At 67.7% G+C, this 114,236-nt stretch carries 106 protein-coding genes and 6 pseudogenes (1 of these 112 running past the window's edge); 57 read left to right on the top strand and 55 right to left on the bottom strand.

The window, feature by feature from the left end; all coding sequences use genetic code 11:
- Positions 1-512, top strand: partial view of an MFS transporter gene (locus SY91_RS29805; protein ID WP_023474588.1) — the end only. 835 nt of this gene lie to the left of the window's left edge; the window shows 512 of its 1,347 coding nt (coding positions 836-1,347); its start codon lies beyond the left edge, outside the window; it ends in the stop codon at positions 510-512.
- Positions 513-618: 106 nt separating this feature from the next.
- Here the strand turns inward: SY91_RS29805 and SY91_RS29800 are convergent, their stop codons facing one another.
- Positions 619-1,194, bottom strand: coding sequence for a DUF308 domain-containing protein (locus SY91_RS29800; RefSeq protein ID WP_023474587.1), 576 nt, complete (start codon positions 1,192-1,194; stop codon positions 619-621).
- A 292-nt stretch (positions 1,195-1,486) separates the two neighbouring features.
- On the opposite strand from SY91_RS29800, the gene SY91_RS29795 reads away from it, so the two are divergent.
- Positions 1,487-2,962, top strand: coding sequence for an HD domain-containing phosphohydrolase (locus SY91_RS29795; protein ID WP_043886362.1), 1,476 nt, complete (start codon positions 1,487-1,489; stop codon positions 2,960-2,962).
- 2 nt (positions 2,963-2,964) lie between these two features.
- Here the strand turns inward: SY91_RS29795 and SY91_RS29790 are convergent, their stop codons facing one another.
- The 13 genes from SY91_RS29790 to SY91_RS29730 all read right to left on the bottom strand — a co-directional run bounded on the left by SY91_RS29790 (position 2,965) and on the right by SY91_RS29730 (position 16,343).
- Positions 2,965-3,303 (bottom strand): EthD family reductase, encoded by a 339-nt coding sequence (locus SY91_RS29790; RefSeq protein WP_023474585.1) that lies wholly within the window; start codon positions 3,301-3,303, stop codon positions 2,965-2,967.
- A gap of 70 nt (positions 3,304-3,373) precedes the next feature.
- A complete protein-coding gene (locus tag SY91_RS29785) occupies positions 3,374-4,855 on the bottom strand; it encodes an MFS transporter (protein WP_043886361.1) in 1,482 nt (493 codons plus the stop codon).
- A 49-nt stretch (positions 4,856-4,904) separates the two neighbouring features.
- Positions 4,905-5,501, bottom strand: coding sequence for a TetR/AcrR family transcriptional regulator (locus SY91_RS29780; protein WP_043886360.1), 597 nt, complete (start codon positions 5,499-5,501; stop codon positions 4,905-4,907).
- 132 nt (positions 5,502-5,633) lie between these two features.
- On the bottom strand, positions 5,634-5,822 hold the full coding sequence (locus SY91_RS29775) for a hypothetical protein (protein WP_043886359.1): 189 nt from the start codon (positions 5,820-5,822) through the stop codon (positions 5,634-5,636).
- Positions 5,819-7,276: an amidase gene (locus tag SY91_RS29770; RefSeq protein WP_023474581.1), complete on the bottom strand. Its 1,458-nt coding sequence runs from the start codon at positions 7,274-7,276 to the stop codon at positions 5,819-5,821. The genes SY91_RS29775 and SY91_RS29770 overlap by 4 nt, the downstream gene beginning before the upstream one ends.
- Positions 7,277-7,312: 36 nt before the next feature.
- Positions 7,313-8,506, bottom strand: a complete 1,194-nt coding sequence (locus tag SY91_RS29765; protein WP_260632516.1) for an MFS transporter — start codon at positions 8,504-8,506, stop codon at positions 7,313-7,315.
- Between the two features lie 58 nt (positions 8,507-8,564).
- Complete coding sequence (locus SY91_RS29760) at positions 8,565-9,503, bottom strand: transporter (RefSeq protein ID WP_023474579.1); 939 nt, start codon at positions 9,501-9,503, stop codon at positions 8,565-8,567.
- Positions 9,504-9,581: 78 nt separating this feature from the next.
- A complete protein-coding gene (locus SY91_RS29755) occupies positions 9,582-10,613 on the bottom strand; it encodes a helix-turn-helix domain-containing protein (RefSeq protein WP_234621847.1) in 1,032 nt (343 codons plus the stop codon).
- 207 nt (positions 10,614-10,820) lie between these two features.
- Entirely contained in the window at positions 10,821-12,293 is a 1,473-nt protein-coding gene (locus SY91_RS29750; RefSeq protein ID WP_043886357.1) for an NAD-dependent succinate-semialdehyde dehydrogenase, read from the bottom strand.
- A 107-nt stretch (positions 12,294-12,400) separates the two neighbouring features.
- Positions 12,401-12,892: an Lrp/AsnC family transcriptional regulator gene (locus tag SY91_RS29745; RefSeq protein WP_006749694.1), complete on the bottom strand. Its 492-nt coding sequence runs from the start codon at positions 12,890-12,892 to the stop codon at positions 12,401-12,403.
- Positions 12,893-12,977: 85 nt separating this feature from the next.
- On the bottom strand, positions 12,978-14,378 hold the full coding sequence (locus SY91_RS29740; RefSeq protein ID WP_011549845.1) for an aspartate aminotransferase family protein: 1,401 nt from the start codon (positions 14,376-14,378) through the stop codon (positions 12,978-12,980).
- 164 nt (positions 14,379-14,542) lie between these two features.
- Complete coding sequence (locus SY91_RS29735; RefSeq protein ID WP_023474574.1) at positions 14,543-15,469, bottom strand: 2-hydroxyacid dehydrogenase; 927 nt, start codon at positions 15,467-15,469, stop codon at positions 14,543-14,545.
- A gap of 13 nt (positions 15,470-15,482) precedes the next feature.
- Complete coding sequence (locus tag SY91_RS29730; protein ID WP_023474573.1) at positions 15,483-16,343, bottom strand: GNAT family N-acetyltransferase; 861 nt, start codon at positions 16,341-16,343, stop codon at positions 15,483-15,485.
- 466 nt (positions 16,344-16,809) lie between these two features.
- Between SY91_RS29730 and SY91_RS29725 the strand changes: the two genes are divergently transcribed.
- The 14 genes from SY91_RS29725 to SY91_RS29660 all read left to right on the top strand — a co-directional run bounded on the left by SY91_RS29725 (position 16,810) and on the right by SY91_RS29660 (position 34,721).
- Entirely contained in the window at positions 16,810-17,478 is a 669-nt protein-coding gene (locus tag SY91_RS29725; RefSeq protein WP_023474571.1) for a haloacid dehalogenase type II, read from the top strand.
- A gap of 181 nt (positions 17,479-17,659) precedes the next feature.
- On the top strand, positions 17,660-19,198 hold the full coding sequence (locus SY91_RS29720; protein ID WP_023474570.1) for a methyl-accepting chemotaxis protein: 1,539 nt from the start codon (positions 17,660-17,662) through the stop codon (positions 19,196-19,198).
- A 705-nt stretch (positions 19,199-19,903) separates the two neighbouring features.
- On the top strand, positions 19,904-21,487 hold the full coding sequence (locus SY91_RS29715; RefSeq protein ID WP_023474568.1) for an ABC transporter substrate-binding protein: 1,584 nt from the start codon (positions 19,904-19,906) through the stop codon (positions 21,485-21,487).
- 79 nt (positions 21,488-21,566) lie between these two features.
- Positions 21,567-22,520: an ABC transporter permease gene (locus SY91_RS29710; protein ID WP_023474567.1), complete on the top strand. Its 954-nt coding sequence runs from the start codon at positions 21,567-21,569 to the stop codon at positions 22,518-22,520.
- Positions 22,521-22,550: 30 nt separating this feature from the next.
- Entirely contained in the window at positions 22,551-23,507 is a 957-nt protein-coding gene (locus SY91_RS29705) for an ABC transporter permease (protein WP_043886355.1), read from the top strand.
- Positions 23,507-25,381, top strand: coding sequence for an ABC transporter ATP-binding protein (locus SY91_RS29700; protein WP_023474565.1), 1,875 nt, complete (start codon positions 23,507-23,509; stop codon positions 25,379-25,381). The genes SY91_RS29705 and SY91_RS29700 overlap by 1 nt, the downstream gene beginning before the upstream one ends.
- Positions 25,382-25,520: 139 nt before the next feature.
- Positions 25,521-26,855: an NAD(P)/FAD-dependent oxidoreductase gene (locus SY91_RS29695; protein WP_023474564.1), complete on the top strand. Its 1,335-nt coding sequence runs from the start codon at positions 25,521-25,523 to the stop codon at positions 26,853-26,855.
- Positions 26,856-26,878: 23 nt separating this feature from the next.
- A complete protein-coding gene (locus SY91_RS29690) occupies positions 26,879-27,310 on the top strand; it encodes a helix-turn-helix domain-containing protein (protein WP_006481200.1) in 432 nt (143 codons plus the stop codon).
- A gap of 119 nt (positions 27,311-27,429) precedes the next feature.
- A complete protein-coding gene (locus SY91_RS29685) occupies positions 27,430-28,164 on the top strand; it encodes a cupin domain-containing protein (RefSeq protein ID WP_043886354.1) in 735 nt (244 codons plus the stop codon).
- A gap of 2 nt (positions 28,165-28,166) precedes the next feature.
- Positions 28,167-29,492: an NAD(P)/FAD-dependent oxidoreductase gene (locus tag SY91_RS29680; protein WP_012336799.1), complete on the top strand. Its 1,326-nt coding sequence runs from the start codon at positions 28,167-28,169 to the stop codon at positions 29,490-29,492.
- Between the two features lie 147 nt (positions 29,493-29,639).
- Positions 29,640-30,917, top strand: coding sequence for an NAD(P)/FAD-dependent oxidoreductase (locus tag SY91_RS29675; protein ID WP_023474562.1), 1,278 nt, complete (start codon positions 29,640-29,642; stop codon positions 30,915-30,917).
- The gene (locus tag SY91_RS29670; protein ID WP_023474561.1) at positions 30,914-32,371 is read left to right on the top strand and encodes an aldehyde dehydrogenase family protein; all 1,458 of its coding nucleotides are present in this window, start codon (positions 30,914-30,916) and stop codon (positions 32,369-32,371) included. Before SY91_RS29675 ends, SY91_RS29670 begins: the two co-directional genes overlap by 4 nt.
- Before the next feature lie 65 nt (positions 32,372-32,436).
- Entirely contained in the window at positions 32,437-33,624 is a 1,188-nt protein-coding gene (locus tag SY91_RS29665; protein WP_023474560.1) for a M20 aminoacylase family protein, read from the top strand.
- Positions 33,625-33,818: 194 nt separating this feature from the next.
- Positions 33,819-34,721 carry a GNAT family N-acetyltransferase gene (locus SY91_RS29660; protein ID WP_043886353.1) on the top strand — a complete coding sequence of 301 codons (903 nt, stop codon included), beginning with the start codon at positions 33,819-33,821 and terminating at the stop codon, positions 34,719-34,721.
- A gap of 175 nt (positions 34,722-34,896) precedes the next feature.
- On the opposite strand, the gene SY91_RS29655 is transcribed toward SY91_RS29660, so the two are convergent.
- Positions 34,897-35,760: an SDR family oxidoreductase gene (locus tag SY91_RS29655; protein ID WP_023474558.1), complete on the bottom strand. Its 864-nt coding sequence runs from the start codon at positions 35,758-35,760 to the stop codon at positions 34,897-34,899.
- 110 nt (positions 35,761-35,870) lie between these two features.
- On the opposite strand from SY91_RS29655, the gene SY91_RS29650 reads away from it, so the two are divergent.
- Positions 35,871-36,776, top strand: a complete 906-nt coding sequence (locus tag SY91_RS29650; protein WP_023474557.1) for a LysR family transcriptional regulator — start codon at positions 35,871-35,873, stop codon at positions 36,774-36,776.
- A gap of 99 nt (positions 36,777-36,875) precedes the next feature.
- Here the strand turns inward: SY91_RS29650 and SY91_RS29645 are convergent, their stop codons facing one another.
- On the bottom strand, positions 36,876-38,384 hold the full coding sequence (locus tag SY91_RS29645) for a sensor domain-containing diguanylate cyclase (RefSeq protein ID WP_023474556.1): 1,509 nt from the start codon (positions 38,382-38,384) through the stop codon (positions 36,876-36,878).
- Positions 38,385-38,721: 337 nt separating this feature from the next.
- On the opposite strand from SY91_RS29645, the gene SY91_RS29640 reads away from it, so the two are divergent.
- Entirely contained in the window at positions 38,722-40,017 is a 1,296-nt protein-coding gene (locus SY91_RS29640) for an MFS transporter (protein ID WP_006481209.1), read from the top strand.
- 55 nt (positions 40,018-40,072) lie between these two features.
- Entirely contained in the window at positions 40,073-40,855 is a 783-nt protein-coding gene (locus tag SY91_RS29635) for a substrate-binding domain-containing protein (protein WP_023474555.1), read from the top strand.
- 24 nt (positions 40,856-40,879) lie between these two features.
- Here the strand turns inward: SY91_RS29635 and dctA are convergent, their stop codons facing one another.
- Positions 40,880-42,160: a C4-dicarboxylate transporter DctA gene (gene dctA, locus SY91_RS29630; protein ID WP_043886369.1), complete on the bottom strand. Its 1,281-nt coding sequence runs from the start codon at positions 42,158-42,160 to the stop codon at positions 40,880-40,882.
- Between the two features lie 84 nt (positions 42,161-42,244).
- Positions 42,245-43,168, bottom strand: coding sequence for a LysR family transcriptional regulator (locus SY91_RS29625; protein ID WP_023474553.1), 924 nt, complete (start codon positions 43,166-43,168; stop codon positions 42,245-42,247).
- Positions 43,169-43,432: 264 nt separating this feature from the next.
- Here SY91_RS29625 and SY91_RS29620 point away from each other — a divergent pair, with 264 nt between their 5' ends.
- From SY91_RS29620 to SY91_RS35635, 6 genes and pseudogenes are all read left to right on the top strand, one after another.
- Complete coding sequence (locus SY91_RS29620; protein WP_023474552.1) at positions 43,433-44,332, top strand: LysR substrate-binding domain-containing protein; 900 nt, start codon at positions 43,433-43,435, stop codon at positions 44,330-44,332.
- A gap of 156 nt (positions 44,333-44,488) precedes the next feature.
- Entirely contained in the window at positions 44,489-45,238 is a 750-nt protein-coding gene (locus SY91_RS29615) for an SDR family NAD(P)-dependent oxidoreductase (RefSeq protein WP_023474551.1), read from the top strand.
- Positions 45,239-45,312: 74 nt separating this feature from the next.
- Entirely contained in the window at positions 45,313-46,638 is a 1,326-nt protein-coding gene (locus SY91_RS29610; RefSeq protein ID WP_006481215.1) for an MFS transporter, read from the top strand.
- Between the two features lie 49 nt (positions 46,639-46,687).
- Positions 46,688-47,533, top strand: a complete 846-nt coding sequence (locus SY91_RS29605; RefSeq protein ID WP_006481216.1) for a transketolase — start codon at positions 46,688-46,690, stop codon at positions 47,531-47,533.
- The gene (locus tag SY91_RS29600; RefSeq protein ID WP_023474550.1) at positions 47,530-48,528 is read left to right on the top strand and encodes a transketolase family protein; all 999 of its coding nucleotides are present in this window, start codon (positions 47,530-47,532) and stop codon (positions 48,526-48,528) included. Before SY91_RS29605 ends, SY91_RS29600 begins: the two co-directional genes overlap by 4 nt.
- Before the next feature lie 80 nt (positions 48,529-48,608).
- Positions 48,609-48,733: pseudogene (locus SY91_RS35635) on the top strand (IS3 family transposase); the annotation flags it as partial.
- A 93-nt stretch (positions 48,734-48,826) separates the two neighbouring features.
- Here the strand turns inward: SY91_RS35635 and SY91_RS29595 are convergent.
- From SY91_RS29595 to SY91_RS29585, 3 genes are read right to left on the bottom strand one after another with little or no spacing between them, the layout of a single operon-like run.
- Positions 48,827-49,135 (bottom strand): YciI family protein, encoded by a 309-nt coding sequence (locus SY91_RS29595; protein ID WP_043886352.1) that lies wholly within the window; start codon positions 49,133-49,135, stop codon positions 48,827-48,829.
- 12 nt (positions 49,136-49,147) lie between these two features.
- Positions 49,148-49,792 carry an FMN-dependent NADH-azoreductase gene (locus SY91_RS29590; protein ID WP_006481218.1) on the bottom strand — a complete coding sequence of 215 codons (645 nt, stop codon included), beginning with the start codon at positions 49,790-49,792 and terminating at the stop codon, positions 49,148-49,150.
- A gap of 51 nt (positions 49,793-49,843) precedes the next feature.
- A complete protein-coding gene (locus tag SY91_RS29585) occupies positions 49,844-50,674 on the bottom strand; it encodes an alpha/beta fold hydrolase (RefSeq protein ID WP_043886351.1) in 831 nt (276 codons plus the stop codon).
- On the opposite strand from SY91_RS29585, the gene SY91_RS29580 reads away from it, so the two are divergent.
- Positions 50,662-51,846 carry a GlxA family transcriptional regulator gene (locus SY91_RS29580; RefSeq protein WP_260632515.1) on the top strand — a complete coding sequence of 395 codons (1,185 nt, stop codon included), beginning with the start codon at positions 50,662-50,664 and terminating at the stop codon, positions 51,844-51,846. The genes SY91_RS29585 and SY91_RS29580 overlap by 13 nt on opposite strands.
- Here SY91_RS29580 and SY91_RS35630 read toward each other — a convergent pair.
- The 15 genes and pseudogenes from SY91_RS35630 to SY91_RS29500 form a co-directional block, all read right to left on the bottom strand.
- Positions 51,768-52,167: pseudogene (locus SY91_RS35630) on the bottom strand (thiamine pyrophosphate-dependent enzyme). The gene SY91_RS29580 and the pseudogene SY91_RS35630 overlap by 79 nt on opposite strands.
- A gap of 52 nt (positions 52,168-52,219) precedes the next feature.
- Entirely contained in the window at positions 52,220-52,489 is a 270-nt protein-coding gene (locus tag SY91_RS29565; RefSeq protein ID WP_023474548.1) for a hypothetical protein, read from the bottom strand.
- Positions 52,490-52,639: 150 nt separating this feature from the next.
- Entirely contained in the window at positions 52,640-53,065 is a 426-nt protein-coding gene (locus SY91_RS29560; protein WP_034175601.1) for an Hsp20/alpha crystallin family protein, read from the bottom strand.
- A gap of 36 nt (positions 53,066-53,101) precedes the next feature.
- A complete protein-coding gene (locus tag SY91_RS29555) occupies positions 53,102-53,545 on the bottom strand; it encodes an Hsp20/alpha crystallin family protein (RefSeq protein WP_023474547.1) in 444 nt (147 codons plus the stop codon).
- 370 nt (positions 53,546-53,915) lie between these two features.
- Positions 53,916-54,110: a hypothetical protein gene (locus SY91_RS29550; protein ID WP_023474545.1), complete on the bottom strand. Its 195-nt coding sequence runs from the start codon at positions 54,108-54,110 to the stop codon at positions 53,916-53,918.
- Positions 54,111-54,282: 172 nt separating this feature from the next.
- Positions 54,283-55,299, bottom strand: coding sequence for a dTDP-glucose 4,6-dehydratase (rfbB, locus tag SY91_RS29545; protein ID WP_023474544.1), 1,017 nt, complete (start codon positions 55,297-55,299; stop codon positions 54,283-54,285).
- On the bottom strand, positions 55,296-56,180 hold the full coding sequence (gene rfbD, locus SY91_RS29540) for a dTDP-4-dehydrorhamnose reductase (protein WP_023474543.1): 885 nt from the start codon (positions 56,178-56,180) through the stop codon (positions 55,296-55,298). Before rfbD ends, rfbB begins: the two co-directional genes overlap by 4 nt.
- On the bottom strand, positions 56,177-56,758 hold the full coding sequence (gene rfbC, locus SY91_RS29535) for a dTDP-4-dehydrorhamnose 3,5-epimerase (RefSeq protein WP_023474542.1): 582 nt from the start codon (positions 56,756-56,758) through the stop codon (positions 56,177-56,179). The genes rfbD and rfbC overlap by 4 nt, the downstream gene beginning before the upstream one ends.
- On the bottom strand, positions 56,755-57,651 hold the full coding sequence (gene rfbA, locus SY91_RS29530) for a glucose-1-phosphate thymidylyltransferase RfbA (RefSeq protein ID WP_011695035.1): 897 nt from the start codon (positions 57,649-57,651) through the stop codon (positions 56,755-56,757). Before rfbA ends, rfbC begins: the two co-directional genes overlap by 4 nt.
- 100 nt (positions 57,652-57,751) lie before the next feature.
- Complete coding sequence (locus tag SY91_RS29525) at positions 57,752-59,149, bottom strand: MFS transporter (protein ID WP_006481227.1); 1,398 nt, start codon at positions 59,147-59,149, stop codon at positions 57,752-57,754.
- Positions 59,146-59,865, bottom strand: a complete 720-nt coding sequence (locus SY91_RS29520) for an ABC transporter ATP-binding protein (protein ID WP_011549810.1) — start codon at positions 59,863-59,865, stop codon at positions 59,146-59,148. The genes SY91_RS29525 and SY91_RS29520 overlap by 4 nt, the downstream gene beginning before the upstream one ends.
- Positions 59,862-60,647: an ABC transporter ATP-binding protein gene (locus tag SY91_RS29515; protein WP_023474541.1), complete on the bottom strand. Its 786-nt coding sequence runs from the start codon at positions 60,645-60,647 to the stop codon at positions 59,862-59,864. Before SY91_RS29515 ends, SY91_RS29520 begins: the two co-directional genes overlap by 4 nt.
- Positions 60,644-61,531, bottom strand: coding sequence for a branched-chain amino acid ABC transporter permease (locus SY91_RS29510; protein ID WP_011549808.1), 888 nt, complete (start codon positions 61,529-61,531; stop codon positions 60,644-60,646). Before SY91_RS29510 ends, SY91_RS29515 begins: the two co-directional genes overlap by 4 nt.
- Positions 61,524-62,417: a branched-chain amino acid ABC transporter permease gene (locus SY91_RS29505; RefSeq protein ID WP_006481231.1), complete on the bottom strand. Its 894-nt coding sequence runs from the start codon at positions 62,415-62,417 to the stop codon at positions 61,524-61,526. Before SY91_RS29505 ends, SY91_RS29510 begins: the two co-directional genes overlap by 8 nt.
- Before the next feature lie 36 nt (positions 62,418-62,453).
- Positions 62,454-63,554, bottom strand: coding sequence for an ABC transporter substrate-binding protein (locus tag SY91_RS29500; RefSeq protein WP_043886349.1), 1,101 nt, complete (start codon positions 63,552-63,554; stop codon positions 62,454-62,456).
- A 318-nt stretch (positions 63,555-63,872) separates the two neighbouring features.
- Between SY91_RS29500 and SY91_RS29495 the strand changes: the two genes are divergently transcribed.
- From SY91_RS29495 to SY91_RS29450, 10 genes are all read left to right on the top strand, one after another.
- On the top strand, positions 63,873-64,223 hold the full coding sequence (locus SY91_RS29495) for a RidA family protein (RefSeq protein WP_012336771.1): 351 nt from the start codon (positions 63,873-63,875) through the stop codon (positions 64,221-64,223).
- A gap of 17 nt (positions 64,224-64,240) precedes the next feature.
- The gene (locus tag SY91_RS29490) at positions 64,241-65,485 is read left to right on the top strand and encodes a D-amino acid dehydrogenase (protein WP_023474539.1); all 1,245 of its coding nucleotides are present in this window, start codon (positions 64,241-64,243) and stop codon (positions 65,483-65,485) included.
- Positions 65,482-66,297: an aspartate/glutamate racemase family protein gene (locus SY91_RS29485; protein ID WP_023474538.1), complete on the top strand. Its 816-nt coding sequence runs from the start codon at positions 65,482-65,484 to the stop codon at positions 66,295-66,297. The genes SY91_RS29490 and SY91_RS29485 overlap by 4 nt, the downstream gene beginning before the upstream one ends.
- 90 nt (positions 66,298-66,387) lie before the next feature.
- Positions 66,388-67,089: a GntR family transcriptional regulator gene (locus SY91_RS29480; RefSeq protein ID WP_011549803.1), complete on the top strand. Its 702-nt coding sequence runs from the start codon at positions 66,388-66,390 to the stop codon at positions 67,087-67,089.
- Between the two features lie 154 nt (positions 67,090-67,243).
- On the top strand, positions 67,244-68,128 hold the full coding sequence (locus SY91_RS29475; protein WP_023474537.1) for a glycosyltransferase family 2 protein: 885 nt from the start codon (positions 67,244-67,246) through the stop codon (positions 68,126-68,128).
- Between the two features lie 78 nt (positions 68,129-68,206).
- Positions 68,207-69,142 (top strand): dihydrodipicolinate synthase family protein, encoded by a 936-nt coding sequence (locus tag SY91_RS29470; protein ID WP_043886348.1) that lies wholly within the window; start codon positions 68,207-68,209, stop codon positions 69,140-69,142.
- Positions 69,143-69,246: 104 nt separating this feature from the next.
- Positions 69,247-70,425, top strand: coding sequence for an L-rhamnonate dehydratase (gene rhmD / locus SY91_RS29465; protein WP_023474535.1), 1,179 nt, complete (start codon positions 69,247-69,249; stop codon positions 70,423-70,425).
- Between the two features lie 96 nt (positions 70,426-70,521).
- Positions 70,522-71,310, top strand: a complete 789-nt coding sequence (locus SY91_RS29460; RefSeq protein ID WP_043886367.1) for an SDR family NAD(P)-dependent oxidoreductase — start codon at positions 70,522-70,524, stop codon at positions 71,308-71,310.
- A gap of 17 nt (positions 71,311-71,327) precedes the next feature.
- On the top strand, positions 71,328-71,642 hold the full coding sequence (gene rhaM / locus SY91_RS29455) for an L-rhamnose mutarotase (RefSeq protein ID WP_023474533.1): 315 nt from the start codon (positions 71,328-71,330) through the stop codon (positions 71,640-71,642).
- An 86-nt stretch (positions 71,643-71,728) separates the two neighbouring features.
- The gene (locus tag SY91_RS29450) at positions 71,729-72,625 is read left to right on the top strand and encodes an amidohydrolase family protein (RefSeq protein ID WP_023474532.1); all 897 of its coding nucleotides are present in this window, start codon (positions 71,729-71,731) and stop codon (positions 72,623-72,625) included.
- Between the two features lie 209 nt (positions 72,626-72,834).
- On the opposite strand, the gene SY91_RS29445 is transcribed toward SY91_RS29450, so the two are convergent.
- On the bottom strand, positions 72,835-73,689 hold the full coding sequence (locus SY91_RS29445) for an SDR family oxidoreductase (RefSeq protein WP_043886366.1): 855 nt from the start codon (positions 73,687-73,689) through the stop codon (positions 72,835-72,837).
- 139 nt (positions 73,690-73,828) lie between these two features.
- Between SY91_RS29445 and SY91_RS29440 the strand changes: the two genes are divergently transcribed.
- Positions 73,829-74,164 carry a winged helix-turn-helix transcriptional regulator gene (locus SY91_RS29440; protein ID WP_023474530.1) on the top strand — a complete coding sequence of 112 codons (336 nt, stop codon included), beginning with the start codon at positions 73,829-73,831 and terminating at the stop codon, positions 74,162-74,164.
- A gap of 19 nt (positions 74,165-74,183) precedes the next feature.
- Here the strand turns inward: SY91_RS29440 and SY91_RS29435 are convergent, their stop codons facing one another.
- Positions 74,184-75,146 carry a LysR family transcriptional regulator gene (locus SY91_RS29435; protein ID WP_023474529.1) on the bottom strand — a complete coding sequence of 321 codons (963 nt, stop codon included), beginning with the start codon at positions 75,144-75,146 and terminating at the stop codon, positions 74,184-74,186.
- Between the two features lie 88 nt (positions 75,147-75,234).
- Between SY91_RS29435 and SY91_RS29430 the strand changes: the two genes are divergently transcribed.
- The 8 genes from SY91_RS29430 to SY91_RS29395 all read left to right on the top strand — a co-directional run bounded on the left by SY91_RS29430 (position 75,235) and on the right by SY91_RS29395 (position 85,333).
- Complete coding sequence (locus SY91_RS29430; RefSeq protein WP_023474528.1) at positions 75,235-76,950, top strand: dihydroxy-acid dehydratase; 1,716 nt, start codon at positions 75,235-75,237, stop codon at positions 76,948-76,950.
- Position 76,951: 1 nt separating this feature from the next.
- A complete protein-coding gene (locus tag SY91_RS29425; RefSeq protein ID WP_006481246.1) occupies positions 76,952-78,334 on the top strand; it encodes an MFS transporter in 1,383 nt (460 codons plus the stop codon).
- Positions 78,324-79,241, top strand: coding sequence for a TauD/TfdA dioxygenase family protein (locus SY91_RS29420; protein ID WP_023474527.1), 918 nt, complete (start codon positions 78,324-78,326; stop codon positions 79,239-79,241). The genes SY91_RS29425 and SY91_RS29420 overlap by 11 nt, the downstream gene beginning before the upstream one ends.
- Positions 79,241-80,527: an aconitase X gene (locus SY91_RS29415; RefSeq protein ID WP_023474526.1), complete on the top strand. Its 1,287-nt coding sequence runs from the start codon at positions 79,241-79,243 to the stop codon at positions 80,525-80,527. Before SY91_RS29420 ends, SY91_RS29415 begins: the two co-directional genes overlap by 1 nt.
- Positions 80,524-80,988: an aconitase X swivel domain-containing protein gene (locus SY91_RS29410; protein ID WP_006481249.1), complete on the top strand. Its 465-nt coding sequence runs from the start codon at positions 80,524-80,526 to the stop codon at positions 80,986-80,988. Before SY91_RS29415 ends, SY91_RS29410 begins: the two co-directional genes overlap by 4 nt.
- Before the next feature lie 34 nt (positions 80,989-81,022).
- On the top strand, positions 81,023-82,348 hold the full coding sequence (locus SY91_RS29405; protein WP_006481250.1) for an FAD-dependent oxidoreductase: 1,326 nt from the start codon (positions 81,023-81,025) through the stop codon (positions 82,346-82,348).
- Between the two features lie 165 nt (positions 82,349-82,513).
- On the top strand, positions 82,514-83,917 hold the full coding sequence (locus SY91_RS29400) for an MFS transporter (protein WP_185921492.1): 1,404 nt from the start codon (positions 82,514-82,516) through the stop codon (positions 83,915-83,917).
- Positions 83,918-83,983: 66 nt separating this feature from the next.
- A complete protein-coding gene (locus tag SY91_RS29395; RefSeq protein WP_260632514.1) occupies positions 83,984-85,333 on the top strand; it encodes a porin in 1,350 nt (449 codons plus the stop codon).
- Positions 85,334-85,371: 38 nt separating this feature from the next.
- Here SY91_RS29395 and SY91_RS29390 read toward each other — a convergent pair whose 3' ends face one another.
- Together SY91_RS29390 and tkt are read right to left on the bottom strand one after the other, a co-directional pair.
- The gene (locus tag SY91_RS29390; RefSeq protein WP_006481253.1) at positions 85,372-85,686 is read right to left on the bottom strand and encodes a hypothetical protein; all 315 of its coding nucleotides are present in this window, start codon (positions 85,684-85,686) and stop codon (positions 85,372-85,374) included.
- Between the two features lie 132 nt (positions 85,687-85,818).
- A pseudogene (gene tkt / locus SY91_RS29385) lies at positions 85,819-87,863 on the bottom strand (transketolase).
- Between the two features lie 798 nt (positions 87,864-88,661).
- On the opposite strand from tkt, the gene SY91_RS29380 reads away from it, so the two are divergent.
- Both SY91_RS29380 and SY91_RS29375 read left to right on the top strand, forming a co-directional pair.
- Positions 88,662-90,359 carry a M4 family metallopeptidase gene (locus SY91_RS29380; protein WP_023476620.1) on the top strand — a complete coding sequence of 566 codons (1,698 nt, stop codon included), beginning with the start codon at positions 88,662-88,664 and terminating at the stop codon, positions 90,357-90,359.
- Between the two features lie 146 nt (positions 90,360-90,505).
- Positions 90,506-91,633, top strand: coding sequence for a hypothetical protein (locus SY91_RS29375; protein WP_260448358.1), 1,128 nt, complete (start codon positions 90,506-90,508; stop codon positions 91,631-91,633).
- 58 nt (positions 91,634-91,691) lie between these two features.
- Here SY91_RS29375 and SY91_RS29370 read toward each other — a convergent pair whose 3' ends face one another.
- Both SY91_RS29370 and SY91_RS29365 read right to left on the bottom strand, forming a co-directional pair.
- The gene (locus SY91_RS29370) at positions 91,692-92,681 is read right to left on the bottom strand and encodes an ABC transporter substrate-binding protein (protein WP_023476618.1); all 990 of its coding nucleotides are present in this window, start codon (positions 92,679-92,681) and stop codon (positions 91,692-91,694) included.
- A gap of 45 nt (positions 92,682-92,726) precedes the next feature.
- On the bottom strand, positions 92,727-93,071 hold the full coding sequence (locus SY91_RS29365; RefSeq protein WP_006481258.1) for a DUF3088 domain-containing protein: 345 nt from the start codon (positions 93,069-93,071) through the stop codon (positions 92,727-92,729).
- Between the two features lie 491 nt (positions 93,072-93,562).
- On the opposite strand from SY91_RS29365, the gene SY91_RS29360 reads away from it, so the two are divergent.
- From SY91_RS29360 to SY91_RS29345, 4 genes are all read left to right on the top strand, one after another.
- Complete coding sequence (locus SY91_RS29360) at positions 93,563-94,747, top strand: porin (protein ID WP_023476617.1); 1,185 nt, start codon at positions 93,563-93,565, stop codon at positions 94,745-94,747.
- A gap of 130 nt (positions 94,748-94,877) precedes the next feature.
- On the top strand, positions 94,878-96,134 hold the full coding sequence (soxC, locus tag SY91_RS29355; RefSeq protein ID WP_006481260.1) for a sulfite dehydrogenase: 1,257 nt from the start codon (positions 94,878-94,880) through the stop codon (positions 96,132-96,134).
- Positions 96,127-96,651: a c-type cytochrome gene (locus tag SY91_RS29350; protein ID WP_043887735.1), complete on the top strand. Its 525-nt coding sequence runs from the start codon at positions 96,127-96,129 to the stop codon at positions 96,649-96,651. Before soxC ends, SY91_RS29350 begins: the two co-directional genes overlap by 8 nt.
- A gap of 79 nt (positions 96,652-96,730) precedes the next feature.
- Entirely contained in the window at positions 96,731-97,918 is a 1,188-nt protein-coding gene (locus tag SY91_RS29345) for an LLM class flavin-dependent oxidoreductase (RefSeq protein WP_023476614.1), read from the top strand.
- Positions 97,919-97,972: 54 nt separating this feature from the next.
- Here the strand turns inward: SY91_RS29345 and SY91_RS29340 are convergent, their stop codons facing one another.
- From SY91_RS29340 to SY91_RS29310, 7 genes are all read right to left on the bottom strand, one after another.
- Positions 97,973-99,190, bottom strand: a complete 1,218-nt coding sequence (locus tag SY91_RS29340; RefSeq protein WP_023476613.1) for an acyl-CoA dehydrogenase family protein — start codon at positions 99,188-99,190, stop codon at positions 97,973-97,975.
- Between the two features lie 159 nt (positions 99,191-99,349).
- Positions 99,350-100,237: an ABC transporter permease gene (locus SY91_RS29335; protein ID WP_023476612.1), complete on the bottom strand. Its 888-nt coding sequence runs from the start codon at positions 100,235-100,237 to the stop codon at positions 99,350-99,352.
- Positions 100,234-101,241 carry an ABC transporter ATP-binding protein gene (locus SY91_RS29330; RefSeq protein ID WP_023476611.1) on the bottom strand — a complete coding sequence of 336 codons (1,008 nt, stop codon included), beginning with the start codon at positions 101,239-101,241 and terminating at the stop codon, positions 100,234-100,236. Before SY91_RS29330 ends, SY91_RS29335 begins: the two co-directional genes overlap by 4 nt.
- Before the next feature lie 67 nt (positions 101,242-101,308).
- Positions 101,309-102,340 (bottom strand): ABC transporter substrate-binding protein, encoded by a 1,032-nt coding sequence (locus SY91_RS29325; protein WP_011545454.1) that lies wholly within the window; start codon positions 102,338-102,340, stop codon positions 101,309-101,311.
- A gap of 48 nt (positions 102,341-102,388) precedes the next feature.
- Positions 102,389-103,315: a TauD/TfdA dioxygenase family protein gene (locus tag SY91_RS29320; protein WP_043887732.1), complete on the bottom strand. Its 927-nt coding sequence runs from the start codon at positions 103,313-103,315 to the stop codon at positions 102,389-102,391.
- A gap of 210 nt (positions 103,316-103,525) precedes the next feature.
- Complete coding sequence (locus tag SY91_RS29315) at positions 103,526-104,533, bottom strand: SDR family oxidoreductase (protein WP_023476608.1); 1,008 nt, start codon at positions 104,531-104,533, stop codon at positions 103,526-103,528.
- A gap of 72 nt (positions 104,534-104,605) precedes the next feature.
- Positions 104,606-104,986, bottom strand: a complete 381-nt coding sequence (locus tag SY91_RS29310; protein ID WP_260632512.1) for a hypothetical protein — start codon at positions 104,984-104,986, stop codon at positions 104,606-104,608.
- 185 nt (positions 104,987-105,171) lie between these two features.
- Here SY91_RS29310 and SY91_RS29305 point away from each other — a divergent pair, with 185 nt between their 5' ends.
- The gene (locus tag SY91_RS29305) at positions 105,172-105,318 is read left to right on the top strand and encodes a hypothetical protein (protein WP_023476607.1); all 147 of its coding nucleotides are present in this window, start codon (positions 105,172-105,174) and stop codon (positions 105,316-105,318) included.
- 78 nt (positions 105,319-105,396) lie between these two features.
- On the opposite strand, the gene SY91_RS29300 is transcribed toward SY91_RS29305, so the two are convergent.
- The 4 genes from SY91_RS29300 to SY91_RS29285 all read right to left on the bottom strand — a co-directional run bounded on the left by SY91_RS29300 (position 105,397) and on the right by SY91_RS29285 (position 107,104).
- A complete protein-coding gene (locus SY91_RS29300) occupies positions 105,397-105,561 on the bottom strand; it encodes a zinc ribbon-containing protein (RefSeq protein ID WP_023476606.1) in 165 nt (54 codons plus the stop codon).
- 36 nt (positions 105,562-105,597) lie between these two features.
- The gene (locus SY91_RS29295; protein ID WP_034175486.1) at positions 105,598-105,891 is read right to left on the bottom strand and encodes a DUF2934 domain-containing protein; all 294 of its coding nucleotides are present in this window, start codon (positions 105,889-105,891) and stop codon (positions 105,598-105,600) included.
- Positions 105,892-105,896: 5 nt separating this feature from the next.
- Positions 105,897-106,322 carry a CBS domain-containing protein gene (locus SY91_RS29290; protein WP_023476604.1) on the bottom strand — a complete coding sequence of 142 codons (426 nt, stop codon included), beginning with the start codon at positions 106,320-106,322 and terminating at the stop codon, positions 105,897-105,899.
- A 71-nt stretch (positions 106,323-106,393) separates the two neighbouring features.
- Positions 106,394-107,104 (bottom strand): MgtC/SapB family protein, encoded by a 711-nt coding sequence (locus tag SY91_RS29285; protein ID WP_023476603.1) that lies wholly within the window; start codon positions 107,102-107,104, stop codon positions 106,394-106,396.
- A gap of 507 nt (positions 107,105-107,611) precedes the next feature.
- Between SY91_RS29285 and SY91_RS29280 the strand changes: the two genes are divergently transcribed.
- The 3 genes and pseudogenes from SY91_RS29280 to SY91_RS29270 form a co-directional block, all read left to right on the top strand.
- Entirely contained in the window at positions 107,612-107,896 is a 285-nt protein-coding gene (locus SY91_RS29280; protein ID WP_011545460.1) for a multiprotein-bridging factor 1 family protein, read from the top strand.
- A pseudogene (locus SY91_RS29275) lies at positions 107,886-109,121 on the top strand (HipA domain-containing protein); the annotation flags it as partial. The gene SY91_RS29280 and the pseudogene SY91_RS29275, both read left to right, overlap by 11 nt.
- Positions 109,112-109,876, top strand: a pseudogene (locus SY91_RS29270) (metallophosphoesterase); the annotation flags it as partial. The pseudogenes SY91_RS29275 and SY91_RS29270, both read left to right, overlap by 10 nt.
- Before the next feature lie 58 nt (positions 109,877-109,934).
- Here SY91_RS29270 and SY91_RS29265 read toward each other — a convergent pair.
- The gene (locus SY91_RS29265) at positions 109,935-110,087 is read right to left on the bottom strand and encodes a hypothetical protein (RefSeq protein WP_006476208.1); all 153 of its coding nucleotides are present in this window, start codon (positions 110,085-110,087) and stop codon (positions 109,935-109,937) included.
- Positions 110,088-110,204: 117 nt separating this feature from the next.
- A complete protein-coding gene (locus SY91_RS29260; protein ID WP_006485634.1) occupies positions 110,205-111,146 on the bottom strand; it encodes a LysR family transcriptional regulator in 942 nt (313 codons plus the stop codon).
- A 157-nt stretch (positions 111,147-111,303) separates the two neighbouring features.
- Here SY91_RS29260 and SY91_RS29255 point away from each other — a divergent pair, with 157 nt between their 5' ends.
- Together SY91_RS29255 and SY91_RS35625 are read left to right on the top strand one after the other, a co-directional pair.
- The gene (locus SY91_RS29255; RefSeq protein ID WP_185920891.1) at positions 111,304-112,881 is read left to right on the top strand and encodes an efflux transporter outer membrane subunit; all 1,578 of its coding nucleotides are present in this window, start codon (positions 111,304-111,306) and stop codon (positions 112,879-112,881) included.
- A 14-nt stretch (positions 112,882-112,895) separates the two neighbouring features.
- Positions 112,896-114,220: pseudogene (locus tag SY91_RS35625) on the top strand (FUSC family protein); the annotation flags it as partial.
- Positions 114,221-114,236: the final 16 nt, after the last annotated feature.

The following is a 114,236-nucleotide window of genomic DNA, read 5'->3' as shown; positions in this document are numbered from 1 at the left end:
CGTTCTGGCTGCCGTCGATCATCCGCGCGTCGGGCGTGCAGAGCCCGCTGCACATCGGTGTGCTGACGGCCATTCCGTACCTGACCGCGATCTTCGCGATGGTGTGGAACGCGTCGCACTCGCGCAGGACCGGCGAGCGACGCCTGCATGCGGCGATTCCCGCGCTGATCGGCGGCGTCTTCCTGATCCTGAGCGCGGCGTTCGCGCACAACGTGGCGCTGTCGATCGTATTCCTGACCATCGCCACGTGCGGCATCCTCGCGCTGATGCCGATCTACTGGACCTTTCCGGGGCAGATCCTGTCCGGCACGGCCGCGGCCGCCGGCATTGCGCTGATCAACTCGGTGGGTAACCTGTCCGGCTTCACGGGCTCGATGATCACCGGCGTCGCCAAGCAGATGACCGGCAACATCAACAACGGGACCTACGCACTGGGCGCGTGCCTGCTGGTCAGCTGCGTGCTGATCGCGGCGATTCCGCGCGACATCCTGCGGCCGCCGGTGGAGCGGTAGGGCATTCGCACGACGTCAGGTCGCGGTGCGAGGCCTGCGCAACGGATGCGCCACGCGGCGAGTGGCCGGCGCGACACCCTGCTACGGCAGCGTCGCATCCGGGCGCTCACGACACGCTGCGTCGCATCCCTCGCACCTGCAGCCAAATCGCGGATATCAGGAAATAAAGCGCACCGACTCCCGCGTAGCCCGCGATCTTGACGATCGCGGGCGGCATCGGCGCATGGCGTTGGACGATGAAGAACAGGCCGGCCAGTGCCGATTGCGCACCGCTCAGGATCATCACCCACTGTGCGCCGGCAAGCTTCCAGCGTCGCACGGCGGTGCCGAGCTGCAGCACGCCGGAGAGAATCGCCCACACGCCGAACACCGTGAGTACTGAGGGCAAGCCCGCATTCAACGCCGGAAATACCGCCAGTGTCGTGACAGCGCTGATCGCCACATTGACTGCCTGCGTGCGGTTTGCCGCCATCCCGCCGCTGCGGGACAGGTCGACGAAATTGGCGAGCGCATCCCAGGCCGGATAGACGACCAGCAGGACCGCCGCGCCGGCCGCGCTCTGCCGGCCGACGGCAAACGCCAGCGCGACCCAGATCAGCGAGAATATCGCCCGGGAAAAGTAGTACCGTTTCAGCCATTGTTCGTCGGCAGGGGGACGAAATTCGGGGTAGCGGTCAGCCATTTGCATTCCTTCATATATTGAGTCGTCGTTCCGGCCGATATGCAGGGCTTCCGCCATGCGGATGCGGTGCCGCCCGGATCTCCAGTGCGCCGAGTATCGCAATCGCCCGGCCTTGCCGCTATCGGTCAGATGTCCGATGGCGACGTCCTCCGGTTGCCCGCACCGAGGCCGGCGGACTTCGCGCCGGGCCGGCCGCGGCGAACCCCGAGCCCCGACGCGCATGCTCGTGCACGCCGCGACGCCGTCGCGTATGATCGTTTTCCCATCCTTGCAAACGTCCCGGCCCCGCCCGATGTCCGACGCCCAAGCCCCTCACGCCCCGCTGCGCATAGTCGACGCCGTACGCGCGCTGGCCTTCATCGGCGATCTCAGCATGGGCCAGCCGACCGACCATTCGCCGCGCACCGGCTGGCTGGCGTCACGGCTCGCGCACGCGGCACGATTCGACGGATCGGTGTGCGACACGGCGTGCGAAGTGGCGCTGTTGCGCTGGTCGGGCTGCACAGCGAACGCGGCGGGTTTCGCGCAGGTATTCGGCGACGACGTCGCGAGCCGCGCCGCGATGCTCGAGAGCCGGCCCGGCATGGCCGAAGCGATCGGCGGCGCGGGCGCCGCAATGATCCCGCTTGCACAAATCCATTGCGAAGTCTCGGGCGAGGTGGCGCGAATCCTCGGTCTGTCCAGCGCGACGGAAACCGCGCTGCGGCATATCTTCGAAACCTGGGACGGCAACGGGCTGCCCGCCCGGCTCGCACACGAACAGGTGCCGCCCGCCGTGTCGATCGTCGCGCTCGCGGGCGACCTCGACGTGTTCAGCCGCACGTACGGCATCGAGCGGGCCGTCGAACTGATCGGGCAACGCGCGGGGTCACGCTACCCGGCCATGCTCGTCGAGACGGCTGCGCGTGAGGCGCCGCGCTGGCTGGCGGCGCTCGAGCACATGGCGCCTGCCGACCTGGACGCTGCATTGGCCACACCGGACATGCAGGGCGCGACGTCCGCGGAATTGATTGCGGACGTCATCGATCTGAAACTGCCGTGGATGACGGGTTTTTCGCGTTCGGTCGCCGTGACGGCGGCCGCGTGTTACGGCCGTCTCTCGCCGGACGCGGCGGCGCGCGAACGCGTGTACCGCGCCGGACTGATTCATGGCATCGGCAGGGCCGCGGTGCCGAACGACGTGTGGAATCTGGCGACGCGGCTGTCCGCGAGCGCGTGGGAAAAGGTGCGGCTCGTGCCGTACTGGACCGAGCGCGCCGGCAGGCAGACCGGCGCGCTCGGCGAAGCCGCGGTGCTTGCGTCGTATGCCTATGAACGGTTGGACGGCTCGGGCTATTTTCGCGGCGCGCGCGAGGCGGCGCTGACGCTGGAGGCGCGTGTGCTGGCGGCGTCGCTGGCGTGGGTCGCGTTGCGCTCGGCGCGTCCGTGGCGCGCGGCGCTGAGCGATGCGGCGGCCGCCGCCCAGTTGCAGGAAGAAGCGGCGTGCGGCCGGTTGTGCGGCGAAGTGGTCGCCGCGCTCGTAACGGGTGGCGCGCCCGTGCTCCGGCGCGCCGCCACGCGTCCGTCGCCCGCTGGCCCGCGCCTGTCCGCACGGGAAATCGACGTCCTGCGGGCGATTTCCCGCGGCGCGAGCAACAAGCAGGTCGCGCAGGCGCTCGCGATGAGTCCGAGCACGGTACGAACCCATGTCGAGAAGGCGTTCCGCAAGCTCGAATGTTCGACGCGTGCCGCGGCGACCCTCAAGGCGTCGGCGCTGGGGTTGCTGTGACGCTATCCACGACGCGGATCCGCTTGCGTGTGCGCGCGGACGCGCGAGAAGACGTCCGCGATATGCCGATCGGGTTCGATATCGGTGAACGCATCGATATCGGCCATGACGTGAGCCGTCTCCGCGGACGCGAACGCGGCGTCCAATGCCGAGCTGTCCTTGAAGCGGCACATCGCCACGACGATCAGTTCGCTATCCTCACGTGCCGGGAAGAAAGCGTCGACGTATTCGAGTCCGTACGGTTTCCAGGATTTTTCCACCAGCGGAATGTGTTGCTCGACGTAGTAACGGGAATCGAACCGCGTACCCGCGGCTCGGCGATAGGAAACGACGAAAAACATGAAGGACCTCCAGGTCGGACTGCTACGGCGGCCAATGTCGATACGGGAGACGACTGGCGATGACGGGCGATCACGGCCGTTTGCGCGCCGGGCCGAAGGTCGGCCGGGCAGCGGCCGGCAGCGAGGTGGGCGCGGCGGGTGCACGAGCGAGCGAGAGGCCCAGCGCGGCGCCGATGGCGAGGAACGACGAGATCGACAGGAGTGCGACGATGAACGCATGCGCGATGGCCGCCGGGTCCTGGCGCGTGCCGAGCACCGTATAGAAAATACCGCCGATGATCGCCACGCTGAGCGACGTGCTCACCTGCAGCGTCGAGCTGACGATGCCGGCGATCATGCCGGACAGCGCCGGTGCGACGCGTCCCGTCACCATGCGCATCAGGGTTGGCAGCGCGAGGCCTTGTCCGAAACCGATGACGAAGAGAACGGCGGCGAGCGGCACGGCAGCGAGCGGCATCCCGACCGGCGTGACGTCGATCAACCATGCGAGGCCGACGAGCCCGACGATCTCCAGGCTCATGCCGAACGGATTGACGTAAGCGCCGATGACACGCGAGCAGACAGGCGTCGACAGCGGCCCGAGCAGGAACCCCACGCCGAACGGCAGGAACACGAGGCCCGCGCTCAGCGCGTCGACGTGCAATGCATTCTGCAGATACACCGAGAACAGCAGGAAAAACGTGCCGATCGAGTACAGCAGCAGCGCGATCAGCAACGCTCGGCCCAGCCCCGGGGCTCGGAGCGCGGTCGGGTCGAGCAGCGGTGCGCCGCCGCGGCCGCCCAGCCGGCGCTCGTAGCGCCAGAAGCACCACGCGAGGGCCGGCACCGCGAGCAGCGACGCCCATGCCCATGCCGGCCAGCCCGCTTCGCGCCCTTCGATCAGCGGCACGATCAGCGCGCCCAGCGTCAGCATCGACAGCGCGGTGCCGCCGAGGTCGAGCTTGCGCGCATGCTGTGCACGCGTTTCCTTCAGCAGCGGAATCCCGAACAGGACGACCAGAATCGCCAGCGGCAGGTTGACGAGAAAGATCGTGCGCCAGCCCAGGTTCAACAGATTCAGCGAGATCAGGATCCCGCCCAGCGCCTGCCCGACCACGGCGGCGAGGCCGAACACCGCGCCGTACAGGCTGAGCGCGAGCGGCTTTTCCGATTCGGGGAAGATCGCCTGGATCGACGCGAGCGCCTGCGGCGCCATGATCGCGGCCGTCACGCCCTGCAACGCGCGGCCGACGATGAGCGTCCACGGCGAACTCGCGAGGCCGCACAGCGTCGAGGCGATCGCAAAGCCGATCAAGCCGAGGAAAAATACGCGCCCGCGGCCGAACAGGTCGCCCAATCGTCCGCCGGTGATCAGCGTCACCGCGTACAGGCCCGCATACGACGAAATGACGAGTTGCTCGGCCGACGACGAGGCGCCCAGTTCCGCGCGAATCGACGGCAGCGCGACATTGACGATGAAGAAATCCAGCGGCGGCAGGAACGCGCCGACGAGCAGGACCGAAAACATGGCCCAGCGACGCGGGTCGGGTGATACGGGGTCATTCCGTGACATGGACGGTTCTCCATACGGAACCATTCGGTTCCAAATTGGGTAAAAAATATCAGTCGAGGATGCGCATCGTGCGGTCGACCAGCGCGAGCATGTCGTGCTCGGGGACGCCGGTTTTCCCCAGCACGCGCATGCCCTCGACCTGGCAGACGAGCAAACGCGCCAGCACCTGTTCGTCCTGCTCGGCGATCTCGCCGCTCGCCTGGCCGCGGACGATCGCGCCCGCATAGAGCTGCTGCAGGCGCCGGAACATGCGCCCGGTGCGTTCCGCGACATCGGCGTCGCGCGCGGCCAGCTCGGTGGTCATCGCGACCGCGAGACAGCCGCGCCGGCCGGCCTCGCCAACGGACAGCCGGGCGTAGCGCAGCAGCGAGTCGCGAATCGCGTCCTTCACGGGGCCGGGTTGCGACAGGATGTCGGCGGTCGCCTTGAGCCCGTCGGCCATGTACAGGTCGAGCGCCGCCAGCAGCAGCGCCTTCTTGTCGCCGAATGCCTTGTAGAGACTGCCGCGCGACAGGCCGGTGCCGGCGATCAGGTCGGGCAGGGACGCGCCTTCATAGCCGCGATCCCAGAAAACCTCCATCGCGTCGCGCGCGGCATCGCCCAGTTCGAATTCGCGCGGACGGCCCACGCCAGCCGGATTTGCCATTGATCGGTTTCGCAAACGATGCGGTGCCTGAAGTGGGATTCATTATATGGACCGATCGGTTCCGATGTCAACGTGCATGGCTTGACCGGGCACGGCGACGGCCGTCCTCGCGGACGGCCCGGATTCATCCGTTCAGTCGAGCCCGCCCTGGCACGGATTCCGGTATGGCCGCAGCCGCAGTGGGGCGGTAGCGTGTTCGCCGTTCGTCGCGTCGCACGGCTGGCGCACCGGCTGCGCCGCACGCCGATGCTCGTGGCACGCGCGGCCCGCGACGATCAACGCGGTGCCGCGCATCCCGTCGCCCGCCACCGGACCGGTCACGCACCCGACAGCCCGACGCACACCGGCGGGGTTCGATCGGCCCACGGCGCGGCGCGTTCGAGCTGGGCGGCGAGCGAGAACAGCAGCGATTCCGCGCCGAATGCCGCCGCGAAATGGCTACCGATCGGCAGACCTTGCTCGTCCCAGTAAAGCGGCACCGACATCGCGGGTTGGCCGGTCGCGTTGAACCACGCGGTGAAGGGCGAAAACCGGTGCGATCGATCGATGACTTCGCTCAACGATTGCGCGTCGTCCACCGTCGCGAGCGACGCCGGCGGCAGCGGCGGCATCGCGAGCGTCGGCGTCAGCAACACGTCGTAGCGCTCCATCAACTGGCCGAACGTCCTGCCCAATGCGTGGATCCAGTCGACCGCACCCGCATATCGCGCGCCGCTCACGCCGCCCTTTTCGCGCACGATGATGCGGGTGCGGGCCTCGATTTCGTCGTCGCGCACCGGCGCGCCGCGCTGATCGCCGATCATGTCGAGCAGCGCGCGCGTTTGTGCGCCGATGATCGTAAACACGCGGTCGTAGAACGCCGCCGAATCGACGGGACTGGCGAGCGGCTCGACGTCATGTCCGAGCGAGCGCAGCAACGCGACGGTATAGTCCAGCGCGGCCCGGCACGCCGGATGCAGCGGCCATGGCGGCGCCTGCTCGATCACGGCGATTTTCAGCGGCCGGGGATCGCGCTGCGTGGCCACGAGAAAACTGTCCGGCTGGCACGGCGCCGCATACGGCGCACCGGTATCCGCGCCCGCGGTCAGGTCGAGCAGCGCGGCGCTGTCGCGAACCGAACGCGTGATCGCATGGTTGATGCCCATGCCGGCCCATCCCTCGCCGATCATCGGGCCATTCGGCGTTCGGCCGCGCGTCGGCTTCAAGCCGAACACGCCGCAGCAGGACGCGGGCACCCGCAGCGAGCCGCCGCCGTCGTTGCCGTGCGCGAACGGCAGCACGCGCGCGGCAACGAGCGCGGCTGCCGCACCGCTCGAACCGCCTGCGCTGACGTGCGGATTCCACGGGTTGCGCGTCGTGCCGAAGCGCGCCGACGACGTGCAATACGACGTGCCCAGCTCCGGCGACAACGACGTTCCCGCGATCGGTATGCCCGCGCGCCGCAGGCGCGTCACCAGTTCGCCGTCGAAGTCCGGCCGATGATCGCCGAACACAAGCGATCCGTTCGCCATGCGTGCGCCGCGCACCGGCATGAACAGGTCCTTGATCAGCGTGGGGACGCCGGCGAGCACGCTTTCGTGCCCGGTGACGGACGACGCGGCCTGTCTTGCCGAGTCGTCGAGTCGTTCCGCCACCGCATTCAGCGCGGGATTCAGCGTATCGAGACTGGCTAGCACGGCGTCCAGCAATTCGGCGGGCTTCACTTCTTTCGCACGGACGAGCGCGGCGAGCGCGATGCCGTCGTGCGTGGCGATGAGCGTCTGAAAATCGTTCATGGGTCTATCGTTCAGGAACAGGAAAACGTGAAGGAGTCATTCGTCGTCGCGGCGGCGAAGCGCCGGCAACAACCACGACAACGCGGTGACGGCCGTGCCCGACGCAATCGCGAACACCGCCGCGCGCAGCCCGCCGAAGGCCTGAGCACAGCCCAGCACGACGAGCGGGCTGACGAACTGGCCCAGATAGAGCGCGGCCGTGAAACCGCCCAGGCCGCGGCCACGCATCGCGAGCGACAGCCTGCGCATCAGCGGCAGGATGGCATTGGGCACCAGCATGCCGCCGCCGAAGCCGTGAATCACGACCGCCACGACGATGGCCGGCACCGTATGCGCGCGGGCCAGCAGCGTCAGCCCCACCGCGAGCAGCGCAAGTAGCACGACGTTGACGAAGCGGCGGCCGATCGCGTCGCGCAACCATGGCCACGCGATCGAGCCGGCGAGCGTCGACAGCAGGCCGGTGCCCGCGACCGCGCCGATCATCGTCGACGATCGCTGACCGATGTCGATCATCAGCTGCGGCATCTGCACGGGCACCACGAACGAACTGATCATGCCGATGCAGATCAGCCCGTAGCCGACCGCGAGCGTCGGCGCGAGCCGGTGTCCGGCCGACGGCGCGCCGCCGTCGCCTGGCTCGGCTGGCTGATCGTCGCGCAGCGGCTCCCACAGTACGGTCGCAATTGCCGGCACGAGCAGGATCGGCAACAGGTACAGATAGAACGGATAGCGCCACGCGTGCTCGCCGGCCGCACCGCCGAGCACGAAAAAAGCCGTGCCGACGATACCGATCGTGACGACCTGCCGGTTCACGTAGCGCACCCGTTGTTCGCCGCGCCAATAGTCGCCGATCAACGTCGTGCAGCAGGTCATCACGCAGGCTTCCGCTGCGCCGAGCGCGAACCGGCAGACGAGGATCGCGGTGAGGCTGTCGAGCCACGCCGGCGCCGCGCCGACGAGCCCGTACACGAGCGTCGCGAGCAACAGCAGCATCTTGCGTCCGACGCGATCGGCCAGCCAGCCGGCGAGCGGCGCACACAGCGCGATTGCGAGGGCGGGGCCCGTCGCGACGAGCGGGACGAGCGCGGCCAGCCGCGGGTCGGCCGGCACGAATTCGGCCGCGAGTTTCGGCAGGACTGGCGCGATCATCACCGCGCCCATCACGGTGAGACTACTGCCGAGCAGCAGCACGGTGCCCTGGCTCGCGCCGGCCTGTCGGGCGGCACGCATGCAGGGCGCGGTTTGCGTTGAAGCAAGCGGATTCATCGACAGCTCCCGAATCGGAACATCAGAACGACAGCGCGGCACGTAGCGCGATCTGGTACCCCTGCGCGTGGTTTTGCGCACCGAATTCCTTGTAGGCATGCAGCCATATCGCGGGCTTGCCCGGCTCGACGTAGCTGATCGCCGGGCCTAGCGCATTCACGCGCGCGCGGTTGCCGTCGACATTCGGGCCGTGGTCGTTGCCCAACTGACGCTCGATGTAGCCGCCCAGGCCCGCCGTGAACGGGCCGATGTGCTGGCCGAGCGCGAATTCCTGGCGGAACCCGGTGCCGCTTCGATAATTCGTTGCACGGTTGGTCGTGTTCTGGTCGATCTCGATGCTGGTCGAGATTTCGAATCCGCCGTCGGTGATGTATGTCGCGCCGATGATCGGCGAGAAGGTCCAGTGGTTGACGCCGGGATTGAAGAGCCGCGTGGCGCGATACGCGCCCGTCGGCGCCTGGACCTGCAGCGCGACGTTGACGAACAGGTTCGGCAGCGTCCATGCAAGGATCAGCGGCTGGAAGTCCGCATCGCCGATGTTGGTTGGATTGGCCGACATCGCGAGCGTGCCTGCGGGCGTCGGCACGTTCACGTGTCCGTTCAGGTTCAGGAACGGCACGACCGCGCCGAAGCCGACGTTCGCACCGAACAGTTTCGCGTTCGTCATCCGGATATACGCGACGCTCCAGGACGCGACCGTCAGCGAGAAGTCGGCGTTGCCGCCGTTGCGGATCGTGCGTGTCGAGTAGTACGCGAAGCGTGTGGCAAGCGTGCCGTTCGGCGTGGGCGGGGGCATGATGCCCGCGCCGAAATCGAATACGCCGAACGGCGTGATCGGTCCGTCGTTTTCGAGTGCCTGGGTGCGCGTGCAGGCGAGCGTGGCTGCCAATGCGCCGATCGCGACGGCGGCGGAGCGTGTGCGGCAGCGCCGCGCGCCGTGCGGACGTCTGAGGATTTCCATCGAGCCGTTCCCCGTACAGTTGAAATGTGTACGGAGTCTAGGAACGTCAAAATCCGGGGCGTTATCCGCTTTTGGTAATTATCGTGGGGGCCGTTTGAGCGTGTCGGACGGCAGTTCGCCGAACAGTTCCCGATAGTGCGACGCGAACCGGCTCAGATGCCAGAAGCCCCAACGGCACGCGACGTCGCTGACCGACGCGCTGGCGGGGGAATGTTCGCGCAGTTCGCGGCGCACCGCGTTCAGCCGCAGCACGCGCAGGTACCACGCGGGATGCGTGCCGAGAATTTCCTCGAAGCAATACTGCAGTTTGCGCCGGCTCGCGCCGACTTCGCGGCATACGTCGAGCACCGTCAGCGGCACACCGGGTCGCGACACGACGAGTTCGCGCACGCGATCGACCACACGGCGACGAGCGGACGGATCGAGCCGGACGCGGCGGTCGGCCGCTTCCATCGCGTGCGCCAGTTCGACCAGAATGGCGTCGTGCAGCGTCTTGCGCGTGTGCGGCCGCGCGAGCGGGCGCTCCGGCGTATCGGCCGCCCCGAAGCCGGTCATCAGCAATGCCGTCAGCGCATCATGGCGTGCTGCGGGGATCCGCAGGATGCGGGTTTCGCTCGACGCCATGCCGTCGCCGTCTTCGTCCCGATCGCCAAGCCACGCCAGTTGGCGCAGTGTGTCGCTGGGCACCGTCAGCAGTACGACGTCCTGATGGTCGGGCGTGCGTAGTTCCGGCAGCGACGTGCCGCCGGAGACGAGCAATGCCTTGTCGCGCAGCGGCGCGCCGCCGCAGAAGCCGGCGCCGGCGGTTTCCAGCGGGATGCTGAACGACGTTCTGCCGGCGCACTGGTTGCCGCGCTTGAGCAGCGCCCGATTGACGCGTTCGCGCAGCAATTGCATGCCGTCGAAGCGGATTTCGTGCAGCGTTCCATGGAACGGTCCGGGCGACAGTTGATCGAGCCGGATCGACCAGCCGTGCGTGCACTCCGCGTGGGTATCCACGTCCTGGCTGGCGAAGCGCCGGACCGACGGCAGCGTGTCGGGCGGGGTGTCGGCGACGCATACGGCGGACGGCAATGGAGCGGGATGCATGGCGAGTGGGGCGATGGACAAGGCGTCCGTCGACAATGCGCACACAATTTCTCGTTGGCAATGCGTTTTTACCCGGGGCTGCGGGCGCGATTGCGCCGCGGACGGCGTGCCGGGCACGCATGATTCGGCACGGCGCCCACACGGATCGCTTCGTCGCGCTCGAACCCGCAAGTCACGCAAGCGGGAGCGGAGCACACAACGGGAAATCGAACGTCCGGCGACGCCGGTTCAGTCGAGCCCGCCCTGGCACAGGTACTTGATCGACAGATAATCGTCGAGCCCATAGCGCGAACCTTCGCGGCCGTAGCCCGATTCCTTCACGCCGCCGAACGGCGCGGCCTCGCTCGCGAGCGCGCCTTCGTTGATCCCGACGATGCCCGTTTCGAGCCGCGCCGACACGCGCGCGATGCGCCGCACGTCCTGCGTGTAGAAATACGCGGCGAGCCCGAACGGCGTGTCGTTCGCGGCATCGACCGCTTCGTCCTCGGACTCGAAGCGAAACAGCGCGGCGACCGGGCCGAAGGTTTCCTCGCAGGTCAGCTGCATGTCGGCGGTGGCGTCGGCGAGCACCGTCGGCGCGTAGTAGTTCGCGCCGAGCTCGGTCAGGCGCTTGCCGCCCGTCAGCACACGCGCGCCGCGTTCGACGGCGTCGCCGACATGGCGCGCGATCTTGTCGACCGCGCGCGCGTTGATCATCGGGCCGATCTGCGCGGCCGGGTCGGTCGCCGGCGCGACCTTCAGCGCGGCGACGCGCGCGGCGAGCTTCGCGGCGAACGCGTCGTAGACACCGGCCTGCACGTACACGCGATTCGGCGACACGCAGGTCTGCCCGCCGTTGCGGAACTTGGCGGCCATCAGCCCGTCGACCGCGGCGTCGAGCTCGGCGTCGTCGAACACGATGAACGGCGCATTGCCGCCGAGCTCCAGCGACAGCTTCTTCAACGTCGCCGCCGATTCGCGCGCGAGCAGCTTGCCGACGGGCGTCGAGCCGGTGAACGTGATCTTGCGCACGCGGCCGTCGGCGAGCCAGTCGGCCGCGGCTTCGACGCCGCGTTCGCGCGACGCGGTGATCAGGTTCAGCACACCGGCCGGCACGCCGGCTTCCTGCGCGAGCAACGCGAGCGCGAGCGCGGTCAGCGGCGTGTCCTCCGCCGGCTTCGCGACCACCGTGCAGCCGGCCGCGAGCGCGGGTGCGATCTTGCGCGCGATCATCGCGAGCGGGAAATTCCACGGCGTGATCGCGGCGACGACGCCGATCGGCTCCTTCACCGCGCTCAACCGCTTGCCGCGCTGCTGCTGCGGGATCAGGTCGCCGTACGTGCGGGTCGCTTCCTCCGCGAACCACAGCACGTACGACGCACCGTACGCGACTTCGCCGCGCGCTTCGGCAAGCGGCTTGCCCTGTTCGCGCGACATCAGCTTCGCGAGATCGTCGGTGTGCGCGACGATCGCCGCATGCCAGGCGCGCAGGATCGCGGCGCGTTCGCGCGCGGGCGTCGCACGCCACGCGGGCAGCGCGCGAGCCGCCGCGTCGGTTGCCGCGCGCGCGTCGGCGGCGCCGCTGTCGGGTGCGTGGGCAACGGTCTCGAGCGTGGCGGGATCGGTGACGGCGAAGCGGCGGCCGTCGAACGCATCGCGCCAGGCGCCGTCGATGAGGTTGGCGGTGCGAACGAGTTCGGTTCGGGACAGCGTAAGCGGCATGACAGGTCCTTGAATGAAGCGGTTCGACGACGACGACGGCGGAGCGGGCGCGACTTCCCCCGCGCGGGCAGCGGGCTGCCGCGTGACGGGATGACGCACACCGGGTGTCAGTGACGTTCGCCGAACAGCGATTCGAGCGGGTAGTGCCGTTTGACGAACGGCGACTTGATGATCACGTAACTGAAATACTTCTCGATGCCGATGTTCTGCTCGAGCAGCCCTTCGACGATCGTCTGGTAATGGCTCACGCTGCGCGTGATGAACTTCAGCAGGTAGTCGTAGCCGCCGCTCGCGAGGTGGCATTCGACGATCTCGTCGACGTTGCGGATCGCCGCGACGAAGCGGTCGAAATCCTCGCGCCGGTGGTCGGCCAGCGTGACCTCGGTAAACACGACCTGCACGTCGCCGAGTTTCTCGAGCTGGATATGCGCGCCGTAGCCGCCGATGTAACCGGCCTTCTCGAGCCGCTTCACGCGGATCAGGCATGGGCTGGGCGACAGCCCGACCGCATCGGCCAGCTCGACGTTGGTCATGCGGCCGCGCTTCTGCAACTGGGAGAGGATGCGCAGGTCGATGCGATCCAGCTTGCTGTCCGTCATGTTCACGTGAGAAGGCAAAAATGGAATGTCCGGTTACTTTAGAGTCGAACGATGGCGGCCACAAGCCCGGCTTTCCCTTGGCCGGTCAGGCCGGCTGCGCGTGCGCGGCGTCGAGCGCGCGCTGCACGCCCGAATCGGCCAGCACGTCGTCGAGCGTCTTGCGCACGCGTTCGAACAGCAGGTCGAACTCGCCCGCGGTGAAACTCAGCGCCGGCGCGAAGCCGAGCACGCCGTCGCCGAACGCGCGGAACACCACGCCGTTCGCGTACGCGGCGGCAGCGATCTTGTCCGGCACGTTCAGCGCCGCGTCGAAGCGCGTCTTGTGCGCCTTGTCGGCCACCAGTTCGAGCGCGCCGAGCAGGCCGACCGAGCGGGCGTCGCCGACGAGCGGATGCGCGCGCAGCGCATCGAGCCCCGCGGCGAAGCGCGGCGCGAGCGCCTGGCCGTTCGCGAGCAGCCCGCCTTCGTGATAGAGCTTCAGCACCTCGAGACCGATCGCCGCGCTCACCGGATGCGCGGAATACGTATGGCCGTGGCCGACCACGGGCGCATCGGCGCGGTCGCCCGCGATTCCTTCGTAGATTTCGTCGGACATCAGCACCGCGCCCATCGGCGCATAGCCGGCGGTCAATCCCTTCGCGACGGTCATCAGGTCGGGGTCGACCTGTTCGGCCTCGCAGGCGAACAGCGGGCCGGTGCGGCCGAAGCCGGTGATCACCTCGTCGGCGACGAACAGGATGCCGAGGCGCCGGCACGCGTCGCGCATCGCCTTCAGCCAGCCGGCCGGCGGCACGATCACGCCGCCCGAGCCTTGCACCGGCTCGCAGAAGAACGCGGCGACGTTGTCCGCGCCGAGTTCGGCGACCTTCGCTTCGAGCGCGGCGACCGACGCGGCGATCAGCGCCTGCGGATCGTCGCCGAGCGGATGGCGGTACGGGTAGGGCGACGGAATATGGTGCTGGTCCGCGCGCGGCAGGTCGAAATGGCGGTGGAATGCCGGCAGCGCGGTGAGGCCGGCGCCGAACGACGACGAGCCGTGATAGCCGCGCTCCAGCGCGATCATCTGCTTTTTCGACGGGCGGCCGGTCGCGTTGAAATAGTGCGTGATGAAGCGCACCGCGGAATCGACCGCGTCCGAGCCGCCGAGCGTGAAGTACACGCGGTTCAGCGACGGCGGCGCGAGCGCGGCGAGCCGTTCGGCGAGCTCGATCGCCGGCTGCGAGCCGAAATGGAAATAACCGGTCGCGTAGGGCAGCTTCGCCATCTGGTCGGCGGCGGCCTTCACGATGCTGTCGCGGCCGTAGCCGACGTTCACGCACCACAGGCCGGAGAACGCGTCGAGCAGCGTGTGGCCGGCGGCGTCGCGCAGGAACACGCCGTCCGCGGATTCCAGCACGGTGACGCCGCGCGCTTCGTGCGCACGGTAATTGACGACGGGATGGATCAGGTGTTGACGATCGGCTTCGATCAGCGCGGCTTGGTTCATGGGAAGGCGGGACTCTCGTCAGGTGTCAGCGGTGAGTTCATGCTAACGGGCGAGAATTCCGCATGCGTCTTCAATTTGCGGCCCGAAACGTATGCGCGTGGCGTTTGCACGGGGTGCTTCGGCATTTTCTGCTGCGCGCCCGGCGGGCCGGGGCGCGCAGCAGGTCAGTAGCCGCGCGTACGGTCGACGACGCCGATCATCGGCTGGCCCGCGCGATGGCGCGCGAGGTTCGCGAGCACCGCGTCGACCGCGGTGTCGGGCCGCGTCGCGCTGGCGATGTGCGGCGTGATGCGAATGCGCGGGTGCGTCCAGAACGGATGGCCGGGCGGCAGCGGTTCGGGGTCCGTCACGTCGAGGATCGCGCTGTCGAGGCGGCCGCTCGCGAGCGCCGCGAGCAGCGCCGCCGAATCCAGCTGCGGGCCGCGCCCGACCTGCACCAGCGATGCGCCGGCCGGCAGCGCATCGAACACGCGCGCGCCGAGCAGGCCGCGCGTGCTGTCGGTGAGCGGCAGCAGGCAGATCAGGATGTCGGTGCGGGCGAGGAACGCGTCGAGCGCCGCGTCTCCCGCGTAGCAGTCGACGCCGTCGAGCGTGCGCGGCGTGCGGCTCCAGCCGGCGCACGGGAAACCGAAGCGCCGCAGCGTGTCCAGCACGGCCTGGCCGAGCGTGCCGAGCCCGAGCACGCCGACGCGCCGCGACGCGGCCGCGCGCACGGGATGCTCGCGCCACACCTGGTCGCGCTGCTGGGCCGCATAGTCGAACAGGTCGCGATGAATCGTCAGCACGGCCTGCGTCACGTATTCGACCATCCCTTCGACGATGCCCGGCTCGATCATCCGCACGACGGGGATGTGCGAAGGCACGTGCGACAGATCGAACTGGTCGATGCCGGCGCCCACCGAGAACACGACCTCGAGATTCGGCAGCAGCGCGACCGGATCGTCCGGCGGCTGCCATGCGGCGAGATAGCGGACGGCTGCGGCGTCGCCGAGGTCCGGCCAGATCCGGAACGGCAGATCGGGCGCCTGTTGCGCGAAGCGCGCCGCCCACTGCGCGCCGCGCACCGGGTCGGCCTTGTAGAGGAAGCTCATCGTGCGCGCCCCCTCAACCGAGCGCCTGGTTCACGATCGCGAACGGGCGCAGCGCCGGGTCGCGGGCCGGCGGCGTGCCGCGCGCCATCGCGACGACGGTATCGACGCGCGGCAGCCCGAGCCCCTGCAGCCAGTCGGACAGCCCGCTGTCGCCCGGCACGTCCAGCCGCACGAACATGCCCTCGTGCAGCGCGAGCCAGTGGCTGATCAGCGCCTGCGCGCGCAGCGCATCGGGCGCGACCACCGGGCCGATCACGTGGCCGCGGCCGAAGCGGCGGAACAGCGCGAAGCCGAGCAGTTCGCCGTCGCGATCGAGCGCGATGCCGTTCGCGACGTCGAGCAGCGCGTCGATCACCGCGCCGCGCTCGTAGCCGGCCGCGCGCGAGGCGAGCGCGGCGAGGCGCGGCCCGTCGTTGGTGCCGAGCGGGCGCAGCCGCTCGCCGGGCGGCAGCGAGATCAGCGGCGGCTGGAACGCGGCGCCCTGGTGCTGATCGACCGTGCCGATCGCTGCGAAGCCGAACTTCGCGTAGAGCGGTTCGCCGGACGGCGTCGCATGCAAAAACACGGTCCGCTCGCCGAGACTGTCGACCACGCGGATCATCAGCTCGCGGCCGATGCCGCAGCCCTGGCGCTCGGGCGACACGATCACCATGCCGAGGGACGCATGCGCGTCGTCGAAGCGCCAGCCGAGCGCGGTGCCGACGACGCCGGATTCATCCTCGGCGACGAAGCCGCCGCCGAGCTGGAACGCGAAGCGCCAGTCGTCGATGCGGTGCGGCCACTTGACGGCTTCCGACAGCCGATGCGCGGCGGGCAGGTCCGTTTCGGTGAACGGGCGATAGGTAAGCGTGCGGGAAGGATTGAGGTCGGACACGCCGGACTCCGGATGGGTGGAAATGACAGGTCGACTCTGCCAGCGCGGGTGCGGCGCGGATAGGACGATTCGCCTGTTTTCGGGGCACGGCGGCCGCTCGCGCACGATCGATGCAAACCCGCATGATCGGCGCGCGCGAACGCGCGGATCGTGCCGGCGCGGCCGGCCAATCCGGCCACTCCTGCTGTGGGAATGCCTCTACGATGCATGCACGGCGGCGCTGCCGCCGCCGAAGGGCCGCACCGGCAGGCGCGCCCGCCGCGGTGGCGCGGCGCTCATCGGCCGGCGCCGCGGCGCCACGCCCGATCGCGCCGCAGATCGTGCTGCATGTGCCGGGCAACACGCGGCGATTCTGCGTTTTGAGCGGCGCCGAATGATGCGCGAACGACTTTTTGCCCTGATTCAATTTCGTTGAACCCAGCCCATCCCCGGCCCTGCCGGGGCTTCACACCGACAGGACCCGACCATGATCCAGTTTGAACCGAAGTACATCACCTTCGACTGCTACGGCACGCTGACCCATTTCCGGATGGCCGAGACGGCGCGCGAAATCTATGCGGACCGGCTGTCGCCGGCCACGATGGAGGCCTTCGTGCGCGCGTTCGCCGCCTATCGGCTCGACGAGGTGCTCGGCGCGTGGAAGCCGTACCGCGACGTCGTCGTCAACTCGGTCCGCCGCACCTGTGCGCGGCTCGGCGTGACGTTCGACGAAGCCGAGGCCGAGCTTTTCTATCATGCGGTGCCGACCTGGGGCCCGCATCCGGACGTGCCGGCCGGGCTGTCGCGGCTGGCGACGAAGTACAAGCTCGTGATCCTGTCGAACGCGATGGACGAGCAGATCATGAGCAACGTCGACAAGCTCGGCGCGCCATTCCATGCGGTGTTCACCGCGCAGCAGGCGCAATCGTACAAGCCGCGGATGCAGGGCTTCGAATACATGTTCGACAAGCTCGGCTGCAAGCCGGAGGACGTGCTGCACGTGTCGTCGAGCCTGCGTTACGACCTGATGACGGCCGAGGATCTCGGGATCAAGCACAAGGCGTTCGTGAACCGCGGCCACGAGCCGGGCACGCCGTTCTACAACTATTACGAAGTGTCGGACATCGGCCAGCTCGCGACGCAGCTCGGGCTGTAAGCCGGTTCGTCGATCGCCATGACGTGACGGGACGCGGCCGCGAGGCCGCCGGAGCCCGTCGCGTCCCGGTGCGCGTTCGATCAGCGCACGAAGCGAGGGTAATTACCGATATTGAATCGTTCAAGGCCGGGCCGCCCGGGCCGATATATGTACCGAACGGTTAATATTGCGAGGCCCCCGCATGAAGTTGTCCACCAAACTGCTGATGCTCGTCGTCGCGGCGCTGCTCGGTATCGTCCTGCTCGCCGCGTTGTCGCTGCATACGCTGCGCGACGCGCTGATCGACAGCCGCCGCGAAGAGATCGTCATTCTGCTGACCAAGGCCGAGCACCTGGTCGATTCGTATCGCGCGATGCAGACGAGCGGCACGCTCACGCAGGAGCAGGCGCAGCAGCAGGCCAAGGCCGCGCTGGCGGCGCTCAACGCGAATTCGAAGAGTTACTTCTGGGTCACGACGTCCGACGGCGTCAACCTCGTCCATCCGAACGCGAAGTTCATCGGCACGCGCGCGAAGGGCAACCGCACGACCAGCGGCATGACCGACAGCGAGGCGTACCGCGCGGGCATGGCGCAGGCGCATTTCGCGCTCGTCGACGTGCTGATCAAGCGCAGCCCCGACGCGGACCTCGAGCCGAAGCTGCAGGGCGTGGTCGCGATTCCGGACTGGGACTGGTGGATCGGCACGGGATTCTTCTACGACGACATCAATGCGGCGTTTACCCGGCTCGCGACGGTGCTGGGCGCCGTCACGCTCGTCATCGCCGCGGCGCTCGCGGCGATTGCGTGGGGCGTGCTGCGCAGCGTCAGGCGCACGCTCGGCGGGGAGCCCGCGCAGGCGGCGCAGATCGCGGCCCGCATCGCCGCCGGCGAACTGGACGTGCAGTTCGATACGGCGCACGCCGCGCCCGGCAGCCTGCTCGTCGCGCTGGGCGACATGAAGGCGCGGCTGACCGACACCATCGCCGAAATCCAGACCACGACCCACTCGATCGCCACCGGCACCGGCGAGATCGCGCAAGGCAACCTGGATCTGTCGCAGCGCACGGAGCAGCAGGCCGCGTCGCTGCAGGAAACGGCCGCCAGCATGGAGCAGATGACGTCCACGGTCAAACAGAACGCCGACAACGCACGCCAGGCGAATGCACTCGTGACCCAGGCGAAGGATGCGACCGAACTGGGCGGCGCCGCCGTGCAGGCGGTCGTCGAGACGATGCGGCAGATCTCGGACGGATCGGTGCGGATCGCCGACATTACCGTCGTCATCGAAAGCATCGCATTCCAGACCAACATCCTGGCGCTCAACGCCGCGGTGGAAGCCGCGCGGGCCGGCGAGGAGGGGCGCGGGTTCGCCGTCGTCGCATCGGAAGTCCGCTCGCTCGCGCAACGCAGCGCCGCGGCCGCGAAGGACATCAAGGGATTGATCGACGCGTCGGTCGAGCGGGCCGGCAGCGGCAGCCGGCTCGTCGAGACGGCCGGCGAGCGGATGACGGAGATCGTTCGGTCGATCGACCGGGTGGCCGACATCATGGGCGAGATTTCGGCGGCATCGGTCGAGCAAAGCACTGGTATCGAACAGATCGGGCTGGCGGTCGCCCAAATGGACGAAGTCACCCAGCAGAACGCCGCGCTCGTCGAGCAGGCGGCCGCCGCCGCATCGTCGCTGGACGAGCAGGCGGCGCGCCTGCGGGCCGCCGTGTCGGTATTCCGGCTCGCTGCGTGACGGCTTCGTGCCGTCCGCGGACAGCCGGCGCATCGTTCAACCTCCTTCACGCAGCGCCGGCGCACGCCCGGCGTGCGCGCCGGCATGCCGGTGACGGACGCGTCGCCGCACGGGATCACCACGGTTCCTGACGGCTGCACGGCTCGCGTGTGCACGGTCGCCGGCCAGTCCCGTCCTCTTCCTGCCTTCTCGCCAAGCTGCTCCGATCGAGCGGCATTCTTCTGAACTTTCATCCGCGACGTGCCGTCGCGACCGTCACCGCCGACGCCCGTGCATGCGGCGATCTGCCGCACCGCGCGGCGCGTTTCAGCCGTCGTCGGCATGCAAGCCCCCATTCGATACAAACGTGCGGTTTGCGCGAGTCAAACGCGCGCCGGATGCCGAACGGGCAATTTTGTCGACGCAATCTGCGGCGGCTGCGGCCTTACGATTTCCTGCATCGACACGGGTTCGGCAGCCGCCGCGACACACCGCCGGGCACACGGCGACACGGATGCGCATGCAGCAATTCATGCTGCGCGGGCGGCTCAAAACGGTCGATTCGTATCGTGCGGGCCGCTCGAATCGCGACAAACCGCATTTTGGCGATGCTTAAATGAATTGCATGTGTACGACGTCGCGCCCGCCACCAGCAAGCGGACGCAGCGGGATTGAACAACCACGCTGGACCCTTGGACCCACTTTCCACAGTCAGGAGCAGTTCGGATGAGCGACGATATCGACAACGGCGGCAAGGGCGGCTTCACGCGCCGCGACATGATGAAGGTCATGGCGGCGGGCGGCATGATGGCCGCCGGCGCCGGCGGACTGCTGATGACCCCCGACTCCGCCTTCGCCGCGCCCGCGCCGAAGCGCGGCGGCAAGATCCGGGTTGCGAACGAAGCCGGCTCGACGGCCGATACGCTCGACCCGGCCAAGGGCTCGACGGGCGCGGACTACACGCGCTTCTTCATGTTCTACAGCGGCCTCACGCAGCTCGATGCGAGCCTGACGCCGCAGATGAACCTCGCCGAGTCGCTGCAGACGACCGATGCGAAGACCTGGATCATCAAGCTGCGCAAGGGCGTCACGTTCCACGACGGCAAGCCGGTCGGCCCGGCCGACGTGGTGTATTCGCTGATGCGCCACAAGAACCCGGCCACCGCGTCGAAGGTCAAGCCGCTCGCCGAACAGTTCGCCGACGCGAAGGCGACCGGCCCCGACGAAGTCACGTTGACGCTCGCCAGCGCGAACGCGGACCTGCCGGTGATCCTCGCGACGCCGCAGCTCGTGATCGTCAAGGACGGCACGACCGACTTCAGCACCGGCATCGGCTGCGGCCCGTACAAGCTCAAGTCGTTCAAGCCGGGCGTGTCGACCGTCGGCGTGCGCAACGACAGCTACTTCAAGCCGGGCAAGCCGTATCTCGACGAGATCGAGCTGATCGGCATCAGCGACAGCGCCGCGCGCCTGAACGCGCTGCTGTCGGGCGACGTGCACCTGATCAACGCGATCGATCCGCGCTCGACGCAGCGGGTCTCGTCGACGCCGGGCTACGCGCTGAAGGAAACCAAGTCGGGCCTCTACACCGACCTGATCATGCGCAGCGACAACCCGATCGTCGCGAACCCCGATTTCGTCGAAGGGATGAAGTACCTGTTCGATCGCGAGCAGCTCCGCACGGCGGTGTTCCGCGGCTACTCGGTGATCGGCAACGACCAGCCGATTCCGCCGGGGCACCGCTACTTCAACGCGTCGCTGCCGCAGCGCGCGCACGATCCGGACAAGGCGAAGTTCCTGCTCCAGAAGGCCGGGGCGCTCGGCGCCACGCTGCCGCCGATCTATGCGACGTCCGACGCGAACGGGTCGATCGAAATGGCCGTGCTGCTGCAGCAGGCCGGCCAGAAGATCGGGCTGAACCTGCAGGTCAACCGCGCGTCGCCCGACGGCTACTGGTCGAACCACTGGATGAAGCATCCGCTCACGTTCGGCAACATCAACCCGCGCTCGAGCGCCGACGTGCTGTTCACGCAGTTCTTCAAGTCGGATGCACCGTGGAACGAGTCGGGCTGGAAGAACGCGAAGTTCGACCAGCTGCTGCTCGCCGCGCGCTCGGAAACCGACGACGCGAAGCGCAAGCAGATGTACGGCGACATGCAGGTGATCGTGTCGCAGCAGGGCCGGGTCGGCATTCCGGCGTTCATCAGCTTCCTCGACGGGTACGACAAGCGGCTCGCGGGCCTCGGTTCGATCCCGACCGGCGGGATGATGGGCTTCATGTTCGCCGAGAACGTGTGGTGGAACGCATGACGTTGTGGTTGGCCGCCGCCGCGCGGCCGGTGCGGACCCCCGCGCCGGCCACGCGCGGTTTTTTCGGGAGTGTCGCTCCATGAACCGAATTCTCATCGGGCTGATCGGCCGGCGCGTCGCGGTCACCGCGCTGACGCTGCTGATCGTGTCCGCGATCATCTTCACGATCACGAACCTGCTGCCGGGCGACGCCGCGCAGGCCGCGCTCGGCCAGTCGGCGACGCCGGAGACGGTCGCCGCGCTGCGTCAGCAGTTCGGTCTCGACATGCCGGCGCACGTGCGTTACGTGCACTGGCTCGGCGGGCTGCTGCACGGCGATTTCGGCCGGTCGCTGTCCGGCGACATGCCGGTGTCGGAGCTGATCGGCGGGCGCCTGCCGAAGTCGCTCGCGCTGGCGGCGATCACGACCGCCGTGTCGGTGCCGATCGCGCTGCTGCTCGGCATCCTCGCGGCGGTCAAGCGCGAATCGGTGATCGACCGCGTGATCAGCCTCGGCACGCTGTCGCTCGTCGCGACGCCGGAATTCCTGATCGCGACGGTCGCCGTGCTCGTGTTCGCGGTGAAGCTGCACTGGTTGTCCGCGTTGTCGTACAGCGGTCCGATCGAAAGCCTGCACGATTTCCTGCGTGCGTATGCGATGCCGGTGCTGACGCTGTGCGCGGTCGTGATCGCGCAGATGGCGCGGATGACGCGCGCCGCGGTGATCGAGCAGTTGAGCGCGTCGTACGTCGAGATGGCCACGTTGAAGGGCGCGAGCCCCGCGCGCGTCGTGCTGCGCCATGCGCTGCCCAACGCGATCGGCCCGATCGCCAATGCGATCGCGCTGAGCCTGTCGTATCTGCTCGGCGGCGTGATCGTCGTCGAGACGATCTTCAACTATCCGGGCCTCGCGAGCCTGATGGTCGACGCCGTCAGCAACCGCGATTTCCCGCTGGTCCAGGCGTGCACGCTGATCTTCTGCGTCGCTTACCTGACGCTCGTGCTGTTCGCCGACCTGTGCTCGATCGTGTCGAACCCGCGATTGCGCACCTGAGTGTTTCGTCTTCCTTCCGAGATGCCGCCCATGCAACCGATCGAACCCGTACAACGCAGCAGCGCGCTGCCGCCCTCCGGCGACCCGCCCCTGGGGCGGGGCAGCATGCCGCCTGCCGCTCCGGCCCCCGACCAGCCGCGCAAGCGCCGCGGCGCGCGCATCGCGTTGACGACCGGCGGCCGCGTCGGCCTGTCGATGGTCGGCCTGATGCTGTTCGTCGCGGTGTTCGCGCCGCTGATCGCGCCGCATGACGTCGGCGCGATCGTCACGCCGGACGTGTTCGCGCCGTTCAGCGCGAAGCTGCCGTTCGGCTCCGACTTCCTCGGCCGCGACATGCTGAGCCGAATCCTGTACGGCGCGCGGCTGACCGTGCTGCTCGCGCTGGCCGCGGTGCTGCTCGCCGCGGTGACCGGCACGACGCTCGGGCTGCTCGCGACCGTGTCGGGCCGTGCGGTCGACGAGACGATGAGCCGGCTGCTCGACGCGCTCACGTCGATTCCGTCGAAGATGTTCGCACTGATGCTCGTCGCCGCGTTCGGCTCGTCGCTGCCGCTGCTGGTGCTCACCGCCGCGATCAGCTACATGCCTGGCTCGTACCGGATCGCGCGCGCGCTGGCGGTCAACATCAGCACGCTCGAATTCGTGCAGGTGGCCAGGGCGCGCGGCGAAAGCGCGTTGTACATCGCGTGCGTCGAGATGCTGCCGAACATGATCCACCCGATGCTGGCGGATACCGGGCTGCGCTTCACGTTCGTCGTGCTGCTGCTGAGCGGCCTGAGCTTTCTCGGGCTCGGCGTGCAGCCGCCGTATGCGGACCTCGGTTCGCTCGTGCGCGAGAACATCGCGAGCCTCGGCGACGGCTCGGCCGTCGCGATCATGCCCGCGGTCGCGATCGCGATCCTGACGGTGGGCGTCAACCTGATGATCGACGGCCTGCCGCATCGCGGCCGCCGCAAGGGCGCGGCCGGCGCCGCCGGAGGACACTGATGCGACACGAATCGAACCCGCTCGTCGAGGTGCGCGGGCTGCGCGTGGTCGGCGGCCGGCCGGGCGGCGAGGAAACGACGATCGTCCACGGCGTCGACTTCGACATCGGGCGCGGCGAGGTGCTCGCGCTGATCGGCGAATCGGGCTCCGGCAAGACGACGATCGCGTTGTCGCTGATGGGCCATGCGCGTACCGGATGCCGGATCGCCGGCGGCTCGGTGAAGCTCGACGGCACCGACGTGTGCACGCTTTCGGCTGCGGCGCTGACCGCGCTGCGCGGGCGCAAGGTCGCGTATATCGCGCAGAGCGCCGCCGCCGCGTTCAACCCGTCGCGCACGATTCTCGACCAGGTGATCGAGGCCGCGCTGATCCACAAGACGATGACGAAGCGCGACGCGCAGGCGAAGGCGGTCGAGCTGTTTCGCGCGCTCGCGCTGCCGGAGCCGGAGACGATCGGCAAGCGCTATCCGCACCAGGTATCGGGCGGTCAGCTGCAGCGGCTGATGGCCGCGATGGCGCTGATCACCGATCCGGAGCTGGTGATTCTCGACGAGCCGACCACCGCGCTCGACGTGACCACGCAGATCGACGTGCTGCAGGCGTTCAAGAGCGTGATCCAGCGCTACGGGATGAGTGCGGTGTACGTGTCGCACGACCTGGCGGTTGTCGCGCAGATGGCCGACCGGATCGTCGTGCTGAGCGACGGCGTGATCCGCGAGGCGGGCGCGACCGAACAGATCCTGCATGCGCCGACGCACCCGTACACGCAGAGCCTGATCGCGGCGGTCACGCCGAATGATGCCGAACGCGACACGCAGGCGCAGGCACAAACGCCCGCCGCGCCGGCGCCGCTGCTCGACGTGCGCGGCGCGATCGCCGGCTACGGCGGCCGCGCCGCGAACGGCTGGCCCGCGAAGGTGATCCTGCACGAAGTCGACCTGCGCATCGGGCGCGGGCAGACGGTCGGCGTGATCGGCGAATCGGGCTCTGGCAAGACGACGCTCGCGAAGGTGATCGCGGGCCTCGTGCCGGCGACCGGCGGCACGATCCTGCTCGACGGCGAGCCGCTCGCGCGCGATATCGGCAAGCGGACGAAGGAGCAGCATCGCCGCGTGCAGATCGTGTTCCAGAACGCCGATACCGCGCTCAACCCGGTGCATACCGTCGAACGCACGCTCGCGCGGCCGCTGGCGTTCTATCACGGGATCAAGGGCGCGCGTGCACGCCAGCGCGTCGCGGAACTGCTCGAGCTCGTGCGGCTGCCGCCGGCGGTGGCGTCGCGGCGTACCGGCGAGCTGTCGGGCGGGCAGAAGCAGCGCGTGAACCTCGCGCGCGCGCTCGCGGCCGAGCCCGACCTGATCCTGTGCGACGAGGTCACGTCGGCGCTCGACACCGTGGTCGGCGCCGCGATCATCGAGCTGCTGCGCGACCTGCAGGCGAAGCTCGGCGTGTCGTACGTGTTCATCACGCACGACATCGCGAAGGTGCGCGCGATCAGCGACGACATCGTCGTGCTGTATGCGGGCCGCCGCGTGGAGACGGGCAGCCGCGACGCGCTGTGCGCGCCGCCTTATCACCCGTACTCGCACTTGCTGGTGTCGTCCGCGCCGGAACTGCGCGCGGGCTGGCTCGACGATGCGGCCGAGCGTTGTCACCGGCCGCTGGTGCCGATCGGCGAGCGCGAGAACGAGGACGAGCTGTGTCCGTTCCTGTCGCGCTGCGCGATGCGGGTGGACGGCGTGTGCAACCGGACGGCCCCGTCGCTGCGCACGCTCGGCAACGGCGCGCAGGTGCTGTGCCATCGCAGCGAGGAGGATCTCGCGAGTTTCCAGGCGGAGCCGGTGCCGGCCGGTGTCACGCCGGTGCAACCGTAGTGCGGGGTGCGCGAACCGTTCATCGCGCGGTGCGGTGAACGGGCCGCCGCATAGTCTGCTGCGGCGGTCGCGCAAAACGGCGATTTGTACGCGCGCCGCGCGCGAATACGCGGCAACTGCGGTTTTTGACGGTGATTAAATGATTCTCATTGAACGGTCGCCGATCGTCGTTGCCGGCATGCAAAAGAAGGATCCGATGAAACTGGAATCGTACTGGCTGGATACCCGCCCCGCGTTTCGCGCCGGCAGCGTTGGGCCCGTCGAAGGGCGGGCCGATGTGGTCGTGATCGGTGGCGGTTTCACCGGCTTGTCGGCGGCGCTCGCGCTCGCGCAGCGGGGCGTCTCGGTGGTCGTGCTCGAAGCCGTGCAAGTCGCCGGCGAAGCGTCCGGCCGCAACGGCGGCCAGTGCAATACGGGCGTCGCGCAGGACTACGCGTCGCTGGCCGCGCGCATCGGTGCCGAGCCCGCGAAGCAGTTCTATCGCGCCTACGAAAGCGCGGTGAAGAGCGTCGAGACGATCGTCACCGAACAGGCGATCGATTGCGATTTCCGGCGGGCGGGCAAGCTGAAGCTCGCCGCGAAACCGCAGCACTTCGCGGGGCTCGAAAAGACCTTCAACGCGTTGCGGCGCGATGTCGATCCCGACATCGAACTGATCGAGCCGTCGCGAATTCGCGATGAAATCGCATCCGACGGTTTCTACGGCGGGCTCCTGCAGCGCAACGGCGCGCAGATGCACATGGGCAAGTTCGGCGTCGGCCTCGCGCAAGCGGCCGTGCGGGCCGGCGCACGTGTGTACGAGCACGCGGCCGTCACGCAGCTCGACCGGCTCGACGGCGAGCGTCACAGAATTACCTGCGCCCGCGGCACGATCGTCGCCGACCGCGTGCTGGTCGCGACCGGCGCGTCGCAGCACGGGCCGTTCGCGTGGTTCCGGCGACGCATCGCGCCGGTCGGCAGCTTCATCGTCGTGACCGAGCCGCTGCCCGACGCGCAGTTGAACCGGCTGTTTCCGCATCGCCGTGCGTACGTGACGTCGCGCCAGATCGGCAACTACTTCCGCGTGACGCCCGACAACCGGCTGTTGTTCGGCGGCCGCGCGCGTTTCGCGATGTCGAGCCCGCGCTCCGATGCGAAGAGCGGCGACATCCTGCGCGCCGGCATGGCCGGCTATTTCCCCGAGCTGGCCAACGTGCGCCTCGACTACTGCTGGGGCGGGCTGGTCGACATCACCGCCGACCGGCTGCCGCGCGCGGGCCAGCACGACGGACTCTATTACTCGATGGGCTACAGCGGTCACGGCGTGCAGATGTCGGTGCACATGGGCCGCGTGATGGCCGACGTGCTGTACGGCGCGGCCGCGTCGAACCCGTGGCGCGAGCTCGAATGGCCGGCGATACCGGGCCATTTCGGACACGCGTGGTTCCTGCCGCTCGTCGGCGCGTATTACCGGATGCAGGATTTCCTGCATTGAAGCGAGCGCCGGGAGAACTCGATATGACAGTGCAATTCGTTGGCTCGCCGCGTGTCGCGCGGCCCGTCTCGCCGGCGATCGGCGACGTGCTGCGCACGATCGACGCGTCGTTCGCGCAGCCGCTGAACCTCGACACGCTCGCGGCGGTGGCCGGCTTGAGCGTGTCGCGTTTCACCGCGCGCTTTCGCAGCGAAACCGGGCTGTCGCCGCACCGGTATCTGTGTCTCGTGCGGATACGGCGGGCGCAGGACCTGTTGCGCGCCGGTCTCGCGCCGTCGGTCGTCGCGACCGACGTCGGCTTCTTCGATCAGAGCCATCTGTGCCGGCATTTCCGGCGCGTGCTCGGGATCACGCCGCGCGATTACGTGGTTGCCCGAACCGGCGGCGTACCGGTACGAACGCCGTCGGCGCGCCTGCGCACCGAACGCCGCGAAGCGTCGTGCCACGCGGCGTAAGCGCACGCATGGACGACATGCCCCGCCGAGGATGTCCGGCAGAAGAGCCGGCGAACGACGATTTCCGATATCGCGTGACGGCGTTGAACCAGGCCGCCACGCACCGCACAGGAGCAGAAATGACCGCAGTTTTCGTGTTGCACCGGGCCGACGGCGCACCGTCTTCCACCGCATTCCGCCAGCAGGCGTTCGGCGCGAGCGATCCGTTCGCGTCGCATCGCGAGATCGCGTGGGAAGGCCCCGACGCGATGGCCGCGGGGCGTATCCGCTTCGCCGGCGAGCTGGACGTGTCGAGCTTTCCGCACATCGAAACCCTCGTCGTCGTCGAAGGCGAGCTGACGCTCGAAGCGGCCGGGGCCGCACCGCTGGTGGTCGGCCCGGGGCAAGGCGCCGTGATCGGCTGCGGCACCGCGCTGCGCATCGTCACGCCATCGCCCGTGCTGCTGACGTTCTGCTCGGCAGCGTGCGAGACACCGACGAAACAAGGCGTCTTTGCGCTGTACGCCGACGCGGATTTCAAGCCGTCCGCCACGCTGCCGGCCGAGGTATTGCTCGGCCCTGCGCCGCAATGCCGCAGCGACAACGTGTTCACCGACGACGCAGCCGGATACTGCGCGGGCACGTGGGATTCGACACCGTATCACCGGATCGTCCGGCCGCATCGCGCCAACGAGTTCATGTTCCTGCTGGACGGCGGCGTCCGCTTCGCGGCGCCCGACGGCAGCGTGCAGTCGGTCGGTGCCGGCGATGCGCTGTTCGTGCCGCGCGGCGCGTCGATCGGGTGGGAAAGCAGCGAACGCGTGGCGAAGTTCTACGTGATGCAGAACGTCAAACCTTCCACCGAACGAGACTGAGCATGTCCCCTCCGCTGCGCCATATCGAAACCTTGTCCACGCCGCCGGCCGCGGCCGACGTCGTCGTGATCGGCGGCGGCATCATCGGCGTCTTCACCGCCTACTATCTGGCCCGGCGCGGGCTGTCGGTCGCGCTCGTCGAGAAGGGGCGCATCGGCGCCGAACAGTCGAGCCGCAACTGGGGCTGGTGCCGGCAGCAGAACCGCGATGCGCGCGAGTTGCCGATGGCGAGCAAGAGCATCGATCTGTGGGAACGATTCGCTGCCGAATCCGGAGAAGACACGGGCTTTCATCGCTGCGGGCTGCTGTATCTCAGCAATGACGAAGCCGAGTTGTCCCGCTGGGCCAGTTGGGGCGAATTCGCGAAGACCGCGGGCGTGACCACGTACATGCTCGACAGCAAGCAGGCCGCCGAGCGCGGACGGGCGACGGGGCGGCAGTGGAAGGGCGGCGTCTTCTCGCCGACCGACGGCACGGCCGACCCGGGAAAGGCCGCGCCGGCCGTGGCCGCCGCGCTGATCAAGCTGGGCGGCAGCGTCCACCAGCACTGCGCGGCGCGCGGCATCGAGCTCGAAGGCGGCCGCGTCGCGGGCGTCGTCACCGAAGCGGGCGTCATCAAGACCCGGACGGCGGTGATGGCCGGCGGCGCATGGGCGTCGTCGTTCTGCCGCCAGCTCGGCATCCGGTTTCCGCAGGCGTCGATCCGTCAGTCGATCCTGAGCGTGTCGCCCGTCGACACGCCGCTGCCGGGTGCGATGTATACGTCCGGCGTATCCATTACGCGCCGCTGCGACGGACGCTATGCACTGGCGATCAGCGGCCGCGCGCGCGTGGACCCGACGCCGCAGTTCCTGCGCTTCGCGCCGCAATTCGTGCCGATGTTCGCGAAGCGCTGGCGCAACCTGCTGCCGGGCGGCCTCGAAGGCGTACGCGGCGGTCATGAAACGTTGAAGCGCTGGCGCCTCGATGCGCCGACGCCGATGGAAGCGGTACGCATTCTCGATCCGAAGCCCGACATGCCGACGGTCGCCGAAACGTACCGCCGCGCGTCCGAACTGTTGCCCGAGCTGCGCGAAGCGACGATCACGCACGCGTGGGCCGGCTTCGTCGACAGCACGCCGGACGGCGTGCCGGGCATCGGCGAAGTGCCGGGCGTGCCGGGGCTGATCCTCGCGGCGGGCTTCTCGGGGCACGGCTTCGGGATCGGCCCGGGCGCCGGGCACCTGATCGCCGATCTCGCGTCCGGTGCGGAGCCGTTCGTGGACCCGACGCCGTACCGGCCCGGCCGGTTCAGCGAGTCCGCCTGGGGCAAGGTCGCGGATTTCTAGTTCTAGTGCAAGGCCGTTACGCGGCCGGGAAGGCAGCCTCTGGACGAGGCGCTTCGATCCGGCTCGTACGCGCGGCGGGGTCGTGCGACGAACGTTCGCCGGCCCGACAGCGCGGTGTGGTGCGGTGCGACAGCTTGGGAGTGCCTGATGCGTTTCAGTTCCTACTGGCTCGATACGTCGGAGCCATTCGCGAGCAGCTCGCCGGAGTTGCGCGACGGAAGTTGCGACGTGGTGGTGGTCGGCGGCGGGATCACCGGTTCGGCCGCCGCACTGGCGCTGGCCAAGAAAGGCGCGCGGGTGATCGTCTGCGAGGCGGGCACCGTCGGGCAGGCGGCGTCCGGGCGCAACGGCGGCATGTGCAACAACGGCTTCGCGCAGGACTACGCATCGCTGTCGCAGCGCATCGGCACGGAGCTGGCCAACCGGCTCTATCGCGCGTTCGATGCGGGCGTCGACACGGTCGAGCGGTTGGTCAGGGAGGAGTCGATCGATTGCGATTTCGTGCGCCGCGGCAAGCTGAAGCTCGCGGCGAAGCCCGAGCACTACGACAAGCTCGTGCGCAGCCAGGCACTGCTCGCGGCGAGTGTGGACCCCGACACGCGCCTGGTCACGAAGGCGGAACTGCGCGACGAGATCGGCTCGGACCGTTATCACGGCGGGCTGCTGTTCGGCAAGAGCGCGGGAATGCATGTCGGCCGTTATGTGCGCGGCCTCGCGCGCGCCGCGCAAGCCCGCGGCGCGCACATGCTCGAACAGGCGCCGGTGCTCGGCCTGCAGCGGCAAGCCGGCGGCGCGTACGCGGTGCAAACACCGCTCGGCGAGATTCGCGCGCGCCAGGTGCTGCTCGCGAGCGGCATTTCGCAGGTCGGGCCGTTCGGCTGGGTGCGCCGCCGGATCGTGCCGGTCGGCGCGTTCATCATCGTCACCGAGCCGTTGCCGAACGACCTGCTCGACCGCTTGCTGCCGACGCGCCGGATGGTCACCGACACGAAGAACTTCGTGAATTTCTTTCGCGTCACGCCCGACAACCGGATGCTGTTCGGCGGGCGCGCGCGTTTTGCCGCGTCGAATCCGCGTTCGGACGAAAAGAGCGGGGCAATCCTGCGGCAGCAGATGGCCACCGTGTTTCCCGAGCTGGCCGCCGTACGCATCGACTACTGCTGGGGCGGAATGGTCGACATGACAGCCAACCGCCTGCCGCGCGCGGGCGAACGCGACGGCGTGTATTACTCGATGGGCTATAGCGGCCACGGCACGCACATGGCTACGCTGATGGGCACGTTGATGGCCGAGATCATGGACGGACGCGCCGACCTCAACCCATGGAAAGGTTTCGACTGGCCCGCGATTCCGGGCCACTTCGGCAAACCCTGGTTCCTGCCGTTCGTCGGCGCCTGGTATCGACTCAAGGACACGCTGCAATGAATTCCCCTGTTGTTCACCTGATGCAAGCCGGAAGGCTCGATCGCTTCTTCATCGACGGCGACTGGGTGCTGCCTGACGGCGGCGACCGGTTCGCGGTCATCAGCCCGTCCACCGAGGACACGCTGTGCGAGATCCCGCTCGGCAGCGCACGCGACGCCGACCGCGCGGTGCAGGCCGCGCGCAATGCGTTCGAACGCTGGTCCGCGACGTCGCCGCAGGAACGCGCGGCGCTGCTCGACCGCATCCATGCGTTGATCCTGGAACGCGCCGAGCTGTTCGCCACGGCGCTCGCGCTGGAGATGGGCGCGCCGATCGGCTATGCACGCGGCGCGCACGTGCCGCTCGCGGCCGAACACATCCGCGTCGCACGCGACAACCTGGCGCGCTACCCGTTCGTCGAGCGGCGCGGGACGACCGCGGTCGTGCGCGAGCCGATCGGCGTATGCGCGCTGATCACGCCGTGGAACTGGCCGATCTATCAGATCACCGCGAAGGTCGGGCCGGCGCTCGCGGCAGGCTGCACGGTGGTGCTGAAGCCGAGCGAGCTGTCGCCGCTCAGCGCGTTGCTGTTCGCGGAAGTGGTCGCCGACGCGGGCGTGCCCGCCGGCGTATTCAACCTCGTGAGCGGCAGCGGCGAAACGGTGGGGGCCGCGCTGTCGTCGCATCCGGAAGTCGACATGGTGTCGATCACCGGATCGACGCGGGCCGGCGTGCTCGTCGCGCAGGCGGCGGCAACGACCGTCAAGCGCGTCGCGCAGGAGCTGGGCGGCAAGTCGCCTAACGTCGTGTTGCCGGACGCGGACCTGTCGCGCGCGATCCCGCCTGGCGTGGCCGCCGCGTTCCGCAACATGGGGCAATCGTGCAGCGCGCCGACCCGCATGATCGTGCCGCGCGCCGTGCTCGGCGCGGTCGAGGAACTGGCCGTCGCGGCGATGCAAACGCTCGTCGTCGGCGATCCGTTCGACGAAGCCACGACGCACGGGCCGCTGGCCAATCGCGCGCAGTTCGGCCGGGTCGCGCAGATGATCGACGTGGGCATCGACGAACGCGCGAAGCTGATCGCCGGCGGCCCCGGTCGGCCGGCGGGCCTCGACAAGGGCTTCTATGCGCGGCCGACGATCTTCTCCGAGGTGCGCACCGACATGGCGATCGCGCAGCAGGAGATCTTCGGCCCGGTGCTCGCGATCCTGCCTTACGACACCGTGGAAGAAGCGATCGCGATCGCGAACGATACGGTGTACGGGCTCGGCGCGCACGTGCAGGGCACCGACATGGCGCGCGTGCGGGCGGTGGCCGCGCGTATCCAGGCCGGGCAGGTACATCTGAACTACCCGGCATGGGATCCTCAGGCGCCGTTCGGCGGATACAAGCAGTCGGGCAACGGCCGCGAGTACGGGATCGAAGGAATGGCGGAGTATATGGAAGTCAAGTCTGTCCTGGGCTTTTATGATTGAGGCGGCTGCCGCGCGCGATGCGGCAGTCGTGATTTGAACCGGTTTGCTTTGCAAGGGTGCCGAGATTGGAAAACGCCATCATCCCCGACACGTCGTTGAACGCGCATCGCGCGCACTGGGCGAAGCTGCGCCGCGACCTGCATGCGCATCCCGAGTTGCGATTCGAGGAACACCGGACGGCCGACGTCGTGGCCCGCGAGCTTGAAGCGCTCGGTTACGCGGTATCGCGCGGGCTGGGTGGCACCGGCGTCGTCGCGAGCCTGGCCGGCGCCGATCCGGGCCGCGGCATCGTGCTGCGCGCCGATCTGGACGCGTTGCCGATCCACGAAGCCAACGACTTCGCGCATGCGTCGTGCTCGCACGGGATCATGCATGCGTGCGGCCATGACGGCCATACCGTGATGTTGCTCGGCGCCGCGCGCGTGCTGAAGGAATTGCCGCAGTTGCCCGGCACCGTCCATTTCGTGTTTCAGCCGGGCGAAGAGGGCGGCGCGGGCGCGCGCAGGATGATCGACGACGGGCTGTTCGAGCAATTCCCGACGGAAGCGGTATTCGGCATGCACAACTGGCCCGGGTTGCCGGCCGGGCATTTCGGGTTGCGCACCGGCGCGATCATGGCCGCCGGCTCGCGCTTCAGGATCACGGTGACGGGCAAGGGCGCGCACGCGGCGCAGCCGCATCTGGGCATCGATCCGGTGCCGCTCGCGTGCTCGATGGTGCTGCAGTGTCAGACCATCGCCGCGCGGCACAAGGACCCCGTCGACCCGGCGGTCATTTCCGTGTGCATGTTTCATGCGGGCACGACGGACAACGTGATTCCCGACACCGCCGAGCTGCGCGGCACGATCCGCACGCTGTCGTCGGCCTTGCAGCAGAAGCTGCAGCGCGACGTGCGGCTCGCGTGCGAAGGGCTCGCGGGGGCCTATGGCGCGCAGGTCGACGTGGAGTTTTTCCAGTACTACCCGGCGACGGTCAACACGCCGGCCGAGACGGCGCTGTGCGAAGCGGTGATTCGCGATACGTTCGGCGACGAGCGCCTGTCTCCCGACGTGCCGCCGAACATGACGTCCGAGGACTTCGGCTTCATGCTGGAGGAGCGGCCGGGCGCTTACGTACTGATCGGCAATGCGCAGGATGGCGCGGCCTCACCGGCGCTGCATCACCCGAAATACGATTTCAACGACGACATCATTCCGGCCGGCGTCCGGTATTGGGTCGCGTTGGCGCAGCAATACTTCACGCGATCGGCGTGATGCTTCGGAGCGGCGTGGAAACCGGCTGACGTCTGGTTGATCGGGCGTCAGGTCCGGGAACGGCGTGCTTCCTGATCGTCGGGCATTCATGCCAGCCGGGGAGCGCCGTGCAATTTTTAGCCGCTTCGATGGGGTCACTGCGCATTTTTCTGACGTGGCGTGTCGCACGAGAACATCATTTGAAAGGACGCTTGATGAACCAGGAACATGAAGTGAAGGAGCGCGACGCGACGTCGGCGCTTCACTACCGCAGATTCACCGCAGCGGACGTCCCCGCTGCCCATGCGCTTTCCATCGCGCTGCGCTGGCCGTTCCGGGCGGAAGACTGGCAGTTTTCCGCCGACACGTCGATCGCGTTCGCGGCCGAGGAAAACGGCGTGGTCATCGGCACGGCGATGTGCTGGAAGTACGGTGCGGATCGCGCGGCGATCGGGCACGTGATCGTCTCCGACGCGCATCAGGGCCGGGGAATCGGCCGCAAACTGATGGAGACGCTCCTCGATGAGCTGGGGCCGCGCATCACTTTTCTGCACGCGACGCCGGCCGGTCGGCCGCTCTACGAGAAACTCGGATTCAACGTGTGCGGATCGCTGAGCCAGTATCAGGGGAACGTGGATCGGCCCGTCGCGGTGGCCGTGCCCGATGGCGAGCGGCTGCGCGCCGGATCTCCGGCCGACTGGCCGCGTCTCGTCGAACTCGACGCGCGTGCGTCGGGCCTCGAGCGCGAAGCGTTGTTGTCCGCGTTGCAGGCGCGGGGAGAAAGCGTCGTGCTCGAACGCGACGGCGAGGTCGTCGGGTTTTCGGTGCTGCGGCGCTTCGGCCGCGGTTACGTGGTCGGCCCGGTGGTTGCGCCGCGTTCGGGCGACGATGCGCATGCGAAGGCGCTGATCGGCTATTGGCTGACGAAACGGGACGGCGAATTCGTGCGGATCGATGTGCCAGACGGGAGCAGTTTGCCGGCGTGGCTGAGCGAACAGGGACTGAAGCAGGTGGATACCTGTTCGAAGATGGTTCGCAATGCGCCGGCCGCGGCACACGAGGGCGCGGCCGACCCGGTATTCGGGCTGTACGGGCTGGTCAGTCAGGCCATGTTGTAGCGGGCCCGACCTGGTGTCCGGCTCCCGCCGATCCGGACGCCAGGGGCGCAGTCGCGTGGCCGCTGTCGCCGGCAACAGTATGGAGGTCGCGGCGAACCGGCCGCGCACGCCGCCGGTTCAACCGCCCGGCGAGTCCCTGCACTGCCGCGCGGCGCATGAGTGCGTCGCATCCCGCTCAACGCACGAGCGCCGCCACGAAGTCGCGATACGTCCGCAGCGGGCGGCCGAGGATCGCGGTCAGCCGCTCGACGTCGCCGGCCTCCGGCACCATCCCGTCGCTGACGTAGCGCTCGGCCATCAGACGCATTTCGTACGCCATCCATTTCGGCATGAATTTCGCGAAATTGTCTTCGAACGGCGTTGGATCGTCGCCGCCATAGGCAACCGGGCGGCCGAGCGTGTCCGACCAGATCGACGCCAGTTGCGGGCCGGTCAGCGTGTCGGGCCCGACGAGGTTGATGGTCTCGACCGGCAGCGTGGCCGGCGCATCGTTGCGGCGGATCAACTCGATCGCCGCGACTTCCGCGATGTCGCGCGCATCGACCATCGCGACGCCCTTGCCGCCGATCGGGATCGGGTACACGCCGTGTCCGACGATCACGTCCTTGACCATCGACTCGTTGTCCATGAAATACGCGGGCCGCAGGATCGTCGCGCTGAAGCCCATTTGCTCGATCATCCGCTCCGCGCCGGATTTCACCGCGAAGTGCGGCACGTTCACGAAGCGGTCGGCGTGCAGCACCGACAGATAGACGACGCGCTCGATCCCCGCTTCGCGGGCCAGGTTCAGCGCGATCAGCGCCTGCGTGAATTCGTCGCCCGCCACGCCGTTGAGCAGGAACAGCGTGCGCACGCCGGAGAAGGCCGCCCGCAGCGCGTCGACGTCGAGCATGTCGCCCTGCGCGACGGTCACGGCCGCCGGAAAATCGGCCTTGGCCGGATCGCGCACCAGCACGCGCACGTCGGCGCCGCGATCGACGAGTTGACGGACGAGCTGGCGGCCGATACGGCCGGTGGCGCCGGTAACGAGAATGGTCATGATGTTCACTCCTGAGGTAATGGTCGGGTTGACTGCCTACCTAAGTTAAGTGATCCACACGCGATCCGGAAGGTGTGATAAATAGACGTGTCGTCTCACTGGTGGAACACATGGACCTGCTCGCTCTCGCCGATTTCAACCTCGTCGCCCGCCACGGCAGCTTCGGGGAGGCCGCGCGGGTCGCGGATCGCCCGAAGGCGACGCTGTCGCGCCGCGTCGCGGAACTGGAGAACAGTCTGTCGCTGCGCCTGTTCGAGCGCGGCTCGCGCGGCGTGAAGCTCACGCAGGAAGGGCGCGCGCTCTACGAGCGGACGGGCGCTCTGCTCGCGGAGCTGGCCGACAGCGCGTCGGCGATTGCAGCGGGGAGCGAGCGGCCGCGCGGCCGGCTGCGCATCAGCGCACCGATGCTGTTTTCCCAGTTCGCGATGGGGCGGCTGGTGGCGACGTTCGCGCTGCGATACCCGGACGTCCGGCTGGAGGTGACGACGGAAGACCGGCCCGTCGACATGATCGACGAAGGGTACGACCTCGTGATCCGCGTGAACCCGGACCCCGACGAGAGCCTGATCGGGCGCGTGATCCTGCGCGACCGGCTGGTCGTCGTCGCGAAGCCCGGGCTGGCGCGGCCCGGCGGCGACGCGCCCACACCGGCGCCGGCCGTGGTGCGCGGCGCGAACGACACCCGCACCGGATGGGAGGTCACGGGGCCGGACGGGACGGCGCGCATCCCGGTCGAACCGGTGGCGCGGCTGTCGTCGCTGAGCATGGTGCGCGATACGGTCCGCCTCGGCCTGGGCGCCGCATGTCTGCCGATCTCGCTCGTGAGCCGCGATCTGGCCGCCGGCACGCTCGTCAGTTGGGGCGACGTACCGGCGTCCGATATCGCGCTGTGGGCGCTGTATCCATCCAGGCGATTATTGAACGCACGCGTGTCCGCGTTTCTCGATCACCTGAAGGACGCGTTTCCGTCAGGTGAGCCGGAAGAACTGGCCGCGTATATCGAACCCGGGCAGTGAAACGGCCACGGCGGCGCGCACCGCGATGTCCCGAGCGGGAGGCCGTCGCGATCGGCAGGGGCGCATGCCACACCGCCCGTCCCGATCGAACCGCGGTTTTCACACCGCGTCCGGCTGCGCGCAACACACGCGGTTCCTGCCTTCGCGCTTCGCGCGGTAGAGCGCCATGTCCGCCTGGTGCGACAGCGCGAGCATGGACGCGTGCCGCGCGCGCCGACCGGTCGCACAGCCGATGCTGACGGTGAAAGGCGGCACGGTTTCCGCAAACCCGACGAGCCGGTTGCCTTCGACTTCCCGGCGAATCGCTTCGGCGACCTGCGCGGCGCCGTTTTCGTCCGTATCCGGCAACACCGCGACGAATTCCTCGCCGCCGTAGCGTGCGGCGAGGTCGCCGCGCCGCCGCGTATGCGCGCGGATGCATTCGGCGAGAAAACGCAGCGCGGTGTCGCCCTGCGCGTGCCCGTGCTGGTCGTTGTACTGCTTGAAGTGATCGGCGTCGATGAACAGCACCGACAGGCTGCCGCCGCTGCCGCGCTGCAGCCGCTCCCATTCGTCGGCCAGTGCGGTATCGAGTGCGCGACGATTGCGCAATCCGGTCAACGGATCGGTACGCGTGAGATCGGTCAGCAGCGTCTGCTTGCGGAAGTTGTCGCGCAACGCGAAGGCCAGCAGCCAGACCACCGCGCAGAACGACGCGCCGATCACGGACGCCGACACGCCGACCGTCCACGACAGGCGCCGGATGCCGGCCAGCACGTCGTTTTCGGCCGGCGCGACGACCGCGATCAGCGGGGTGCCCGGTATCCGCTGGTAGGTGTACAGCCGCACGATGCCGTCGATGCTCGAACGCGCGGGATAGAAGCCCGATTCGCTGTTCACCATCCGGTGGAAGGATTTCGAGCGGCGCAGGAGGTTCATCTGGCCGTCGTTCAACGACGGGTTTCTCGCGAGGATCGTGCCGTCCGCGCGCACGATCGCGCTGACGCCGTTCGGCCCGACATCGAGGCGGGACAGCAACTGCTCGAAGTAAGCGAGATCGACGGCGACGACCGCGATCCCGTCGAACGTATGATCCGGCCGCTCGATGCGCCGCGACAGCGCGATGGACTCCTTGCCGCCGCGCGAGCGTGCGCGATAGGGTTGGGAGACGTAGAGCCCGACGTTGTCCGCATCGCGATGAACCTTGAAGTAGTCGCGATCGGCGAAGTCCCAGCGATGGGTCGTGCTGCAGCACCCGTCAATGAGGCGGCCGCGCCGGTCGGTCACGCCCATGCCGGTCATGTATTGCGCCGCGGTGCGCTCGAACAGCAGGTCGTGCCGCAACCCGACGTCCATCCGCTGCACCGCCGGCTTGCCGAGATCGGCGGCCAGCGCGACCAGCGCGTTGTTCGACGTTTCGACCGTCCTCGCGATCTGACTCGCCAGAACGGCCGCGACGTTGCGCGACGTCTCATGCGCGTGCTCGATGACTTCGCTGCGCGCGACCCACAGCGTCACCGCGCTGATCGCGAGCGCCGCGAGCGACATCAGCGTGCCCAACGCGCCGACGACGAACGGGTGGCGTCCGGCCCAGTCGGCGATTTTCTCGATCGAAGTGAATGCGGGCATGCTCGCGCTCGTTTTGAGATGCCGGCTGCACTTGCGCCGGCGCGGGTCCAGTCAGGGTTAACGGCACGGTTAACGAAAAATCGAGGCCGACATGGCCGCTCATCGACCGCCCGTCGACGACATCGGCCGGGCGCGGCGACGCAAACGTGTGCGGCCATGCGGCGATACGGCCCGCTCGCCGTCCGGATCCGCGCGGGTCGCTTTCGATTGATAACAACACTGCATCAATCGTTCCGAAAATCGCACTTATCGTTTGATCGATACCGCGCCAACATGCCGGAAAACGACAATCGACCAGCCCCTCCCGCGTATTCCAGGATTTTCAGGAGACACCCAGATGCACCCCTCGTCCAGCCTTCCGGCCGAACGCTCGAAGGCCGCCGCGATCTTTCGCGTCACGGCCGGCAACTTTCTCGAGCAGTTCGACTTCTTCCTGTTCGGCTTCTACGCCACGCAGATTGCCAACGTCTTCTTCCCCGCGCAAAGCGAATTCGCATCGTTGATGATGACCTTCGCCGTGTTCGGCGCCGGCTTCCTGATGCGGCCGCTCGGCGCGATCGTGCTGGGCGCGTACATCGACGAGGTCGGCCGCCGCAAGGGCCTGATCGTCACGCTGTCGATCATGGCGAGCGGCACCATCCTGATCGCGTTCGTGCCGGGCTACGCGACGATCGGGCTGCTGGCGCCCGTGCTCGTGCTGATCGGCCGGCTGCTGCAGGGCTTCTCCGCGGGCGCCGAGCTGGGCGGCGTCTCGGTCTATCTCGCCGAGCTGGCGACGCCCGGCCGCAAGGGCTTCTTCACGAGCTGGCAATCGGCGAGCCAGCAGGTGGCGATCGTCATCGCGGCGGCCCTCGGCTTCGCGCTCAATCAGTGGCTGAGCGCCTCGCAGATCGCCGCGTGGGGATGGCGCGTGCCGTTCTTCGTCGGCTGCATGATCGTGCCGTTCATCTTCATGCTGCGCCGCAACCTGGAGGAAACCCAGGAGTTCAAGGCGCGCAAGCATCGTCCGGGCATGAAGGAAGTGTTCGGCACGCTGGTCCAGAACTGGGGCGTCGTGGTCGCCGGCATGATGCTGGTCGCGATGACCACCACGAGCTTCTACCTGATCACCGTCTACGCGCCGACCTTCGGCAAGACCGTGCTGCATCTGAGCACCGCCGACAGCCTGCTCGTCACGCTCTGCGTCGGCGTGTCGAACTTCGTGTGGCTGCCGATCGGCGGGGCGCTGTCCGACCGGATCGGCCGCCGGCCGTTGCTGGTCGGCATGACGATGCTCACCGTCGTGACCGCCTACCCGGCGCTGTCGTTCCTCGCGCATGCGCCGTCGTTCGCCAACATGCTGATCGTGCTGCTCTGGCTGTCGTTCATGTACGGCATGTACAACGGCGCGATGGTCGTCGCGCTCACCGAAGTGATGCCGGTGCAGGTGCGCGTCGCGGGCTTCTCGCTCGCGTACAGCCTCGCGACGGCCGTGTTCGGCGGCTTCACGCCGGCCATCTCGACCGGGCTCATTCACATGACGGGCGACAAGGCCGCACCGGGCTACTGGATGAGCTTCGCCGCGGTGTGCGCGCTGCTCGCGACGTTCGCGCTCTATCGTCGCCGCGCCGCGACGTTGACGCCGGCGCATTGAGGTCCGGCCCGGCCGGAACGTTCATCCCCACCCACGTATTCGCACGACCCCGACCATGAGAAATCTGTTCCTGAAATGCTGCGCGACCGCGCTCGTCGCCACCGCGGCGGTGGCGGCCAACGTACAGGCCGCCGAACTGCACGTGATGAGCTCGGGCGGTTTCACCGCCGCCTACAAGGTGCTCGGCCCGCGGTTCGCGTCCACCACGGGCAATACGCTCGCGACCGCGCTCGGCCCGTCGATGGGCAAGTCGCCCGAAGCGATTCCGAACCGGCTCGCGCGCGGCGAGCCCGCCGACGCCGTGATCATGGTCGGCTACGCGCTGGACGATCTGATCAAGCAGGGCAAGGTCATCCCCGATTCCCGCGTCGATCTGGCCGACTCGCGCATCGGCATGGTCGTGCGCGACGGCGCGGCCAAGCCCGACATCAGCACCCCCGAAGGGCTCAAGCAAGTGCTGCTGCACGCGAAATCGATCGCCTACTCGGACAGCGCGAGCGGCGTGTACATCGAACGCGAGCTGTTCAGGAAGCTCGGGATCGAGGAGCAGGTGAAGTCGAAGGCGAAGATGATTCCGCGGATTCCGGTGGCGTCGGTCGTCGCGAACGGCGACTACGAAATCGGCTTCCAGCAGGTCAGCGAGTTGCTGCCCGTCAAGGGGGCGACTTTCGTCGGCAAGATTCCCGAATCGCTGCAGTCCGTCACGCGCTTCGCCGCCGGCATCCCGGTCGGCGCCCAGCATCCGAAGGAAGCGAAGGCGCTGCTCGACTATCTCGCGTCGCCCGACGTGCAGGCCGACGTGAAATCGACCGGCCTGGATTCCGTTTCCGCGCATTGAACCCGAGCGACGGGCGGGCGCGTATCAGACCGTCTTCCCGTCGCCGTCACCGCCGTCTGCCACGGCATCGTCTTGATCGGCCCCGTTCGTCGACGCCGGCCCGGCCGCCGCGAGCCGCTGCGCGAGACGCGCACGATCGCACGCCCCTTCCCACGACGACACGAAGATCACCGCGCACGCGTTGCTGATCACGCTGGTCAGCGCGCGCGCCTCCGACATGAAGCGATCGATGCCGACCAGCAGCGCGACCCCGGCGACGGGCAGGTCGGGCATCACGGCGAGCGTCGCGACCAGCGCGACGAGCCCGCTGCCGGACACGCCGGCCGCGCCCTTGGACGTGACCAGCATGATCGCGAGCATCGTCGCGACCTGCGGCGCGGACAGCGGGACGTCGCAGGCCTGCGCGATGAACAGCGCCGCGAGCGTCAGGTAGATCGCGGTCCCGTCCAGATTGAACGAATAGCCCGCCGGCAGCACGAGCCCGACGACGCCTTTGTCGCAGCCGAGCGCTTCCAGCTTGACGATCAGGCGCGGCAGGACCGGCTCCGTGGACGAGGTGGCGAGGACGATCAGCAACTCTTCGCGCAGGTAGCGCAACAGCCGCCACAGCGCGAAGCCGTGCAGTCGCGCGAGCGGGGCGAGCACCAGCGCGACGAACAGCGCGCAGGCCACGTAGAAGGACGCCATCAGCTTCGCCAGCGAGCCGACCGAACCGATGCCGAAGCGGCCCACCGTGAACGCCATCGCGCCGAATGCGCCAAGCGGCGCGAGCCGCATGATCATCGCGAGCACGCGAAAGACGACCTGGGCGATGCCGTCGATCAGTGCGAGCACGGGCCGCGCGGCGCGCGGATGCGCATTCAGCGAGAAGCCGAACAGCAGCGACAGCAGCAGCACCGGCAGCACTTCGCCGGTGGCGAATGCGCCGAGCATCGTGTCCGGAATCATGCCGAGCGCGAATGTGACCAGGCTGCGCGGCTCCGCATGCTTCGCATACGGCGCGAGGATGCTCGCATCCAGATGATGGACGTCGATGTGCATGCCGGCGCCCGGTCGCAGCACGTAGGCGACGACGAGCCCGAACGCGAGCGCGGCGGCCGTCAACAGATAGAACAGCGCGAGCGAGCGCACGATCGTGCGGCCGATCGCCTGCCCGTTCGACAACGACGTGATGCCCGACACGATCGTGCAAAAGACGATCGGCGCGATGGTCATCTTCACGAGCGCGACGAACGCGTCGCTGAGCGGCTTGAGCATCGCGCCCGCCGCCGGCCACACGTGACCGATGCCGATGCCGACGATCATCGCGAGCAGGACCTGCACGTAAAGCGATTTGAACAGCCGGGCCCCCTCACGATGCGGTCTTCCTTCGTTTCCGTTCCGTCGTCGTCATGCCGATGTGCCGTTGCCGGCGGCGTCGCCGCGCTTCGCGTCGACGATCATCCGGTGAAACGCCTCGGCGGCCGGCGTCAGCGAGCGCCCGCGCCGCTTGACGATGCCCACGCGCCGCTTCACGGCCGGCTCGACGAGCGGCACGCTCGTGAGGACAGGGTGGTCGTGGCCCGGCATCGCCATCGACGGCACCGCGGCGACGCCGAGCCCCGCCTCGATCAGCCCTAGCAGGGTCGTGACGTGGCGCGCCTCGCACACGCTCGGCGTGCGCGGCGCGACGGCCGCCAAGGCCTGGTCGAGCAGCAGGCGGTTACCGGACGTCTTGTCCACGGACACGTAGTCGTGCTCGTAAAGCTCGTTCCAGGTGACGCGCTTCTTGCGCGCGAGCGGGTGGTCGCGGCGGCAGGCGGCGACGAACCGCTCCTGGAGCAGCACCTTGAACTCGACCTCCGCCTCCTGGCTGCCGATGAAGCTCACGCCGAAATCCGCCTCGCCGCTGATGACGGCGCCCAGCACCTCGTTGGCGCCGGCGTCGAGCAGCTTCACCCGGATGCGCGGAAAGCGCTGATGATAGCGGGCGATGATGGGCGGCAGGAAGTAGTAGGCGACCGACGGCACGCAGGCGATCGTCACATGGCCCAGGCGGCTCGACGACACGTCGCGGATGCCGAGCAGCGCGGCGTCGAGATCGTCGAGCAGTTGTTCGGCGCTCTGCGCGAACACGCGGCCGACGGTGGTGAGCGCGACGCGGCGCGTGGTGCGCTCGAAGAGCCGCACGCCGAGCGCGTCCTCGAGCTTGTCGATCCGGCGGCTCAACGCAGGCTGCGAGAGGCTGACCGCTTCGGCGGCCTTGCGGAAACTGCCCGTTTCCACGACCGCGCGAAACGCCTGCAAGTCCGTCAAATCGAAATTGATGCCCACCGGTCACTCTCCGCCACTCAGATGCGCAGCATTTTGCATGATTCCGCCGGCGTCATGCATGTCGCGTCGCCAGTGCGGCGGCGTCGGCGTGGCTCGGTGTGCCTCCGGGCCGCCGGGATAGCGCGGGCCGCGCCGCGAATCGATCGTCCCGGTGCCGCTTCCTGATGTACCGTATCGCTTTTGGGCGGGCAGGGCTCCGGCACTGCCGCGCTGCCGCCAGCGCCGGCCAGCCGCGCGAGCCCGCTCTCTTCAACGGATTCCAGCATGCGCATTCCGCCGCTCAAGGCCATCATCGCGTTCGAAAGCGTCGCCCGGACCAAAAGCGTCAACCGAGCGGCGGAAGAGCTTGGCCTGACCGCGTCCGCCGTCAGTCACCAGCTCAGCAACCTCGAAGCGCAGATCGGTCAACCGCTGTTTCAGCGCTCGGGGCGCGGCCTCGTCCTCACGCCGACCGGCGAACGCTACCTGGCTGACGTCACCGGCTCGCTGGCCGACCTCAGCCGCGCGACCGAGCGCGCGTCGAGCCGCACCGAAGTCGATATCCTGCGCGTGCATTCGAGCCCGAGCTTCGGGCTGATGTGGTTGCTGCCGCGGCTGTCGTCGTTTCAGGAGGCGAACGGCGATATCCAGCTGAACCTCGCGTGCTCGTACGAAAGCGTGTCGTTCTCGAACGGCTTCTACGATATCGACGTCCGGCACGGCTACGGCAACTGGGACAACCTCGAGGTGAAGACGGTGCGCGGCGAGTTCATCGCGCCGCTCGCGTCGCCGCGGTACCTCGAGCAACATCCGGTGCACGCGCCGGAAGACCTGCTCGCCCATCGTCTGATCTATTCCGAAACGCCGCTGGTCCAGTGGAAGCAGTGGTTCGGCCGCACCGGCGTGCCGCTGGCGGCGCAGAAAACCTTCGACTTCTCGTTCGACCGTTCGTACATGTCGCTCGAAACCGCCGCGCTCGGCCTCGGCATCGCGCTCGAAAGCCTGATGCTCGCGTCGGTGAAGATCCGTCAAGGGCTGCTGGTGCCGGTGTTCGGCGAGGCCCATGCGGTCGAAGTGGGCGCGCATCATCTCGTTTACCCGCGACAGAACGCGGAATTGCCGCGCGTGAAGCGCTTCCTGGCGTGGATCGAGCGGGAAGTCGCCGCTCATCGGCAAGCGGGTTGACCGCGCCATCCGGCGGCACGCCCCGCGATATTGCGCTGCAGCACCGGCTACTCGCCGTCATCTGAAATTTTCTCAACTATGGCTGAGCGTTTCCGCGTTGATGCGGGTGCCCGGTGAGCCGACACTCCGGACAACACATCAACAAGGAGACAAGCGATGTTGCTCGACAACCGGACCATCATCGTGACCGGCGCCGCGTCGCCGCGCGGGATCGGCAAGGCCACGGCCCGCGCGCTGGCCGCGCACGGCGCACGCGTGGCGATCCTCGACCTGCGCCGCGACGACGCCGAAGCGGCCGCCGCCGAACTCGGCGCCGACCATCTCGGCCTCGCCTGCGACGTCACCGACCGCGACGCGTGCGCGGCGGCCGCCCGCGCGGCGCTTGAGCACTTCGGCCGCATCGACGGCCTCGTGAACAACGCCGGCATCACGCAGCCGGTGCGCACGCTGGAGATCTCGGCCCGCGACTTCGATGCGATCGTCGACGTGAACCTGCGCGGCACGCTGTACATGTCGCAAGCGGTGCTGCCCGCGATGAAAGAGCAGCGCGGCGGCAGCATCGTCTGCATGTCGTCGGTCTCCGCGCAACGCGGCGGCGGCATTTTCGGCGGCCCGCACTACAGCGCCGCCAAGGCCGGCGTGCTTGGCCTCGCGAAGGCGATGGCGCGCGAATTCGGCGCCGACCGGGTCCGCGTCAATTCGATCACGCCCGGCCTGATCCAGACCGACATCACCGGCGACAAGCTGACGCCCGACATGCGCGAGGACATCATCAAGGGCATTCCGCTCGGCCGGCTCGGCGAGGCCGCCGACGTCGCGCATGCGTGCCTGTTCCTGCTGAGCGACCTGTCGAGCTACCTGACGGGCATCACGCTCGACGTCAACGGCGGGATGCTGATTCACTGAGAACGGCGCCGCCCGATGCGCGGCGCCGACCATCATGCACCCGGGACAACCCGGGGCCATGGCAGGAGACAAGGATGAGAGCAAAGTACCCCGCACCGCCCGTCGAGGGCGAGATGCTGCAACGGGACGACGCGCGGACGTTCGAAGCGGCCACCTACGCGAAGGTCGCGCGACGGCTGATCCCGTTCCTGATGTTGTGCTACCTCGGCGCGTATCTCGACCGCGTCAACGTCGGCTTCGCGAAACTGCAGATGCTCAACGACCTGCGCTTCAGCGAGACGGTCTACGGGATGGGCGCCGGCATCTTCTTCCTCGGCTATTTCCTGTTCGAGGTGCCGAGCAACCTGATCCTGCATCGCGTCGGCGCGCGCCGCTGGCTCGCGCGCATCATGCTGACCTGGGCGGTGATCTCGGCGAGCTTCGTGTTCGTCAAGTCGCCCGCCGCGTTCTACGTGCTGCGGTTTGCGCTCGGCGTCGCCGAAGCCGGCTTCGCGCCGGGCGTGATCCTGTACCTCACGTACTGGTTCCCGTCGGCGCGGCGCGCGAAGGCGCTGTCGCTGTTCTTCATGGCGATTCCGCTCGCCGGGATCATCGGCGGGCCGCTGTCGGGCGCGATCATGCATTCGCTGCACGGCGCGATGTCGATGGCCGGCTGGAAGTGGCTGTTCCTGCTCGAGGCGCTGCCGTCGTTCGTGCTGGGTTTCGCGATCCTGCTGTATCTCGACGACGGCATCGCCGGCGCGAAATGGCTGACCGACGCCGAAAAAGCCTTGCTCGCGCGCAACGTGTCGGCCGACGCCGCGCACACCACCGCCCACCTGTCGATTCGGACGTTCGTCGCGGACCGCCGGCTGTGGCTGATGGCAGCGATCTACTTCTGCGTGGTGCTCGGGCAGTATGGCCTCACGTTCTGGCTGCCGACGATCATTCGCAAGGCGGGCGTGGCTGATCCGCTGTGGGTCGGCCTGTTCACCGCGATTCCGTATGCGTGTGCGATCGTCGCGCTGCCGCTGATCGGCATCAGCGCGGATCGTCGCCGCGAGCGCCGCTTCCATCTCGCGGTGCCGATGCTGGTCGCCGCGGCGGGCTTCGCCACGTTGCCGATGCTCGGCAGCGTCGGCGCATCGATCGTGTGCCTGAGCATCGCGTCCGCCGGCATCCTCGCGTCGTCGTCGCAGTTCTGGTCGCTGCCGACCGCGTTGCTGGGCGGGATGTCGGCGGCGGCGGGCATCGCCGCGGTCAACTGCTTCGCGAACCTCGCGGGCTTCTTCTCGCCGGCGATCGTCGGCTGGCTGAACGACCTGACCGGCAAGTCCACCGCGGGGCTCGTGTTCATCTCCGTCGCGATCACGGCCGGCGCGCTGCTGGTGTTCCTCGTGCCCCGATCCGTGAACCGCTGATCACCGCCGATTCATTTGCATTCCTTCCGACCCGATACTGGAGCGATCGATGGAAACCGAAACCATCCATGAAGCGGTCACGCTCGCCGAGCGCGCGTACCGCATCCGAAGAAACGCCGTGCTGATGGGCGAAGTGCAGGGGCAGGGCTATGTCGGCCAGGCGCTCGACATCGCCGACGTGCTGGCCGTCGCCTATTTCGGCGCGATGCGCTATCGCGCCGACGATCCCGACTGGGAAGGGCGCGACCGCTTCCTGCTGTCGAACGGGCACTATGCGATCGCGCTGTACGCGGCGCTGTTCGAAGCCGGCATCCTGCCGGCCGCGGAACTCGAAACCTATGGCAGCGACGACAGCCGCTTGCCGATGTCCGGCATGGCGAGCTACACGCCCGGCATGGAAATGTCCGGCGGCTCGCTCGGGCAGGGGCTGACGATCGCGGTCGGCCGGTGTCTCGGCCTGAAGCGCAAGGGCTCCGATGCGTTCGTCTATACGCTGTTCTCGGACGGCGAGCTCGACGAAGGCGCGATCTGGGAAGGGCTGATGTCGGCCGCGCACTGGAAGCTCGACAACCTGATCGCGATCGTCGACGTGAATAACCAGCAGGCCGACGGCCCGTCGACGCAGGTCATGGCGTTCGAGCCGCTGGTCGACAAGCTCGAGGCGTTCGGCTGGTACGTGCAACGGGTGGACGGCAACGACATCGACGCGGTGAAACGTGCGTTCGACGATGCGCGCCGGCACGACGCGCCGCAGCCGCGCATCATCGTCTGCGACACGAAGATGGGGTGCGGCGTGCCGTTTCTCGAAGCACGCGAGAAAAGTCATTTCATCCGGGTCGATGCGCACGAGTGGCAACTCGCGCTCGACGCACTCGAAGCAGGGAGACACGCATGAGCACCGCCGACAACAAGCCGCGCCTGAAGACCTCGGCGATGATCGCCTCCATCGCGGCCGAAGGGCAGGCAACCCGCTCCGCGCCGTTCGGCCATGCGCTGACCGAACTCGCGCGCACGAACGCCAACGTGATCGGGATGACGGCCGATCTCGGCAAGTACACCGACCTGCACATCTTCGCGAAGGCATTCCCGGAGCGGTACTACCAGATGGGCATGGCCGAACAGCTGCTGATGGGGGCCGCCGCCGGGTTCGCGCATGAAGGCGCGCAGCCGTTCGTCACGACCTATGCGGTGTTCGCGACGCGCCGCGCGTACGACTTCATTCACCAGGCGATCGCCGAGGACAATCTCGACGTGAAGCTGATCTGCGCATTGCCGGGGCTCACGACCGGCTATGGACCGAGCCACCAGGCCGCCGAGGATCTGGCGCTGATGCGCGCGATGCCGAACATGACCGTGATCGATCCGTGCGACGCGCTGGACATCGAACAGATGGTGCCGGCCATCGCCGCGCACAAGGGGCCGGTGTACGCGCGTCTGCTGCGCGGCAACGTGCCGGCCGTGCTCGACGAATACGATTACCGTTTCGAGCTCGGCAAGGCCAAGCTGCTGCGCGACGGCAACGACGTGCTGCTGATCTCGTCCGGGATCATGACGATGCGTGCGCTCGAGGTGGCGAAGGCGCTCGAAGCCGATCGCGTCGATGTCGCCGTGCTGCATGTGCCGACGATCAAGCCGCTCGATACGGCGACCATCGTCCGCGAGGCCGCGCGAAAAGGGCGCATGGTCGTCGTCGCGGAGAACCATACGGTGATCGGCGGGCTCGGCGAAGCGGTCGCGACCGCGTTGCTCGGCGCCGGCGTCGCGGTGCCGTTCCGGCAGATCGCGCTGCCGGATGCGTACCTCGCCGCGGGCGCGCTGCCGACGTTGCACGAGCGGTACGGGATCTCGGCTAGCGCGATGTGCGCGAATATCCGGTCGTGGCTCGGGTGACGGTTCGGAATCGCTGGTATGCCGGGAGACCGGTATTTCGCGCGGCGACGTCATTTTGGCAGCTTTCCTGATTCGGCCGAGGCGAGAGGCTGAGGTGGGCCGCGCAAGCGTTGCGGCACTTCGGCTATCGCCGGATGTCGGCCTGGCTGGGGTTGAGCGAATCGCGGGGCGGCGACTGTGGCGAGCGCTGCAGCTCGACATTCCGTGATTCCGAGAATCTCGACGCGAGACGCGCGGTACGATTGGTCACGGAATTCCACCGCGGGTCAGCGTGAGCATGTCCCGCAAATGAAGCCCATCATATCGACCTTGCGCCTGCTGCCCAGTGCGCAGGAAAGCCTGCCGCACATATGGCAGGTTCGCAGCAGTGGGCATCGAACGTGGCCAGCCCGTGAATATGGAATGGGTCGTCGGCAATCATTTCTTCGATATCCCGTGGTTGGTCCGCATACGCCAGCACGAAACCGCCGTTCTCTTCATGCAGCGGACCCGCGGCAAGAATATTTCCCGCCTGAGCGTATCTGACGAGCCATGCCTTGTGAGCATCGAGATGCGCCTGGATCTCTTCAATGGGACGGACGTAGCCGAGTTTGATGGCGAACAGCATAAGCGACCCCTGTTACTGGATGGTTTGCGCACCGGACGTGCGTACGTTGACGAGTACCTCGGTCAGGGACGCGCGGGCGAGCGCGATGCCCCGGTCCCGGACGGCTTGACCTTTCGACACCCCCTCCGCCCGTACGAACCGGACGTCGACGATGCCCAGAAATCCGAAGAACGCCTTCAGGTAGCTTTCCTGGAAGTCCATGTGTGCGAGCGGTGCTTCCGCGTAAAACCCGCCGCGCGCAGAGGCTACGATCACCTGCTTGCCGCCCGCGAGACCGACCGGGCCGTTTTCGGTATACCGGAACGTACGCCCGGCCTGGGCCACGCGATCGAGCCATGCTTTCAACTGGCTAGGTACCGAAAAGTTGTACATCGGCGCACCGATGACAATGACGTCGCTCGCTAGAAACTCCGTGACGAGTGCTTCGGTTAGCTGATGTTCGTGCGCGGTGGCGTCGTCGAAAGCACCGACGTCGATTTGGCGAAATCCGGCTGCGATTGGGCCGGTGAGATGCCGGATTTCGTCGCGGACGAGATCACGGTACGTCACATGCGCCGATGGATGCTGCGCCCGTAGACCCGCTACCGCGGCCGCGGACAGCTCCCGCGTGATGGAACTGTTGCCGAGCATGCTCGAATCGAGATGAAGGATGTTCATTGAGGCCTCGCTGTCAGGGGAGGAGTGAAGCGCGTCGAAACGCGCTGGAATTTATTGCAATGCCTGTCGGGCAGCTAGATCGATCAGCCTCGCGACTTCGTCCGGGTGAGACAGCATCGACATGTGGCTGGAGCGAATCGACGTGACCGTTGCGCCGATGTGCTGTGCAATGGCTTGCTGTACGGCGGGCTTCAGCGCATTGTCGTTGGTGGTTCGCAGATACCAGACAGGCTTGTCGTGCCAGGCCGCTTGCTGAATCTTCCCGGTGAAGCAGGCCGCCGCGACAGGCTGTTGAACCGATGCCAGGACGCGAGCCTGTTCAAGCGGAATGTCTGCCGCCATGACGTGCTGAAACGCTCGCGCATCGTCCAGCCAGATCAGCCCCTGGGCGTCCGGTGCGAGGCCGGTCATCGGCGCATTGAGGCGTTGCAGAAGGTCGGCGGCGGACTCGCCGTTGTCCGGTACCAGCGCGGACAGATAGACCAGGCCTTTCACATTGGCAGCGTTGCCTGCTTGCGTGACGACCGCGCCGGCCCAAGAGTGGCCCACCAGCAGTACGTTGCCGGTTTGCCGATGCAGGACGCTCTCGGTGGCGGCAACGTCGTCTGCGAGTGAAGTGAGGGGGTTTTGCACAGCAGTGACGCGATAACCCATGCGCTGTAGCCTGACGATCACCGGGTTCCAGCTCGATCCGTCCGCAAAGGCACCATGCACGAGGACGATGTTGCGCACAGCCGGCGCCGTAGTCGCTGCCGCATGAGCCGTCGTCAGCGTTGCCGTGAAGGCCACGGCTGCAACCAGTCGGCTGAACCATACGGACCGACGGCGCGTTCTTCTCTGAAGGAACGAGTCCGGACAGTCGTGAAGGAATGGGAATTTCATGTGAAAGCGAATCGTTGAGAAGACGTGCCAAATTTATCTGGCTTCAACGAACCGTGGCAGGTGGCAAACTTGCCAACATTCATGCAAAATTCGCCAACCCTCCCTCGGACACGGAGCGCGCCGTGCGCATAGGAATCGTTGCAGTCGAGGGCAGCCTGCTCTCCGCCATTAGCGGCCTTGCCGACCTGTTCTGGATGACGGAGCAAGCGTTACGTGCACCGCCTGCCGACGCGTCATATGACCTGCCTGGCCGAGCCCTCCCAACCTTCGAGACCATTATCGCAAGCGCGGACGGGAAGACTCTGTGCGACCCGCAGGGCCGGCTGATTCCGGTCGACGCTTCGTTTTGGGAATTGACGCATTGCGACGTGGCGCTTGTCACAGGCATGGCGCTGGGGCCTGACCGGCTCCCCCCTGTATCCGCATCGATCAGCCACGCGGCAACGTGGCTGCAAGAGCGTCATCAGGCCGGTGCACTGGTGGGTGCTGCGTGTGCAGGTACTTTCGTGCTGGGAGAGGCCGGGTTGCTGAACGGAAGGCGTTGTACGACCACTTGGTGGCTCCACCATGCGTTCAGGCAGCGGTTTCCCAAGGCATGCGCGGTTTGGGGCACAGCAGTGGAAGAGCAGGATCGGATCGTGACGACAGGCGGTCCACTGTCTTGGGTGGATCTGGCCTTGCATGTGATCAGACGTGAGGCAGGGCCCGATGTGGCCCGTCTCGCTGCGGATATCTCCGTGGCCGACAGCTTGCCGCTGCCGCAACTGGTTTATGCGCCCCGTGGGTTCGTCAATGCCACCGACCCGCTGCTCCTGCAAGCAGAGCAGATCGTTCGCCATGCTAGCCCCGGACTGACCACTGAAGCGCTGGCGAGCGCGCTAAGTCTCAGCGAACGGACACTGCATCGGCGGCTGAAGAGCTTGACCAACGAGTCACCCAAAGGGTTCATTACCCGCGTGCGGATCGAAATGGCCTGCGTGTTGCTCGAGCGGCCTGGAGCAAGCATTAAGCAAGTCGCGTTGCAATGCGGCTACAGCGACGAAACATCATTCAGACGGGCCTTCGGCCAACTCACCGGTATGACGCCGGCCGACTACAGGCGCTGGGCGAATGGGCGAAACCCAGGACGTTTGCGCCCCTCCCACGATAGCGACCCGGGCCGCCGGGAATGAGCTGCAGCCGAGGGTCCCGGTCGCAGCATTTCTTCGACGCTCATGTACAGGCGAAGCACGTCCAGAGGATCGCGGTAGTTCACCAAGTCGTCGTCCTTGTCCGTGCGGTACAACTGCGAATCGCCATCCCGGTGACCGCGATGGCGCACTGCCTTGGCCTCGATCAGCGTTGGGCCGTTGCCCGCGCGAGCGCGAGCGAAGGTCCTGCGTGGCCTCGTAGACGGCCACTGCGTCCGGGGCATCCACGATCAAGCCTGGAACGCCGTAGCCTGCCGCGTAGTCGGCGATGTTGGTGGTGGGGACGACGTTCTTGAGCCGCATCGACACGATCAGGCCGTTGTTCTCGCAGAAGAAGACCATTGGCAGTTTCCGGTCATTGCCCGAATCGCGGCTTCGCGGCTCGACTTCGTTTCACATACCGATCCGACACCACCGACCGTCGCTGAATCCATGCAAGCGCGAGTTCGAGCGCCTGGTCACTTGCTTCGCGGGTATCGGCGAAGTCGCCGTCAACGCCGAGCGTCCGGGTTTCACCGTCGCGATCCGTGAGGATCGCCGCCGCCGAGTAGCGGCCCGTCTCCGTGTCGGTGACCACGGCCCGGACCGTATATCCGCCATGTTCGATCGTCCTGTTGGTATGCATCAGATGCCTCCTGCAGGGAAATGCGACATGTGTGACGACGCGGCGGCGCCGGCGCCGCCGCCGAAGCGGGGCGCCAGCACTTCACGCCGCGAGCGCAAGCCAAGCGGCGCGGACCGCGCCGGGTTGATGAAACGCTCCCGGCGCGTCCACTCACCCTGTCGTCACCGGGATCCGCCGCGGCTTCGCTTCTTCGCGTCGCGGGATGCTCAGTTTCAGCACGCCGTCGCGCAGTTGCGCGTCGATGCGCGACACGTCGAAATCCGGGCTGAGCGTGAAGGCGCGCGAGAAGTGCGGATGCTGCACTTCGCCGTGCTGCAGACGCAGGCCCGGTGGCGTCGGAATGACGGCCTCCGCTTCGATGGCGAGGCTGCCGTCGTGCACGCGGACGTCGAGCTTGTCGCGCGGCACGCCCGGCAGGTCCGCGTACAACGTGATGCCGTGCGCATCCTCGACGATGTCGACGGCCGGCGCAATCCGCGTGCGCGGCGTGTCGCGCTGAGCCGCTTCTCGGTTCGTCACGGCCGTTCGCGTCTCGGCCGGACGGGTGGTCAGTTCGGTCGTGTTCGTGTCACTCATGATGTCCTCCGTCATGCGTTCGTGACGTCGTGCTGTTTACTGGACGGTAATCGCCCGCGGCTTCGAGGCTTCCGACTTGCCGACGCTGATCGTCAGGCAGCCGTTCGTATAGCGGGCCTCGATCTTGTCGGGGTCCGCATGCTGCGGCAGCTCGACCACGCGGCGGAACGCGCCCATGAACCGCTCGTTCGCGTAGATGCGCCGCTCGTCGTCGGTCGTGCCGTCGTCCGGGGTTGTGCGCTCGCCGCTGATCGTCAGCAGCCCGCGATCGACGGAGATGTCGATCTTCGCGGGGTCGAGACCCGGCGCGAACGCGACGATCTCGATCGTGTCGTCGGTGCTGCCGATATTGACCGGTGGAAACGTACCGGGCCGCGGGGCGCGCAGACTGGCCGGAAAGCCCGTGAACACGCTGGCCATCTGCCGTTGCAGGCGGTCGAATTCCGCCAGCAGATCGGTGGGGAAGAAGATATCGCTCATGATTGGGCTCCTGTTGCCCCTGTGCGAAGGGACGAACCGGACCACGCGCTCCAGTTCGTCCATCCGCGACAGGGTCGCTGACTAACAAATCGAAACACGCAGCGCGTCAACCGCGACTGCCTTGAGCGATACCTAAAATAGGATACGTCGAGTGAATTTCAAGGGGAGGGCGACGGCATTCTGTCGATACGTGCGGGTGCCCTGCAGGAGACTCATCGTCGGGACGTCGGCATGATCGGCGTCGCGATGGCGGGGGCCGACATGTCCGGCGCTGCGCGGATCAAAGCACGGCGATAGAAGGCGGAATTTGCAACGGCACGCTGGAAAAGACGCGGCGGCGTACCTGCGCCGTCGCGTCCCGTCCATCGGTTCAGCGCGACGGCCCGGACGGCGGCTTCACTTCGGACAAGTCGTCCTCGCGAACCTCGGCCTGACGCACCGTGGTGCCGTCGTCGCCGGTTTCCGAAATATCGGTTTCGAAGGTCTGCTGCTGCCCATCGTCGCGTTTCTCCGCGGGCTTCTCGTTACCTGTCTGCTTGTCTGCCTGTGGCTGTTGGCGTGTCATCTTGCTCTCCTTGGTCGCAACCTGGGATGTTGCGCACGTTGCAGGTGAGCAAGGCGCGGGCCGCGCAAAGCTTTCAAGTAGAAAGGTTTGCGCGATACCGTCAGCAACCACGGCTTGGCGATTGACCTCGACCCTCGGCACGGCGCGACATACACCGGCCGAGCGCAGCCGCCTATAGATACCAATCCAGCGTCTTCACGATCCCCGTTTCGAAGCTCTCCGCCGGTCGCCATTGCAGTTCGCGGGCGAGCTTGCCCGCATCGATCGCATACCGCCGGTCATGACCGGCGCGATCGGTGACGAACCGGACGAGCCGCGCATGCGGCGCGTGTTCGGGCCGTCGCGCGTCGAGCAGCGTACAGATCAGCGCGACGATGTCGACATTGCGCCATTCGTTGCAGCCGCCGACGGTGTAGGTTTCGCCGATCGTCCCGCGCCGGATGACCGCATCGATCGCGCGGCAATGGTCGTCGACGTACAGCCAGTCGCGTACGTTCGCGCCGTCGCCGTACACGGGGATGTCGGTGCCTTCGACGCAATGACGGATCACGGTCGGAATGAACTTTTCGCCGTGCTGGCGCGGCCCGTAATTGTTCGAGCAGTTCGTCGTGGTGACGGGCAAGCCGTACGTATGGAAATACGCTCGCACGAGGTGATCCGAGCTTGCCTTGGTGGCCGAGTACGGAGAATTCGGCGCATACGGCGTCGTTTCGCAAAACGGCGGGTCGTCGGGGCCCAGCGAACCGTACACCTCGTCGGTGCCGATATGGTGAAAGCGCCGTCGCGCGAGGGCGTCGGCCCGGCCGAGTTTCTGATCGTTCAGCCAGATCTGGCGGCACGCATCGAGCAGCGTCCAGGTGCCGAGCACGTTCGTGCGGACAAATTCGCCGGGACCGTCGATCGAGCGGTCGACGTGGCTTTCGGCCGCGAAGTGGACCACGGTGTCGATCGCATGGTCGCGCAGTAGCGACTCGACGAGCGGTCGGTCGCAGATGTCGCCGAGGACGAAGCGATGCCGATCGGCGCCCGGCAGGTCGTCGCCGAGATTGTCGAGGCTGCCTGCATAGGTCAGCAGATCGAGCGTGACGACGCTGATCTGCGGGTCGCTTTCGAGCAGGTGACGCACAAAATTGGCGCCGATGAAACCGGCGCCGCCCGTCACGAGAACATGTTTCGGTCGATAGCTCATGGGTTTCGCTTCCAGGTGGCAAACACGTCGGTGAGACCCGCGATCCACGAAGGCGATTCGACCCCGAAGTGTTCTCGCAGGAGGCTGCAGTCGAGCGCGGAATTCGCCGGTCTCGGCGCAGGCAACGGATAGGCGTCGGTCCGGATCGGCCGGACCCACGGCACGCGGTCGATGAGGCCGGTGCGCCGCGCCTCGGTGAAGATCGTTTCGGCGAAGCCGTGCCACGTGGTCACGGGCGTGCCGCACAGGTGATAGGTGCCCCAGCGCAGCGCTTCACCGGCCCGGTAGCGCGCCGCGATCGTCAGCAGCGCGTCGGCGATCGCGCCGGCATGCGTCGGGCCGCCGTACTGATCGGCGACGACGCCGACGACCTCGCGCTCGCGCGCCAGGCGCAGCATGGTGCGTACGAAATTGCTGCCGTGCGCGCCGAATACCCAGGCGACGCGCAGAATCAGATGACGGTCGGGCAGTCGCTCGCGCACCGCTTCCTCGCCCGTGAGCTTGCTCCGGCCGTACACGCCGAGCGGCGCGACGGCGGCGGTTTCCGCGTACGGGCCGGGCAGGCGGCCGTCGAACACGTAGTCGGTCGACAGATGGAGCAACGGAATGCCGCGCGCGGCGCACGCGTCGGCCAGCACGGCCGGCCCGTCGCGGTTCGCCCGCCAGGCGGCGTCGGGCTCGGCCTCCGCGCGGTCGACGGCGGTCCATCCGGCGGCATTGATCACGAGCGTGGCGCGCTGTTCGTCGAGCGCGCGGCGCACCGCGTCTGCGTCGGCGATGTCGAGCGCGGCGCGCGACAGCCCGACGAGCGGCTGCGCGCCCGCGCGCAGCACGAGTTCGCGGCCCACCTGGCCGAGCGCGCCGGTCACGACGATCGTCATCGCGCGCTCCCGTAGGCTGGCAACATCGCCGGCGCGCCGGCGGCCAATTCGGCGAGCGGGGGTTGCCGCCGATCCTTGTCCGACAACTGATACGGCGCGCCGGGATCGGGCCACTCGATGCCGATCTCCGGATCGTCCCAGCGCACGCCCGCATCCGAATCGGGATCGTAGTACTGCGTGCACTTGTACGCGAAATCGGCCTCGTCGGACAACACGCAAAAGCCGTGCGCGAAGCCGGGCGGAATCCATAGCATCCGGTGCGATACGTCGTCGAGCTGCGCACCGAACCAGCAGCCGAAGAACGGCGAGCCATGCCGGATGTCGACCGCGACGTCGTAGACCGCGCCGCGCGCGGCGTGGACCAATTTGCCTTGCGGATTCACCCGCTGGTAGTGCAGCCCGCGCAGCACGCCGCGACGCGAGCGCGACTGGTTGTCCTGGACGAAGGTCGCGTCGACGCCTGCGTCGCGCAACCAGCTTGCCCGGAAGCTTTCGACGAAAAAGCCGCGCGCATCGCCGAACACGCCGGGCTCGATCAGCAGCACGCCGGGCAACGGCGTCTCGATCACCCGTGTCATGCGGCGACCTCCTTGCTCAGCAGATCGAGCAGATAGCGGCCGTAACCGCTTTTCGCGAGCTTGTGGGCGAGCGTTTCGAGCTGCTCCGCATCGATCCAGCCGAGCCGGTACGCGATTTCCTCGGGACACGCGATCTGCAGGCCCTGCCTCGCCTGCATCACCTGGATGAAATTCGCCGCGTCGAGCAGCGATTCGTGCGTGCCGGTGTCGAGCCATGCGTAGCCGCGCCCGAGTAGCTCGACGTTCAGCGTGCCGCGCGCGAGATACGCGAGGTTCAGGTCGGTGATTTCCAGTTCGCCGCGCGCGGACGGGCGCACGGCCTTCGCCAGTTCGACGACGTCGTTGTCGTAGAAATAGAGGCCGGTGACCGCGTAGTTCGACTTCGGCTCGCGCGGTTTCTCCTCGAGGTCGATCGCGCGGCCATCCGCATCGAACGACACGACGCCGTAGCGCTCCGGATCGCGCACGTAGTAGCCGAACACGGTCGCGCCGGCGGTCCGTGCGGCGGCTTGCTGCAGCAGCGACGACAGCGCGGGCCCGTGATAGATGTTGTCGCCGAGCACGAGCGTCGCCGCGTCGCGACCGATGAACGGCGCGCCGATCACGAACGCCTGGGCAAGCCCGTCGGGGCTCGGCTGCACCGCATACGAAAAGCTCATGCCCCACTGGCTGCCGTCGCCGAGCAGTTGCTGGAACGCGTCGAGATCGCGCGGCGTCGAGATGATCAGCACGTCGCGGATGCCCGACAGCATGATCGTGCTGAGCGGGTAATAGATCATCGGTTTGTCGTACACCGGCATCAACTGCTTCGATACCGAATGCGTGAGCGGATGGAGCCGGGTGCCCGAGCCGCCCGCCAGAATCAGTCCTTTACGGCCAATCGCTGTTTGCATGAGGTCCCTCGCTGCAAGAGGAAAAATGCGTGCGTGATACGCGGAATACACCGAATGCGCCGATTGCGCCCGATTGCCGGCGATACCCGTGCGCGCCCGGCTACGACTGCTCGGCAGGCCCGGCGTGAATCGCACGAAACACGATCGCGAAGCCGAGCGCGTACAGCGCGGCGATCACCGCGAAGCCGACGGCCGTCGCGCGGTCCGGATCGTCGACCACGTGCAGGATCACCGACGCGATCGCGATGCCGACGAGCGAGCCGATCTGCCGGCTCGCGTTCAGCGACGCGGCGGCGAGATTCGCATCCGCCGCATCGGCCGACTGCATCACGACGAGATTCATCGCCGGAATGGCCTGACCGGCGCCGAAGTTGGCGAGGCCGACCGCCAGCGCCAGCACCGGATACGGCATCGCCGCGACGCCGACGAGCGCCACGCTGCCGAGCGCGGCGAACGCGAGCCCGGTGAGCAGCGTGCGGCGCGCGCCGAGCCGGGCGCTGACCTTCGCGGACGCGAGATTGCCGATGCCGAACATCGCCATCAGCGGAAACAGCTCGAATCCGGCGACGAGCGCGCTCGCGCCGCGGACGTTCTGCAAATAGAGGCTCAACAAGAAGATCTCGGCGAGAATGCCGAAGTTGATCGCGAGGCCCAGCGTGCTGCCCGCGACGAAGCGCCGGTTCGCGAGCAGCGCCGGCGACAGGATGCGCGAGGTCGCGTAGCGCTCGCGTAACGCGAATGCCGCGGTGGCGGCCAACGTCACGGCCACGCCGGCGAGGATCGACGGCGAACGCCAGCCGGCGCTGGGCCCTTCGATCAGCGTGAAGCTCAGCGCGGCGAGCGCGAGTGCGCCGAACAGATGGCCGAGCGCGTTCAACGGGCCCGGATGACGCGGCGCCCGCGCGATATGCCGGTACGTGAGCCACAGGCCGGCCGCCCCGACCGGCAGGTTCACCCAGAAGATGCCGCGCCAGCCGATCGCGTCGACCAGCACGCCGCCGACGCAGGGCCCGAGCGCCATCGCGGCCGACACCAGCGCGCCCCAGATGCCGATCATCCGCGTGCGCATCGGCCCCGGCGGGAACGCGAGCGTGAGCAGGCTCAGCGAACTCGGCATGAATAGCGCCGCGCCGACACCCTGGGCGAGGCGCGCCGCGACCAGTGCGCCGCTGGACTGCGCGGCCGCGCACAGCACCGACGCGCCGACGAACAGCGCGAGCCCGGCGACGTAGACGGCTTTCGACCCGTAGCGGTTCGCGAGCGCGCCGCCGAGCAGCAGCAGCGCCGCGAAGCTGAGCGTGTACGCATCGACGACCCACACCAGCGCGGTCAGCGACATCGACAGGCTGGTTTCCATCGCCTTCAGCGCGACGTTGACGATCGTCACGTCGAGCATGGCCATCACGAAGCCGCATGCGAGCGCGACCATCACGAGCACGGGGCGCGCCGCCGCGGAGGCGTATGCGCCGGCGGCCGGCGCGGCACGCCCGCCGCTCATGCGGCCCTCCCGCCGAGGTACAGGCGCCGCATCTCGTCGCTGTCGAGCAACTCGGCAGCGGATCCTTCGAGCGCGACGCGCCCCATCGTCAGTACGATGCCGCGATCCGCGATGCGTAGCGCCTCGATCGCATTCTGCTCGACCATCAGCACGGCGATATGCTCGGTGTCGCGCATCCGGACGATCGCGTCGAACACCTCGTCGACCATCTTCGGCGACAGCCCCGCCGACGGCTCGTCGAGCAGGAGCAACACCGGGCGCGGCATCAGCGCGCGGGCGAGCGACACGATTTGCCGCTCGCCGCCGGACAACGCGCCCGCCAGCGACCGGTGGCGACGCCGCAGCACCGGGTACTGCTCGCACAGCTCGTCGATGCGCGCCTCGCGCGGAAACGCCGACATCGACTGGCCGCCGAGCATCAGGTTCTCCCGCACGGTCAGCGACGCGAACACGTTGTCGGTCTGCGGCACGAAGCCGATGCCGTACTCGCGGATCTTGCGATGGACCGGCACGCGCGCCACGTCCGTGCCCTGGATCGTCACGCTGCCGGCGCGCGGCAGCACGAAGCCCGCGATCGCCTTCAGCAGCGTCGATTTCCCGCAGCCGTTCGGGCCGAGGATCGTCACGATGTCGATCGCGCCGACCGTGAGCGACACGCCGTGCAGGATGTCGACTTCGGGTGTGTAGCCGGCGACGAGTTCGCGTACGTCGATCATGACGCCTCCAGCGAGCGAGGGGCGGCATGGGCGCGCCCGAGATACGCATCGAGTACGCGACGGTTGCGCTCCAGCTCGGCCGGGCGGCAGTTCGCGATCGTCACGCCGCGGTCCAGCACGACACAGCGGTCGCACAGCTCGCGGATGAAATGCATGTCGTGCTCGATGACGACCAGTGTGACGCCCTGTTCGCGAATCCGTTGCAGCGCGTCGATCAATTCGCCGCGCAGGTTCGGGTGCACGCCGGCGGTCGGCTCGTCGAGCAACAGCAGCTTGGGCTCGGTCATCATCGCGCACGCGATGCCCAGCAGCTTCTTCTGGCCGCCGGAGATCGACGCGGCGGAAAGGTGCGCGACGCCCGACAGTTTCAGCTCGTCCAGCAGCGCGGCGGCGCGCGTACGCGTATCGGCATCGAGCGCGCGCGTCGCCCGGCCGCGCCAGAGGGCGGCGGCGATGCCGTAGCGCGCGGACGAAGCCGCCATCGCGAGTTCGAGCACCGACATGCGCGCGGGCATCGACGGCAACTGGAACGTGCGGCGCACCCCCAGCCGGGCGATCCGGTGCGGCGACAGCGCGTCGATCCGCTGGCCGTCGAAGCGGATCGCGCCCGCCGCGAGCGGCGCGAAGCCGGTGATCGCGTTGAGCGCGGTGCTCTTGCCGGAGCCGTTCGGGCCGAGCAGTCCGACGATCTCGCCGCCGTCGACCGACAGCGTGACGCCGGACAGGACGACGTTCTCGCCGTAGCGGATCGTCACGCCGTCGAGATCGAGCAGCGCGCTCATGGCCGCACCTCCAGGCGTTCCGGCACGAGCCCGTGCGGGCGCCAGAGCACGCACGCGAGCAGCATCAGGCCGACGAGACCCAGCCGCACCGCGCCGGTCAGGTCGCTGCCGACCCCGAGCCAGTCCTTGAGAAACGGCGCCAGCGCGTAGACGGCCTGCACGATCAGCGTGCCGACCAGCACGCCCACGTGGCTGCCGAGGCCGCCGACCATCACGACGGTCCAGAGCGCGAAGGTCTCGGACGCGATCATCGCGTCCGGCCCGACATAGCCGATGTACCACGCGGCGAGCGCCCCCGCGAGCGCGGCGGGAAGCGCCCCCGCGATGCTCGCGCGCGTCTTCAGCGCGAGCGGATCGTAGCCGAAGCAGACGGCGAGCGCGGGCTCTTCGCGCATCACCTTCAGCGCCCGGCCGAAGCGGCTCGCGGTCAGGCGCCGGTAGGTCGCGTAGGTAAGCGCGAGGCAGCCGGCCGTGACCGCGAGAAAGGCGAGGTCGGCCCACGGCGCCCGCAGCCCGGGGAACAGCGGCGCGATGCCGCCGATGCCTTGCGCGCCGCCGGTCAGCCAGCTTTCGTTGAGCGCGATTGTGCGCAGGATCTCGGCGATCGCGAGCGTCGCGATCCCCCAGTAGTCGGCGGAGAGCTGTCGCCCGAGCCGTGCGACGACGATCGCCAGCGCCCCCGCGGCGGCCAGCGCGAGCGCCAGCGCCGAAGGCAACGGCCAGCCGAGCTGCGACGCGATGCCGGCCGCGTACGCGCCGAGCCCGCTGAACGCAATGAAGCCGAAATTGACGAGCCCCGCATAGCCGGCCTGCAGGTTCAGCCCGAGCGCCATCGTCGCGTACAGGCAGCCGACGGTCAGCAGATGGATGACGAAGCTAGACACGTCGTACCTCCCGATCGAAGATGCCGTAGGGCCGGAAGATCAGGGCGACGAGCAGGATCGCGAACGACACCGCGCCGACGTACTCGACCGGAAAGAACTGCATCGGCCGGTCGACGAGCCCGCCGAAATCGACGTTCAACGCGACGGTTTCGGCCACCGCGATCAGCAGCGCGCCGGCTGCCGCACCGAGCGGATTGCCGAGGCCGCCCAGGATCGCCGCGGAAAACACCGGGATCAGCAGCCCGTAGCCGAGATTCACGTGCACGCTCTCGGTGGCGCCGAGCATCGTGCCGCCGAGCGCCGCCAGCACGCCGCTCGCGAACGTGATCACGTTGGTCACGCGGGTCGCGTCGATGCCGGTCGCGAGCGCCAGTGCGCGATTCGATGCGAGCGCGCGCATCGCCCGGCCGAGGCCGGTGCGGTACAGCAGTGCCGCGAATATCGCGAGCGCGCCGGCGCCGCATGCGATCGAGCCCAACTGCGGCACGGACAGCGCGACGCCGGCGATCACCATCGGCGGATGCACGTCCTGCGCATACTGCTGCGGCCGTGAACCGGCGACGCCGAGCACCAGCGCGACCGCGAGCATCGAGATCGCGAGCGAGCCGATCATCGCCACCGCGCTGCCGGAGCGCAGCAGTCTCGCGAACACGAACAGGTTCAGCAGCGTCGCGGCCGTGCCGACCAGCACGCAGGACACGACCGTCGCGAGGGCGAACGGCATCCCCGCGCGCTCCAGCCAGAGCGTCGCGAATGCGCCGAGCATCGCGTACTGGACATGCGCGATGTTCGGAAAGCGGATCAGCGAATAGAGCGTCGACAGGCCGACCGACACCAGCAGCAGATCGGCGGTGCGGATCAATACGTCGACAATGAATGACAGCATGGCGAGGTCCTCGGGTTCATCCAGGCGGGCGGGCGCTCACTGCTGCGCGACGACCGATTGGCGGTAGATCACCTTCTCGTAGGGCTGGACTTCACGCTGGCCGTCGGCATCGAACGCGATCGCGCCGGTCACGCCGGTATACGACTTGCCCAATGCCGCGAGCGCCGTGCGAATCTTCGCCGGTTCGATGGATTGCGCGCGGCCGATCGCGGCGGCGGACAACAGCGTCGCGTCGTACGCATAGCTGCCGAACGCCGAGCGCGGGGCCTCGTTGTACGCGGCCTGATAGGCGCTCGCATACGCTTTCGCGCCCGCGCCGAGCGCGGCGACCTCGAGGCCGATCTGGCCTTGCGCGATCTGCGCGGGCGTGTCGCTCGTGCACATCGTCAGATAGATGCCGTACCACGGATGCTGGTTGAGCCGCATCTCGAACGCCTGGCGGTTCAGCGTCGCGGCTTCCTGGCCATAGGCGCTGTAGACGTACGCGTCGGGCTGCGCGCGCGACGCCTGCTCCAGCTCGCGGCGATAGGTCGACTGCCCTTCCGTGTAGAGCACCGTCGACACCACCGTGCCGCCGAGCGCCTCGAAACGCTTCCTGAACTCGCCCGCGATGCCCTGGCCATAGCCGTTGTTCGGCGCGATCAGTGCGATGCGGCGCAGCTTGCGGGCATACACGTCCTGCGCGGCGAAGCGCGCGGACAGGTCGTCCAGCCCGATCACGCTGAACGAGCCCGCGCCGATCTTGCGCACTTGCTGACTCGACGAGCCGATGTTGATGTGCACGTCGCCCTGACGCACCAGGAACTGCCCGACCGGAATCGTCACCGACGACGAGAATTCGCCGAGCACGACCGGCACGTGCTCGACGGTCGCGAGCTTGCGCGCGGCGTCGAGCGCGGTATTGGCCGAGCCGCCCGAATCCTCGATGCGCACGGCGAGCTTCTGGCCCAGCACGCCGCCTTTCGCATTGATCTGCGCGACGGCGAGCTCGATGCCGCGGCGCTGGTCTTCGCCGATGGACGCACTCGCGCCGGTCAGCGGCAGCACCGCGCCCACGCTCACGTCGGCATGCGCAGCCCCCGACGCAACCGCACCGAGCGCGATCCAGATACCGACACTCCACTGACTTGCCTTCATCTTCGTTCTCCCGTCGCATGGTCGGCCGCACGGTTGGCGGCATGGTTTGATATACAGAAGTGTCGACAGAATCACAGATCAAAAATCGTTTGCAAATAAATTTTCGAGTTGCGGTGAAGAATCGCAAAAGCCCTGTGAGTGACGGAAAAATCGCCCTTTTTTCATGCATTTATGCACGCAGATAAAGATCGCGAATAGCCGTGGTGCACGCGCGCTCCAATGTGGAGCAATCGAGAATATTTCTGAAAAAAGTGTATACAGAGGTGAATTGCAGTGCTTAAATCTGCCCAACTCGACACGGCCTCGGAGGGCAGTCAGATGGTGGAGATCAAGCGATACGGCGTAGGTGAACGGATGAGCCAGCTGGTGGTCGCGGGCGGGCTGGCTTTCGTCGCGGGCCAGGTGGCGGACGACACGTCGCTCGACGTGGCCGGACAGACCCGTCAGATTCTCGACAAGATCGACCGGCTGCTCGAAGGCGTGGGGCTCGACAAGCGCCGGATCGTATCCGCGAGCATCTGGCTGGCCGACTATCGCAGCTTCGCCGAGATGAACAGTGTGTGGGACGCGTGGGTGCCGCAGGGCGACGCACCGGCACGCGCGTGCGTCGAATCGAAGCTCGCGTTTCCCCAGTACACGGTCGAGATCGCGGCGATTGCCGCGAGCTAGTACAGGAGAACCGGACGATGAAGACGATCGTGCTCGGCGGCGGCATCGTCGGCGTGACCACTGCATATTTTCTCGCGAAGGCCGGCGACGAGGTGACGGTGATCGAGCGTCGCGACGGCGTCGCGCTCGAAACCAGCTTCGCGAATGCGGGGTTGATCGCGCCTGGCCATTCGTATACCTGGGCGTCGCCGCGCGCACCGAAGATCCTCTTCAAGTCGCTGTTTGCCGACGGCCAGGCGCTGCGGCTCAAATGGACGCCCGACTGGCGCATGTGGGCCTGGTGCGCGCTGTTCCTGCAGAACTGCACGGCCGAGCGCTCGCGCCGCAACACGTCGATCAAGGTGCGGCTGTGCCGTTATGCGCAGCAGCGGCTTCAGCAGGCGACGCACGACGAACGGCTCGAGTACGACCGCACGAGCGGCGGGCTGTTGTACCTGTATCGCGATCCGGCGTCGTTCGAGCGCGGTGTCGCGAACATGCGGATTCTGACCGACAACGGTCTGCCGCTCGACATCCTCGATGCGCGGGCCACCGTCGAACGCGAGCCGGCGCTGCGCCACGCGGCGGCCGGGATCGCGGGTGCGATCCATTGCCCGAGCGACGAGAGCGGCGACGCGCATCTGTTCACCCGTGCGCTCGCCGAGCGCTGCCGTGCGCTCGGCGTCGAATTTCGCTTCGGCACGTCGATCGACGGCGTGCGCGCGAGCGCCGACGCGATCGACTACGTCGAGACGTCGCAGGGCCGCGTGAGCGGCGATCGTTACGTGCTCGCGCTCGGCGCGTATTCGCCGGGCGTCGCGCGCGCGCTCGGCTACCGGCTGCCGATCTATCCGGTCAAGGGGTACTCGGTCACGCTGCCGATCGGCGCTACCCACGAGCCGCCGGCGCTCGGCGGCGTCGAGGAGAACCAGCTCGTCGCCTGGGCGCGCTTCGGCGACCGGCTGCGGCTGACCGCGACCGCCGAATTCAGCGGCTACGACACCACGCATTCGCCGGGCGATTTCGCGCACATGCTCGCGACCGCGCGGGCACTGTTCCCGAACGGCGCCGACTACGCGAAGCCGTCGTACTGGGCCGGGCTGCGGCCGATGACGCCGGAGGGTACGCCGATCATCGGTGCATCCCGGCACCGCAACCTGTTTTTCAACACCGGCCACGGCCATATGGGCTGGACCATGTCGTGCGGCACCGCGAAGATCGTGGCGGATCTGATCCACGGCAAGCGGCCCGACATCGACATCACCGGGATGACCCTGCAATGAGCGAACTTCTCTCTACCCCCCAGACGTCCGATCCGGGCGTCGGCGCCGGCCCGGCGCGCGATGCGTACGCCCGCTTCGATTTCTCGCTCGACGCCGGCATCGCGCGGCGCGCGGCGATCGGCCTCGTCGTGCTGGCGACCGATCATACGATCGAATACGAGTGGCGACGTCTGCTCGCCATCGATGGCGTCGCGTTCTACGAAAGCCGGATCGCGAATTCGGCCGAGATCACGGCCGAAACGCTCGCGCGGATGGACGGCGGCATCTGCGCGGCGGTCGAGTTGATCCGGCCGGGCGAGCGCCTCGACGTCGTGGCGTTCGGCTGCACGTCGGCGTCGATGGTGCTTGGCGAGGAGCGTGTGTTCGAGCGCATTCGCGAGGCGCGGCCCGGCGTCGCGTGCACCACGCCGATTACCGCGGCACGCGTCGCGCTGACGGCGCTCGGTGCGCGCGGCGTCGCGCTGCTGACGCCATACGAGCGCACGATCAACGATGCGATGGCCGCATACCTGCGCGCGCGCGGCGTCGATATCGTGCGGGTGGGCTCGTTCGAGCACCGCGACGACAACGAGGTCGCCCGGATCGAGCGCGCGTCGATCGAGCACGCGGTGTTGACGCTCGCCGCCGATCCGGCCGTCGATGCGGTATTCGTGTCGTGCACGAGCCTGCGCATCGTCGATGCGCTGGCCGACATCGAGGCGCGGGCGGGCAAACCCGTGCTGTCGAGCAATCACGCGCTCGCATGGCACGCGCTGCGGCTCGCGGGCGTCGACGATCCCGTGCCGGGCTTCGGCAGCCTGCTGATGCGCTGATCCATGGCTCGTGCAGGTAAAAAGACGCGCGCGGGCAAATTGCCGATGGATAATGACGCGCGGTGACAACAGGTGGAACCAGGAGACGAGATGTCGACTTCCGTTATGGCTGGCCGGGAGACCGCGGCGCCCACGCGCACGGGCCTCACGGTCAACGAGATTTACGAGCAGTTGAAACAGATGGCCGTGCTGTACGAGATCCGGCCGGGCGAACGGTTCAACGAGCTGGAGCTTGCCGAGCGCTTCAACGTCAGTCGTACGCCGATTCGCGAGGCGCTGAACCGGCTCGTTGCCGAAAATTTGCTGGTGTTCGTGCCGAACCGCGGTTTCTTCATTCGGGAACTGGAGGGGAAGGATGTGTTCGATCTGTTCGAATTGCGTCGCTCGATCGAGACGACCGCGGTGATGCTCGCCTGCGAGCGTGCGTCGGACAACGACATCAAGGCGCTGCGTCGCTTCTGGAAGCAGGTGATGAAGAATGCCGCGCGGATGTCGTCGGCCGAGCTGGTCGTCAAGGACGAGCAGTTTCACCTGGAGCTCGCCGCGTTGTCGGGCAATGCCGAGATCGGCCGGGTGCTGCAAGGGATCAACGCGCGGATTCACTACGTGCGCTGGGTCGACGTCGATCAGCGACGCAACGAGGCGTTTACCGAGCATCTCGAGATTCTCGATGCGCTCGCCGAACGCGATGCGGCGCGCTGCACGACGCTGACGGACACGCATATCCGCTGGCGGATGGAGGAGATCACGCGCGTCGTCCAGGCGAGCGTCGTCAAGCTGTACGCAAAATAAGGAAAGACCGGCTGCAGTGCGTGCGACGCTCGCGTGCCGCACGCGAACGGGCAGGACCGGCCGGTCGACGAGACAAGCAGTCGTGCAAAGGAGGACGGGCCGCCCGGATCGACCGGCGCGGCGCATCGCTACCTGATCGTCACGAGGTGCCGTCATGCCACACGGTACGTTGGTCACGCTGTACAAACCCTCCGCCGCGCAGATCGAGCATTTGCTGACCTTGCCCGCGAAAAGCCCCGCCGTCGTCGCGGTCGACAATTCGCCCGGCGCCGATCCCGCGCTGTACGCACGGCTCGCCGCGGGCGGCGTCGACGTGATCCCGAATCACAATCGCGGCGGTATCGCCGGTGCGTTCAACGCCGGCGTCGAATTCCTGATCGGCCGCGGCTGCGACGTCTTCTTCATCTTCGACCAGGATTCGCAGGTTCCGGACGACTATTTCGATCGCATGCTGGCCGGCTGCGCGCGGGTGGGCGACAGCCGCTTCCTGGTCGGCCCGCGGATCTTCAACCGCAATTTCCAGCGCGACCTGCCGTTGTTCACGGTGCGCCGCTGGTCCGCGCAGATCACGCCGATCCACGGCGGCGCGCACGGCCTGCTGTCGTGCTCGGTCATCATCTCGTCGGGCACCGCGATCTCGCTCGACGCGTATCGTGCGCTCGGCCGCTTCCGCGAGGACTTCTTCATCGACCACGTCGACGCGGAATACTGCATGCGCGCGCAGGCGCACGGCGTACCGGTGTGCGTGAATGCCGACGTGTCGCTGCCCCACGAACTCGGCAGCCCGTCCGCGCAGCAGCACTGGCCGCGCGTCGAGATCTTCGATCAGAGCGCGCTGCGCCACTACTATGCGGCGCGCAACTGCATCCTCGTCGCGCGCGACTACTGGCGGCGCTATCCGGCGATGCTGCTGATCAATCTCATCACGCTCAAGCACGTCGCGTTCGTGCTGCTGCATGCGCGCAACAAGCGGCTGAAGCTGAAGGCGATCTATTGCGGCGTGACGGACGGGTTGCGAGGGCGGTACGGCCGCGTGTGACGCGTGATTTATCGCGGTATCGGCGCACGACGAACGCGCCATACAATTCGGATCACTGATTATAAGAGAGGATTCCAGATGAGCTTGCCTACGCCGATTCACCGCCGCTATACGGGCGCGTTCTCAGTCGCGCCGACGATCTTCACCGAGTCGGGCGAGATCGACATGCCGGGCCAGAAGCGCTGTGTCGACTTCATCATCGACGCGGGAGCGGACGGCCTGTGCATCCTGGCGAACTACTCGGAGCAGTTTTCGTTGACCGACGACGAGCGCGAGCGGCTCATCGCCGCGATCCTCGAGCACGTGGCGGGGCGCGTGCCGGTGATCGTGACGACCACGCATTTCAGTCCGGCGATCTGCGCGGCGCGCAGCCGCGCCGCGCAGGCGGCCGGTGCGTCGATGGTGATGGTGATGCCGCCGTACCACGGCGCGACGATTCGTTGCGGCGAGGCGGCGATCGAGCAGTTCTATGCGGAGCTTTCCGACGCGATCGCGATTCCGATCATGTACCAGGATGCGCCGATGAGCGGCACGCAGGTATCGGCCGCGTTTCTGGCGCGCATCGCGCATACGATTCCGAATCTGCGCTATTTCAAGATCGAGGTGCCGCAGTCCGCGGCGAAGCTGCGCGAACTGATCGCGCTCGGCGGCGACGCGATCGAGGGGCCGTTCGACGGCGAGGAAGCAATCACGCTGCTCGCCGATCTCGATGCGGGCGCGACCGGCAGCATCCTCGGCGGCGGTTATCCGGACGGGCTGCGGCCGATTCTCGCCGCGTATCTCGCCGGGCAGCGCGACGAGGCGGTCGCCCAGTACGAGCAATGGCTGCCGTTGATCAATTACGAGAATCGTCAGGCCGGCCTGCTGGCGGCGAAGGCGCTGATGAAGGAGGGCGGCGTGATCGCATCGGACGCGCCGCGCCGTCCGCTCGCGCCGCTGCATCCGGCCACGCGCGCGGGCCTGATCGAGATCGCGCGACGGCTCGACGCGCTGGTGCTGCGCTGGGCACGCTGACGCGACCGCCTCGCAGCACGACCTTGCGATTTCCGCCGGGGTCCGTGCGCACGACGCGTACGCGTGGCCGCCGTACTCGATGACACAACCAAGGAACCCGAAGAATGAGCATGCCGACGATACGCGCGGTCCGCGCGCTGACGGTGCGTGGTGGCGGTGCCGACTACCACGATCAGGATGCCGGTCACTGGATCGACGACCACATCGCGACGCCGATGTCGCGCTACCCCGAATACCGGCAAAGCCGCCAGTCGTTCGGCATCAACGTGCTCGGCACGCTCGTGATCGAGGTCGAGGCCAGCGACGGCACGGTCGGCTTTGCGGTGACGACCGGCGGCGAGATCGGCGCGTTCATCGTCGAGCGGCATCTCGCGCGCTTCATCGAAGGGCAGCGCGTGACCGACATCGAGAAGATGTGGGATCAGATGTTCCATGCGACGCTGTACTACGGGCGCAAGGGTGTCGTGCTCAATGCGATCTCCGGCGTCGATCTCGCGCTGTGGGATCTGCTCGCCAAGGTCCGGCGGGAGCCCGTGCACCAGTTGCTCGGCGGCAAGGTGCGCGACGAGCTCGAGTTCTACGCGACCGGCGCCCGGCCCGATCTCGCGAAGGAGATGGGCTTCATCGGCGGCAAGCTGCCGCTGCATCACGGCCCGGCCGAGGGAGAGGCCGGCCTGCGCCGCAATCTCGACGCGCTTGCCGACATGCGTTCGCGTGTCGGCGCCGATTTCTGGCTGATGCTCGACTGCTGGATGAGTCTCGACGTGCCGTATGCGACGCGGCTCGCGCACGAAGCGCACGCGCTCGGCCTGAAATGGATCGAGGAATGCCTGCCGCCCGACGACTATTGGGGCTATGCGAAGCTGCGCCGCGACGTGCCGCGCGGCATGCTCGTCACGACCGGCGAGCACGAGGCGAGCCGCTGGGGCTTCCGGATGCTGCTGGAGATGGAGTGCTGCGACATCATTCAGCCGGACGTGGGCTGGTGCGGCGGGCTCACCGAGCTGATCCGGATCTCGGCGCTCGCCGACGCGCGCGGCGTGCTGGTGATTCCGCACGGCTCGTCGGTCTACAGCTATCACTTCGTCACGACGCGCCACAACAGCCCGTTCGCCGAATTCCTGATGATGGCGCCGCAGGCGGATCGCGTCGTGCCGATGTTCGATCCGCTGCTGCTCGACGAACCGGTGCCGGTCGGCGGGCGGATGAAGGTGCCCGACACGCCCGGCTTCGGCGTGCGCCTGAATCCGGACGTGCGCATGCAGCGTCCGTACGAACACTGAGCGCGCGAATGCGTGCATCCGCATCGTGATGTGGCCGGCTCGAACGGCGCGGCAGCCGCTGCGGCGCGCGCGATGGTCGAGGCAGAGGAGGGCGCAATGACGAAGTTGCTCGAAGACAGGATCGTCGTCGTGACGGGTGGATCGCGCGGGATCGGCCGTGCGATCGCGCTGGCGTGTGCTCGGCATGGCGCCGACATCGTCGTCAATTACTGGACGAATCCGTTGCTGCCCGCGCAGGCCGGGCACGAGATCGACGCGCTCGTCGACGCGATCCGCGCGACGGGGCGCGACGCGCTGGCCGTGCCGGGCGACGTCGCGCAGCCCGACACGGCCAGCGCGCTGGTCGCGGCCGCAGTCGAGCGATTCGGCCGGATCGACGTGCTGGCGAGCAATGCCGGAATCTGCCCGTTCCACGGCTTCCTGGACTTGCCGCCCGAGCTGCTGCAACGAACGATGGAAGTGAACCTGCACGGCGCGTTCTACATGACCCAGGCCGTCGCCCGGCAAATGGCCGCGCAAGGGCGCGGCGGCGCGATCGTCGCGACCAGCTCGATCAGCGCGCTGGTCGGCGGCGGCATGCAGACGCACTACACGCCGACCAAGGCTGGCGTCCATGCGCTGATGCAGTCGTGCGCGGTCGCGCTCGCGCCGCACCGGATTCGCTGCAATTCGGTGCTGCCCGGCACGATCCGGACCGAAATCAACGACGACGATCTCGCCGCGCCCGGCAAGACCGAGTACTTCGAGCGCAGGATTCCGCTCGGTCGCCTCGGCGAGCCGGACGACGTCGCCGACTGCGTCGTGTTTCTCGCGTCCGACATGGCGCGCTACGTGAACGGCGCCGCGCTGCTCGTCGACGGCGGCATGTACGTGAACCTTCAGTGAAACGACGACGCATGACCATGGAAACGATCGCCTTCAGGATGCGCCTGCAACCCGGCAAGCGGGACGAATACCGGCGCCGGCACGATGCGATCTGGCCGGAACTCGCCGACGCGCTTCGCGCGGCGGGTATCTCGGACTACTGGATCTTTCTCGACGATGACACCCATCACCTGTTCGCCGTGCTCAAACGGCCGGCCGATCACCGGATCGCGCAACTCGCCGAAACGGACGTGATGCGTCGCTGGTGGGCGTACATGGCCGATCTGATGGCGACCGGGCCGGACGGGCGCCCGGTCGAGAAAGCGCTGGAGCCGATGTTTCATCTGGAATGAGGCCGGCCGCTCGACGGGCGGCCACGTTCGACGTGTGCCGACCCGTTGCAGCGGATCATCGTGTCGCATCAACTCATGGAGCCCACATGCAGGTTGTCGATCCCCATGTCCATTTCTGGGACGCCGACGCGCTGAGCTACGGCTGGCTCGATCGCGCCCAACCGGCGTTCTCGGGCGCGGTGGCGGAATTGCCGCGCCGGTACCAGCCCGCGGATCTGCGCGCGGACGCCGGCGCGGATATCGACGTGCTGAAGGTCGTGCATGTCGAGGCGATCCACGATGCGTGGACGACGCCGAGCGAAGTCGACTGGCTGCAGGCGCTTGCCGATGCGCCGGCGAGCGGCGGGATGCCGGACGGCATCGTCGCGGGCGTCGACCTGTTCGCGCCGGACGCACGCATCCGGCTCGCCGGCGCGGCGGCGCATCCGAACGTGCGCGGCATCCGGCAGGTGTTGAACCGGCATCCGGACCCCTGGTACAACTACGTCGACGTGGATTATCTGGCCGAGCCGCGCTGGCGAGAGAACTTCGGGATGCTGAGCGAGTTCGGTTTGTCGTTCGACCTGCAGCTGTACCCTGCCCAGGTCGGCGCCGCGCTTGCCGTCATCGATGCGCACCCCGACACGCCCGTGATCGTCAATCACACGGGCATGTTCGTCGACCGAAGCAGCGTGCACGGCTGGCGCGAATGGCGCGACGGACTGCGCGGGCTCGCGCGGCGGGCGAACGTGACGATGAAGCTGTCCGGGCTCGCGATGTTCGACCATCGCTGGACGGTCGAAAGTTTCCGCCCGTACGTGCTCGAGGCCATCGACGTGTTCGGCGTGGCGCGCTGCATGTTCGCGTCGAACTTCCCGGTCGATCGGCTCCATGCCGGCTATCGGGCGCTGTGGCACGCTTATGCGGCGATCGTCGCGGGCGCCGGCGACGATGAGCGCGACGCGCTGTTCGTCCGCAATGCACTGCGAATTTACCGATTGTGAGCCGCGTGCCACCGTGGACGTCAACGGATGTGCACTCCGCGCGTCGCCGGTCGGCGTGATTCGCACCGCGCCGCAACGTACGCTTGCGCCGGCGCCGACGGGCCACGAGCAGCAGTGCGGCTGGCGCGATCGATGCGGTTGTATCGGCGCCGGCCACACTGCGCGCCGTCGAGCGGCGCGGGCCGGCGCCGCCCAGGAACCTGCTCGCTTCAACCGCGCAGCGCGGTCGCGACGACGCTCGCCAACGGCGTCGTGGGTCGACCGATCAGTCGCGCGAGGGCGCCGCCATCGTCGAACAGCGCACCGCGCGACGCGGCCACGTCGGCGTCGGCCAGGACGCCGGCAAACTCGGGCGGCAGCCCGGCGCTCGTCAGCGCGTCGGCATAAGCGTCCTGCGCGAGATCGTTGTACACGACGGTCTTGCCGGATTGCCGCGAAACCTCGGCAGCCAGTTGCGTGAGCGTGAACGCATCGTCCGCCGCCAGTTCATACGTTTTTCCTGCATGGCCGTCCGTCGCCAGTGCCACGGCCGCGGCCGCCGCATAGTCCTTGCGCGCGGCGGAAGAGAAGCGCCCGTCCTTCGCGGCCCCGATGAACGCGCCGTGCTCGAGCGCCGCGGGGAGGGCCATCAGATGATTCTCGGTGTACCAGCCATTGCGAAGGATGACGGCGGGAAGGCCGGCGGCCGCGATGATTTCTTCCGTCTGCCGGTGCTCGATCGCGAGTCGGGCGGGCGAGGTGTCGGCGTGCAGCATGCTCGTATAGGCGAGCAGCGAGACTTCCGCCCGCCGGGCCGCGTCGATCACCGCGCGATGCAGCGGCAGGCGCCCGGCGACTTCGGTCGACGAGATCAGCAGGAGTTTGTCGACCCCGACGAACGCGCTGGCGAGCGTTTCAGGCCGCGTGTAGTCGGCCTCGCGCACCACCACGCCGCGCGCCTCGAGGTCGCGTGCCTTCGCGGGATTCCTGACCGCCGCGACGATCCGGCTGGCTGGCACGGTTTCAAGCAAGGCATCGATCACAAGGCGCCCGAGTTGCCCGGATGCTCCCGTTATTGCATACATGTTCATTCTCTCCGTGAATCGGTGGGTGAGGCTCCCAGTGTAGGGATGAAGGTTTCCATTGGAAACCATCTATCCATCGGTTACCATCATTTTCAAGTAACCAAATGGAAACCATCCCGGGACGACGATGGGCTTGAGAATGCGAAAGAAGGTGGAGCCGCTTCCCGGCTGCCCGATGTCGAAATGCATGGCGCTGATCGGCGGCCTGTGGACGCCCGAACTGATCTGGTGCCTGAGCAATGGCCCGCGTCGGTTTTCGGAGTTGCGGCGCGACAACCCGACCATCACCGCGAAGGTGCTGACCGGCAGGCTGCGTGATCTCGAGGAGCGGGGCGTGATCCGGCGAAGCGTGTTGCCGACGTCGCCACCGTCGGTGGAATACGAGTTGACGTCGCTGGGCCAGGAACTGCTGCCGGCGATTACGTCGATCGTGGAGGTCGGGTCGCGCCTGCTGCTTCGCGACCGGCCCCGCTAGCCATTTCCGCCTGGCCGGCCTACCGCGCCGCCGCCGAACGCTTCCGCTTCGTATTCGGCAACGGCTCGTGCTGCATCGGCCCCTTGACGAGTTCGCTCATCGCGTCGCGAATCCAGCGGTTGGCCGGCTCGTGATGAAAGCGCGGATGCCAGTGCAGATAAAGCTCGTACGTGGGGGCGGGGAAGGGCAGCGGCAGCAGCTTGACGTTCACGAACTCCGCGAAGCGCCGCCCGACGGCCTGCGGCACCGCCGCGATCATGTCCGACCCGGCGACGACGAACGGCACGCCGATGAAGCGCGGCGTACTGAAGCGGACGTTGACGCGAATCCCGAGGCGCTCGTGCGTGCGGGCGAGCACGTCCTGCTCGCGGCCTTCGGGATGCACCATCACGTGCGCGGCGGCGCGGTACTGATCGAGCGATAGCGTGTCCCCGATTTCCGGATGATCGTCGCGGGCGATACACACATACGAGTGCCGGTACAGCGCCTTGCGCTTCAGCGATTCGCTGTTCAACCCCGGAAAGTAGCCGATCGCGAGGTCGACGTCGCCGCTCGCCAGCCCTTCCTCCAGCTCCGGCATGCTGAGCGCGACCGTCTTGATGCTCACGTGCGGCGCGGCCTTGTCGAGAAAGCTCTCCAGGCGGGGCAGGAACACCATTTCGCCGATGTCCGACATGCACAGCACGAAGTTGCGCGACGACCCGGCGGGGCGGAACTCGGGCATCGGCAGGATTTCGGTCTGCACCAGATCCAGTAGCCGCGCCACCGGCTCGCCGAGCGCCTGCGCGCGCGGCGTCGGCTCCATGCCGCGGCCCGTGCGCACGAACAGCGGGTCCTCGAACAGCTCGCGCAGCTTCGACAACGCATAGCTCATCGCCGGCTGGCTGAGCCCGATGCTGACGCCCGCCTGCGTCACATGGCGCTTTTTCAGCAGTGCATCGAACACTTTCAGCAGATTCAGGTCGACCTGACGAATATCCATGGCTTGGATGATACCTATCGATTTCACATAATTGACGGATTTTATCGGGCTTCCTACCATCGTTTCCACAACAAAGGAGTGAGACACCATGTCCGATGGACGCAAGCCGCAACGCCCGTTGCGCAGCAATTTCCCGCGCGGTTCCTACCTCGGCGCGGTGCGCGCCGCGCAGTGGCGCAATCTCGGCATCAGCGAGGAAGACCTCGACAAGCCGAAGATCGCCATCGTCAATTCCTCGTCCGAACTCGCCACCTGCTTCAGCCATCTCGACGGCATCGCCGCGCAACTGAAACAGGCGATCCGTGCCGCGGGCGCGCTGCCGTTCGAGATCCGCACCGCGGCGCCGAGCGACTTCATCACCGGCGCGGGCGCACGCGGCGCCTACATGCTGGCCGCGCGCGACCTCGTCACGAACGACATCGAAGTGGCCGTCGAGGGCGCGCAACTCGACGGCATGGTGTGCCTCGCGTCGTGCGACAAGACCGTGCCGGGCCAGCTGATGGCCGCCGCGCGGCTGAATATCCCGAGCATCGTCGTCGCGTGCGGTTATCAGCCGAGCGGCGAATATCGCGGCGAGCACGTGGACATCGAGGACGTGTTCGTCGGTGCGATGCATGCGCTGACCGGCAAGCTGCCCGTCGAGGACCTGATCGGCATGAGCCAGAACGCGATTCGCGGCCCCGGCGTGTGTTCGGGGCTCGGCACCGCGAACTCGATGCACATGGTCAGCGAGGCGCTCGGCATGTCGTTGCCCGGCAGCACGCCGGTCGCCGCCAACAGCGAGCGGATGTTCGCGTTCGTGCGCGAAGCCGGCGCGCGCATCGTCGAGATGGTGCGCGACGACCTGAAGCCGCGCGACATCCTCACGCACGGCGCGTTCGCGAATGCGGTGAAGACGGTGCTCGCGGTCGGCGGCTCGATCAATACGGTCAAGCACTTGCAGGCGGTCGCGGCCGAAGGCGGGCTCGACGTCGACGTGTACGCGCTGTTCGAAGCATTCGCCGCGCAGATCCCGGTGCTGACCGGCGTGCGTCCGGTCGGCTCGCACACGATCGAGCAACTGGAGGCGGCGGGCGGCGGCCGCGGCGTGATGAAGCGGCTCGAAGCGTGGCTCGACACCGGTGCGCTGACGGTGACCGGGCGCACGGTGAAGGACAACCTGGCCGAGGCGACGATCGCCGACGACGACGTGATCCGCCCGCCGCAACGCGCGTTCGCGAACCATCCGGCCATCGTGCTGGTGCGCGGCAACCTCGCCCCGCAGGCCGGCATCGTCAAATTCGGCATCTCGCCGACCAAGCAGCGCACGTTTACCGGCGACGCGATCTGCTTCTCGACCTCCGACGACGCGATCGCCGCGATCAAGGACGGCCGCGTGCAGCCGGGCAAGGTCGTCGTGATGCGCGGCGCTGGCGTGTGCGGCGGCCCGGCGATGGGCGGCGGGGCGTCGCGCGTGGTGTTCGCGATCGACGGCGCGGGCTTGTCCGAGCAGGTCGCGATGCTCACCGACGGACATCTGTCGGGGCTGGTCTGCAAGGGGCTGGTGGTCGCGGAAGTGGCGCCGGAAGCGGCGACTGGCGGCCCGCTCGCGTTCGTCGAGGACGGCGACACGATCGACATCGATCTGGACCGGCGCGTCTGCGACCTGAAGGTCGACGACGCCGAGCTGGCGCGCCGCCGCGCCGCATGGCAGCGTCCCGCGCCGGTCAACGACACCGGCTGGCTGAAAATCTACCGCGCGACGGTCGGCACGATGCCGCAAGGCGCGGTGCTCGCCGCGGACCGGCCGGCGCGGGAGCGTTGAGATGAGCGGCGAAACCGTAATCGACATCGGCACGGTGATCGAGCGGCAGCAGACCACCCGCTTCGGTGTCCTGCTGATCGTCGCGATGGGCGTGATGATGATGACCGAGGGCTACGACCTCGCCGCGATGGCGTTCGCGGCCCCGGCGCTGAGCCGCGCGTGGCACCTCAAGCATGGCGTGCTCGGCCCGGTGTTCGGCGCATTCGTATTCGGCACGATGATCGGCGCGTTCGTGCTCGGCTATCTCGGCGACGTGATCGGCCGCAAACGCATGATCGTGATCGGCAGCGTCGTGCTCGCGGGCTTCACGCTCGCCGCGTCGCGTGCCACCGGCCTCGAACAGCTGCTGGTGCTGCGCTTTCTGGCGGGCATCGGCATCGGCGGCGTGGTGCCGAACGCGATCGCCTATACGACGGAGTTCGCGCCGAAGCGCTGGCGCGCGACGTGGGTCACGCTGATGTACAGCGGCTATACGATCGGCAGCAGCGTGGGCGGTCTCGTGTCGGCGTGGCTCGTGCCGAAGTTCGGCTGGCAGGTGGTGTTCGTGATCGGCGGCCTCGCACCGCTCGTGTCGAGCGCGATGTTGTGGTTCGCGGTGCCGGAGTCGATCCGCTTCCTGACGCTCAAGGGCCGTCATGCCGAAGTCGCGCGAATCGTCGCGCGGATCGCACCGGGCTTCGCCGTCGCGCCGCAGGCCCGCTTCGTGATCGGCGGCGCTTCGCAGGATCACGCGCACGAGCGCCGCCGCGACGGCTCGCTGCGGCTGCTGTTCGCGGGCCGGCTGCGCGCGCTGACGCCGGTGCTGTGGGCCGTCTACATCGCGAACTCGATGGCGCTGTTTTTTCTCAGCAGCTGGTTGCCGGTGCTGATCGAAAGCGTGGGCCTCGCACCGCGCGACGCGGCGCTCGTCTCGACGATGTTCCAGGTCGGCGGCACGCTGGGCGGGCTCGCGCTGATGCGCTTCGTCGACACGCGCGGCGCCATCATCATCACCGTGCTGCCGCTCGTCGGCACGCCGCTCGTCGCGCTGCTCGGCACCGGACTGCCCGCGCCGATGCTGGTCGCGGCGGTGTTCCTGACCGGCTTCACGGTGGTCGGCACGCAGTTTGGCCTGAACGCGGTCGCGGCACTCGTCTATCCGACCGCGCTGCGCGCGAAAGGCACGGGCGCGGCGGTCGGTATCCAGAAGATCGGCGCGATCGCCGGGCCCGTAATCGGCGGGATGCTGATGTCCGCGCATCTGCCGGTCGAACGGATGTTCTTTCTCGGCGCGGTACCGGTCGCCTTCGTCGCGCTCCTCGCGTTCGCGCTCGGCCGCCTGCATCGCCGCGGCGACGATGCCGCGCCGGACAACGCTCAAACAGGAGCCGCCCATGTCGCTTGAAGTCGTTCCCATTGACGCCGCGCGTCCGGATTTCGTCGGTCTCGCCAGCGGCATCGATCTGACCGCGCCCGTGTCCGAACCGCTCGCATGCGCGATCGACGCCGCGATGAACCGCTACGCGGTGCTGGTGTTCCGCGCTCAGCCGCTCACGCAGGACCAGCAGCTCGCGTTCGCGCGCGCGCTCGGACCGCTCGATGTCGGTTTCAAGCGCGTCGCGCGTCCGCATGCGCGGCTCGCATACCAGGAACTCGCGGACATCTCGAACGTGGACGAGTCCGGACAGATCGCGGACCGCGCGCATCGACGCATCGTCGGCAATCTCGCGAATCAGTTGTGGCACAGCGACAGTTCGTTCCAGCAGCCGGCGGCGCGCTATTCGATGCTGCATGCGGTCGTCGTGCCGGAGTGGGGCGGCGAGACCGAGTACGCGGACATGCGCGCCGCGTGGGATGCGCTCGACCCTCGCGAGCAACGTGAACTCGACGGGCTCGAAGCGGAGCACTACGCGCTGCACTCGCGCTTCCTGCTCGGCGATACCGACTACACCGACGCGCAGCGCAACGCGCTGCCGCCGGTGCGCTGGCCGCTGGTGCGCGAGCACGCCGGGTCGGGGCGGCGGCATCTGTTCATCGGCGCGCACGCGACGCATGTCGTCGGTCGCACGCTGGCCGAAGGCCGCGTGTTGCTGATGGATCTGCTCGAACATGCGACCGCGCGCCGTTTCGTGTATTCGCATCGCTGGCGGCCCGGCGATCTCGTGATCTGGGACAACCGCTGCACGCTGCACCGCGGCCGCCGTCACGATCTGTCGGTGCGCCGCGAGTTGCGGCGCGCGACGACGGTCGACCTCGACCGATACGTGACGGCGCCGGCGGAGCAACTCGAACCTGTACAGGGAGCACGCTAATGCAGTTGAACGACGACGAACGGGCGATGCTCGACGGCCGTGACGGCGCGGCCGTGCAGCGCGCGATGGATCTGCTGGTGCGCTACGGCGAAGCGCTCGGCGCGTCGCGCCTGGTGGACACGAACAACGTGTGCGGCACGGTCGGCGCGACGATGCCGTTCCTGCGCGATTACGCGGCCACGCACGGCGGCCTCGACGCGGTGTTTTCCGAATTCAACCTCGATAGCCCCGAGGTGGTCGAGGTGCCGAAGGCGAAGGTCTTCAGCAGCCACCTGCAGCAGGGGCTCGACCCGCAGCATGCGCGGCGCCAGGGCATCGACGGCGAGATCGTGAAGCTGTACCGCCAGGGCGAGGCGTTCACCGGGCGGCTCGGCATCCAGCCGCTCAATACCTGCGCGCCGTACCTGACCGGCAACGTGCCGGTGCGCGGCGAGCATTGCGCGTGGATGGAGTCGTCCGCGGTCATCTACATCAACGCGGTGCTCGGCGCGCGCACCAATGCCGAAGGGCGCGAGAGCACCGGCGCCGCGATGCTGACCGGCAAGATTCCGTACTGGGGCCTGCACCTCGACGAAAACCGCGGCGGCACGCATCTGATCGAACTCGACGTCGACGTGAAGACGGTGCAGGACTGGGGGCTGCTCGGCTACTACGTCGGCGAATGCGTCCAGGACCGCATTCCGGTGATCGACGGCCTGCGCGACGTGCCGAACCTGCCGAAGCTCAAGCACTTCGGCGCGGCCGCGGCTTCGTCGGGCGGCGTCGAGATGTACCACATCGTCGGCCAGACGCCGGAGGCACGCACGCGCGACGAAGCGTTTCGCGGCCGCAAGCCGCTCGAGACGATCCGCTACGGCGCGGCCGAGCGGCGCATCGCGTACGAGCGCGTCAACACCACCGCGAAAGACGCCCAGGTCGACTTCGTGATGCTCGGTTGTCCGCACTATTCGATCGAGCAGATCTGGGAGGTCTGCCAGTTGCTCGAAGGCCGCCGTATCGGCCCGAATACCGAGCTGTGGATCTTCACCGCGCGCGCGACCCGCCAGTTGGCGGACCAGGCCGGCTATACGAAGCTGATCGAGGACGCGGGCGGGGTGCTGATGACCGACACGTGCTCGGCGATCGGTCGCGTGATGCCCAAGGGCACGCGCGTCGTCGCGCTCGATTCGGCGAAGCAGGCGCACTACCTGCCGGCGATCATGGGCGTGCAGGCGTGGTTCGGCACCACGGCCGATTGCATCGAGGCTGCGGTGAGCGGCCGCTGGAACGGAGGGCTGGCGGCATGAGCACGCATCACGAAATTCACGAAATGACGGGCAAAGCCCGCACGCCGATCGTGCTGCGCGGACGCAAGGTGGTCGGCGGCCGTATCGAGGGCGAGGCGCTCGTCACACGCGATCGCATCTCCGGCTGGGGCGGCATCGATCCGCGCACCGGCACGATCATCGAGACGCGTCACGAACTGCGCGGCCAGAGCTTCGCGAACAAGGTGCTGGTGTTTCCCGGCGCGAAGGGTTCGTCCGGATGGTCCAGCCAGTTCCATATCGCGCGAATCGCGGGCACCGCCCCGGCCGCGATGCTGTTCAACGAAATGACCACGAAGATCGCGCTCGGCGCGGTGGTGAGCCACGCGCCATCGCTGACCGACTTCGACATCGATCCGCTCGACGTGATCGAAACGGGCGACTGGGTGCGCGTCGATGCCGAGCGCGGCGTCGTCGAAGTGCTCAAGCGCAGCCGCACCTGATTCCGGCGCGCGGCTTCGCCCGCGCGCCACCGCGATGGATTTTCAAGGAGAGCATGTTTTGAACACTGGTACTCGTATCGTCCGCCGCGACGGCCAACCGACGGGCTGGACACTCGACGCCGACGTGTGCATCGTGGGGGCGGGCATCGCCGGCACCTCGGCTGCGCTCGAAGCGGCCGCGCTGGGCCGCAAGGTCGTGCTGGTCGACAGCCTGCCCGCGCTCGGCGGCCAGGCGGTCAACTCGATCATCGGCACGTTCTGCGGGCTGTTCTCGAACGGGCCGCGGCGGTTCCAGGTCACGCACGGCATCGCGGACGGCATCCTGCGCGATCTCGGCGAGAAGGGCGCGCTGCACTACAAGGAGGGGCCGCTGACGACCGTCGTGCTGTACGACGAAGTCGCACTCGCACGCTGGATCGAGCAGAAGATTCTCGACGCAGGCATCACCGTCGTGCTCGGCGCCGTGTTGCGCGACGTGGTGCGCGAAGGGCGGCGGGTGCGCGAGCTCGACGTCGCGACGCGCTACGGCGACGTACGCATCGCGGCCGACGGCTTCGTCGACGCAAGCGGCGATGCCGCGCTCACGTGGCTGGCCGGGTTCGACTGCCAGGAGCCGGAAACGCCGATTCGCGGCACGCAGATGATCGTGCTCGAGAACCTCGACGAGACCGATCTGCCGACGCCGCCCGCGTTTCGCGAGCGCGTCGAGGCAAAGGCGCACACGTATGGGCTGGAGCGCAAGGATGGGCTCGTGTTCTATTTCCGCGGCCGCAACATCGGCATCGCGAACATGACGCACATCGAGACGCCGCTCGAACCGATGGCGGCGTCGCGCACCGCGCTCGTCGGCCGCGACCAGGCGGACCGCGCGTTCGAGTTCCTGCGCGCCGAGTATCCGCACATCTATCGCAACGCGCACATCCGCAGCTACGGGCTGCCCGGCATCCGGCAGACGCGCTGGATCGTCGGCGCCCAGCAGTTGCGCTCGGAAGACGTGATCGCCGCCCGGCAGTTTCCGGACGCGGTCGCACGCACCTCCTGGCCGATCGAATTGCACGATCGCGCCGAAGGCTACGAATGGAAGCCGTTCGGCGACGACCATCTGCATACCGTGCCGTTTGGCAGCCTCGTCGTGAAGGACGCCGACAACCTGATCGCGGTCGGCCGCTGCATCGACGCGGACGCGACCGCGCTGTCGAGCGTGCGGGTGATGGGGCCGTGCATCGCGATGGGCGCGGCGGCCGCGCACGCGTTCGATCTCGCGGATGGCGGCAGTGTCCACGACATCGATCGCGGCCTGCTGCGCGAGCGGCTCGCCGACAACGTCGATCGAATCGATCCGCCGCATCTGAAGCACTGACGCACGACCCGCCGGCCGCGCGGCAATACCAAAGAGGTGCATCGGGCGCTCCGCGAGGAGGCTCGCAACCAGCATCCGCTGCCGCGCCGGCCAGAGACGAAACGAAGGAACGCGTGACGCGCCGGGATCTGCCGGCGCGCCGACGCGGCACCTGAGGAGGAGACGATGATTCAAACCTTGCCCGATGCGCGCACGGTGGACGTGTCGCGCCTGATCGACGAACAGAGAATCGGCCGCTTCGCGATCCTGCTGATCGCGTCGACCTGGCTCGTGATGCTGACCGACGGCTACGAGCTCAGTGCGCTGGCGTTCGCCGCGCCTTCGCTGATTCGCGCCTGGCACATCGAGCGCAGCGTGCTCGGGCCGGTGTTCGGCGCCCACGTCTTCGGCATCATGATCGGCTCGATCCTGTTCGGCTATATCGGCGACCGGATCGGGCGCAAGCGCGCAATCCTGTTCGGTGCATGCTGGTACGGGCTCATCACGTTCGCGACCGCATGGGCGTCGAGTGTCGACCACCTGCTGTGGCTGCGCTTCGCCGCGGGCATCGGCATCGGCGGCGCGGTGCCGAACGCGTTCGTGCTCGTGTCGGAATTCGCGCCGAAGCGGCTGCGGGCGACCTGGGTCACGCTGATGTTCACCGGCTATACGCTCGGGGCGGGCTTCGGCGGCGGCGTCGCCGTGTGGCTCGTGCCGCACTTCGGCTGGCCCGCGGTATTCGTGGTCGGCGGGCTCGCGCCGCTCGTGGTGGCCGCCGCGCTGTCGTTCGTGATGCCGGAGTCGCTGCGCTATCAGGTACTGAAGGGCTGGCCCCGCGACGGCATTGCCGCGACCGCCGCGCGCGTGCGACCCGAACTCGCGTTGCCGCCGGAGGCGCGCTTCGTCGTAACCGACGAGCGCCGCGTCGCGAAGTTCTCGCCGCGCATGCTGTTCGCCGGCCGGTTGCGCTACGTGACGACCGCGCTGTGGCTCGCGTACATCGCGAATTCGATGGCGCTGTTCTTCCTGCAAAACTGGCTGCCGGTGCTGATCGAGGCGACCGGCGTCGCCGCGCATCGCGCCGCGCTGATGACGACGCTGTTCTCCGTCGGCGGCACGCTCGGCGGCCTCGTGCTGATGCGCTTCATCGACCGCCATGGCGTACGGCTCGTCACCTGTCTGCCGCTCGTCGGCTTTCCGCTCGTCGCGGCGCTCGGCATGAACCTCGAGACCGCCTGGCTGACGGCCGCCGTGTTCGGCGTCGGCTTCTGCGTCGCCGGCACCCAGGCAGGTCTCAATGCCGTCGCGTCGATCGTCTATCCGACCAGCTTCCGCTCGAAAGGCACCGGCACCGCGATCGGCGTGGCGAAGATCGGCTCGATCTCCGGCCCGATGATCGGCGGGATGCTGCTCGCCGGGCATGTGCCGGTGCGCGAGTTGTTCCAGGTCGCGGCGCTGCCGGTCGTCACCGTCGCGGCGCTGATGTTCGTGCTCGGTCGCACGTACCGGCCCGGCGACACGCACGACGACGGGCTCGCGGCGTGTGATCCCGCCGGCGCCGAGCCGCCGCTACCCGCGGCGGAGCGCTAGGAACAGCGGCAGCGGCGGAGCTGGCCGGGCGCGGCGCGCGCTCGCGCACGGTCGCCGGTGCGATGCATGCGGCGCGTTCGCGCCCGCCGCGCGTTCCCGCCGCCTTCGATCCGCATCACCTCATTCCATCGAAACCGGAGAAGCACGATGAAAACAGCAGTCTGCACTGCTGCGGTGGCTTGCGCCCTCGCGGCGCCGCTGACGGCCCATGCGCAAAGCTCGGTCACGTTGTACGGCATCATCGATACGGGCATTGCCTGGACGAATACGGTCGCGTCGTCGATCAAGGCGCAGGGCGCGTCGCGCTGGTCGATGGCGACCGGCTGGGGCAGCGGCGACCGCCTGGGTTTCCTCGGACGCGAGGATCTCGGCGGCGGCCTCTCCGCGGTGTTCCAGCTCGAAGCGGGATTCAGCGGATTGAACGGCACGTCGTCGCAGGGCGGCCGACTGTTCGGACGGCAGGCGTACGTCGGCTTGTCGAGCAAGCAGTACGGCAAGCTGACGCTCGGCCGTCAGTATGACTACACGTTCGACTACGTCGCACCGCTGATGGCATGGCTTCAGTTCGGCAGCATCTACGGCGCGCACATCGGGGACGTGGACGACAGCTTCCAGACGTTTCGCCTGAACAACAGCGTCAAGTACGAGGTAAGTCCGCTCGCGGGACTGAAGCTCGGCGCGCTCTATGCATTCAGCAACCAGGCGGGCGGCGGCGCCGGCCAAGGCTTCGCCAACAACCGCGCGTACGGCTTCGGGCTCGATTACCTGCGCGGACCGTTGCATGTGGTCGCGAGCTATCTGCAACTGAACAATCCGTCGGCGGGGATTGCGTCGTCGGGGAATAATCCGAACGGCGCGATCGGCGACGAGTACAGCGGTTCGACCAGCCTCTTCTACAACGCGGGCTTCGTCGAGCGTCAGCGCATCTCGGCACTGGGCGCCGGCTATTCGTTCGGCGCGGCAGCGGTGAACCTGGTCGTCACCGACACGCGGCTCGCTTATCGCGGCGGCCACAGCCTGCGCGTCGACAACTACGAGATCAACGGGCGCTACAACTTCACACCGGTGCTGATCGCGGGAGTCGGCTACATCTTCACCGATGGCCATGGGTATACCGGCAGCGGCGCCACGTCGTTCGCGACCGGCGACCGGCCGAGATGGCATCAGGTGGATGCGGGCATCACCTACCTGCTGTCGAAGCGCACCGATCTGCACATGTCGATGGTCTATCAGCGGCGGGCCGGCGATGCGGGCACCGTTGCGATCAACTTCTTCGGACCGGCGGGGCGGGGCGTAGTAGCCAGATCGCGGTGCTGGCGGGGCTGCGGCATCGCTTCTAGCCTGCGAGTGGTGCGCGGCGGGCCGGCGCGCGTTGCCGCTTGCCGAACGGGACAGCATCGTCACGACGCTCCGTGAACAGGTCGCCCGGTGTGGCATCCCGCCTGCGCCACGCGTTACGCTTCTTTCAGCCAGGGCATTTCCACGGGCGACACGACCAGTTGCCGGAATTCGCGCTTCAGGTCGAAGATGAACCCGACCAGGATCATGGAGTCGGCGTAAGGAATCGGAAAGACCTGCGGATTTTCCGGGGTACGCAGCGGGCGCTCCGGCGTGTCCGCTGTCGCCGCGGCGTTTTCGCGAACGCTTTCCAGGTCGTCTGCCATGGCCGGGCCGCCGGCTTTCAGCACGCGGCTACGCAGCTCGCTGAAAGGTTCGATGCGCGCGGCGTCTTCGTGGTATTCGGGCACTTCATAAACGAACCAGGACATTGTCGTCTCCCATGAGAAGGGGCGCTATTCTAACGCTACGCGAGCATTCGCCGAAAACCGAGGCCGCCCACTTCTCCAAGCGTATCCAGGAACCCCGCGAGGTCATCGCCTCTCGAGTGGATCGCAGCAATGTCACACTTCGGATAGCACCTGATGCGCCGCTCGAACGACCGCATCGACCGTGATGTCGAATTTTTTGTACACGTCCTTGATTTTCCCCGACTCGCCGAAGCTGTGCATGCCGACGAACCGGCCTTCCGGTCCGAGGTACCGCTCCCATCCCAGTTCGACCGCCGCCTCGACCGCGACTCTCGCGGGAGAAGTGCCCAGCACGGCCCGCTGGTAATCGCGTGGTTGCTCCTCGAAGAGCAGGCGGCACGGCATCGATACGACGGCCGTCGGCACGCCTTCCTGCTGCAGGATGTCGCGTGCCTGGACGGCGAGGTCGACCTCCGAGCCTGTCGCGAGCAGCGTGAGTCGGCGCGGCCCGCCATCGGCCTCCCGCAAGACATAGGCGCCGCGCGCCGACTTGTTTTCGTTTCCGGGCTCGTTGCGCAGGAGCGGGACCGGCTGTCGTGACAATGCGAGCAGCGCAGCCCTGCGGGGCTGTTCGAGAATCAGCTCCCAGCACTCTGCCGTTTCGACTGGATCGGCCGGCCGATAGACGGCGAGTTGGGGAATGGCCCGAAGGGCGGCAAGGTGCTCGACGGGTTGATGCGTCGGGCCATCTTCTCCGAGACCGATGGAATCGTGCGTCATCACGAAGATGGCGCGCACCCGCATCATCGCGCTCAAGCGGATCGCCGGGCGGCAGTAGTCCGAAAAACAGAGAAAGGTGCCACCGTACGGAATGAGGCCGCCGTGAAGGGCAATGCCGTTCATGGCGGCGGCCATGCCGTGTTCGCGGACGCCGTAGTGGACATATGAACCCTTGAACTGCCCGGGCTCGATCGCGATCTGGTTCTTCGTCTTCGTATTGTTGGACTGCGTAAGATCCGCCGAGCCGCCCAGCAATTCCGGAATCGCGTCGAAGAGAAGATCAAGCACTTCACCGCTGGCCTTGCGGGTGGCCATTGCACTGCCTGAGGCAACAAACGCCTGCCGTGCTGCCGCAATCGCCGTCTTCCAGTCATCCGGAAGCTTTCCGGCATTACGTCGGTCGAATTCGGTACGCAGCGCCTGCGGCGCCCGGCGGACACGCTCATCCCACGCGAGTCTTGCCGTGCGGCCGCGCGCCCCGATCTCCCGCCATGCTTTCAACAGGTCATCCGGGATTTCGAACGGCGGCGAATGCCAATCGAGGGCCTGGCGTGCGCCCGCGATTTCATCCTCGCCCGGGGCATCGCTGTGGGCTTTCTCGGTGCCAGCCTTCGTCGGAAAGCCGAACCCGATGATCGTCCTGCATGCGATCAACGTCGGTCTGTCATGCGTTGTCCTGGCGGTCTCGATCGCGCGCCGTATCGCATCCGTGTCGTGACCGTCGATTTCCAGGACGTGCCACCTAGCCGAGTGAAAGCGCTCGATCTCGTTGTCCGAGACCGCGAGTTTCGTGGCGCCGTCGATGGAAATCGAATTGTTGTCCCAGAACGCGATCAGTCTGCCCAACCGGAGGTGGCCAGCCAACGAAATGGCCTCGTGGCTGATGCCTTCCATCAGGCAACCGTCGCCGAGAAATACGTACGTGTAGTGATCGACGAGGTCATCGCCGAAGTGTGCATTCATGACGCGCTCGGCCAACGCCATGCCGACGGATTCCGCGATGCCTTGCCCGAGGGGACCGGTCGTCAGTTCGATTCCATCGGCGTGCGAGTACTCCGGATGCCCCGGCGTCTTGCTGCCGACTTGCCGGAAGCGTTTGAGCTCGTCGAGGGTCATGTCGGCATAGCCCGTGAGATAGAGCAGGCTGTAGAGGAGCATCGATGCGTGTCCGTTGGAAAGGACCAACCGGTCCCGATCGATCCAGTGGGGGCGGATGCATCAAATTGCATGAACTCCTTGAACAGCACCGTCGCAACGTCGGCCAGCCCCATTGGCGCACCAGGATGGCCGCTGTTGGCATTCTGTACTGCATCCATTGCAAGGAAGCGAATACAGTTCGCCAGCGCGCGTAGATGCGGGTCTCGCGGGGGCGGCACCGCTTTGGCGGTCGTGCGGGAATGTGCGGTGGGATCGCTCATCGGTTCTCCTGTTTTTGACTCGGAAAGATGAGGCTACGGGGCAATATCCATGCCTTTTCCACGGGTGCTGGCCGACGGCCGGGTTGAGATCAATCCTGGTTGGGAATTCCGGGATTCGACCCTTTTAAATTGATAATACGCATTATGTCAATTTATGTTCCCGTGGTCATCGTGCGCAGCGACTGCGGTCACCCGAAGAGTCGAACATTGCAGTGAGGCATCAGCACCCGTCGTTCGTCCAGATTCGTATCTGTAAAACCCGGTGTGCTCTCATCGAACCGATACAACCCATTCGCAAAACACCTCAATCAACCACCACCTGGCTATTGTCAGGTGACCGTCGCTCGCCCGACATCCATTGCAATTTTAATGAAGGCGCGGCAGAAATATAAAATATCAAAGGCTTGGAAATTAATTTTATGGCGCATGAGACGGAAACAATCAAAACCAATATTCAATAAACGGAAATCCAGGTATCTCTTTAACCAGGCTTCACATCCCCGCGGCCTTCTTACATGCCCGGCACACACCCGTCTCGGCCAGAGGCCGTGCGCAGCCACACGCTGTCGATGCGTCGCTCTCCCGTTCCCGCTACCCATCAGCAACGATCATTTCAAATCCCTCACCAAATCCCGACTTGATTGACGGCGACGACATGAAAAATTAATCTCAAAGAAAATATCTTGTAATTATAAAAACGACCTTCTAGCATCCCCCTGCTGTTCGCGACATGTCTTGTTTAAAAGTCATCACTTGATGCATTCCTCGAACAAACCCATCCATAACCTGGGGAATTACATGAAGAAACTGTCTCGACTGCTGCCCATCACCGCGATTACCGTCGCGAGTCTCAGCGCTTTTGCCCAGGCCGGCGACCAGCCGGCCGCGGTCGACAAGGCACTGCAACTGATCCAGCAGAACCCGGCCGCCTTCAGCGTGGCCGTCAGCGGCACGGCACGCACGTTGAAGTTCGCGGGGCCGCAAGCAGCCGCACCGACCGACGGCGATCAGTTCCAGGTACGTGACGTGATCGTCGATCCCGACGGCACCGAGCACGTGCGCTTCGACCGGTTCCATGCGGGCCTGCCCGTGATCGGCGGCGACGTGGTCGTCCATTCGAGCAAGGGGCAACTGAAGCAGGCCAGCGTGACCCAGCTCGCGCCGATCAACCTCGCCGGCACGGTCGGCAAGGTCGGGAACCGCGCCGTGGTACGCAACGCCCCCGACGTGGGTGCGACGCGCGCGAGACACATCGCGGCCGCACGCTTCAACTCGGACGTGCGCCGCGTCGAGGACGCGGAGCTGGTCGTGTTCGCACGCGACGTCACGCCGACGCTGGCCTACGCGGTACGCGTCTACGGCAAGGCGACCGACACGCATGGCGACGCCGTGCTGTACTACGTCGACGCACGCACCGGCACCGTGCTCGACGCACAGGACCTGATCAAGACCGCCGCCGCGACCGGCACCGGCCGCTCGCTGTACTACGGCAACCTGACGCTCACGACGGACCAGACCGGCACGAACGCGTACCGGATGCTCGATCCGGGGCGCGGCGGCGGCTCGGTCTACGATGGTCGCGGCCTGAGCTCGGACGAAGTCGAGCAAGCGACCGACCTGCCGATCTTCACGAGCAGCACGAACGTGTGGGGCAACAACACGACCACCGATCGGCAGACCGTCGCGGCAGACATCGACTACGGGCTGGCATTGACTTGGGACTACTACAAGACCACGCACAACCGCAACGGCATCTTCAACGACGGCCGCGGCGTGAAGAGCTACGCGCACGTGGTGTTCAATACCGGCAGCGGCACGACGGGCGCGAACGCGGCATGGCTGTCGTCGCGCGTGATGGCATACGGCGACGGCGAACCTGGCACGCGCCTGCCGAAACCCGTGGTGTCGGTCGACGTCGCCGGGCACGAGATGAGCCACGGCGTGACCGAAGCCACCGCCAACCTGAACTATTCGGGTGACGCGGGCGGCCTGAACGAATCGACGTCCGACATCTTCGGCACGCTCGTGAAGTTCTACGCGAACAACCCGAACGATCCCGGCAACTACGTGATCGGTGCACGCGTGGTGAGCGGCGGCCTGCGCAAGATGTACAAGCAGGATCTCGACGGCCGGTCGTTCAGCTGCTATCCGTCCGGCGGCTTCTCGTGGTCGAATCCGCGCCACGATCCGCATTTCTCGTCGGGGGTCGGCAACCGCTTCTTCTATCTGCTGTCGGAAGGCCCGTCGGTGCCGTCGACCGACACCGGCCTGTCGAGAGCGCAACTGGTCTGCAACGGCGACACGACCTTCAGCGGGCTGGGTCGCGACAAGGCCGGCAAGATCTGGTACCGGACGCTGACCGTGTACCTGAACGCCAACTCGAGCTATCCGAACGCGCGGCGTGCGTCGATCCAGGCGGCAAACGACCTGTATGGCGCGAATTCGGCCGAGAGCGCGACGGTCGCGCGCGCGTGGAGCGCGGTGGGGGTGAACTGACCGTGTTTGTATGAACGCGTCGAATCCCGGAAGCCGCGTGGCGGGATTTCGCTTCGGAGAAAAGCGATTCGGCCGTAGTCATGCGGCGTTCGGGTGAATGACGGGAAGGTGCCGACCGATCGTCTGCGTATGCAGGCGGTTGGTCGGTGGATCGTACGTCCTTGCGGTCCGACAGACGAAGGGGCGCTCGACGGGTACGCATTCCATATGCTGCCAGGCATGCCGCCTCCAACGTGGCCGGCGTATTCGCGAATCGGTCGGCCGGACGCTGCCGTGCTCCCTTCCATCGTATCGCCGGCACCGCGCCGGCAGCCGGCTTCCTGAGCGAGCCGACAACGCGCTATATTCTGGTCCCAGGCGGAATGACGACGGAAGTCTCCCGCCATCGCCGCCCTTCCCCACGCGCTTCCTCACCCGAGAGAACGATAAAAATGGACCACGCGCAGTATTTCAGCCAAAGCTCGATCCAGGCCGCGAATCTTCGCCTGCACTATCTGTCGCAGTTGCTGCGCGAGCAGACGGGCTCGATCGTCCAGTACGGCATCCTGCGCGGTTTTCCGATCGGCTTCAGTCACTGGGCGGAAGTCGCGGTCGGCGGCTATCTGCTCGGCACCTACGAGATCGCCGTTTGCGCGATCCTCGAAGCGCTCGGATCGCCGGAGAAGGTGTTGGTCGACCTCGGCGCCGCCGACGGGATTTTCGGCATCGGCCTGGTCAGGAACAACGTCTTTGCGCGCAGCCTGTGTTTCGAGATGGACGAGCAGCGCCGCCACGCGATCCAGCACCGCGCCGCGGAAATGGGGCTGGCGGACCGCGTCGCGGTCTTCGGCAAGGCCGATCGCGACTTGCCCGCGATTCTGTCGGAGCACGGCGGGGAGCCGGCCGGACGGGTCATCCTGTGCGATATCGAAGGCGCGGAGTTCGACCTGTTCGACGATGCGCTGCTGGAACAGCTCTCCGGCAGCCACGTGATCATCGAAATCCACGACTTCCTGCTTTCCGACCCGGAGCAGGCCGCACGCGCCTTCGACGAATTGAGCCAGCGTGCGGGCAAGTACTTCAACGTGTACGAGATCCGCGACGGGCTGCGCGACATTCGCGACATCCCGTTGCTGCGACACTGGTCGGACTGGGACGCATGGCTGATGTGCGTCGAGGCGCGCTACCGGATGATGCGGTGGCTTTGGCTCGAGCCGAAAAGCCAGCCGCGACGCGCCGATCAGGACATCGATCGCCTGATCCTCGACTACCAGCGGCGGATTTTCGCCGTTTGACGAACGCGAACCGGTACATATCGGGCGACCCCGCACGCGCCCCCTCCGTTTCATCGCATCACCCCGCCGCAACCACCGAATTGAACGACGTGTCCCAGAACGGCGCGACATGGGCCGGCCCGTCCAGCACGCCGATGCGGGCAAACACGTCCGCGACCTGCTGGTGCTGCGCGACCACGTCGGGCGTCACCGGCAACAGCGCGAAGTCTTCGCTGCGCTGGTCGAACATCGCGACGAGATCGGCAACCGGCACACGCGTCTCGCGATTCTGCGCGAGCGCATAGTCGCGGAAATGCCCGTTCGCCCACGCATACGCACGTCGAAACCGCAGCAGCAGATCGCCCGTCGCCGCGCGGCGACGCGCATCGTCGAGTGTGCGCGGATTCGCGTACACCGGAAAATTGCCCGACAGATACCCCTTCCCCGTCTTCAGCACACGGGCGTCGTAACGATTGCGCGCGAGCTGGCCGTTGTAGCCGTAGATCGCCCACGCATCGATGTCGCCGCGATCGTACGCGGACAGCCCGTCGGTCGGCGACAGGTTGATCGGCTGGATGTCGTCGAAGGTCAGGCCGGCTTCCGCCAGCTGTCGATACAGGAAATAGTGCGACGTCGTCGCGCGCACGTAGCCGACGCGCTTGCCCTTCAGGTCCGCGATGCTGCGGATCGACGTGTCCTTGCGCGCGAGCGTGACCTGGTTGTTCAGGTCTTCGCGCACGCGCGAGATGAATCGCACGTTGGCTTTCTGGCGCGCGGCGAACACGGCCGGAATTTCGCTACCCGAACCGATATCGAGCGCGTCCGCATTGAGCGCCTCGATATGCAGCACGCCGTTGTTCAGTTCGCGCCAGTCGATCCGGTACGGCGTGTCGGCGAGCCCGGCCGCCTGCAACAGCGCGCGCCAACCTCCCTTGTAGGTCGCGACGCGCAACGTCGTGCCGGCCAGATCGGCGTCGGCGGCCGGCGCGGCGAACGCGGCCAATGGGTGCGCCGCGATGGCGGCGCCGGCAAGCAGCAGGCGGCGACGTGCCGCCGACATTGACGACATCGGATGCTCCTGTCGATCGGATGAGAAGGAAGTGAAACCGCCGCGTCAATGCAGCGCCGGGAAACCGTGGCGTTCGGCCAGCAGTTCGAGGATGCGGCGCGCGTCGGTGACGAAGCGCACGTCGCCGAGCGTCTGCGCGTCGTCCGGCGCGGGCTGGTCGCGGCCCAGCACGAGCACCGGCAGGCCCTGGTGGGCGTCGTCGAGCGCGTCGATCACCGCCGGCCGCGGCCGCTCGAAGCCGACGCGCTTCACGTCGAGGCGCGCGGCGAGATCCGGTGCGCTCGCCAACAACCCCTCGATCGGCAAGCCATGCGGACAGACGAAGCGCCGGCCCGGATGCTTCGGATCGGCAAAGCCCGGTTCCAGCAGAAACAGTACATCGCGACTCATGTCGAACGGCTCCTTTCTCGTTGATCGATCCAGTCGGGAAGCGTGCGCACCCGTGCGCCCTGCCGTTCCCGAGGCATGCCCGGTCAGCGCCGGATGCCAGACTCTACCGTCGCACCTCGCTCGGCCCTACCAACGTTTTGCGGAATCGATATGCGAACGCGCATAGCGCATCGGCCAGTGGTCGCCTAGCGGGCCGTTGCGTAAACGCATCGTCCTGCGAACGACGGATATTGCGGACATCGAATGATTTCATCGATCGATATGACCGCGCATGGTCGTTTCCAGCGGGCGACGTTCGCGGTCCGCGCGATGCGTTCGCCGCAGCAGGCGCGCCGGACGCGATCGCGACACACCTGTCGGGCCGGCGGCAACGCACATTGCAAATCGGCCCCGCCGCGATTTACAAACCACGGATCGGCCGTTCATCGGCGCGTCGGTCGTCAATAGCATCGTGATCCTCGCAAACGTACTGATAAAAACAGAGGATGGTCATGATCAAAAAAACGGTGGTACTGGGTTTGGTGTCGATCGGTTCGGTCAGCGCGCAGGCGCAGAGTTCGGTGACGTTGTACGGCGTGGTCGACGCCGGCATCGCGTACACGAACAACCAGGGCGGCGCGAGCAACATCCAGCAGACGAGCGGCAAGCTGAGCGGCAGCCGCTGGGGCCTGAAAGGCGCGGAAGATCTCGGCGGCGGCCTGCAGGCGGTCTTCACGCTGGAAAGCGGTTTCCGGCCGAGCGACGGCGGGCTCGGCCAGGGCGGCCGCCTGTTCGGCCGGTCCGCGTACGTGGGCCTCGGCCAGAAAGGCCTCGGCACGCTGACGTTCGGCCGTCAGTACGAGCCGATCACCGATCTCGTCGCGCAGTATTCGGGAGCGGGTTTCTGGTCGCCTGCCACGCACGTGGGCGACAACGACAACCTGAACCAGAGCTTCCGGTTGAACAACGCGGTGAAGTTCCGCAGCGACACGATCGCCGGCTTCACGGCCGATCTGCTCTATGCATTCAGCAACCAGGCCAATGGCGGCACGGGCACCGGGTTCTCGAACAACAACGCGTGGGGCGCATCGGCGAACTACGTGAACGGCCCGCTGTCGATCGGCGGCGGCTATGTGCGGTTCAATCATCCGAATGCGGCGTCGAACACCAGCGGCGCGGTGGGCGGCGCGACCTCGACCACCGGCAACGACTACAGCGGCGCATTCTTCTACGGGCTGAACGGCGGCGTACTGAAGCAGCAGATCGGCGCGGTGGGCGCGAACTACGCGCTCGGCCCCGCGACGCTCGGCTTCGCATGGAGCCACACGCAGCTCAACTATCTCGACGGCTCGTCGCGCAAGTTCAACAACTACGACGTGAACGCGCGCTACCAGATCACGCCGGCGACGACGCTGATCGGCGTCTATACGTTTACCGACGGGCGCGCGAGCGGCCTGCCGGGCACGAGCGGCCAGACGCTGAAGCCGCGCTGGCACCAGTTCACGCTCGGGTTCGACTATGCGCTGTCGAAGCGCACCGATATCTACGTGTCGGGCATCTACCAGCTCGCGGCCGGCGATGCGAGCACCGCGACGTCGGGCGGCTATCGCAAGATCGCGGCGATCTCGAACATCGGCAGCGCGTCGTCGACGAACCGCCAGCTTGCGTTCGTCAGCGGGCTGCGCGTGAAGTTCTGAGGGCACGCGCGTCGGGCGCGGCGCAATCGTCACGATAAGCAAAGCGGGAATCGTTGTTTGCCGTGCCGCGCCCGGTTGCCGAGAATGATCGTTTGTCCGCGCGGCTCCCGCGCGCCACACGCATTCGACCATGACCGATTCCCGTTTTCCTCCCCGTGCGCCGCGCTCCGGCCGGCGTGCGGCGCTGCGCCAGCTCGCCGGCGGCTGGGCAGCCGCGATGCTGCCCGCCGGCGGTGCGCTCGCGAGCGAGCCGCTCGACGTGCCGCCGTGGACGCGCACGCCCGGTGCGCCGCTGCTGTCGCCACCCTACGGCGTGCCGGGGCAGCACGAGCGCGACGTGATTCGCCGCAGCGCCCGCACGCCGGCGCTGCCCGGTTCCGGCTCGTCGATGACGCCGCTCGCCGACCTGTTCGGCGACATCACGCCGAACGGGCTCGTCTATGAGCGTCATCACGCGGGCGTGCCGGACATCGATGCGCAACGCCATCGCGTCGTCGTGCACGGCCTGGTGCGCGAGCCGCGCGTCTTCACGCTCGACGACCTGCTGCGCTTTCCGTCCGAATCGCGCATTCACTTCCTCGAATGCTCGGGCAACACGGGCAGCGAATGGAACGGCCCGAGCGGGCTGCCGGTTCAGTTCACGCACGGGTTGCTGTCGTGCTGCGAATGGACCGGCGTCCGGCTGTCGACGCTGCTCGACGAGACAGGCATCGACGCCGACGCACGCTGGCTGCTCGCCGAAGGCGCGGACGGCGCGGCGATGACGCGCAGCCTGCCGCTCGACCGGATTCTCGAGCGCGCGCTGGTCGTCTATGCGCAGAACGGCGAACGGCTGCGCCCGGAGAACGGCTACCCGGTGCGGCTGATCGTGCCGGGTTTCGAAGGCAACACGAACATCAAGTGGCTGCGGCGGCTGAAGCTGGTGCGGGCGCCGGAGATGACGCGCGAGGAAACGTCGAAATACACGAATCTGCTGCCGGATGGCTGCGCGCGCCAGTTCGTGTTCGAGATGGACGCGAAGTCGGTCATCACGCGGCCGTCGGCCGGCCATCGGCTCGCCGCGCACGGCTACTACCCGATCAGCGGCTACGCGTGGTCGGGCCGCGGCCGGATTCGCGCCGTCGACGTGTCGACCGACGGCGGCCGCACGTGGCGACCGGCGCGGCTCGCCGGCGACGTACGCGATCGTGCGCTGACGCGCTTCGAAGCCGACTGGGTGTGGCGCGGCGAGCCGGCCGACCTGCAAAGCCGGGCGACCGACGAGACCGGCTACGTGCAGCCGACCCGCGACGCGCTCGTCGCCGCGCGTGGCCTGAACTCGCAGTATCACTACAACGGCATCCAGAACTGGCGCGTCGGCACGGACGGCGAGGTGCGCAATGCGTAAGCCGCTCGCCTGCCTCCTTGCAGCCTGCGCGATGACGTCGAGCGCGTTCGGCGCCGGCTTCGGTCTCGGCCAGCCGGTCGATCGCGCGGCGCTCGCCGCGTGGGACATCGACGTCGCACCGGACGGCAGCGGCCTGCCGCCCGGCGCGGGTACGGTCGCCCGCGGCGGCCACGTGTTCGCGGACAAGTGCGCGATGTGCCACGGCGCCGGCGGCGAAGGCGGCGTCGGCGATCCGCTCGTCGGCGGCGTCGGCTCGCTCGCCAGCGCGAAGCCCAAAAAGACGGTCGGCAGCTACTGGCCGTACGCGACGACGCTGTTCGACTACATTCGCCGCGCGATGCCGTACAACGCCCCGCAATCGCTGAGCGCGGACGACGTCTATGCGGTCACCGCGTACGTCCTCCACCTGAACGGCATCGTGCCCGGCGACGCCCGGCTCGACGCGCGCACGCTGCCGCGCGTGCGGATGCCGAACCGCGACGGCTTCGTGCCCGACCCGCGGCCGGGCAAGTTATGACGCGTCTCGCGCCACTTGCCGCCGCATCGGGCCGCGCAGTCGCGCGAGTCGCGTCGCACCTTTCAGCAAGGACCCTGTGATGAGCGATTCCACCCTCGCCGCCGCGCTCGCGCCGACGCCGTTCGTCGACGTTCGTTCGCCGGCGGAATTCCCCGACAGCCCCGTCTCGCGCACGCTCGCGCAGCCGCTGATGCTCGGGCTGTTCCTGCCGATCCAGGCTGGAGGATGGAGCGCATCGACGCTGCCGCGCTCGACCGACTGGACGTTCGACTACAACGCCGATCTCGTGGCCCGCGCCGAAGCGCTCGGCTTCGATCTCGTGTTCGCGCTGTCGCAATGGCTGCCGAAAGGCGGCTACGGCGGCGTGTTCGACGGCCAGGCGCTCGATTCGTTCATGACGCTGGCCGCGCTGACGGCGCGCACCGAGCGGATCATCCTCGTCGCGACGAGCCACGTGCTCTACGGGCCATGGCATCCGCTGCATTTCGCGAAGTTCACCGCGACGCTCGACCACATTTCGCGCGGCCGCTGGGGCATCAACGTGGTGACCGGCCACCGCGCGATCGAGCACGAGATGTTCGGCTGGAACCGGATCGAACACGACCGGCGCTACGAGATGGCCGCGGAATTCCTCGATGCGGTCCAGCAGTTGTGGGCGCAACCGGACAATTTCAGCTACACGCCCGAGCTGTCGAGCTGGCGGCTGGGTGGCGCATTCGTGACGCCGAAGCCGCGCTACGGCCGCCCGCTGCTGATCAACGCGACGGGTTCCGATGCGGGCATCGCATTCGCCGCGCGCTATTCAGACATCGTGTTCGTCACGAGCCCGGCTGGCCCGGACGCCGAACGCGCGATCGATGCGCTGCCCGCGCATACCGCCCGCGTGAAGGCGGCCGCCGCCGCACGCGGCCGCACGATCCGCGCCTTGCTCAATCCGCTCGTGATCTGCCGCGAGACGGCGGCCGAAGCGCGCGCCTACCGCGACGCGATCGTCGCGCATGCGGACGAAGGCAGCTTCCATCGCTTCGACAGCGACGCGCACGCGTGGCGCGGCGGGTTCGAGCAGCGTGCGCAGGCCGCCGCGCGCGCGATCGGCGGCAACATCTCGATCACCGGGTCGCCCGAAGAAGTCGCCGATACCATCGTGCGGCTGCACCGCGCGGGCATCGACGGCATCCAGTTGAGTTTCTACGATTTCAAGCCCGACCTGGACTTCTTCGGCGAGCGCGTGCTGCCGCTGCTGCGCGAAGCCGGCTTGCGGCGTTGAAGCCGGCGCTGAAACCCGGCACGACGGCGTAGCAGCCGCCGTCGGCGGCCACCGTCAGAACACGCGCCCTTCGGTGAGGTGCGTGGTCACGCCGTTCAGCACGTAATCGCCGACCACGCGCGCCTTGTGCAGCAACGGGTTGTGGCTGAAGATCGTGCGCAGGTTGCGCCAGTGGCGATCGAAGTTGTGCTCGCGCGCCGTCGCCGACGCGCCGCCCACTTCGAACAGCCGCTCGGCCGCATGCAGCGCGAGCTTGCTGACGATCAGTTGCGTGCGCGCCGTCGCGAGCGCGCTGTCGAGTACGAGTGCATCCGCATCGGCGGCGCCCACTTCGATCGCGTCGGCGGAACGGTCGAGCACGCGCGCGTTTTCTCGCACGAGCGCGTCGATCGCATGGCTGTGCGCGGACAGCTCGCCGACGATCTGCTGGATGAAATGATCGTCGCGTGCGGTCGGCGCCGGGCTGTGCAGCGCGGGACGGCCGTGCGCGAGCACGTAGCGGCGCGCATCGGCCACCACGTTGCGCACGATGCCGGCGCCCGTCGCGACGAGATGAAGCTGCCGCAGCGCGCCGCAATGACGGCCGACGAGCGTCGACCCGTCGCGCGGGACCACTTCGTCCGCGAACACCTGCACGTCGTTCAGCAACAGGCTGCCGCTCGCGGTCATGCGCTGGCCCATGCCGTCCCAGTCGTCGAGCACCTGCAGGCCGTCGCGCGCCACCGGAATGATCACGGCGAGCGCGTCGCCCTGCTCGTTCTCCACGTTGATGCGCGCGAAATCGGCGAACGCGGTGCCCGTCGAATAGTATTTGCGGCCCGTCACGCGGTAGTGGTCGCCGTCGCGGCGCAGCACGGTCGTGTTCTCGCCCGGGCGCGACGTGCCGCGCTCGGTCGACGCGCCGCCGAAGATCGCGCCAGCGAGCACGCGCTGGAGCTGCACGTCGTTGAACGCCGTCCGCGGCGACAGCCGCAGCGTCTCGGTCTGGTCGTAGTGGATGCGCAGCGCGTGCGCGAGATTCGAATCGGCGGCCGCCAGCGTCGCGATCGTGTCGAACAGGTCGACCAGCGTGCCGCCGAGGCCGCCGCGTTCGACCGGGATCCGCAGCGCGCCCAGCGCCGAGCGTCGGAAGAGCGCGAAGCCCTCGAACGGCAGTTCGCGACGCGCCTCGCGGGGTGCGGCATCCTCGCCGATCGCGGTCGCGAGATCGGGCAGCGCGGCAAGCGCGTCGCGCAATGCGTCGCGCGGATCGACGGCATCACGGGCAGTCATTCGGCAGGTCCTTGTTGGGGGAGATCGGGGGCGAGGCAACGCGCGACACGGCGTCCGTTACACGCATCCGCCGAGTATAAGGACGCCCCCGCCGCGCGTGATAAACCGATTTCAGCTTACGTTATATACAAGCGCCGGGATTGATCGCGGACCGCCCCGTCAGTGCTGAATGCCCCAGCGGCGCACGGTCGCGCGTTCGAGCGTATCGAACACCAGATTCTCGACCAGCAGCCCGATCACGATGACGGCCGCGAGCCCCGCGAACACGCGGTCGGTATACAGCTCGTTGCGGTTCTGGAAGATGTACCAGCCGAGCCCGCCCTGCCCCGCGCTCGCGCCGAACACGAGCTCGGCCGCGATCAGCGTGCGCCACGCGAAGGCCCAGCCCACGCGCAGGCCCGACAGGATCGACGGCAGCGCGGCCGGCACGAGGATCAGCGCGATCTGGCGCAGGCCCGTGAGCCCGTAGTTGCGCCCGGCCATTTTCAGCGTGGCGGGCACGCCGACGAAGCCGGTATAGATGCTGAGCGCGAGCGGCCACAGCACCGCATGCACGAGCACGAACAGCAGGCTGCCGGTGCCGAGCCCGAACCACAGCAGCGCGATCGGCAGCAATGCGATCGACGGCAGCGGATTGAACATCGACGTGAGCATCGTCAGCAGGTCGCGGCCGATGCGCGTGGATACCGCCAGCGACGTCAGCGCGAACGCCAGCAGCACGCCCAGCGCATAGCCGCGCAGCAGCACCGACATCGAGATGCCGGTCTTGACCAGCAGTTCGCCCGACTCGATGCCCTGCACGAACGCGGCCAGCGTCGCGCCGAAGGTCGGGACGAGCAGATCGTTCGCGACGATGCGCGCGACGATCTCCCATGCGGCGATCAGCACGAGCGCGATGACGCTGCGGCGAAACCAGGCGGCGCCGGCGATGCGGCGCAGCAGCGGCGCGGGCGCCGCGCGCTCGGCGTCGGGCAGCGCGTCGAGCGTGCGCGTGTATTCGGCGCGCACGGGCGGCAGCGGCGGCACGGCCGGATCGATCGTACTCATGATGCGGCGTCCTCCGTCGTCGCTGCGTGCGGTGCATGCGGTGCATGCGGTGCGTCGGTGTCGAACAGCAGGTGGTGGATTCGCGCGACATTGTCGCGGAAGTCGCCGGTATCGACGTTCTCCAGCGAATGCTCGTGACTGTTGAGCTCCGCGCGCACGCGGCCCGGATGCGGCGACAGCAGCAGAATCCGGTTGCCGACCACCAGCGCCTCCTCGATCGAGTGCGTGACGAACAGCAGCGTGAAGCGGAATTCGTCCCACAGCCGCAGCAGTTCCTCCTGCATCTTGCGGCGCGTGAGCGCGTCGAGCGCCGCGAACGGTTCGTCCATCAGCAGCACGCGCGGCTGCATCGCCAGCGCCCGCGCAATCGCGACACGCTGCTTCATGCCGCCCGACAACGTATGCGGATAGGCGTCGGCGAACGTGCTCAGACCCACCTTGTCGAGATAGTGCAGCGCACGCTCGCGTGCTTCGGCGCGCGACAGCTTCGCGGCGGCGCGCAACGGAAACGCGACGTTCTCGACGACCGTCTTCCACGGCGGCAACTGGTCGAACTCCTGGAACACGACGATGCGGTCGGGCCCCGGCCCGCGCACGGGCCGGCCGTCGAGCGTGATCGAACCCGAGACGGGCTCGATGAAGCCGGCGACCGCCTTCAGCAGCGTCGACTTCCCGCACCCCGACGGGCCGAGCAGCACGAAGCGGTCGCTGCCGTATACGTCGAAGCTCACCTGATGCGTCGCGCGAACGATCCGCGCGCCGCTGCGGTATTCGAGGCTGACCGCGTCGATGGCGAGCAAGCGTGCGCTGTGCGCGCCGGCCTGCGCGGCCTGCGCCGCCGGCCGCCCGGCGGCACCGGCCTCGGATGCGGCGGACGCGGCCGGCGACGCGCCGCCGCGTGCCGCATACGGCGGCAACCAGGTTCGGGGAGAAGTGGCGTTCACGATCGAATCTCTTGCGGGAAAAGCATCAACATACGGCCGGGCGTCGTGCGGACCAACCATCGATTGCACATATCGAAACCGCGCCGACGCATAAGCGTCGATCGCGGCGTCACGGCATCGGCGCCGCTCAACTGCCGCCGGCCGTCGCCGGATCGTCGAAGAAGTAGTCGCGCCACGACTTCGGTTCGTTGCGGATCGCGCCGGTGCGATGCATGAACTGCGCGAGCGGCAGCGTGTTCTGCGGCGCGGTCTTGAACTGCACCTGCGGATTGCGCAGGATCTTCAGCAGCAGCGCGCGATCGATCTTCGACCCGTTCACGCGAATATAGGTATCGGCCGCGCGCTCAGGATCGGCCGCGATCTGCCGGGCGGCGTCGGCCAGCGCGGCGACGAACGCGCGGTAGGTCTTCGGGTTGTCGTCGCGGAACTTCTCGGTCGCGTACAGCACCGTCGCGGAGCTCGGGCCGCCGAGCACGTCATACGAATTCAGCACGATGTGCGCGTTCGGGTTGCCGGCAAGTTCCTGCTCCTGGAACGGCGGATTGCCGAAGTGGCCGGTGATCACGTTGCTGTTCGCGAGAATCGCGGCCGTCGCGTCCGGATGCGGAATCGCCTGCGTGAGCGGGTCGAGTTTGTCGAACTGCTTGTCGCCCCACTGCTTCGCCGCCGCGTACTGCAGCACGCGCGACTGCACCGACACGCCGACCGCCGGCACCGCGATGCGGTCCTTCGCGCTCAGGTCGGCGATCGTCTTCACGTTCGGGTTGCTGCTCACGAGGTAGTACGGAAAATTGCCGAGCGACGCGACGCCCTTCACGTTCTGCCGGCCGCGCGTGCGGTCCCACACGGTCAACAGCGGCCCGACGCCCGCGCCCGCGATGTCCACCGCGCCGGACAGCAGCGCGTCGTTCACGGCCGCGCCGCCCGACAGCCGCACCCAGTCCACCTTGATGTCGAGGCCGGCCTTGCGCCCTTCCTTCTCGATCAGTTGCTGGTCGCGCGCGACGTTCAGCATCAGGTAGACGACGCCGAACTGCTCGGCGATGCGGATGCGGCCTTCCGCATGCGCGGCTTGCGGAATGACCGCGCCCGCGAAGGCGAGCGCGGCGGTGAGCGTGGCCGCCAGCGCACGACGCGCCGGCAAGAACGAAAACGACATCGGAACTCCGGTCAGGAAGAAGCAGAAATGAATGACGCGGCGCGCGGCTCAGAACGGCGCGTCGCCTTCGATCGTCGTGCGGTACAGCTTGCGGCGCAGATGGTCGGGCGTGCCGGCGGCGAGATGCATCAGCGAACGGTTGTCCCAGAACACCAGATCGTGGTCGCGCCATGCGTGCCGATACAGGTGCTCGGCGCGCACGCTGTGCGCAAACAGTTCGTCGAGCAGCGCGCGGCTTTCGTCGTCGGGCAGCCCGACGATACGCGTCGTGAAATGCTCGCTGACGAACAGCGCCTTGCGGCCGGTTTCCGGATGGGTGCGCACGATCGGATGCACGACCGCCGCGACCTGCGCGATCTGCTCGGGCGACAGGTTCGGCCGCCACGGGCTGCGCGCCTGCAGTTCCGCATAGCGCGCGAGATACGTATGTTCTGCGCGCCGCCCTTCGACCGCGCGGCGCAGGTGCGCGGGCAGCGTGTCCCACGCGAGATGCATGTTCGCGAACAGCGTGTCGCCGCCTTCCGCCGGCAGCTCCTGTGCGTGCAGCAGCGAGCCGAGGCTCGGTTTTTCCTTGTACGACAGGTCGGAGTGCCAGAAATGGCCGGCGTCGCCGAGCCCGACCGGTTTGCCGTTCTCGACGATGTTCGACACGATCAGCACTTCCGGGTGGCCGGCCAGCGCGAACTGGTGCAGCACGTGAATCTGCAGCGGGCCGAAGCGGCGGCTGAACGCGATGTGCTCGTCCGGCGTGATGCGCTGGTCGCGAAACACCAGCACGTGGTGATCGAGATGCGCGCGATGGATGCGCGCGAAATCGTCGGCGCCAAGCGGTTGCGACAGGTTCAGGCCGATCACCTCGGCGCCGAGCGGCGCGTCGAACGGCACGATGTCGAAATGCTGCGCCGCGCCGTCCGGCCGCAAGGCGGGAGGCCCGGCGGAAAGCGTTGCGGCGTCGCGGATGGCGGTAGTCGTCACGGCACGGCCCCTGATTCGGTCAAAACGCGAATCTACGAGGCCGTGCCGGCATGCGTCAACGAAGCGATTCGGATACGTTTATCTGCTGCGGTGATAAAGATCGCTGCTCGCGCATACGGCGCCGATTTGGGGGGCGGAATCGCCCAGGCGGTGTCGATGAACGGTGGCTCCGGCCGCATACAGCCGCGTCGGCCTGCACCGCGCTGCCGACTAAGGCTGCCCCGCCCCACCCGACGCGCCATAGATCTGCCCGGTCACGTAGCTCGAACGCGACGAAAGCAGTTCGACGTAGATCGACGCGATCTCGGCCGGTTGCCCCGGCCGCCCCATCGGCACCTGTTCGCCGAACGTTTCCACGTTGTGCGTGGTCTGCCCGCCGCTGACCTGCAACGGCGTCCAGAACGGCCCCGGCGCGACGCCGTTGACGCGGATGCCGCGCTTGACCATCTGCTTCGCGAGCCCCTTCGTGAAATTCGCGATCGCCGCTTTCGTCATCGCGTAGTCCAGCAGGTTCGCCGACGGGTCGTACGCATTGACCGACGTCGTGTTGACGATCGCCGAACCGGGCGGCATGTGTGGAATGGCGGCCCGCGTGATCCAGAACATCGCGTAAAGGTTGGTGCGCAGCGTCCAGTCGAACTGCTCGGTGCTGATGTCGAGGATCGATTCGTGGCTCTGCTGGCGACCCGCGTTGTTCACCAGAATGTCCAGCCCGCCGAGCGCGGCGACCGCCCGTTCGACGAGGCCGTTGCACGCGTCTTCGCTGCGAATGTCGACCGGCAGCGGCACCGCCTTGCGTCCCGAGCCGCGGATCAGGTCCACGACTTCGCGCGCATCGGGCTCCTCGTCGGGCAGATAGACGATCGCGACGTCCGCGCCTTCTCGGGCACAGGCAATCGCCACCGCGCGGCCGATGCCCGAGTCGCCGCCGGTGATCAGCGCCTTGCGGCCGTCGAGCCGGCCGCTGCCGCGATAACTGCGCTCGCCGTGATCGGGGCGCGGCGTCATGCGGCCCGCGAGGCCCGGCCAGGGCTGCTGCTGTTGCGGAAACGGCGCATGCGGATAAAGCGTGCGCGGATCGCGCGGCGCCGTATCGCCGGCGTCGGGCGCGCCGCCGCCCGTCTGCGCGAGCGTCGGCAGGGCGACGCTGGCGACCAGTCCGGCCGTCGTGCCTTGCACCCATTTGCGGCGCGATTCGGAAACTTCGTCTGATGACATGATGGACTCCGGTGCGTGGAGGGCGGAACGGAACGACGCGTGACGATTCGGCCGGCGCCCCGCTCCGGTGCGCTACAGCGGCCGCGGCCGGTTGCCCGAATCGTCGGGCGCATCGTGCTCGTCCGGCCACGGCTTGCCGGCCGGATCGTGCGCCTCGGTCTGGCGCGGGTCGTCCGGCACCACCTTGCGCGCCTGATCGTCGGGAATCGAATCGAGCTCGCCGCCGCCGGGCGCATGGCCGGGGCGCGCGGTCGATTCGCCGCCACGGGTCGGGTTGCGCCGCTCGGGCGTGTCGGCCGTCTCGTGCGCCGCGTCGGGCGACGCGGGGCCTGTCGTTGACTGTCCTGGGTCATGAATTTCTCCCTGTCCGGATGGGGACTGCGTTGCGCCGCACCGCGCCTCAATGGGCAGTGCCGCGGCCCGCAACGCTTCAAGCAAACGACATGCCGTCATCGGGCAGCCCCGCCTCACCGCGAGCGAATGAATCCGCTAAAGAAATTACAAGCGGTGCGTCATCCGGCGCAGCCTGCGCAACGCGAGTGGCAGCGCCGATACGAAACGCAACGCGGCACGCCGGATGCTCGAAAGCGACATGCCGGCTGCGCGCCGGCGCCCTGTCGACACCGAGGAGGACGATCATGAGCGCGACGCACACGACAAACGCGACACCGAACGACGACGAGATGACCGACACGCCGGATATTCCGCCGCCCGAGCCCGACGACGGGCGCCACGACGACCTGCCCGACTTGCCGGACCCGACCGAAGTGGGCGAGGACGGTTAGCCGATCGCGTCGCCGCAGTGCGTGCTGCGGCCCGATCGCGCACGTCGCGCCGTACGATGCGACGTGCGCCGGCCGCCCCTACTGCTTGTTGCCCGGCTCGCGCGTACGCTCGCCGTACGTGCCGTTACCGCAATGCGGGCACTTCGGGATCGGGTGTCCCGCCTGCACGTGCGTCGACCGATGGCATTTCTCGCATCGAAAGTCACCGGTCTTTTCCGCCTTTTCTCCTGCGTGCGCCGTCATCTTCGTCCTCCTTGCCGGCTCGCCGCGCACCGCGTTTCACCGCGTGCGCCGCCTTTCGTGCGCGACCTCGTCGGTCGGTATGGCATCGGTGTCCTGCAGCGGCTCGCCCGGAATGCGCCGCTTCGCGGACTGATCGGCCGGCACTTCTTCTGTCTGCCCGGCGGGCTCGTCCACTGCGATGCTGCCCTCGGCGTCGAGTTGCTGCTCGGCACGCTGCCAGTATTCGTCGGCCCTGCCGTCCGGCGCGCCGTCCGCCTGCCACAGCCGGTACGCGCGCTCGCGGATCTGCGTTTCCCTGTCTTCGTTCATGTCGTTCTCCGTGTCTGCCATGGCGATCACCGATCCGGGCGCGACGGCGCCGACACCGCGCCGAGCGTCGACGACATCGCGCCATCCGCGGCGCTCGCCAGATCACCCAGCGCGACGATGCCGACCAGCCGCTTCTGCCGGTCGACCACCGGCACGCGGCGGATCTGCGCGTCCTCCATCTTCTTTTGCACCACCGAAATGTCGTCGTCCTCGTAACACCAGTTCGCGGGCCCGCTGACGACACCTTCGACCGCCTCGTCCGGCGGCACGCCCATCGACACCGCACGCACGACGATGTCGCGGTCCGTCAGCATGCCGATCAGGCGCGTGCCGTCGCATACGGGCAGCGCACCGACGTTCAGGTCGCTCATCAACCGGGCCGCCTCGCGCAGGCTCTGCGTCGGGCCGATGGTCGCGGCGTCGCGTGTCATTACTTCCGATACACATGTCATGTTTCGCTCCTTGATCAACCGCCCACGGCGGCTTGCTGCACGAGCATCGCGCGTTCCGGCCGTCGGGCCGGTCAGTTCTCCGTCGAGCAGCGGACCGACGTCAGGCCGGCCGATTCGACGATCCGCATCAGTTGCTGCAGCATCACGTCGGCGCCGATCGCTTCGCGCCACTGCACGAACAGTTCTTCCTCGCGCACCGCCCGGGCGGCCGTTTCGCAAAAGCTTTTCGTCCGGCAGGTGAAACCCGCATCGCGCAGCTTCGCGGCCAGTTGCTCGCGCGCAGCCGAGCCCAGCGGATATTCGACCGTGACCAGGGCGGTCCTGACACCCCGCAAGCGTCGCTCGACGAACCGCAGCGGCCAGACGACCAGCAGCGCGAGCGCCAGCCCGAGCACGCCGAGCGACAACTGGCCGCCGCCGCTGCACAGCCCGATGACCGTCACGAACCATAGCGTCGCGGCCGTGGTGACGCCCGACACGAGGCCGTCGCGATGCAGGATCGCGCCGCCGCCGATGAAGCCCATCCCGGTCAGGATGCCGAGCGGCAGCCGCATCAGGTCGAGCACCGAGAACGCGCCCTCCGGTTTGCCCGCCTGCAGCAGCAGCGCATTGACCTGCAGCATCGACAGGCATGCGGCGAGACAGACGAGGATCGTCGTGCGCAGGCCGGCCGTCTTGCCGGATTCGCTGCGGTCGACGCCGATCAGCCCGCCCGCGACCAGCGCCAGCGCGATCCTGGCGAGCACGTCGTGCCACTGCAGTACGACCGGCATCGGTTCCATACGCCCTCCCGCGCAAATCGTCATGTGTCATGTGTCGGGGCGCGAACGCCGCCGACGACGCTTGCCGGCCGCAAGGATCGGGCCTGCTTTCCGGGTGCGACGGCGCGTGTAGCGTGTCGGGGGAAATTGTAGAAAGAGGCGTTCCGCGGACAGCGTGCCGCGGTGGCGAAAGGTTCGGGCCGAATCTGTTCGCGAACGATCGAGGATCGTCGCTCGGCGCGTGGAACGGCCGCGGACTGACTGCCGAGGCGGACATCCAGCGGGCGCCGTCGTCGGCGCGGCCGGGGGGCGCGTGCAAAGGTGCCACGGTCTCCGCCTTCTCCGTATCCGACCGGATACGGACATCGTCACAGCATGCCTTTCTCGGCGATCCGTTCCCGATCGGGAACGAAATAAAGATGCAGCTGGCGGGTTCCGCCGTTCGTTCCCGTACGAATACGAATTGCTGCCGAATCCGATGAGGTATGCAATACTGTTCCCGATCAGATACGAAGCACGGAGAACGTCATGTCGGAGTCCCAATCCGTCGACACGATCGGCGCGCTCGCCCACTTCATTCGCGCCGCGCGAATCCAGCAGGGGTTCACCCGGGACGAACTCGCGAACGCGACCGGGCTGTCGCCGAAATTCATCAGCCAGGTGGAAGCCGGCAAGCCAACCGCGCAAATTGGCAAGGTCATGCTGCTGCTGGGCGAACTGGGCGTGCGGCTGTATGCCGAGTCGTCGATCGAGATCTCCGAAGCCACCGCGCTGAAGGCCGCGCAACGCCGCAGGAGCAGCCATGGCGGCTAGAACGCTGATCGCATCCGCGAACGGCGTGCGCATGGGCACGCTGACAGACGACAAGGGGATCTGGTCGTTCGCGTACGACCCGCAATGGCTCGCGTCACCCGTCGCATATCCGCTGTCGCCGGCGTTTCCGCTGCGCGCGGGCGTGTTCACCGACACATCGACCGATCGCCCGGTCCAGTGGTTCTTCGACAACCTGCTGCCCGAGGAGGGCATGCGCACGTCGCTCGCGCGCGAGGCGAAGGTCGATGCGGCCGACGCGTGGGGCCTGCTCGCATACTTCGGCCGCGAATCGGCCGGCGCGCTGACGCTGCTGGCCGATGGCGAGCAGGAAACGCCCGGCGGCCTGCAGCCGCTGTCGCTCGACGAACTCGAGCGCCGGATCCTGGCGATGCCCGAGCGCGCGCTGACCGCCACCGCGCCCAAGCGCATGTCGGCGGCCGGCGCGCAGCAGAAGCTGCTGCTGGTGTTGCGCGGCGATGCGCCCGACTACGCGCTGTTCGAGCCGGTCGGCAGCGAACCGTCGATGCACCTGCTCAAACCCGACATGCGCGCGGCCGGCTATCCGCATTCGGCGATCAACGAGTTCTTCTGCATGCAGCTCGCGAAGAAGATGGGGCTCGACGTGCCGGACGTGCATTTCCTGCGCGCGCCGTCCGCCTGCTACGTGATCGACCGGTTCGACCGCGACATCGCGTCCGAACCGGCCGGGCGCGTGCATACGATCGACGCGATGCAGTTGCTCAACTACGACCGCGGTTTCAAGTACCAGCGGGCGAATGCGCAGGAGCTCGCCCGCGCGATCGACCGCACCAGCACGCGCGCACTGACACGCCTGTCGGTGTTCCGCTGGACTGTGTTCAACGTGGTGGTCGGCAATGCCGACGCGCACCTGAAGAACCTGTCGTTCTTCGTCGACGCGCGCGGCTACCGGCTCGCGCCGTTCTACGACATCGTCAGCACGGTCGTGTATCACACGCCGACGCACCGGCCCGACCATCGCGGCGATCACTGGCCGCACTGCGAGCTGACGATGCCGCTCGGGCATGCGACGCGGGCCGATATCGACGCGAATGCGCTGGTCGCGTTCGGTCAGGCGCTCGGGCTCAGGGAGAAAGCGGCCGCCAGTGAACTGCAGCGCTTTCTCGAGCCGCTCGATCGTCACGTCGAGCAGACGCTCGATGAAGTGCGAAACATCGCGCATCCGGACGCCGGGGAAATGCGGATCTCGTCGTGCTGGCCGGCGACATCCACAATCACGCGGAAGGCCTGCGCTGGGCCGCCGAGACGTTCGACCCGGCGGTGCCGGTGGTCTACGTGCCGGGCAACCACGAGTACTACGACGGGGAATTCGGCGCGCTGGAAACGGCGATGCGCGACGCGGCGCATGCGCTCGACAACGTGCATTACCTGAACAACGGCGTCTACGTCGATCCCGCCCAACGCTTTCGCGTGCTGGGCACGACGCTCTGGGCGGATTTTTCGCTGTTCGGCGGGGACGAAGCCAGCGTCGCGCGCACGATCGACGCCGCGCTGCGCGTGATGCTCGATTTCAAGGGACTGATCCAGGTGACGTGGCCGCACGATGCGGCCCTGCATGCGGCAGCGGGCGTGTCGGAACGGGATTTCGCGCCGGCCGACGCGATCGCGCTGCACCGGCGCGGCCGTGCATGGCTGGAAACGCAGCTGGCGGCGCCGTTCGCGGGCAAGACGATCGTCGTCACCCATCATGCGCCGCACCGGCGCTCGCTGGCGGAACGCTATGCGGAGGATCTGGCGTCGGCGGGGTTCGTCACGGACATGGCGGAACTGGTGCGGCCGCCGGTGGATCTGTGGCTGCACGGCCACACGCATACGTCATTCGACTACGTGGCGGACGGCGGCACGCGCGTGGTGTGCAATCCGCGCGGCTACCTTCACCGGCGCACCGGCGAATGGGAAAACCCCGCGTTCGCGTGGGACAAGGTCGTCGAGCTCGGCTGAGCGCCGGCCCGGGCAGCCGCGTGGCGCGGCGTTGCCCGTCTGAAGCGTGACGGCAGGATCAGCGGCCGGGGCGGCGCGGCTCGCGCACGCGGACCGGCACGGGCTTCATCTGCGCCTTCGCCTTCATCGCACGCAGCAGGTCGCGGGTCGCCGCCGCGGCGGCAGCCGCGCCCAGCAAGACGCCAAGGCCGATCATCAGGTGCGTATCCATCGCTACTCCGGTGTGGTGTATCTCGTTAATTCCAACAGTATCAAACTGTCTGACACACGTTCGTAAAAAAATGTTGCGTGAAGGACAAATCTCGTCAGATGGCGGCCGACCGCGCGGTCATGTCGCACGCGTGTACTGTTCGAGCGCCGCTTCGTCGGCTTCGAGCGTGAGCGGCAGCTCTTCGCGCAGGAAATCGACCCAGGTCCGGATTTTGGCGTCGAGGTACTGGCGCGACGGATACAGCGCATAGATGTTCATCACGTGCGACCGGTACTCGGGCATCACGCGCACGATGTGCCCGCTGCGCAGCCAGCCGATCGCCGAATAGAGCGGCAGCCCGCCGACCCCCATCCCCTCCCGCACGGCCACCGCGAGCGCCTCCGCGACGTTCACGCGGAACGGCGGCGCCGTGATCGGCACGACCTCGTCGCCGTTCGGCCCCGCCAGCGCCCACTCGTCGAAGTGAAAGCCCGGCGCGACCATCCCGAGGCACACGTGCTGCGCGAGATCGGCCGGCCGCTGCGGCACGCCGTGCGACTCGACATAGCCCGGCGATGCGCACACGACGCTGTAGCTCTCGCCGAGCCGCTGCGACACGAGCCCCGAATCGGGCAGATCGCGGCCGACGACGATCGCGACGTCGTAGCCCTCGTCGAGCAGGTCGGGCATCCGCTGCGCGAGCGTCAGCTCGACGTGCACGTCCGGATAGCGCTCGCGATAGCGCGCAATGGCCGGCACCAGATAGTGCTGGCCGAGGCTCGTGAAGCAATGGACCTTCAGCTTGCCGGACGGACGCGCGTGCGCGTCGCCCGCCTCGGCTTCGGCCTGGTCGACGTAAGCGAGGATCTGTTCGCAGCGCTGCAGATAGCGCTCGCCCGCCTCGGTCAGCGCGATCCGGCGCGTCGTGCGGTTCAGGAGACGCGTGCGCAGGTGGGCCTCGAGATCCGAGACCGCGCGCGACGCGTAGGCGGTGGTCGAATTCATCTGCTGGGCGGCCGCGGTAAAGCTTCCCGCGTCCACCACGCGGACGAATACCCGCATGTTTTGTAGCGTATCCATCCCATTACCCGTTTGAATCCGGAGGGATTGTTGCACAGGGTCCAACAAATATTATCTCAGGATTCGTAAAAATGACTTGCACCGTTGTCCGTTTATTCAGGAATCACTGAAAAATATAATCGCCTCCGACTCATCTATATCCGAAAGGGAGAAAATCGTGCAGTCTCCGGCGACAAAAGGGACGCTCGCACTGGCGGTTCTTGCAGTCTCATTAATAATGGCCGGTTGCGCGAGCATGGGCGACAACACAACCCAGTCCACTCGCATCGAAGCGGACGCACTCGACGCCGGCGCGGCCATCCGCGCGGCCGACCGAGACGCGGGCTGGCCCGCCGCCGACTGGTGGCGCGCGTACCGCGATCCGCAGCTCGATGCATGGATCGCCGCCGCCCAGGCCGGCAACCCGACCCTCGCGGCCGCCGAGGCCCGCGTGCGCGAAGCGCAGGCGATGGCGCGCGTCGCCCGCTCGGCCGAACTGCCGCAGATCAACGGCAACCTGTCGCTGATGCGCCAGCACTGGCCGGACAACGTGTACTACGGCCCGGGGCCGCTCGCGAACGCCGATACCTGGAACAATACCGGCTCGCTCGGCCTGTCGTACCACCTCGATCTGTGGGGCAAGGACAAGAACGCGACCGAGCGGGCGCTCGACACCGCGCATGCGACCGCCGCCGACGCGCGCGCGGCGAAGCTCGAACTCGAAGTCAACGTGGTGCGCGCGTATGTCGGCATGTCGATGAACTACGCGCTGCTGGACCTCGCGCACGAGACGTTCGAACGCCAGCGCTCGCTCGCCGATCTCGCGCGCAAGCGGCTGCAGGCCGGCCTCGGCACGCAGCTCGACGTGAGCCAGGCGGAATCGACGCTGCCGGACTACGAGCGCCAGATCGACAGCTACGAAGAGGCGATCCAGCTCGCGCGCCACCAGCTCGCCGCACTGGCCGGCAAGGGCCCCGGCGCCGGCGACACCATCAAGCGGCCGCAGCTTGCGCTCGATGCGCCGGCCGGCCTGCCGTCGGCGATGCCGGCCGACCTGCTCGGCCGCCGCCCCGACGTCGTCGCGGCGCGCTGGACGGTCGACGCGCAGGCGCGCGGCATCGACGTCGCGAAGGCGTCGTTCTACCCGAACATCGACCTGCTCGCGACGGTCGGCGGCTTCGGCGTGACCGCGCCGTTCACCGACTTCCTGCGCGCGATGAACGGCGGCTGGACGGCCGGCCCCGCGCTGTCGCTGCCGATCTTCGAAGGCGGTCGGCTGCGGGCGCAGCTCGGCGCCGCGAACGCCGGCTACGACCAGGCGGTCGAGCGCTACAACCAGACGATCGTCGGCGCGCTCAAGGACATCGCCGACCAGGTCGTGCGAATCCGCTCGCTCGATACGCAGAAGAAGGACGCCGCGCGCTCGGTGGCGGCCAACAATCGCAGCTATCAACTGTCGCGCGAAGGCTTCCGCCGCGGGCTGACCGATTACGTGAACGTGCTGGTCGCGCAGCAGCAACTGCTGCGCGCGCAGGAGACGGCCGCCCGCATCGACGCGGAACGCCTCGCCGCGCACGCGCAGCTGATGGCCGCGCTCGGAGGTGGAGTCGAGACGGGCAGCGACGTGCCGAAGGACGAAGCTGCCGCCGCGGTTGCCGCGCCCGCCGCCGCATCGGGCACGAAGCCCGCGGCAGCCGTCGCCCGGCCCGCGGAAGTCGCTACCACCGGCGCGTCCGGCGTGCCGGCCGCACGGTAACGCGGAGCGTCGCCATGTCAGCCTCCTCCCCCGCTTCAACGCCCGCCGGCGGCCCGTTCGCGGCCTGGTATGCCGCATTCGGCGACTGGGCCCGCACCGACGGCGCCGCGTGGCTCTATCTGTTCAAGGCGCTGCTCGCCGCGTTCATCGCGACCGGCGTGTCGATGCGGCTCGACCTGCCCGCGCCGAAAACAGCGATGACGACGGTGTTCATCGTGATGCAGCCGCAAAGCGGCGCGGTGCTCGCGAAAAGCTTCTATCGCGTCGCCGGCACGATCTTCGGATTGATCGCGACGCTCACCTTCGTCGGGCTGTTCCCGCAGCAGCCGCAGCTGTTCCTGCTGGCGGTCGCGCTGTGGGTCGCCCTGTGCACGGCCGGCGCCGCGCGCAACCGCAACTTCCGCAGCTACGGCTTCCTGCTGGCCGGCTACACGACCGCGCTGATCGGGCTGCCCGCGTCGCAACACCCGGACGGTGCGTTCATGAGCGCGATGACGCGCGTGGCCGAAATCATGGTCGGGATCGTGTCGGCCGGCGTGGTCAGCGCCCTCGTGTTTCCGCGGACCACCGGCGAGCAGATGCGCACGACAGTACGCAAGCGCTTCGGCAGCTTCGTCGACTACGTCGCGGCGGCGCTGTCGGGCCAGCTCGACGCGCGCATATCGAAACCATTCACACGCGCTTCGTCGCCGACGTGGTCGGGTTCGAGGCCGCGCGCAGCATGGCCGTGTTCGAGGACCCGGACACGCGGATGCGCAGCGGCCGCCTTGCGCGGCTGAACAGCGAGTTCATGAGCGCGTCGAGCCGCTTCCATGCGCTGCACCAGTTGATGAACCGGCTGCATGCGGCCGGCGCGCAGGCCGCGATCGACGCGATCGAGCCGTACTTTCGCGAGATCGCCCCGCTGCTGCTGACGCCGGCCGGCGAACCGGTGCGCACGTCGGCCGATGCCGGCCACGCGGCCACGCAACTGCTCGCGTGGCGCGACGCGCTGCCGCGCCGCATCCGCGCGACGCGCGCGGCGCTCGAAACGCAGCCGGACTTTCCGCTGCTCGACTTCGATACGGCCGCCGAACTGCTGTACCGCTTCATCACCGACCTGCACGAATACGCGGCCACCTACGCGTCGCTGTCGAGCGCGACGCACGAACGCGAACGCTGGATCGAGCGCTACGAGCCGCGCACCAATGCAACGGCGATGGTGATCGCGGCGATTCGCACCGCGACCGTGATCCTCGTGCTCGGCTGGTTCTGGATCGAGACCGCGTGGCCGAGCGGCGTGACGATGACACTGACGGCGGCGGCCACCTGCGCGCTCGCGTCGTCGACGCCGCGCCCACCGCGATGTCCGCGCA

It is taken from the genome of Burkholderia cenocepacia, assembly GCF_014211915.1.
In the GTDB taxonomy this organism is placed as follows: domain Bacteria; phylum Pseudomonadota; class Gammaproteobacteria; order Burkholderiales; family Burkholderiaceae; genus Burkholderia; species Burkholderia orbicola.
The sequence above is the reverse complement of the archived record's forward strand: the minus strand, read 5'-3'. Positions and strand labels throughout refer to the sequence as shown.

Bases quoted from the DNA above. Each gene is read 5' to 3' on its own strand.
- SY91_RS29445 (WP_043886366.1), bottom strand. From the start codon at position 73,689: ATGTATGCAATAACGGGAGCATCCGGGCAACTCGGGCGCCTTGTGATC.
- SY91_RS29590 (WP_006481218.1), bottom strand. From the start codon at position 49,792: ATGAACATCCTTCATCTCGATTCGAGCATGCTCGGCAACAGTTCCATC.
- SY91_RS29390 (WP_006481253.1), bottom strand. From the start codon at position 85,686: ATGTCCTGGTTCGTTTATGAAGTGCCCGAATACCACGAAGACGCCGCG.
- SY91_RS29315 (WP_023476608.1), bottom strand. From the start codon at position 104,533: ATGTCATCAGACGAAGTTTCCGAATCGCGCCGCAAATGGGTGCAAGGC.
- SY91_RS29645 (WP_023474556.1), bottom strand. From the start codon at position 38,384: ATGCCCGCATTCACTTCGATCGAGAAAATCGCCGACTGGGCCGGACGC.
- SY91_RS29800 (WP_023474587.1), bottom strand. From the start codon at position 1,194: ATGGCTGACCGCTACCCCGAATTTCGTCCCCCTGCCGACGAACAATGG.
- SY91_RS29460 (WP_043886367.1), top strand. From the start codon at position 70,522: ATGACGAAGTTGCTCGAAGACAGGATCGTCGTCGTGACGGGTGGATCG.
- SY91_RS29370 (WP_023476618.1), bottom strand. From the start codon at position 92,681: ATGTCGTCAATGTCGGCGGCACGTCGCCGCCTGCTGCTTGCCGGCGCC.
- SY91_RS29720 (WP_023474570.1), top strand. From the start codon at position 17,660: ATGAAGTTGTCCACCAAACTGCTGATGCTCGTCGTCGCGGCGCTGCTC.
- SY91_RS29475 (WP_023474537.1), top strand. From the start codon at position 67,244: ATGCCACACGGTACGTTGGTCACGCTGTACAAACCCTCCGCCGCGCAG.
- SY91_RS29770 (WP_023474581.1), bottom strand. From the start codon at position 7,276: ATGAACGATTTTCAGACGCTCATCGCCACGCACGACGGCATCGCGCTC.
- SY91_RS29380 (WP_023476620.1), top strand. From the start codon at position 88,662: ATGAAGAAACTGTCTCGACTGCTGCCCATCACCGCGATTACCGTCGCG.
- rhaM (WP_023474533.1), top strand. From the start codon at position 71,328: ATGGAAACGATCGCCTTCAGGATGCGCCTGCAACCCGGCAAGCGGGAC.
- SY91_RS29675 (WP_023474562.1), top strand. From the start codon at position 29,640: ATGCGTTTCAGTTCCTACTGGCTCGATACGTCGGAGCCATTCGCGAGC.
- SY91_RS29515 (WP_023474541.1), bottom strand. From the start codon at position 60,647: ATGAGCGCGCTGCTCGATCTCGACGGCGTGACGATCCGCTACGGCGAG.
- SY91_RS29550 (WP_023474545.1), bottom strand. From the start codon at position 54,110: ATGACACGCCAACAGCCACAGGCAGACAAGCAGACAGGTAACGAGAAG.
- SY91_RS29345 (WP_023476614.1), top strand. From the start codon at position 96,731: ATGAGCGATTCCACCCTCGCCGCCGCGCTCGCGCCGACGCCGTTCGTC.
- SY91_RS29765 (WP_260632516.1), bottom strand. From the start codon at position 8,506: ATGCGTGCCGCCCGACAGGCCGGCGCGAGCCAGGGCACCGTGCTGCTG.
- SY91_RS29450 (WP_023474532.1), top strand. From the start codon at position 71,729: ATGCAGGTTGTCGATCCCCATGTCCATTTCTGGGACGCCGACGCGCTG.
- SY91_RS29705 (WP_043886355.1), top strand. From the start codon at position 22,551: ATGCAACCGATCGAACCCGTACAACGCAGCAGCGCGCTGCCGCCCTCC.
- SY91_RS29610 (WP_006481215.1), top strand. From the start codon at position 45,313: ATGAGAGCAAAGTACCCCGCACCGCCCGTCGAGGGCGAGATGCTGCAA.
- SY91_RS29295 (WP_034175486.1), bottom strand. From the start codon at position 105,891: ATGGCAGACACGGAGAACGACATGAACGAAGACAGGGAAACGCAGATC.
- SY91_RS29280 (WP_011545460.1), top strand. From the start codon at position 107,612: ATGTCGGAGTCCCAATCCGTCGACACGATCGGCGCGCTCGCCCACTTC.
- SY91_RS29555 (WP_023474547.1), bottom strand. From the start codon at position 53,545: ATGAGCGATATCTTCTTCCCCACCGATCTGCTGGCGGAATTCGACCGC.
- SY91_RS29300 (WP_023476606.1), bottom strand. From the start codon at position 105,561: ATGACGGCGCACGCAGGAGAAAAGGCGGAAAAGACCGGTGACTTTCGA.
- SY91_RS29435 (WP_023474529.1), bottom strand. From the start codon at position 75,146: ATGGATATTCGTCAGGTCGACCTGAATCTGCTGAAAGTGTTCGATGCA.
- SY91_RS29635 (WP_023474555.1), top strand. From the start codon at position 40,073: ATGAGAAATCTGTTCCTGAAATGCTGCGCGACCGCGCTCGTCGCCACC.
- soxC (WP_006481260.1), top strand. From the start codon at position 94,878: ATGACCGATTCCCGTTTTCCTCCCCGTGCGCCGCGCTCCGGCCGGCGT.
- SY91_RS29655 (WP_023474558.1), bottom strand. From the start codon at position 35,760: ATGACCATTCTCGTTACCGGCGCCACCGGCCGTATCGGCCGCCAGCTC.
- SY91_RS29520 (WP_011549810.1), bottom strand. From the start codon at position 59,865: ATGATCGACGTACGCGAACTCGTCGCCGGCTACACACCCGAAGTCGAC.
- rfbB (WP_023474544.1), bottom strand. From the start codon at position 55,299: ATGAGCTATCGACCGAAACATGTTCTCGTGACGGGCGGCGCCGGTTTC.
- SY91_RS29260 (WP_006485634.1), bottom strand. From the start codon at position 111,146: ATGGATACGCTACAAAACATGCGGGTATTCGTCCGCGTGGTGGACGCG.
- SY91_RS29290 (WP_023476604.1), bottom strand. From the start codon at position 106,322: ATGACATGTGTATCGGAAGTAATGACACGCGACGCCGCGACCATCGGC.
- SY91_RS29560 (WP_034175601.1), bottom strand. From the start codon at position 53,065: ATGAGTGACACGAACACGACCGAACTGACCACCCGTCCGGCCGAGACG.
- SY91_RS29330 (WP_023476611.1), bottom strand. From the start codon at position 101,241: ATGGTTGGTCCGCACGACGCCCGGCCGTATGTTGATGCTTTTCCCGCA.
- SY91_RS29640 (WP_006481209.1), top strand. From the start codon at position 38,722: ATGCACCCCTCGTCCAGCCTTCCGGCCGAACGCTCGAAGGCCGCCGCG.
- rhmD (WP_023474535.1), top strand. From the start codon at position 69,247: ATGAGCATGCCGACGATACGCGCGGTCCGCGCGCTGACGGTGCGTGGT.
- SY91_RS29425 (WP_006481246.1), top strand. From the start codon at position 76,952: ATGAGCGGCGAAACCGTAATCGACATCGGCACGGTGATCGAGCGGCAG.
- SY91_RS29780 (WP_043886360.1), bottom strand. From the start codon at position 5,501: ATGGCAAATCCGGCTGGCGTGGGCCGTCCGCGCGAATTCGAACTGGGC.
- SY91_RS29685 (WP_043886354.1), top strand. From the start codon at position 27,430: ATGACCGCAGTTTTCGTGTTGCACCGGGCCGACGGCGCACCGTCTTCC.
- SY91_RS29405 (WP_006481250.1), top strand. From the start codon at position 81,023: ATGGATTTTCAAGGAGAGCATGTTTTGAACACTGGTACTCGTATCGTC.
- SY91_RS29490 (WP_023474539.1), top strand. From the start codon at position 64,241: ATGAAGACGATCGTGCTCGGCGGCGGCATCGTCGGCGTGACCACTGCA.
- SY91_RS29670 (WP_023474561.1), top strand. From the start codon at position 30,914: ATGAATTCCCCTGTTGTTCACCTGATGCAAGCCGGAAGGCTCGATCGC.
- SY91_RS29440 (WP_023474530.1), top strand. From the start codon at position 73,829: ATGCGAAAGAAGGTGGAGCCGCTTCCCGGCTGCCCGATGTCGAAATGC.
- SY91_RS29565 (WP_023474548.1), bottom strand. From the start codon at position 52,489: ATGCATACCAACAGGACGATCGAACATGGCGGATATACGGTCCGGGCC.
- SY91_RS29310 (WP_260632512.1), bottom strand. From the start codon at position 104,986: ATGACGGCATGTCGTTTGCTTGAAGCGTTGCGGGCCGCGGCACTGCCC.
- SY91_RS29485 (WP_023474538.1), top strand. From the start codon at position 65,482: ATGAGCGAACTTCTCTCTACCCCCCAGACGTCCGATCCGGGCGTCGGC.
- SY91_RS29620 (WP_023474552.1), top strand. From the start codon at position 43,433: ATGCGCATTCCGCCGCTCAAGGCCATCATCGCGTTCGAAAGCGTCGCC.
- SY91_RS29605 (WP_006481216.1), top strand. From the start codon at position 46,688: ATGGAAACCGAAACCATCCATGAAGCGGTCACGCTCGCCGAGCGCGCG.
- SY91_RS29285 (WP_023476603.1), bottom strand. From the start codon at position 107,104: ATGGAACCGATGCCGGTCGTACTGCAGTGGCACGACGTGCTCGCCAGG.
- SY91_RS29750 (WP_043886357.1), bottom strand. From the start codon at position 12,293: ATGCCGCTTACGCTGTCCCGAACCGAACTCGTTCGCACCGCCAACCTC.
- SY91_RS29335 (WP_023476612.1), bottom strand. From the start codon at position 100,237: ATGAGTACGATCGATCCGGCCGTGCCGCCGCTGCCGCCCGTGCGCGCC.
- SY91_RS29395 (WP_260632514.1), top strand. From the start codon at position 83,984: ATGCGGCGCGTTCGCGCCCGCCGCGCGTTCCCGCCGCCTTCGATCCGC.
- SY91_RS29660 (WP_043886353.1), top strand. From the start codon at position 33,819: ATGAACCAGGAACATGAAGTGAAGGAGCGCGACGCGACGTCGGCGCTT.
- SY91_RS29525 (WP_006481227.1), bottom strand. From the start codon at position 59,149: ATGAGCGGCGGGCGTGCCGCGCCGGCCGCCGGCGCATACGCCTCCGCG.
- SY91_RS29745 (WP_006749694.1), bottom strand. From the start codon at position 12,892: ATGACGGACAGCAAGCTGGATCGCATCGACCTGCGCATCCTCTCCCAG.
- SY91_RS29725 (WP_023474571.1), top strand. From the start codon at position 16,810: ATGATCCAGTTTGAACCGAAGTACATCACCTTCGACTGCTACGGCACG.
- SY91_RS29360 (WP_023476617.1), top strand. From the start codon at position 93,563: ATGATCAAAAAAACGGTGGTACTGGGTTTGGTGTCGATCGGTTCGGTC.
- SY91_RS29325 (WP_011545454.1), bottom strand. From the start codon at position 102,340: ATGTCGTTTTCGTTCTTGCCGGCGCGTCGTGCGCTGGCGGCCACGCTC.
- SY91_RS29365 (WP_006481258.1), bottom strand. From the start codon at position 93,071: ATGAGTCGCGATGTACTGTTTCTGCTGGAACCGGGCTTTGCCGATCCG.
- SY91_RS29795 (WP_043886362.1), top strand. From the start codon at position 1,487: ATGTCCGACGCCCAAGCCCCTCACGCCCCGCTGCGCATAGTCGACGCC.
- SY91_RS29650 (WP_023474557.1), top strand. From the start codon at position 35,871: ATGGACCTGCTCGCTCTCGCCGATTTCAACCTCGTCGCCCGCCACGGC.
- SY91_RS29580 (WP_260632515.1), top strand. From the start codon at position 50,662: ATGGGAATTTCATGTGAAAGCGAATCGTTGAGAAGACGTGCCAAATTT.
- SY91_RS29585 (WP_043886351.1), bottom strand. From the start codon at position 50,674: ATGAAATTCCCATTCCTTCACGACTGTCCGGACTCGTTCCTTCAGAGA.
- SY91_RS29500 (WP_043886349.1), bottom strand. From the start codon at position 63,554: ATGAAGGCAAGTCAGTGGAGTGTCGGTATCTGGATCGCGCTCGGTGCG.
- SY91_RS29735 (WP_023474574.1), bottom strand. From the start codon at position 15,469: ATGAGCTTCCTCTACAAGGCCGACCCGGTGCGCGGCGCGCAGTGGGCG.
- SY91_RS29505 (WP_006481231.1), bottom strand. From the start codon at position 62,417: ATGCTGTCATTCATTGTCGACGTATTGATCCGCACCGCCGATCTGCTG.
- SY91_RS29695 (WP_023474564.1), top strand. From the start codon at position 25,521: ATGATTCTCATTGAACGGTCGCCGATCGTCGTTGCCGGCATGCAAAAG.
- SY91_RS29470 (WP_043886348.1), top strand. From the start codon at position 68,207: ATGAGCTTGCCTACGCCGATTCACCGCCGCTATACGGGCGCGTTCTCA.
- SY91_RS29690 (WP_006481200.1), top strand. From the start codon at position 26,879: ATGACAGTGCAATTCGTTGGCTCGCCGCGTGTCGCGCGGCCCGTCTCG.
- SY91_RS29615 (WP_023474551.1), top strand. From the start codon at position 44,489: ATGTTGCTCGACAACCGGACCATCATCGTGACCGGCGCCGCGTCGCCG.
- SY91_RS29710 (WP_023474567.1), top strand. From the start codon at position 21,567: ATGAACCGAATTCTCATCGGGCTGATCGGCCGGCGCGTCGCGGTCACC.
- rfbA (WP_011695035.1), bottom strand. From the start codon at position 57,651: ATGCAAACAGCGATTGGCCGTAAAGGACTGATTCTGGCGGGCGGCTCG.
- SY91_RS29340 (WP_023476613.1), bottom strand. From the start codon at position 99,190: ATGACTGCCCGTGATGCCGTCGATCCGCGCGACGCATTGCGCGACGCG.
- SY91_RS29420 (WP_023474527.1), top strand. From the start codon at position 78,324: ATGTCGCTTGAAGTCGTTCCCATTGACGCCGCGCGTCCGGATTTCGTC.
- SY91_RS29680 (WP_012336799.1), top strand. From the start codon at position 28,167: ATGTCCCCTCCGCTGCGCCATATCGAAACCTTGTCCACGCCGCCGGCC.
- SY91_RS29790 (WP_023474585.1), bottom strand. From the start codon at position 3,303: ATGTTTTTCGTCGTTTCCTATCGCCGAGCCGCGGGTACGCGGTTCGAT.
- SY91_RS29595 (WP_043886352.1), bottom strand. From the start codon at position 49,135: ATGCTGTTCGCCATCAAACTCGGCTACGTCCGTCCCATTGAAGAGATC.
- SY91_RS29400 (WP_185921492.1), top strand. From the start codon at position 82,514: ATGATTCAAACCTTGCCCGATGCGCGCACGGTGGACGTGTCGCGCCTG.
- dctA (WP_043886369.1), bottom strand. From the start codon at position 42,160: ATGATCGTCGGCATCGGCATCGGTCACGTGTGGCCGGCGGCGGGCGCG.
- rfbC (WP_023474542.1), bottom strand. From the start codon at position 56,758: ATGACACGGGTGATCGAGACGCCGTTGCCCGGCGTGCTGCTGATCGAG.
- SY91_RS29785 (WP_043886361.1), bottom strand. From the start codon at position 4,855: ATGTCACGGAATGACCCCGTATCACCCGACCCGCGTCGCTGGGCCATG.
- SY91_RS29700 (WP_023474565.1), top strand. From the start codon at position 23,507: ATGCGACACGAATCGAACCCGCTCGTCGAGGTGCGCGGGCTGCGCGTG.
- SY91_RS29265 (WP_006476208.1), bottom strand. From the start codon at position 110,087: ATGGATACGCACCTGATGATCGGCCTTGGCGTCTTGCTGGGCGCGGCT.
- SY91_RS29410 (WP_006481249.1), top strand. From the start codon at position 80,524: ATGAGCACGCATCACGAAATTCACGAAATGACGGGCAAAGCCCGCACG.
- SY91_RS29600 (WP_023474550.1), top strand. From the start codon at position 47,530: ATGAGCACCGCCGACAACAAGCCGCGCCTGAAGACCTCGGCGATGATC.
- rfbD (WP_023474543.1), bottom strand. From the start codon at position 56,180: ATGACGATCGTCGTGACCGGCGCGCTCGGCCAGGTGGGCCGCGAACTC.
- SY91_RS29350 (WP_043887735.1), top strand. From the start codon at position 96,127: ATGCGTAAGCCGCTCGCCTGCCTCCTTGCAGCCTGCGCGATGACGTCG.
- SY91_RS29305 (WP_023476607.1), top strand. From the start codon at position 105,172: ATGAGCGCGACGCACACGACAAACGCGACACCGAACGACGACGAGATG.
- SY91_RS29430 (WP_023474528.1), top strand. From the start codon at position 75,235: ATGTCCGATGGACGCAAGCCGCAACGCCCGTTGCGCAGCAATTTCCCG.
- SY91_RS29740 (WP_011549845.1), bottom strand. From the start codon at position 14,378: ATGAACCAAGCCGCGCTGATCGAAGCCGATCGTCAACACCTGATCCAT.
- SY91_RS29715 (WP_023474568.1), top strand. From the start codon at position 19,904: ATGAGCGACGATATCGACAACGGCGGCAAGGGCGGCTTCACGCGCCGC.
- SY91_RS29480 (WP_011549803.1), top strand. From the start codon at position 66,388: ATGTCGACTTCCGTTATGGCTGGCCGGGAGACCGCGGCGCCCACGCGC.
- SY91_RS29760 (WP_023474579.1), bottom strand. From the start codon at position 9,503: ATGGAAATCCTCAGACGTCCGCACGGCGCGCGGCGCTGCCGCACACGC.
- SY91_RS29415 (WP_023474526.1), top strand. From the start codon at position 79,241: ATGCAGTTGAACGACGACGAACGGGCGATGCTCGACGGCCGTGACGGC.
- SY91_RS29495 (WP_012336771.1), top strand. From the start codon at position 63,873: ATGGTGGAGATCAAGCGATACGGCGTAGGTGAACGGATGAGCCAGCTG.